Source organism: Metabacillus bambusae (assembly GCF_017497975.1).
GTDB classification, from domain to species: domain Bacteria; phylum Bacillota; class Bacilli; order Bacillales; family Bacillaceae; genus Metabacillus; species Metabacillus bambusae.
In genome coordinates, this window is sequence record NZ_JAGDEL010000004.1 from 230,687 (window position 1) to 346,029 (window position 115,343).

Below are 115,343 nucleotides of genomic sequence, written 5' to 3' on the forward strand. Positions count from 1 at the left end.
TGGCTTATGACCCCGAGAGTCTAGGCGCTGGAGCTAGACACCAAAACTAGTAAGAAAAGTTATCAATTCTGATATTATAAGAAATGCTTAGTAGACCTCACTCTACTAAGCATTTTTTATAAAGCAGCTCTTAAATAATAACTCGAGTTTTCTCCAGTTTCTCCTTCACTTTATACATCATCATTTCATCATGAATCCTCTTCATTTTATGATCCAAATACTGGGCCATTTCCGCTGCTTCTTTTAGCTCATCTATTAAATACTCTGGTACTGCTTTATCATATTTATAGTAAATTTTATGTTCCAGGCTTGCCCAAAAGTCCATTGCGATTGTGCGAATTTGGATTTCAACCTTTACGTTTTCAGTTCGATTTGTTAAAAAGACAGGAATTTCAACCAGTAAGTGAAGACTTTTATAGCCATTGGGCTTAGGTTCTTTAAGATAATCCTTCACTTTTAAAATAGAAATATCATCCTGACAAGAAACCATATCATAAATCTTATATATATCAGAAGCAAACGCACAGGTTATTCTTACACCAGCTATATCGTGAATATGTTTAGTCGCTTTTTCTATCGTCATTTTAAGACCTTTTCTCTGAAGCTTTCTTTTTATACTTGATGGATCCTTTATTCTAGATTTAATATGTTCAATTGGATTATGCTGATGTACAAATTGAAACTCCTCATTTAAGATCTTCAATTTCGTATTGATTTCATCTAAAGCAAATTTATAGATTAATAAGAGATTTCTCCATTCTTCTATTTCTGTACTGTCATGTCTCAACTTTACAATCACCTCTATTTTTGTTCACTTTAACTATAGCTTAGGTTAGTGAAATTTAGATGAAAATAAGTTGGACAGATATTATACTATTTAAATGAATTCAGAAAAAAACCAGCTAATCAAGTTGATTTAGCTGGTCAGCCTCAACCATTTAAATTTGAGGTTACTTTTTGTTAATCATTTTTGAAATTGTATTAAAATCTAACTTTTCATTACCATTTACAATGGAATTAACAATTTTATCTTCCATTTGCTTTGAAACTGGTTTGTTGGCAATTTGAGAAACTCGTTGGATCACATTTCGGACTGTTTTTTCATCTTTAAAGTTTGCACCTTGTAAAGAATTAGCCAAAGAAAAAACATCATTCATGTTTACTCCTGTTTTATTCTCAAGGTTTTTGAAAAATTTATTATCCATTTTCTAAGCCTCCTTAATTCATGATATATCCTATGACCTCATAGGCAAAATGTGATAACAATCTCTTGGAAAAAAGAAAGTACGAGCAGAGATTGCTCGTACTTCCAACACACTTAATTGGCTCTTACATTAGTTATAGAAAGATGCACCTACAATGATTAATAGGATGAACAATACAACGATTAACACAAAAGTGCTGCCGTAATAACCGCCACCACCATAACCATAGTTACCACCACCGTAACCGTAACCCATGTGCTAAGCACCTCCTCTTTGCTATCATCTCTACACTATATGATTAAAGGAGAGGTTTTGTTTGGACGAAAATATTGTTTTAATTTACGTTGTTTTTAGGATTGATTATTTTTTAATTTCATTATTTTTGTTTTTTATAATCCATTTTTCCATTTCAGATTCAGTTAAATCCATCCTTTGTTCAAATGCTTCAGCAAGCTCGTCAATTTGATTCAAGCCAACTTGTATTTTACGAAGTCTTTGATCTTCATTTCTTTGAATCCTATCATGCTGGCGATAATTTCTTTGCAATACCTCACTAAACACTATTTCAAGTAAACTCATTCTTTCCTCCCACTCTCTACCTTAGATTGTCGTCATCATAGTAATCTATATATAAATTCCCAGACGAATCAACCTGGCCTAAAAAAACATCTTCTACATTTGCACTTTTAAGTTTTAGCTTATTTCTTATCCAATCTATACTATATCCTGCGCTATATATTGTTTCATTTAGATAAGCTCCATCCATAATTACTGTTAGTGGTACATTATCAGAAGAACCATCTGGAAAGAGATCTCCCCATTTCACAACTTGCATTTCTTTTTTTAACAGGACACTTAATTCACCATTTGTTTCAAGAATAGCAAACTCGACATCTGAGACGTTAAAAACATCTTTTTTGCGAAGCTGTTCAAGCAATTCATCTGTACTATATTTTTCTTTCTTGAGATTTTCCTCCAGTATTTTTCCATCTTGGATAAATGTCGTTGCCTTGCCTTCAACAATGTCACGAAATTTTTTACTTTTTAATGAAATGATTGAAATAATAATTGGGAATAACGTCCAGATAAGAATCGAGACTACACCATTTATTACATGTAATTCAATATCCATTGATAGTGTTCCAGCAATATCACCAACTGTAATTCCTAAAATATATTCAAAAAAAGACAGCTTCGATAACTGCTTCTTCCCCAAAAGCTTTGTAATGAAAAAAAGCCCTAAAATTAGTAGGGTCGAACGAATGATAACCTCAATCCAACTCGGCATAAACCTTCTCCTTCTTACCAATTATGATACGCTTCATTAGTATGAATCCATTTCGGTTTTTTATGTAAAAATATGTATTTATTTCTTCTAAGAATAAATTATTTGGAATTTTAGGAAGAAAGGGTTACACAGTATAGGAATTATTTAATATCCTGGTAAACGATAAATAAGGACTGACCCATTAACGTCAGTCCCGCTCAGAAAAAAATTGATAAATCATAAACGAATTACTAGCTAAAAAATAAATGATTACGAACGTTTTTTATTCTTTCCGCAACCACAGCCGCTTTTTTTAACTTTTTTGGATTGAGAAGTTGTAGTCGTATAGATGGATTGATTTGAGTTACTTGGTCTTAGGGATGAATTCAAGTTAATTTTACTCATTCCTTTTCCCACCTTCCTGCGCAGTTTTTATAAGTAAGAAAAATGTGCGCTTATTCTGTGCCTCTGCACTATTATTTCCAGTAAAGCTGTAGCCTTATATCATATTTTATGTGAACAATAGTAATTGTTTCTAAGTGAATTGCCTAATCTATAAGTTTCATCACAAGGGTCTCAATCAAACCAGCAACACCTGCAATTGCTAAAATAACGAGCAGTGGTTCCGCTCCTTGGGGCCAAAAAATCCATATTCCATACAAAAATGCTGAACACCACACACCGGTACACCAATAGCAGCTCAATAGTTCACCAATCCATGCCCTCAATCCTGATCCTTTCATTTCGATAAAGACTTCAACAGCACCATCATCACCAATTTCTTCTATTTCCTTATGGAAAGGGCGACGAATAAATCCAGTTATCTTATCAAAGACAAGTAGTCTTGTTAATCGAAAGGATGCGAATGCAAAGATGATGAGTTGTAGCCAAGTTGCCATCTCATCTCCCCCCTCTAAACCATAATCCTTATACAGTATGGAAAAGATTCCTTAAATATGATTAGTACAGATCACCTTTAGCAAAATATTTTAACTAGATGTGTGTATGTCTTTATATTATGTTCGTCTTGGAGCATTTGCTGAAAAATGGGTGTACATCTGTATGTTTTACTCATTCAAAAGATAGTGAATCTGCATTATATACAAGTAAAGGGAAACACGGCTTTTATCTTCTTCACTTGATCCTTCGTGTCATTAAAGAATGAAATGTCAAATGCGTGTTTCTCTTCTAACCTCTTAATTAACGAAAGGAGTGAGTTTTTATGTCTACTAGATGGTCTGCTTTAGATGACTGCAAAAAAGAACATGCAACACAAGATGCTGTTCAAGTAACCGAAACACTTCAAGCTTCAGATGAGCTTATTGTTATTAAAGACTCTTGCAATATTGAAGTGAAAACAACTGATACTCAAGTAGCTGTTTCCTTACAAGCAGCAATTCAAGTTGCAATCGCATTAGTTATAAATTTAACAATCGCTGATAGTAATCAAGCTGAAAAAGTTACCCAACAACTATTGCAAAGCTCTGTTATTAAACAAGCAAACAAACAAAAACTTATTATCGAAAACTCTCGCGACGTTAAAGTAACAACTACTGACACAGATGTTGCAATCTCTCTTCAGGTTCTTATCCAAATCTTACTTGCACTATTAGTTCAAATTGATATTTTCTAATATTCATCCTTTATTTGAGAAAATCCGTTATTAGTTCAACTTGAGCGTCACATTGTATTCATCTAGACATGCATGGTAACGGATATTATTTATGGAATTGGGATTCGACCTAACATATTTACTTGCCCCTTTACCATTAATAAAGTGAGGTGAAAAGAAATGGCTAACGAAAAATTAAATCTACAAGAAATTTCATCCACAATGATGCAGCTATTTGTTCAAGACATTTTCAGTAAAAATAATATCTCAAACGAAAATAAAAAAACGCTATCTGATGAGCAAAAAGCGCAACTTAAGAAAGTAGTAGAAGACCTTCAAGCACAAGTAGACGAGTTTGTGAAAGGTTCTAAAGAAAAGAAAGAAGAAGATCCAGTTGAAAAAGTGGAAGCAACAAAAAATATGACATTACGTGAAATGTTAAAAAGTAGAAAAGACAAATAAACTAAAAATGGGTTTTAGTACCAAGATGTTTGTCTTATACAATAATAGATTTTAAGCATTTAATAGTAGTACATTGAAAGGAGGAAAAAAACTATGGAAGCAAGACCATATGAATGGGTAGCATTAGATCGTAATTCTTGTCATCCAACTGATTCTGAAAACGAGGTGGCTGGAAGAAATATCTTTAACAACGATGCAACAGTACAACAACAAGCAGCACAAGTGAGTGAAACAGAACAATTTTCTTCAGAAACAATTATTATTAAAGATTCTTGTGATGTAAACGTTCATTCAACTGACACACAAATAGCTGTTTCTTTACAAGTAGCACTACAAGTTGCCATTGCTCTTGTTATTAACTTAACAATCGCTGATAGCAACCAAGCAGAGCAAGTTACACAACAATTATTACAACAAGCTGATACGAAGCAAGTTAACAGACAAAAACTTGTCATTGAAAACTCACGCGATGTAAATGTTACAACTACTGATACTGATGTAGCGATCTCTCTACAAGTTCTTTTACAAATCCTTATCGCATTAGTAGTAAACATTGACATTTTCTAATGACTAGTGAAAGGCAGGGGATGCTCCCCTGCTTTTTTTTGAAGATTAAATAAGAGCCTTCACTTTGGCGTATTAAGCCAATTTTTTTATTTGATAGGAAGTATAAGTTTTTTGTACAAAGTATTTGTGTCTATCTCCAGACTCCCTCTGCTCTTTAGGTTTAGCAATTCCGTCAAGTAGATTGAGGAACAAGTTATTTAAAATTATAACGCTTGTCTTCTTTCTTTAGGTTCTTTTCCAAAGAATTAGTTTCTTTGTCATTACATACCATTCACCTAAATTCTTTTCTTAATGATTCATAAACAATAGACGATAACCCACACCAACTAGTCATTACACACATAGTCTGTTAAGGACTAAAGTCAAATAACTATTATTTAAGGAGATGACTTATCAATGGGTTGCAAAGATAAAAGAGATAAAGACAACAATTGTGTATGTGATGCTGTTGAACAAATTTTAGCGGAACAAGAAGCTGTTGAAGAAATTACTTGTCCGACTAGCTGCTTCAGTAACTTATTAAATCCTGTAGCAGGAACTAGAGATACTATTCCTTTCATCTTAACGAACAAAAAAGGTGATCTTTTCAAAGCGTTCGGTAATGTTGGTGGATTTACAGGTGACATGACTTGCTTCAAAACAATCTTCTTCCGTGTGGAAGCTGTAGAAGATTGCTGTGCAACATTGTCATTACTACGTCCGGTTGATATGGATGGTAACACAGAAAGCGTATGTGATCCTTGTGATGAAGGATTCTTCGGTCTAGAAAAAACAGACTTCTGTATCGAAGTAGACCTTGATTGCTTCTGCGCTATTCAATGCCTATCACCAGAATTAGTCGACCGCATCGCTGACAAAAAACATCACCATCACAAATAATCCAACGTGTAAAGACTGCTGACATACAGCAGTCTTTTTTTATATGGAAGAATTAAATTAATACCGTATCATAATCTAATTTCTGGCACTGTGTTAGTTACAAGATGAAAATAGGCGAATGACCTAACACCTTTTTTGACCCTGCTACTTATATTATTAGTAAGAATGTTAAGTGGGAGGGAAAAATGATGAGAAATAAAAACGCCTTTAATTGTGTATGTGATGCAGTTGAAAACATTTTAGATCAGCAAGAAGCCGTTAACGACAAATGCTCTACTAGCTGCTATAGCAACCTCCTTAATCCCGTGAAAAGTCTTGGAGATACAATTCCATTTATTTTATTCAATGAAAAAGGATCTCTATTTAAAGCCTTTGGCAACGTTGGTGGCGACTGCTTTGAAACTGCCTTTTTTAGAGTTGAAAACATAAAAAATTGCTGTGCAACACTGCGACTCTTACTTCCTCTAGATTGTCACGGTCACCTTGCACATGATGTATGTGATGTTAAGAAACTAGTAAAAACAAAAAACTGTGTTGAAGTTGATCTTACATGTTTTTGCGCAATACAATGCTTATCACCTAGACTTGTTAACTAGGAAACGAAAGGAGCGAATTGGTTTGCCTTTCACCTTAAATTCTCTCCTTAACAAAGAGGATAACCCAAAAGCAAGGGTCTCCCCCTGAGTCATCCTCTTTAAAATGTTTTAAGTAAATATTTAAAACCCTAATAAATTTATTGCTTTAATGTTTTCTAAAGGTAATTCAATAGGTTTGGCATGTGTTAGCGAACGAATTGTAACAATCGCATTTTCTTCAGAAATAATGACGCCGCGATATTTTTCCACTGATGTTTCAATTTGACAGAGAGTCCGTGGCATATTTTTAGGTAAATTTGTGAAAAACTCAATCTTCTCTACAACACTCATTTGTGTAATTGGTTTTCTTTGTTTTCGATACTGTTTTGCAGATTGCTCTTGTTCGACTGGATTTTCTTGAACCGAATCCACCTGAACAGTTGACTTTATCTCTTCAGGAATTTCTAAAATTTCATTTTCTTGAGGAATCGCCTCCTTTACTATAGATTTCACCTTAGCATCTACGCCATCAACCCTTGGCTTTGACTTTGGCTTTGCTTTCTTCACAACAAAGGATTGCATATTGACATTAATGTCTTGATTGTCTGGCTGGACAATATACATAAGAGGTTTCATTTGGTATTTTTGTTTTTGCTTATTGCTCATTTCTTTACCTCCAATTTTAAAGAATGTGCACACTCAATATGTTATGCTCAAAAAGTAGGTAATGTGCCTAATTCATTAATGATTATTGATAAAACCATTAATCCTAATTTCAATATCCCCACTCACATATTCAATACGAATAATGACATTTTTTGAGAGAAAAGTGGAATAAAATAACCTCTCAGCTAAAAACATTTAAAATTTACATTAAATTTACTCTCACTTAACAATTTCTTGTTATTGTCGTATTACGTAGAAATTTAAGAGGAAAAGCCGTTACTGCTTTTAAGAACTTCCCTACATTTTTTTCATCTATAAAAATAACAGACACATACATATTACTTTTTTATCGTAAGAAAAGGTATGATTCCTTACAAACCAAACTTCCAAAGAGCGACTTATGCTTAACTACTGTTACATGTCGAATATCAATATATGGATGGTTAGCTTAATAAATTTTGTTAGTTCTTTCCCATTTCCTACGTCATGACTAAATATACAATAACCTTCAGTAGTGATGGATCAAAGGAGAAAAATCATGAACAATGTACGTACAGACTTTATCAGTGAAAAGGTTTCTTTAAAGGATGAATTTATGGATATCCTTAGGAAGAAACAACTCAGCATTCATTTTCAGCCAATTGTTCATTTTCATAGCCATCAGACATATGGGTTTGAGGCATTATCAAGAGGACCACAAAATAGTTCTTTTTATAGTCCTTCACGTTTATTTCCGTATGCAGAAAAAGAGGGGTTATTATATTCACTGGAAAAAATCGCAAGAGAACGTGCATTTGAGGAAAGCAAAGGTATTTTAGAAGGGAAAAAACTATTTATTAACCTAAATTCACAAGTGATTTATGATCGCCAGTTTAATCCTGGTCATACTATTTCTTTACTACAACATTATGGAATCAACCCTAATAATGTTGTTTTTGAAATTACAGAAAGAAATGCTATACATGACTTTGCTGCATTCAGGAGTGTATTAAATCATTATCGGGAACAAGGCTTTCAAATTGCAATTGATGATGCTGGAGCTGGTTATTCTTCCTTACAATCAATATCTGAATTGATGCCAGACTATATTAAGGTTGATCGTTCGTTAATAAGTGGGATTGATCAAAATGAGGTAAAGTCTAATATTTTAGAAGCATTTGTTATGTTTGCCAAGAAAATGAATAGTGAAATTATTGCTGAAGGTATTGAAACAGAAGCTGAACTTCAACATGTTATTCATCTAGGGATTGATTATGGTCAAGGCTTTTTTATCGCTAAACCTAATAATCCGATTCCTTCTATTACAAATTCAGCTCAAAAATGTTTTGACTTGTTGGAACGTAAAAGTAGAAACAAGGCTGTAACTGTTGATATTTCTGATGAAATCATTCTTATACAAAACGGGATTGTAATTAAACGTCAGCCCGCAAAAGAGCTTATGGATGACAGTCAAATAAAACTTGCAAAGGTTGTTGAGGCATTTTCTTAAATGCTTGTAGGTAGCATTACAACCATCATAAATAATAGCGCTTTATCCAATACATTCCTCTACTTATGTAAAACAAAAACCTAATCCATAACGGACTAGGTTTTTGTTTTAGGCTCTTTTCTAAAAGATTGTTGCTTTTAAAACAAAAACTAATTCAGGTTGATTGGAGCGGATTGCGAGACTCATGCGGGAGCAGCGGGACAGGTGAGACTCATGCAGGCGTTTACGCCGAGGAGGTTCACCGCCCGCCCCGCGGAAAGCGAGCAACTCTCGCTGCAATCAACCACACCGCATTACTTGGTAAATAGCAACAAAGTTTGCGAAAACAGCCTTGTTTTACATTAAATTAGAATAGGTTCATTTATCCTAAAATATGATAGCCTGAATCAACATGTAGATTTTCGCCTGTCATACCTCTTGATAAATCACTAAATAAGAATAAAGCAGTATCGCCAACTTCTTCTGGCGTTGTTGTTCTACGTAATGGTGAACGTTCTTCAATTTCTTTTAGAATTGAATTGAAATCACTAATTCCTTTTGCTGAAAGTGTTCGAATTGGACCAGCAGAAATCGAGTTAACGCGAATTCCATCTTTACCAAGGTCACTAGCTAAATATCTTACACTTGCTTCTAAGGAGGCTTTTGCTACACCCATTACGTTGTAGTTAGGTAGAACACGCTCTCCACCAAGGTATGTTAATGTAACTATGCTACCGCCTTCAGTCATAAGACCTCTTGCTTCCTTCGCAACAGCTGTTAAAGAATATGAACTAATATTTTGCGCTAGTAAGAAACCATCGCGAGTAGTATTTAAATATTCGCCTTGCAGTTCCTCTTTGTGGGCAAATGCGATACAGTGTGCAACACCGTGGATCACACCTACTTCTTCTTTAATTGCAGTAAAGCATGTTTTTACTTCTTCATCATTTGTTACATCACAAGGTAAAACAATTGAATCATTACGCTCTAAAGATTCAGCTAAGTCACGTACCGATTTCTCTAAACGTTCCCCTGCATATGTAAAGATTAGTCTAGCACCAGCATTATGTAAAGAACGTGCAATCCCCCATGCGATGCTACGTTTATTCGCTACTCCCATAACCACAATATTGCGTCCATTAAGTGATAAACTCATGTACATCCTCCTAATATTAATACATGTTATTAGTACCTGGTTATAATTATAGCATTAATTTACTTGAAGTGCTAGAGATGAAAAGTAGTGGCACCTCTAATTAAATGAGACGGCGATTTTGCAATTTTGAAGTGGAATGTTGCAACTTTGAAGTAGAATGTTGCAAATTCAAAAGATAATCTTGCAACTATTGGGAGGATTTTTGCAACTTACTACAAAAATCTTGCAAACTTTTCGATTTACTATCCTCACCTATTTTCCGAAATGCAGCAGCAGCTTGCTCAGGTGATTTAGCTTGACTAATACCACTTATAATAGCAACTCCATTTGCACCAGCCTTGTATACATTCGTTGCATTCTCCAATGTAATCCCACCAATTCCTACAATCGGAAAATCACTTAATCCTGATGTTCTAATTTGTGTGATAAGTTCAGGTCCAACAACAGCATGTGCATCAGCTTTCGTTTTTGTTGAATACATCGGACCTACACCGATATAGTTAGCCCCATCCTTCACAGCTTGTTTCGCCTCTTCAACTGAATGTGTAGATATTCCTAACCACTTATCATGTCCGATTTGCTTTCTCGTAAGTAATGGATCACGGTCATCTTGCCCAATATGAACCCCGTCTGCCCCTAGCTCTATTGCAAGCTCAATATCATCATTCACTATAAAAGGAACTTTATACTGTTTACAGAGCTTTCTTAAGCTGTTTCCTAAATAAATACACTCATGGCCAACTAAACAGCCTACACCTTTTTCTCTAAACTGAAAAAGCGTGACCCCACCCTCTAATGCCTCATATAAGGTTTTCTCAGGATCAAGATCACGACAATTTGTTGAACCCATAACAAAGTATACCTTTAATGCATCTCCAATTTTCATGATCATTTACTCCTTTTACTCATAATAAAAGACTGACTCTATAGACGAATACTCTTTACACAAAACGTAAGTGTGTAAAAAATATAAGAGTCAGTCTTTTCACCTTTCTCCCTTTAACTTAACCGATGTAGCGATGGTATATCGTTTTGGCCTCGGCAATATCCTTTGTTCCATGGATAAGTGCACGTCCATCCTTAAAAAGGACAACTCGATGCTCTCCAAATGTAAACGACATTAAAAATGGGTTTTCTAAAAATGCATCTGCTATTGGTTTAATTCGTTTAGAAATATTCTCAAATGAGATCTGCTTTCCATTCGTTGGCCTAATCTGAACAGTATCTCTTCCACATAGTACTGCTGCTTTCGTTTCTTTCTCAGCTGTTAAATATGGGTATACTGGATTTGTCCCACAAGTAGGACATGCATCATTTTTTAAACGATCCATATTAATCGATGAATATTGATTTTTCCAAAGGTCAAATGACACGAGCTTACTACGAAGGTTTTCTTCATCTTCGACAAGCAGCTTTAACACCTCTGCTGTTTGATGTGACGTAACCATGCTAACAATAGGTGAAATGACACCAACTGTATCACAAGTCATACCATCAAAGGGGATATGCTTTAATAAACAATGAAGACACGGTGTTTTCTTAGGGATCACGGTAAAGGAAAGACCATAGCTCCCAACAACTCCACCGTAAATCCACGGTATGTTATGTTTTAATGAAACATCATTGATCAATAGCCTTGTTTCGAAATTATCGGTTGAATCAACGATGACATCGACCCCATCCAGCCACTCCTCAATGTTAGCGGAGGTAACATCTTCAACAAATGCTTGAACTTCAACCTCTGAATTGATTTCATGTAGATGGGTTTTCGTAGCAATCGCCTTCGGAATACGATTGCTTGCATCTTTTTCAACGTATAGCTGTTGTCTTTGTAAATTGCTCCACTCCACATAATCACGGTCAATAATTGTTAATTTTCCGATCCCAGCTCGTGCAATCATCTCAGCATTGGCCGTGCCTAGCGCACCTGCACCCACAATTAGCACATGCTTATTCTTGATCTTTTCTTGACCGCTCTCTCCAATTGGAGCAAATAATTGTTGTCTTGAGTAGCGTTCCATTAAGTTGTCATCATTCCTTCTGTTGGACTGCTAGCTGTTGCATATTCTTTTTTAGGAATTCTACCAGCTTCAAATCCAAGTCTGCCGGCTTCAATTGCAAGCTTCATTGCGACCGCCATTTTTATTGGATCCTGTGCAGCAGAAACAGCTGTATTTAATAAAACTCCATCTGCACCAAGCTCCATAGCTAATGATGCATCAGAAGGTGACCCAATACCAGCATCCACGATAACAGGGACTTTTGATTGTTCAATAATAAATTGAAGATTCAACGGATTAAGTATTCCTTGACCAGATCCGATTGGTGAAGCACCAGGCATAATCGCGTGTACACCTAATTCTTCTAATCTTCTTGCCAACACAACATCATCTGATGTGTAAGGTAACACGATAAACCCTTCTTCTAATAACATTTCACTTGCTTTTAAGGTTTCTACTGGATCAGGAAGTAATGAACGCCAGCAGCCAATTACCTCTACTTTTATCATGTCACATAATCCTGATGCTTTTGCAAGTCTAGCAATTCTTACTGCCTCTTCAGCTGTTTTAGCCCCGGCAGTATTAGGTAATAGAGTATACTTTGAAACATCAAGCTGCTCTAAAAAGTTTGGTTGTGATTCTTCAAAAATATTCATTCGACGAACAGCAAATGTTAAGATTTCAGACTCAGATTGTGCCACCGCTTCCTTTTGAACCTCAAATGATGGATATTTACCAGTACCTAATAATAATCTTGATTGGAATGTTTTATCAGCAATTTTTAACATGTTATCATCCTCCTCCTACAAAATGAACAAGTTCAACTTCATCACCGTTCTGTATATCAGTTGATTTATATTGGTCTTTTAAAATGATTTCTCGATTATGCTCGACAATGACAAGTCGATCCTCTAGCTTATAAAAAGCTAATAGCTGTTGAATCGTCTGAATGTCACCGCTTAATTCTACGATTTCACCATTCAATTTAATGCTCATCTTTTCACCTCATTGTTTGCACTTGAAGTCTATTAATTGAAAATGCTTTCACATAGTCTTCATTTTGTTTCCTATTTAAAATAAGATCTCTAATCATCAACCCTGTTTGCGGTGCTAATAAGATACCATTTCGATAATGGCCGGTTGCAAAATAAATATTTTCACCTTCAGGATGCTGACCAATGTAAGGTTTTCCATCAACTGTTTGTGGCCTTAAGCCTGCCCATGTATCAATAAGCTGTGCTGAAGAAATGCTAGGTATAATTGGTGTTACTTTTTCAATGAGAGATTGGATTCCACCAATTGTTGGCACTGTACTCCAATCATCCTCAACCATCGTCGCACCAATGACAAATCTCCCATCACCTTTTGGTACGATATAGCAATGATCATAAAAAATTGTTTTTTCCAAGTCAATATCATTGCTTTTAATAGCCAGACATTCCCCTTTTACAGGATTTATTCCTGCATATAAACCTAATTTCTTAAAGAAATGTCCACTCCAAACTCCATTTGCGATGACAACGTTTTTACAAACAAAATCAGTGAGCGGAGTAGATAGAGTGTATTCCTGAGCTGCTGTTTTCTTTATTTCATGTACTGGTGTATTCTCTAAAATCGTTGCTCCTAGTAAGCTAGCAGACTTTGAAAATGCTGCACAAACATGGTATGGTGATACATGCCCGTCCTCTGGTATGTAAAGTGCACCTTTAATAGTTGCTGATAGAGTAGTTTCTCGCTCTAGTACTACCTCTTTTGAGTGCCATTCCACTGATTCATGATGCTTCACAACATCCTTTAAAGCAGCAGCTTCAGTATCTGTCATAGCTAGCTTATACATTCCTTTATCTACTAGCTGTATATCAACCTGTGAAATTTGCGAAAGTTCGTCACGTAGTACATGGTAGTGTCGTTGACTCTCTTTTGCAAATTGAAAGAATGCATCATTGTTTTCTAGCTCTGAATTTGCACCAAGCATACCAGCTGCAGCACTTGTCGCACCATTCCCTATCTTATTACTTTCTAAAACAAGGACAGATACGCCTTCTTTTGCTAATTGATAGGCGATCGATTGACCAATGATACCACCACCAATGATTCCTACCTCAAATTGTGTTTTCATGGTTTCCCACCTCTACTAAACTCAATCTTAATTCCTGTAAAGCATTCTGAGGATTGTCGCTTGCTATTACATAGGACATAACCGCAATGCCACTCAAATTCACCCCTGATAGCATTGGTATGGTATTAGGAATAATTCCACCAATCGCGATGACAGGAATTCGTACACTTTGACATATTTCAGCTACTTGTTGTACCCCTCGAGGAGCTAAGTTTGGTTTCGAATTTGTTGGAAAAATATGCCCAAATAAAAGATAATCCGCACCTGCTTTTTCACATTCAATTGCTTCTTGCAAAGAATGCACAGATCGACCGATCTTTAATGAAGGATCCATGCGCCTAACCTTTTCGATAGGAAAGCTATGTCCTGGTAAGTGAACATTAGGAATTTCGTGCAATAGTGCGACATCAAGTCGATCATTAATAACTAGCTTACTTTTCGGTACTCCGTTGTTTAGTAAGAGCGAGACAATCTCCATTATTTCCGATACTGATTTCGTTCTTTCACGTATATGGATATAATCTACTTCATCGTGAATCATTAACATTCGTTTTGTTAATTCACTAACTGTCTGTTTCCCGTCAGATATGACATGAATCTCCAACTTTTTCACCTTAATTCATTTTTCTTATGGAATTCCTTTAAATATAAAGGCTGTTTTCGCAAACTTTGATGCTATTTACCCAGTAGTGCGGTAAGGTTGATTGCAGCGAGAGATGCTCGCTTTCCGCGGGGCGGGCGGTGAGCCTCCTCGGCGTAAACGCCTGTGGGGTCTCACCTGTCCCGCTACTCCCGCAGGAGTCTCGCACTTCCGCTCTAATCAACCTCTTAAACAGTTTTAGTTTTAAAAGCAACGATCTCTTAGAAAAGAGCCAATATAAAAAAACCACTTTCCGGGTAAGAAAGTGGTTTACATACATAGTTGTTATATGCCGTAATCCACTTCCCTACGCTGGTACAAACCAGATCAGGTTATAAGGGTTTAAAAGAAACACTTTAATCTCAGCCCCTTTATTGGGGATCCCCTAGCGGTCTTATTATTGACTTATATCTATCATACCAAATGTTTTTTAACTTTCAAGGGAAACTTCTTAAACATTCAGATATTACAAATGAAATCAGATAAGCTCAAGCTCTCGTTTTAATTCCTTCACATACTCTCTTGAGCCTGTAACGATTAGGCGATCGCCAAGCTTTAAATCAGTATCACCGTGAGGAACAATTGAATCCTTCCCTCTAAAGATTCGAACGAAAATAATATCTCCTGTGAACGGGAAATTACGTAACAAGATATTGTCATATTTCGCATTGTTTAAGTTTATTTGATAAAGCATTGTTTCTTGGTTTGTAATAATCCGCATCACACTTGGTGCTTCGATAAGCGCTCGCAGCATTGTTTTTGTAGATAGCAATGTAGAAAAAACATCAATTCCATGTTCCTTCATTTTTCCATCTAATTCAGGTGAAGCTACACTTGCAATGATTCGATTCACTTGTTCATCCTTTGCAAATAGAGCTATTTCAGCATTTCTTTCTTCATCACCTGTTGCAACGACAATCAGATCAACCTCAAACGCATTTTGTTCCTTTAAAGTCTCAACCTGAAAATCTTTTAATTCTTTTATTTCAAACAATGATTCAGATATTTGTTTATCAAGTTTATCCTGCTGTATATGATAAATCGTTGTTTCATATAGATCTGGATTTAGCTCTCTTGTTACAGGTAATGACATTTGATTTGCACCGATAAAGGCAATTTTAATTTTAGGATTTTCATTTTTATTTACAGGAAATAACTTTTTAAAGAATATCGGTGTAACAATACTCGTGATAACAGCAACTAATATGAGCGCACCTGACATCTCAGAAGTGATAATTTCCATTCTTTCCCCAATCGTTGCTGCAGCGATCACTAATGAAAGTGTTGAGGTTAATAGAAAACCTGATGCAAGAGTTGTTTTCATATCATACCAGCGTTTTAAGTAAAGCACTGGAACAATCTTCGAAATTAGCAGGGCAATAATAAGTAAAGGAATTAATAAAAAGATCTTCGGATCCTTAAATAATGCCCAGATGTCTAAATCCACTCCAACCATTACAAAGAATATTGGAATTAAAAATCCATAACCAAAGGAGTCAAGCTTTTGAACCATTTCCTTATTAGGTGATAAAAGTGAAACTAATACACCTGCTAAGAAAGCTCCTAGGATATTTTCAGCACCAATTGTTTCAGAGATAGCTACTAACACAATAATAAGTGTGAATACAGCTCTCGTGCCAATCTGAATCGTTCCTTTTGACATCGTCTCAATAAATGAACGATTCTTGAAGGATTTCCCTAAGAAATAAAGTAATACACCCGCTCCAAACAGAATTAACAATAACCATGTGTTACTGTCTCCTCCACCATAAACTGAAGCAAAGACAGCGAGTAAAACCATCGTCACTAAATCGGCAATAACGGCTACTAGAAGGATAATTTGCCCGATATTTGATTTCATAATTTGGGCATCCTTTAAGGTAGGTACAACAACTCCTAGTGAAATCGTCGAAATAATCAGCGTCATTAAGAAGGCATTATCCATTAGGCCGATCAAGACAAAGAAATAGGAAAGCAGTAATGATAAAACAAAAATTCCAGCAAAAATAATAGTCGATACTAAAAATGTATTCGGAGCATTTTTTCCTGAAGGAAGCTTTTCCTTCTTCTTACCTCCAGCGAATGCTGAGAAATCAATTTCAAGACCACTTAAAAACATTAAGAATATAAAACCAAGCATTGAAAGTGTCTCGAGCCACATATCTTGTGAGACCGCATTAAATCCACTTTTACCAATAATTAATCCGACAATGATTTCAGCAACAACAACTGGCATAAAATTCATTTTTAAGCGGTGTAACAAAATAGGCGTCAGAAATGCCGCAAGGATAACTATGACTAATGAAGTTACGGATGCACCATGCATAATATCCCTCCCTTATATATTTGATATCATTCATCATAAGTGTTTCTTTATTAAAACTAAGTAAAAGCTTCATGTAAAATGTTGATAAGCTGTGAGTGGTGAGAATAGTAGCACTCATTAAGAATTATTTTAGGTTAACATGATCTATTACCTACTAAATTAAATACTTCATAAACAAAGTAGCCATGCCAAAGTAAATTAAAATACTTAGGATATCATTAATTGTTGTAATGAAAGGGCCTGACGCCACTGCAGGATCTACCTTTAATCTGTGCATGATGAGCGGGATAAAGGCCCCTGCAATCGTCGCAACTGTTAAAGTAGCTAAAATAGAAATCCCAACTAAAATTCCTAAAAAGATATCTCCTTGCCAAACAAAAACAACGAGTGTAACAACAATTCCACATATAGTTCCTGTTATCAGGCCTGTTCCAGCTTCTCTTAAAATCATTCTAAATGTACTTTGCTCTTCAGCATCTCCAACCGCTATTCTTCTAACTGCAACAGCTAGAGCTTGTGTACCAGTATTTCCTGCCATACCTGCAATTAATGGAATAAAAATAGCTAAAATGGCTACCTTGTCTAAGGTCTCTTCAAATCTTCCAATAAGACTAGCTGTAAACATCCCTAAAAACAGAAGGATAATTAGCCAAGGAAGTCTTTTTTTTGCTGCTGTAAAGGGTCCACGATCATTTGAATCAACATCTGAAATAGCGGCAAGTTTTGAGTAATCATCACTGGCTTCTTCATCGATTACATCAACGATATCATCTACTGTAATGATTCCAAGTAAGTGACCTCTAAAGTCTATTACAGGAAGTGCTAAGAAGTTATAGTCCTTCATTTTTCGGGCTACCTCTTCTTGGTCTTCTGCAACACTAACGGTATAAACACGTTCATTCATTACTTCAGAAATCATTGTATCTGGTTCATTAATGATTAAATCTCTAAGAGAAATGACCCCAGCTAGTTTTTTATCTTCATCAATGACATAAATGTAATAAATGGTCTCTGCATTAGGTGCTTCATTTTTCAAAATCTGCATGGCAGAGTGTAATGTCTGATTTGCATGAATGGAAATATACTCCGTCGTCATAATACTTCCTGCAGTATATTCCTCATAATGGAGAAGCTCGCGGATTTCTTCAGCAGCTTCATCATCCATAATCGTTAAATAGCTTGCCACTTGATCCTTGTCTAGCTCATTTAATACGTCTACAGCATCATCAGCATACATTTCCCCAAGCATATGTGCTGCAAATGTAGGATCCATCTCAGACAAATACATTTCATACTGGTCATCATCATCTTTTATATTTTCAAAAACAGCCGCCATTTCCTCTGGAGACAGATATTTATAAACAGTAATTCGGTCTTCCTCTTCTAACTTCACAAATAGCTTTGCTTGATCATATGGATGCTGCTCTAAAAAAATCTCACGGAATTCATCCATATTCTGACTAGATAACGCAGCTAGTAAGGATTCTTCTTCCAATTCTACTTTTTCTCTTTCATCTGACATTTTAGGCCCTCCTCTCCATTTGTCTCTCCCTTTTAGACCATTTCACAAATTATTGAGGCTTGAGTCATATTACTTCCATATAATATGGGATTAATAAAATGAATAAGTAGTGTAAGATAGAGATATATCTTTTATTCGACACTTTCTTCTTCCATTCTACATATTGCGCTTCATCTAATAAATACTATAATATTCTATATGAAATAAGTGGCGCAATACAATGAACAACGAAACATTCATAAAAAATTTACATTTTCATATTCTGTGACAAAGGATTCTTTGCAAATCGTTCACAATCGATTAAGATGGTTAATGATACAATGACTATGTAGATATTTTCAAGTTTAAAGATTAGAAAGGGATCAACTATGACAACTGAAAAATCCCCTCAACAGCAAATAGATTTTACGTTAATTTTTATTATGTTTTTATTAGCAATTATTAGTACAATCGCTATTAACAGTGCAGAAGAAACACTACCTTCAGTACTTCAAGGTATTAATTTTTCACTGAAACAACTTCAATGGTATGTGATAGGTACAGTAGCTGTTGTCGTAACAATGCTTATAGATTATGATCGCTTTAAACAGCTTTCATGGTATTTATACGGATTTGGCATGCTGCTACTACTCGGCTTAGAAGTTTTGCCTTCAGGAATTGTTCAAACAATTAAAGGGGCTACAAGCTGGTATAAGCTTGGGCCATTAGGAAACTTCCAGCCTTCAGAATTAATGAAAATTTTTATGATCATCGTACTGAGTAAGATTATTGCTGATCACCGAGAAAAATACCCTAGAAATACACTAACAGATGATTTTCTTTTAATAGGAAAGCTTGCAGCTACTGCAGCACCACCTGTTCTTCTGCTAGTTAGACAACCAGATATGGGTATGACAATGGTATTCTGTGCAATTATTGCTTCACTTGTATTAGTATCTGGAATTAAATGGAGAATTATTTTAACCGCAGTTTTTTCTGCACTCATTGCAATTGGAACAGTCTTGATTATCTTTTTTAAGTTTCCTGACTTTTTCCACAAGTATATTTTACAAGAATATCAACTCGACAGATTTTACGGCTGGTTAAACCCATACGAATATTCTGGTGAACAAGGCTTCCAGCTCGTAAAATCCTTACTTGCAATAGGTTCAGGGGAGCTTAGAGGGAAAGGTTATCAAAACCTAGAAGTCTACTTACCTGAAGCCCATACAGACTTTATTTTTGCTATCATTTCTGAACAATTTGGTTTTATCGGAGGAAGTATTGTCGTCTCACTCTTCTTCTTATTAATTTATAGAATGATTCATATCTCACTAGAAAGCAATGATCCATTTGGTAGCTATCTATGTACAGGAATCATCGGCATGATCACATTCCAAGTATTCCAAAACGTCGGAATGACAATCGGCCTTCTACCAATCACAGGCCTCCCATTACCATTCGTAAGCTACGGAGGAAGCTCACTCGCAACCTACATGGTCGCAATCGGCATTGTCCTAAACGTAAGATCCCGCACACGAAAATACATGTTTGATTGAAAAGATGGTACCCTAATTAGTGGGTACTATTTTTATTTTGGGGAGATGGGGAGATGGGGAGATGGGGAGATGGGGACAGTCCCCATTTTGACAACTTACATATCAACGATCAAAAGTAACGATCCATTGGGGACTGTCCTTCAATTGTTGAAACCTTTGTATGTCTTGAAAATTACTCATTTATACTGGGTCTTTATACCATTTGGGACTTCATTGGGGACTGTCCCCCAATGAACAAATGAAGTCCCCCAAAATGTCAGAGGTGATAAAATGCAAATTGATGTTATTGGAGATATCCATGGTTGTTTTAATGAATTTGAGGCTTTAACGAAAAAGCTTGGTTACGATTGGGCTTCAGGAATTCCTGTACATCCTGACAGTCGTAAGCTTTCATTTGTTGGGGATTTAACTGATCGTGGTCCAGCTTCTTTAAGAGTAATTGATGTAGTTTATCGATTGGTCAAAGAGCAACATGCCTTTTATTCACCTGGAAACCACTGCAATAAGCTATATAGGTTTTTTCTTGGTAATAAAGTTCAAATCACACATGGTCTTGAAACGACTGCTGCTGAATATGAGGCCCTTTCTCATAGCCAGCAAAAAGAGGTTAAAAAGCAATTTATTTGGCTTTATGAATCATCGCCATTATATCAAGTACTTGACGAGGGAAACTTAATTGTTGCACATGCTGGAATTCGAGAGGACTATATCGGAAAGGAAAGTAATGCTGTAAAGACCTTTGTGTTATACGGTGATATTACTGGTAAAAAGAATCCAGATGGTACACCTGAACGTCGAGATTGGGCTCAGCATTATGATGGTAAAGCTCTAATCGTTTATGGTCATACTCCAATAAAAGAACCGAAGCGATTAAAACGCACGATTAACATTGACACTGGAGCTGTATTTGGCAACAAGCTTACCGCTTATCGTTATCCAGAGGATCAACTATTTTCTGTCGACTCCTCGCTTCCTTACGATGAATCAAGATTTCGATAAAAGAAGGTAGCTTATTCTTTAGTTAATGCCTTCTGTTCATTTTTGCTCTAATTTAATCACAGGTGTAGTCATCATTAATGACTTTTTGTCCGAAATATTTAGCCATTTTGCTGTTTACTTTCTCCAGAACTCAAAAGAGGCTGACTCAAAAGGGGCTGACACCTCCCAACATTACTAATATATAGTAGCCTTTAACGTTTAAGGTGCTATATATTGTGTTGGAGGGGTCTGACCCTTTGGTTTTGAGTCACCCTCTAGCCAATCTTTCCATATCCTCAGGCAATTCTGATGCAAACTGAACATCCTTTTCTAACAAAGGGTGCCAAAATGACAATTGTGCGCTGTGGAGTGCTTGCCTGTTAATTTCTTCAACATCTCCGCCGTATAAAGTATCACCACAAAGCGGATGACCAATCGAAGAAAGATGAACTCGAATTTGATGTGTTCTACCAGTTTCAAGCACTAGCTTGATATGTGTTTTGTTTTTTAGAGTATGAAGAACCTGAAAATGGGTTACTGCTTCCTGACCATCCTCACGAATTTCTCTCTCTATAATGCTGTCTTTCTTACGGCCAATTGGGCTTGTAATTGTACCTGCTTGCTGTTCGATCACTCCATGAACAATCGCTTCATATGTACGATGAATTTCCTTTTTCTTTTGCTGATCTGAAAATAATGAATGAGCAAATCGATGCTTTGCTACAAGCATTAATCCTGAAGTATCTTTATCTAAGCGATTCACAATATGAATCGTTGAAGGAATTTTCTGTTGCTGATAATAGTTTATTAATCCATTTGCTAATGTACCCTTTACATGATCCCGGGATGGAATGGATGGTACAAATGCAGGTTTATCAATCACTAAGCAATGATCGTCTTCATAAACAATTTTAAATGGGACATCATCAGCAATGAGGCCTGCCCCTCTTTCTTCTTTAGGAAAAATAACAGTGAGGACATCATTCTCTTTAAGCATGTAACGTACCGTCACATGCTGAGAATTAACTAATAGATCCCCTCCGTTAAATTTAATATCCGTTAAAGCCCGCTTTGAGATTTTCTTTTCTTTCACAAAATCCAAAACAGTTTTGCCAACATCTTCACTTAAAATCGTCCAATGTAGTTGAAATGTCATGTTATGAAAACCTTCCTACTCTTATCGTCCTATGTCCCCTACAAAGGAATCTCGCACCCTTTTCCAAAACGGGAATGGTTTAAAGCGAGCAAACCTTACATTTTCATTTGCCACTCGACATTGAATCGATTTAACATCCTTATGCAAAAGGGTTAAATGATCAATCGTAATTTGAAAATCCACATCGTTCACTGGCTTCAACATACAGGTGTGATGTTCAGGTAAGATAAGCGGTGATCCGATTGTACGGAACACTCGATTATTGATAGAAGCCATTTCGGCCAACTGAATTGCTCTTAATGAAGGATGAAGAATCGCACCACCTAATGCTTTATTATAGGCTGTACTTCCAGAAGGTGTAGACATACATAGACCATCACCACGGAATGTTTCAAAGGTTTGTCCCTTGATTTCAACATCCATCACAAGAGTACCTTCAATACTTTTCACTGTACATTCGTTTAGCGCTAAATATCTCGCTTCACGACCACCATCATTATGACGAATAATAACCTCTAAAATTGGATATTCCACAACCTGGTATGGTGTCTTTGCAATGGCAATAACGAGTTTTTCAATTTCATCAGGTACCCAATCGGCATAAAATCCAAGATGACCTGTATGTACACCAATAAAAGCAGTCTTATCCAATCTACTACGATAACGATGAAACGCATATAAAAGGGTACCATCCCCACCAACAGAGATAACAATGTCTGGACGATCTTCATCATATTCTAATTGAAAATCTATTAAATAGGTTTTCATTTTTTGCATTATAGAGTTTGAAACAGGATCTCCCTTTGATGAAATGGCAAACTTCATTCAATTCTACCCCTTTATATTTTAGATTCTTTTCCTTCAAACAAGACTTTCAGATAGTGCCAACTATTATGTACGATCATTTTCGGTTTTTCTTGAGAAGATAGCTTGTGCCTCTTGAACCTCTCCTCTAATTTGGGACATTTCTTCGTCTAAGGAATATGCCGCTTCTGCTGCTCGTTTTAAACGAACTTTTATGTCTTCAGGAATATTCCCACTATATTTATAATTTATTGAGTGCTCAATTGTTGCCCAAAAGTTCATTGATAATGTTCGAATTTGAATTTCTACGAGCAGTTTCTTTTCTCCTGCAACTGTTTGAACAGGGTATCTAGCAACTACATGATAGGAACGATAACCACTATCCTTTTTACTCGTAATATAATCTCGTTCTTCAACAATCTCTAAATCATTTCTACTTTTAAGCATATTTACCACTACTTTTATATCATCAACAAACTGACACATCATTCGAATTCCCGCTATATCCTGCATATCATCTTCCAAGTTTTCCATTGGAATACCTTTACGCTTGGACTTGTCAAGGATACTCGCAATTGGTTTAACACGACCAGTTACAAACTCAATTGGAGAATTTGAATGCTGAAGTTCATATTGTGATCTAATTCCTCTTAATTTTACCTTTAATTCCTCAACAGCTTGGTTGTAAGGAGCTAAAAATAATTTCCATTGTTCGTTTTGCATGTAAAATCCCCCTTAAGCCACAACACATTGAAACCTGAAAAATGCAGACGCCTTGGTCAGCCTCAAGAATATAAAACGTTCATGGATTGAAACGTTTTCTTTCTCCAGAATTCATGATTCGTTATCACCATAAAGGCTAGACGCTGGTGCAAGACAAGAAAACAAAGTACCCTTATCTATGGATTATGTTAAAGAAAATAACTCAACAACCTTTTTCTCCATCTCTTCACCATAGTTTGCATTTCCCTTTATATTTTCTAACAGATAATCAAGTTCATCAAATAAATCGACTAATTCTAAATTTTGTTCTTTTATTTTTAAGATCACCTTAAGATCTTTATCTTTCGCTTCTCTTAATTCTGTCCAAATTGTATGTGGTAATCCAGCATAGACAAACTCATCAGCAGTTTCTAAAATATAGATAAATGCCAATTGATCAGAATCAACAAGCATCTGTCCTTTTGCCTGTAATCCTTGTATTTCTATTGAATTGGATTCAGGATGCAGGATTAGGCTATTATTGTCAATCATTGCTTTCGTTAGTTCAATTCTTTTATTCATAAAAAAATCTCCTTCCATTACACGTTCCATGATTATTTTACCATATTAAAAACTCACATGATAACATTGCGAGTTGATTAGATTCAGGAGATAATAAAATAAATGTGAATACGCCTAGATCAGTCTCGGACAACAAGTCCCTGAGCTGCTGCAAGATACGAATCACGATTCTATAAAATTGATCAATGAGAGGATTCAAGATATGTCACAGGAAATAGAGATAGAATTCAAAAATTTACTTACCGAAACAGAATTTAAAAAGATAAAAACCGCTTTTCATATAGAGGATAATGATTTTATCAAACAAGAAAACCACTACTTTGATACTCCTCAGTTCTCTTTAAAAGAGCTTGGAGCAGCCCTTAGAATTAGAAAAAAGAAAGAACATTATGTTATGACATTAAAGGAACCAGCAAAGATTGGTTTGTTAGAAACACATCAAACAATTACAAAGGAAGCTGCTTCTGAAATGATCAAAACAGGTAAACTTTTGACTGGACAAATTGTTGATCAGCTTCGAAAACTAGGTGTTGATGACAAATCGATTACTTATTTCGGAACCCTTACAACGATGCGAGCGGAAAAAAATCATCGAAATGGTTTACTCGTCCTTGATCATAGCCGATATTTAACTGTAGAGGATTTTGAACTTGAATATGAAGTACAGGATGAAGCAACAGGAAAAGTGATCTTTCAAGAAATATTAAATGAGCTCGAGATTCCAATTCGCTATACAAAAAATAAAATTCGCCGTTTTTATGAGCAAAAATATAAAGAGATGGGGTAAGTAGCTTGGACATAAAACTGAATTACTATAAAACGTTATTAGAGCTACAAGCATTGCGCAACTTTAATGACAAAACAGCTGACAATCAAGCTTCGGTGTTTGAAACAGATTTCCAAGAACTATTGCAATCCTTTTTAAATTCTTCATCTGTTGAGACACCAGCAAAACAATCAGCATCTTCATTGAATACCTTGTCTAATATGTTGGATAATTCTGCTCAGATAGTTGGATTATCTTCTATTAAAGAAGCATCTACACCTAAAGTCAATATATCTGGAAGCATGGATGAAATGATTACGAAAGCTTCCGAGAAATACGGAGTAGATGATAAGCTTATTCGGGCAGTGATCAAACAAGAATCTGGTTTTAACCCTTCTGCAAAAAGCCATGTTGGCGCTATAGGACTTATGCAATTAATGCCAGCTACAGCTCGTTCACTAGGTGTACAGGATCCATATGACCCTGCTCAAAACATTGAGGGTGGAACAAAGTATTTAAAGCAAATGCTTACACGTTATAACGGAGATGTGTCATTGGCACTAGCAGCCTACAATGCTGGTCCAGGTAACGTTGATAAATACAGTGGAATCCCTCCGTTTAAAGAAACACAAAATTATGTACGTAAAATCACATCTACCTATAATGGTTGAGTCTCACTCATAAAGTGAGACTCAATTAATGTCGGGATTTCTTTATCCCCCACAAATGGTTAGTGATACTTATTACAATTAAAACGTCACGTCCTGTCGCGCTGTAACCTCCGATAAATATGGAAAAGAGGGTCTGTGTACCTCCTACATCACTAATATATAGAGCTAATCATTAATCAAAGCTATGTATTGAGATGAGGTATCTGACCCTTTCTTCATGAGAATTAAGGTAACTTTTAACAGAATTCAATGCCCTATTCCTTCATACATAGCTGTCTCCAACATATAATAGGACTAAATTATCAAAATTGAGAGAGCGGTTTGTTTGAGATATCTATTACTGCTTGTTAAAATAAATACATTGTTAGATTTTGTTTCAAAAAATAATTTTATGCTTTAAGGATGCATCTGGTTCTTTAAACAACATTAAGCAAACGTTAAAGGAGTAATCAACATGACTGAACAAAACATAACACCATATGAGGCGATTGGAGAAGAAACTCTTTCGCACCTTGTTGATTCCTTTTATGGAAAGGTACAAAAACATCCATTACTATCCCCAATCTTTCCTGATGACTTAACTGAAACAGCTCGTAAACAAAAGCAATTTCTCACACAATACCTAGGAGGTCCACAAATCTATACGAATGAACACGGACATCCTATGCTAAGAGCACGTCATCTTCCTTTTGAGATTACGCCTACTAGGGCGAATGCTTGGATCAGCTGTATGAAGGAAGCTATGAAGGAAGTTGAGCTTGAGGGTGAACTTAGGGATTTTCTTCTCCATCGACTTCAGCTTACTGCACATCATATGGTAAATACTGCAGAGAATGCTGAAATTGGCAATGTTCAGAAAGAGGTTAATGACAATGAATAACAGTCATGAGAAAAAGGACATCTCCCTCTTTTTCTCACATTGTAGTGGGCATCCAGATAAACCTTTAGAAATCTATATGTTTGTTGATCCACTAAGCCCTGAATGCTGGGCACTTGAGCCTATGATTAAAAAACTACAAATTGAGTACGGACGCCTTTTCACACTAAAACATATTATTAGTGGACGTCTTGCAACCTTGAATATCACTAAGAGAAAAAGACCTGATAGATTAGCTCAAGCCTGGGAAAAGACCGCTAGTCGAACAGGCATGTCTTGTGACGGTAAGATTTGGATAGAAAACCCTTTATCAACACCTTACACTGCTTCACTAGCGATAAAATCAGCTGAACTTCAAGGGAAAAAAGCAGGTCTCCGTTTTTTAAGAAAATTACAGGAGCAGCTATTTATCGAAAACCAAAATGTTTCAGATGAAAAAATGTTAATGAATATTGCGGAAAAAGTCGGATTAGATGTTGCAGAGTTTCAAAAAGATTTACATTCACAAAGTGCTGCCAAAGCATTACAATGTGATTTGAAAATCACTTCAGAGATGGACGTGCAGGAAATCCCAACACTTGCATTTTTTAGTGAGAATGTTGAAGAAGAGGGTTTAAAAATAACAGGCATTTATTCTTATGATATGTATGTACAAGTATTACAGGAAATGATCGGAGATGCTATTAAACCGTCCCATACACCTCCATTAGAGATCTTTTTAAAGCATTATCAATTTGTAGCTTCTATCGAGATTGCTACAGTTTATAATATGACAATGACAGAAGTAGAAAAAGAGTTGAAAAAACTCGTACTTTCACAAACTGTTGAAAGAATCCAAGCTAAGCACGGTACGTTTTGGAGATATATTGGTGATCAAAAATAGACACAAAAGGAAATGACTCAAAGAGTAGTCATTTCTTTTTGTTTTTGATCTTCAATTTTATGTTAAATCCCACTAGGACTTGATGCCTAGTGACGGTTTCCACATTATTTTCAACAATAAAGAAGACCCTATACAAATGTACAGGGTCTTCTTTTTTATGTCTTAACGACAACAAAGGGGATGGGAGAAATTTTTCACGGTCAAACAAAGGGGTAAATGTTTGTTTGTGATTAACTTCACATCTCTACTATATCAAAACTTGTCGACAATTGACAAGTAGGTGATAGGCTTTTCACAAAAATGTCACAATCGATTCCGTTCAATTCCTGCTCTTAATAGTAATAGCGAGACTTATCGGACTTTACGGGCAGTTTACTTTCTTACTGCCCGTTATAAAAGGACATCCTTCATCATATACAATTAATATAGAATACTTTAGGAGGGTGTCTCGAAATTGAAATGGATTATTATTGGAAGTACCGCTACCTTAGTATTGTTTGTTCTTAATATATTAAGCTTTATGGATATTGTCCCAATGTATATTACATCCCCCCTATTATTTATTACTCTTTTCATCACACTTTATCTCATAAATCATCGGAAAACGTTTAGAGGGTTTTAGGTTCATTGGCTATTTTTATATAAAGCTGTTTTCGCAAGCTTTGTTGCTATTTACCATGCAATGCGGGGTGGTTGATTGAAGAGAGAGTTGCTCGCTTTCCGCGGAGCGGGCGGTGAGCAATCCGTTCCAATCAACCTGAATTAGTTTTTATTTTAAAAACAACATTCTCTTAGAAAAGAGACTTATATAAAAAGGAATGCGCAGATAATGCGGCATTCCTTTTTATTTTTAATTATTCATTTTTGCTAAAAGCTCTTCCATTTCATTTAGCTTCTCTTCGAACACTTTACATGCTTCTTCAATTGGAGCAGAGGATGTCATATCAACGCCAGCTTTTTTAAGTACTTCTATTGGGTAATCAGAGCTACCGGCTTTTAAAAATTCAAGATAACGATCAACTGCTGGTTGACCTTCTTCGAGAATTTGATTGCTTAAAGCAGTTGCAGCACTATAGCCTGTTGCGTACTGATATACATAGTAATTGTAGTAGAAGTGAGGAATTCTAGACCATTCGAGACCTATCTCTTCATCAACTACAATGTCATCACCAAAATATAGTTTGTTTAGCTCGTAGTATGTTTGTGTCAATAACTCAGGTGTTAATGGTTCTCCATCTTGAGCTTTTTGGTGAATAATATGTTCAAATTCTGCAAACATCGTTTGGCGGAATACTGTGCCTCTGAAGCCTTCAAGGAAATGATTTAATAAGTAGAGACGTTCTTTTTCATCATCGATAGTATTTAATAAATAATGATTTAACAAAGCTTCATTACATGTTGATGCAACCTCTGCCACAAAAATTGAATAGTTACCATATGGATATGGTTGAGTTTTGCGAGTATAGTAGCTATGAACAGAATGACCAAATTCATGTGCAAGCGTAAATAAATTATTTACATTATCCTGCCAATTCATAAGAATATACGGATTCGTCCCATAAGCACCCGATGAATAAGCACCACTTCTTTTCCCTTTATTCTCATGAATATCAACCCAACGATTTTCAAAGCCTTCTTTTAAAATAGATGTGTACTCTTTACCTAAAGGTTCAAGACCTTTTAAGATATAATCCTGTGCCTCATCATAGCTGACTTCCATCTTTACATCTTTAATGAGAGGTGTATACAGATCGTACATATGAACTTCATCAAGTTTTAATACTTCTTTACGTAGTTTTACATAACGTTGCAGAAGATCAAGATGCTTATGAACTGTACTAATTAGGTTTTCGTAAACAGACTCTGGAATATTATCACTGCTTAATGCAGCTTGCCTTGCTGATTCATAATTTCGAACCTTCGCGCTGAAATTATCCTTTTTCACAGTACCGCTTAAAGTACTTGCAAATGTATTTTTAAACCCACCATATGTTTTATATACAGCTTTAAATGCTTCTTCACGTACTCTGCGGTCTTCACTTTCTAAGAAACGAATGTAGCGGCCATGAGTTATTTCAACTTCCTGACCATTCTCATCCTTGATGCTTGGGAAAGTTAGGTCTGCATTATTTAACATTCCAAATGTATTACTAGAGGAGCCTAGAACCTCAGATGCCTGTGCTAATAATTCCTCTTGCTCAGCAGATAATACATGTGGACGCTGACGATTAATTTCATCGAGAGAATGCTCATAAAGCTTTAATTGTTCTTTTTCTTCTAAAAATTGTTTAATCTTAGCCTCATCAATTGTTAAAAGCTCTGGGACAATATATGAACTTAAACTTGATGCTTGTGTATATAAATTTCTTGCACGATCATTTAAAGCTTGATAGCTTGAGTTTGTCGTGTCTTGATCATATCTCATGTGTGCATATGTATAAAGTTTACCAAGACGCCCCATTACCTTATCTTGATAAGTAAGTGCTTCATATAATGTGTTCGCACTTTCACCAAGCTTACCTTTAAAATCGGCTAGCTTTGGCAAAGCCGCTTTTACTTCTTCATATTCTTTCTCCCATGCTTTGTCGCTTTCAAAAATGTCCTCTAATCTCCAGGTATCCTCTGTTTTGATTTCACTTCTAGTTGGTAGTTTTTTTACTGCAGTTTGTTCTGCCATTGCGCTTCCCCCTTTTGATTGAATTGCAAATGCGGAGCTGGTGCTGATTGAACTAATAAGTGTAATTGCTGTAATGAGAAGTAGTTTTCTTTTGTGCCTCATACTCTTCCTCCGATAGTTTTTCTCCGCATTAGCCATCTATAAATCATTCAGACGATCATTTATCGGATTAATAGAAGAGTATGATTTTATTGTACTATCTCTATCTTCACCCTGTGTGGTATCTTTTGTCAAATAGTAAGTTACAGCACCCGCACCTAGCAATGAAGCAGTAAACATAAAAGAATTTCGTTTTCTTTTCTTATTAAACATATGATCACCTCTTTGTTAATATCTCCCTTTTAATTTGTTCAAAAAAATAATTGCTATTCACCTGAGATTTTTTCGCTAGTCATAATTATTTCTTAAATTCGCATCAGAACTATATAATTCTTCAATCCGTCTCGACCATTCAATGGTACTTTGCTTGATAAATAGATTTTTTTGCTTTTGCTTTATGATTGAAAAATGGCAGAGCTGAATTAAATACTCTTTAATAACAAAGGAATAATGCACATCTACACTTAGTAAGTTACGAATAGAAATAATTCCTTCTTTGACTTTCTTTGCTAAATAATAATAAACATCTTGAAATGTAAAAGTGGTATTCAATGGTATGGCCTCAATATATAATAAGATCCAGCCTTGCCATACATAAACAGGTGATTCTATTAAGTAATTCGAATTTAGGGGAAGAAAAGCTAGAGATGGCAAATACGTTAAAGGCAATTGCTTAGCCTGATAAAGAAAGAGATTTAAAGCTTTCGTGTCTTTTGATTGAAATCTGATCGCTTTTTGCCGAAATCTTCTGATCTTATCAATCCAAGCTGCCATAATTGTTTTTTTATTAGGTTGTTGGTTGACCAAACTATGATAGGAAATTGAATGAATTGGGTATGTTGAATGGTTAGTAATAGCAGAGCGTGGAGAAAAAGGAATGATCGAATGAAGGATGATAAATGATTTTAAATCTGAGCAGTAAGAATATAAGGTAAGTGGGTCTCGCAAATTTGTCGAACGTGCGAAAAGCCATTGAAAAGGGGAAAGCTGAAATGACATCGTTCCTGTTCTTTTTAGTGATTTTGCTCCTAATATCCACAAGACCTTCATATCTAGCTTTCGATACTGTAAAGATCTCTTTATCAATAAATTTGAATCAATTGTAGAGCATTGAAATTCAATCGGAACGACTTGATCACCATTCGAGAACAAAATATCTGGACGCTGTTTAATTGTACTTATATACGGTTCAAGTTGAACATCTGTAATCATTGATTGCTTTTGTAGCCATTCGAATAAATCTATTTTTCCTTTCATATGATACTGCGTTTCAGCCTCACCTTTCATTGTACAGCCAGTTAATTTTTTATGTGCAAAATGCGCTGTTATGATTGTTCCGATTTTTAACTCTACCTCATTAGAACAAGTAGGACAAATAAAATTATTACGCTCTCTTAGCTTTACTAATCCTTGCTTAGTCCACTTTTTTTCTGCTACATTTACTAAGATTCCTTTCTCATCATAAGCTACAAACAAACATCATTACCTCCTTTTTCGATACAATTAATTATCCATAGTTTTATTTAGCTTTCAAATTAGCGAAATCGTATTTTAGAGATCTAAAAATAAAAAATAGGCTGACTAATTTACATTAGCCACCCTACAATTAAAGCAATGGAGATAACAGTCTAGCCGTTGATTCAAAAAGCTTTTTATAAAATGGACGCTTTGAAAACTCCTCTATGTTTATTGCTCTAGAAAGCTCTATATCCTTCACATACTCATTTACAAGTTTTTGGGTGCTTCCTGTCCGATAAAGGAATGCATTCACCTCAAAATTTAAATGAAAGCTTCGCATATCCATATTAGCCGTACCTATAGAAGCTAGCTCATAATCAACGATAATGATCTTACTATGCAAAAAACCTTTTTCATATTCATACACCTTTACACCTGCCTCAAGCAGTTCAGGAAAATAGGAACGTGAAGCATAATAAACAATTTTTTTATCAGGACGCTTGGGCACTAATAGTCTTACATCAATTCCACTAAGTGCCGCAACCTTAAGTGCAGATAGAATATCCTCATCTGGGACGAAATAAGGTGAGGCAATCCAAATTGATTCTTTCGCAGAAATAATCATTGAAAAAAACAAATTTTTAATGACATCCCACTTATTATCAGGTCCTCCAGCTATAAGTTGCACGCCTCCTGTATGCTCTGGCTGCTCTATTGTGGTGGTTAAATAGGTATGTGATAACAATTTTTCATCGGTCATGTAATACCAATCCTGTAAAAAGATAATTTGTAATGTTCTTACAGCCTCACCTTTAATTAATAGATGGGTATCACGCCAATAACCGAAATAGCTGTTTTTCCCTAAATACTCATCACCTACATTTAATCCTCCTACAAACCCAACCGATCCATCGATTACAATAATTTTTCTATGATTACGAAAGTTGATTTTGTTATTTAAAAAAGGAATCCGGACAGGTAGAAAGGGAACCATTTCTATACCAGCTTTACTAAGTTCCTTAATATAATCTTTTGATAACTTCCAGCACCCAACAGCATCGTAAAGAAAGCGGACCTCTACACCTTCCCGTGCCTTTTCAATTAACATATCCCTTAATTTCCGACCCACCTCGTCATGCCTGATGATATAGTATTCAAGATGGATATGATGCTTTGCCTTTTTTAATTCATTAAAGATATGGTCAAACGTTTCAATTCCATCAGTTAGCGCTTTTGTTTTTGTCCCAAACGAGATTGGACTATGCCCTAAACGATGAGCTAGTTTAAATAATAATTGCTGATGATCCCCCATATGCTCCATTTTATCTTGATAGGACGATCGGTTACCCTCAATTTCCAAAAATGCCTTTTCATCGGTTAACGCTTTTTTCTCAAATAAACGTCTTTTTTTAATATTTCTTCCAAAAAACAAATAGATAAAGAAGCCAACTAACGGAAACCCACCTAAAACAACCAACCATGTAATCGTATGTGACGGATGACGATTTTCAAGAAATATAACAATACATATAGAAATAATTGACAATGTAAAGAGGACACTTACTGTAGTAACAACCATATCTCCCCATAGGTTCTTAGTCAGTAATATAACGGAAGCAATAACTGCGATAAATAATAAAAAACGAAATGTATTCTTCATTGGTTTCACCTTGACTTTTCTTATTCTTACTTCCCTTATTTAGATGAAACGAAACCTTTAGATCGCCTTCCGACATCATCCAGGTTTGATTTTTTCTAAAACGCCATAAAATGCAGTTTCACATATTTTATTACTATATTCGTTAATTAAACCTTATCACTCAAATATATTTAATTCATGGATAAAAAAAGCCGATTCCATAAATGAAATCGGCTTTACTAGCTATGAAAAATGCTTTTTAATGACGTTTAATGCATAGTCTTTCGCAATGACGTTCCCATATTCTTCAAGGCGATGTATCGTCACCTTTGATTCTTGTCCATACTCGAGTATTATACTCAATGTATTCTCTATTTCTTCATCAATTACCTCATCATCAAACTCGATATATAAAAAATAGTTTTGGTCAAGTGAGTATAAATGATTCGTCATATCAGTAGATAACGAATATTTAGACAAGGAAATTATGTTTTCTAAATCATTAAACCTAAAGACAAATTGCAGCTGTTGCTCAAAATCTTCCGTTTGACCATCTTTTGAGTCATCGGGTTTATTAAAATGATGTTCCATCAAGGTTTCGATATTTTCATCGATCGGTAGTTCTTTTAATTTATCATCTGAAATTGGGAGTTCCAGCTTCTGTCCATCTTTAGACACTTGAGCCTTTGTTACGATGACTTCCAAGCCTTTATCAAGCGCCTGCACTTGAATCCAAAGAGGACCTTCAACCATAAATTCCTCTTCCTCATGAACTTCATCCATCATTTCCCAGAAAAGTTCCTCGCTACGATCACGATTGTACCAAATTTCATCACGATCAAAACCACGTTCTTCTATATCCATATACGAAATGTAAAACTTTACGGTATTTTCGTTGATACGTTCAATTTCCATTACTCAACCTTCCCTTCTATTTAAGATGTTGAAGGGACAACCCCCCTCTAGGGTAGTTGTACTTTACTTTACTACACTTTACCCAAAATATTCTATATTTAATCGTGGATAAAGAGAAAGTGTTAGAAATCATCCTCATAAGACATGAGGCGATTCAACACCTTTTTAAAACCTTCAATGATGAAAGAATCTTGTACTCCTATTTTATGATAAAACGTTCTTAAAGGAAATAAAAAAACTCTGATTTTACAAAAACAGTTATTTTACCTATATGTTTCTTTAATCATATTTTATGATTGTTTTCATATACATGTACGAGCAGTCATTAAGCTGAAAGAGGGTTTATAAATGGAACAAGAGTTTCTTTTATCACTATTGGTGATCATCGGAATTGATCTAATTCTTGGGGCTGATAATGCAGTAGTTATCGCAATGGCATGTCGTAATTTACCCGTTATTCAGCGAAGTAAGGCCATCATATTAGGGACCATGCTAGCGATTATCTTTCGCATCCTTATAACACTAATTGCTGTTTATTTGTTAGAGATACCTTTTTTACAGCTTGTTGGTGGTGTCTTCCTCATGTATATTGCTTATCATTTACTAACTGGCAAAGATGATGATACAAATAACATAAAAAGTCATGGATCACTTTGGAAAGCTATAAAGACAATTGTGATTGCGGATCTATTAATGGGATTTGATAATGTTATTGCAGTTGCAGGTGCTGCACAGGGGCATATGGTTCTTGTTGCTTTAGGATTATTAATCTCAATACCTATTATAATTTGGGGAAGTAAAATCATTCTTACTTTACTTACAAAATACCCAATGCTCATTTATGTTGGTGGAGGACTGCTTGCCTATACTGCTGGAAAGATGATTACCCAGGAGTACCAACTTCAATCCATCTATATGTCACATCCCCTACTTGCACAAAGTATACCTTACTTAACAACAGCGTTTATTCTGTTTGCAGGGGTCTTATATCAACAAATAATAAGCTCACAAGTTGACAAGTGAATCCTAAACGCATAATGGGCTCACATACATGACTATAAAATAAAAATAGGAAGAGGCAGACTCTAATGAATAACTCTAATTAACATGATGTTCTGATTTTATCATGTTAATTAGAGTTGTATATTTAGAATCTGCCTCTTATATAGTTCCGTTTAGTTAACTAAACGCTGTGCTTCTTTAAGCTGATAAGTACGCACACGGCGTGGAAGGAAACGACGAATTTCGTCTTCGTTATAACCTACCTGAAGTCTTTTTTCATCAATAATAATTGGTCGGCGAAGCAGACCTGGATTATCTTGAATAAGATTATATAAATCTTGCAATGGCATTGACTCTAGGTTGATATTTAATTTTTGAAAAGTCTTTGAGCGAGTTGAAATAATTTCATCTGTGCCATCCTCAGTCATTCTTAATATTTCTTTTATTTCTTGTTTCGTCAATGGCTCTGAAAAAATATTTCGCTCAGTGTATGATATGTCATGTTCTTCCAACCATGCTTTCGCTTTTCTACATGAAGTACAGCTTGGTGATGTATATAATGTAACCATTCATCCTTCACTCCTCTATTATAGAATGAGTTTACAATCAAACCAAAACGTATATTGAAATTAAAATTACTTTAAATAAGAAATCATATTTTGATTATACTATAAAAAAGTAAGTATGCATATAGAAATTGAATTAAAAGTGTGACAAAACCATTACAAACATTAAGAAACCTTAAATATAACTGATGTTCTAGAAAGGAATATTTTTTAAACAATGAAATTTATGTAGACTTTTATCTCACTACCCTTTAGGTTTTCATTCTCAATTAACTAAGCTCATCGAAAATATTCTTGTTTTTACCTTCCTCAGCCAAAGTCAATACTTCGCTGACCGGCTGGTATGACTCACCATATAACTCTTTATCTTTGAAGGTATGAATCATGTTGTACGTTTTTTTCATTGCTTCATAAATATGTTCTTCTGATTCGTCATTTGGGGCCCAATAAAGGATTTCCATTTTGTTTACCTCATTAGTAGCAAGAGAGCGGCGTTCATAGCCAATGGTATCAGCATGTTTAAAGTCCTCCCTTTGATAAAACTTTAATCTTTTCTCAGTATCTGTGTCTTCATAGTTAACAGGCTCTACTTCAAGGATAATAGGTTTCCCTTTTTTCTTTAGCTTTTCTAAAAGCTTATGGCCAAGTCCTTCACCACGAGCATCTTTAGAAACAAAAATGTAGTCGATAAAAATAAAATCATTAAGCTCAACATACATCATCACATGGTGTTTCCCTTCATCCTTATGATAAATGTCAGCTCTTTCTTCAAGTAAAGCTTCCATATGTGCCTTCGATTTCATTTCTTCAATGGGAAAATACTGATTCAACTTCTCATACCAGTTCATTGATCTACTCCCTTTTGTTTTCATCTTTAATAAATTCTCCCATGTTTAGATATACCCTTCTTTTTTTTAGGATAAACATGGTAAATTTATCAATTGTAGCGGTAATAAGTATGGTGGTAACAAGTAGATGGAGTCTGATTGAACCACTTTTTAGAGTATTGAACAACTTCACTAATGGATAGGACCACTTTTTGCATTTATTGAACCACTCTCACTTATTTTTGAACAAGACTGACTTTTTTACTCTCTAACTTGCGATTGTACAAATTCACATAGAAAAAAGGCTAGATATTTTCATCTAACCTAGAGTCTATGTTTATTTAGTTAAAGGAGTATAGTCAACACCTTGTGTATATGTATTACCTGCATTCCATAAAAGAAACTCGTTAATTCCCTGCTCATTTAAAGCTTTAATTTGAGCTTCAACCTCTTCTTTCCCGTATTGTTGATAATTGCCTTTTCCTAAGTAGGATGCTGTAAAATCTTGAATCCAAGGTCTGGAGATTGGTTTATTTTTAAGTTGTTCAAGTTTTTTGCTTTCTAATTTTGCATATTCTGTAATCAGTCGATATGGTTCAAGATCAGGCTTTGATATTCCAAAATAAGATGTCCAATGACTTGGGTAAATCATTGAGGAAATAACATCTACATGTTCAGAAATTTTTGAGAAGTTTTGCCCTATTCCTGGTGCTTCTGGGAGAGTTGCTGTATAGCCAAAAATATCAACAGAAACCTTAATTCCATATGGTTCTAATTTTTCTTTAGCATATGCAACAAAATCTGTAACAGCTGTTACTCGTTTTTGAACATTATCTTGATTGGATTTAGCGTATTTCCCTTCGCTAAACGTTAATTCACCATCTCTTCGCTCAAAGCCTTCTGGAAACCGAACATAATCAAATTGGATTTCTTGAAAACCAAGCTTCGCTGCTTCTATTGCTATATTTACATTATAGTCCCATACTTCTTGTAGAAACGGGTTTACAAATGACTCACCTCTGCCATTTTTCCAAACCTTTTCTCCGTCTTTAAACGACCATTCAGGATTTTCAGTCGCCAAAACAGTATCCTTAAAAACAACAACTCTAGCAATCGGATAGATTTGTTCCTTTTCTAACGTTTTAAGAACTTTTTTTGGATCTTTAATATAATTTTTGCTTATCGGATAAAAGGGTGATGACTTCTCTGGCAGATACGTTAAATTTCCATAGTCATCTTTTATATCAATTACCATTGCATTTAGTTCTGAATTTTTCATCAAAGAAGTAAGTTTTTCAAATGTTGTACCACCTGCAGAATGCCCTGTTACATAAACACCACGAACCGCATCAGGATATGTAAAGGAAAAACCAGAATCAAAGGCAAACCTTGGGATAGACTTTGGTAGAGTCTTAACTTCTAGAAGTAATTTGTTTTGTACATGTTGTTTAATCCCTAGGTTTGTTTCCGCATGAGAATTTGTTGGCAAAAAGACGATATATATGAAAAAAATTGTGATGATCATTTGAACCTTGTTATGATAACGCATTAGTAATCCCCCATTTTAATTTCTATTTTTATTATATAGAAAATAATCAAGCCTATATAGATTAGTTAGTAGGATTTATATTAGGGTTCATGTATCTGTTTAAAAAAAGCTTGTCGTATATTATATGCAACATGTCCTATGAAGATAAAGAAAACTTTTAGGTTTTTAAAAATGGCTGTTTTCGCCGAACCTTGTTGCTATTTACCAAGTAATGTAGCGTGGTTGATTTCCGCTACAGTTGCTCGCTTTCCGCGGGGCGGGCGGTGAGCCTCATCGGTGAAAACGCCTGCGGGGTCTCACCTAATAGCAACAATCTCTTAGAAAACAGCCTTAAAAATAGATGCAAGGCTTGTCACAATATCCGGACCAGTCTTTCAACATCCCTGTTAACAACAAAAAAGATTGCCCTTAAATACCAAAGGCAACCTCTAATTATTTATGAATACTGTTTTTTATATTGAGCAAATTCCGTTTGTGAACACATTACAAAGTGACCTGGCTTCACTTCACGGAATTCAACTTCTTCATCTGGCTTGTAATTGTGCATGCTTGGATTATATGTTTTCCTAACACGGGTGCGTTCATAATCGGGATCAGGAAGTGGAATTGCCGATAATAACGACTGTGTATATGGATGAATTGGATTATTGTAAAGTTCATTAGCATCAGCTAGCTCAACTAGCTTTCCAAAATACATAACTCCAATACGATCACTAATGTACTTAACCATTGAAAGGTCATGGGCAATGAATAAATAAGTTAGCCCTTTTTCCTTTTGAAGTTTCCTCATTAAGTTTACAACCTGTGCTTGGATGGAGACATCAAGAGCCGAGATTGGTTCATCAGCAATAATAAATTCCGGTTCCACAGCAAGTGCACGAGCAATTCCAATTCGTTGACGTTGTCCACCACTAAATTCATGTGGGTAACGATTTGCATGCTCTTTGTTTAAACCGACAGTTTCAAGAAGTTCAATTACTCGATTCATTCGTTCTGTTTTAGATTTAGCAAGACCATGAATATCAATACCTTCAGCAATAATATCTGAGACCTTCATTCTCGGATTCAACGATGCCTGAGGGTCCTGAAAGATCATTTGCATTTTTCGGTTGAATTCCTTTAGCTGAGATCTTGATTTTTTCCCATGAACATCCGTTCCATCAAATATGACTTCACCATCTGTTGCATCATATAAACGAATAATTGTTCTTCCGGTCGTTGATTTTCCGCAGCCAGATTCACCAACTAATCCTAACGTCTCACCTTTATAAATATCAAAAGAAATATTATCAACCGCTTTAACTTCGTTAGGTTTACCTACGTTAAAGTATTGTTTTAGATTTTTTATTTCTACTAGTTTTTCTTTATTCGCCACCTTAGTTTCCCTCCTTTTTTTCAGGGAATTGACGTTGACGTCGTTTTACCGCAGCAGGTGGTTCTACCTTTGGCGCGTCGGGGTGAAGTAACCATGTTGCTGCATAATGTGTATCAGATACCTTAAACATTGGTGGCTGCTCTTCCAAATCAATTTTCATCACATACTCATTACGAGGTGCGAAGGCATCACCTTTTGGAGGATGCAATAAATTTGGTGGAGTTCCAGGAATAGCATATAGTTCCTCATCTTCAGTATCAAGGCTCGGCATTGAACTAATTAATCCCCATGTATAAGGATGTTGTGGATTATAGAATACCTCGTCAACTGTACCAATCTCAACAATTTTCCCACCATACATAACGGCAACTCGATCGGCTACGTTTGCTACCACACCAAGGTCATGAGTAATAAAAACAATTGATGTATCAATCTTCTTTTGTAACTCTTTCATAAGTTCTAAAATTTGCGCTTGAATCGTAACGTCCAATGCTGTTGTTGGCTCATCAGCAATTAAAACCTTTGGATTACATGCAAGAGCAATGGCAATAACGACCCTTTGTCTCATCCCACCAGAGAATTGATGTGGATATTGATTAAAACGAGCTTCTGGTTGTGGAATACCAACTAATCTTAACAAATCAATCGCACGTTCTTTTGCAGCACTCTTACTTAAATTTTGATGCTTAACAATTGGCTCAATGATTTGCTTTCCAATTTTCATTGTGGGATTTAACGATGTCATCGGATCTTGGAAAATCATTGATATATCTTTCCCACGGATTTTTTGCATTGCTTTATTAGATAACTTGGCTAAATCTTTGCCTTCAAAGAGTATTTCACCGTTCTTAATTTCAGAGTTTGATTCAGGTAACAAGCGCATAATCGCTTTTGTTGTTACAGATTTACCTGATCCAGATTCACCAACAATTGCTAAAGTCTCACCTTTGAGTAAATCAAAATCGACTCCTCGAATTGCCTGTACTTCTCCTGAAAACGTATGGAATGAAATGTGTAAGTCTTTAACCTCTAAGATTTTTTCCATTATTATTCACCTACCTTTTTAGTCACGCATTTTCGGATCTAAAGCATCGCGTAGTCCATCTGCAATCATGTTAAAACAGATCATAATTAAACTGATTACTACTGCCGGTATAATCATTTGATAAGGGTATAATTGAAGTACTTTAAAGCCGTCATCAATAAGAGTACCTAATGATGCTAATGGTGGCTGTAACCCTAAACCAATGAAACTTAAAAATGCTTCAAAGAAAATAGCATTTGGAATTGTAAACATCGTATTAATGATAATTACACCAGCTAAATTAGGTAGTAGATGCTTCCAAATAATTTTCCCATTTGCAAGTCCCAGTGTTCTAGCCGCTAAAACATATTCTTGTTGCTTTAATTTCATTACTTGAGCACGCACTACCCTTGCCATTCCGACCCATCCAGTAATCGTTAACGCTATTGTAATAGATAAAATACCTGGATCTAATACAATAATCATTAGGATTACGACAACTAGGTTTGGAATCCCAACTAATATTTCTGTAATACGTTGCATAATATTATCTGTTCGACCACCAACAAACCCAGAAACAGCACCATATAAAACACCAATAACCATGTCTATAACTGCAGCTAATACAGCGATATATAAAGAAACTTGTGTTCCTTTCCATACACGTGTAAAGAGATCACGACCTAGACTATCAGTGCCTAACCAATAATATTCGTCAACATTCTTTTGCTCATATACATTGTAAACATCGCCATTTCTTCTTTCTAAATCACCATCAAATGGTAACCAGCTAACATTCTCTAAAACAGGAATTCTTGGTGGTAAATTATTGTGTTTTAAATTTTGATCATCATATCCATAATCATTAATATGTGGACCTACAAGAGCCATTATTGTTAATAAGACTAATACAACTAAACTAACAATCGCTCCTTTATTTTTCCTCACTCGTAACCATGCATCTTGCCAATAATTAAGACTTGGTTTTGAAATCTCTTCACTTTTATTAGCATCTATTTGAGCGGGAGTAAACATGTCTTTTGTTATTTTTTCTTGTGCCATTATTTTTTCCCTCCCGCTAATCGAATCCGCGGATCAATAATTCCATATAGTATGTCTACAATTAAGATAACAACAACGAATAGTACCGCAAATAGGATAGTTGTACCCATGATGACAGGGTAATCATTTACTGTAATGGATTTAACGAATTGCTCACCCAGACCTGGAATACCAAATATTTTTTCAATTACTAATGAGCCAGTCATTAAACTTACAACCAATGGTCCTAAAACAGTGACTACCGGAATTAATGCATTTCGGAGTGCATGCTTAAACGCGATATCAAACCAGCTTGCACCTTTTGCCTTTGCTAAGGTAATGTAATCAGATTCTAATACCTCTACCATTTCGGTTCTAACAAACCTGGCTGCAGTAGCAATCGGAAACATCGCTAAAGCAATTGTTGGTAACACCGTATATTCTGGTCCTCGCCAAAACGCAACAGGGAACCAACCTAATTTTACACCTATATAATATTGTAATAATCCCGCAAATACGAAGGAAGGTATTGATTTTCCTAAAACTGCGATAAATGTAGAACTATAATCAACCCATGTATTCTGTTTTAATGCTGAGATAACTCCTAAAATAATTCCAAAAATTGTTCCAAATAGAATTGCTTGAAACCCAAGTGTTGCGGATGGACCAATGCTATTTAAAAGAATTTCAGTAACACCTACATTATCGAATTGAAATGAAACACCTAAGTCTCCTTTCAACATATTCACCATATAGTTCATATATTGAACTGGCATTGGCTCATCTAAACCATACTTGTCTTTCATGATGGTAAGCTGTGTTTCAGATAATTTACCAGCATTCGTAAAAGGCGTACCAGGGATAATTTTCATGAGGAAAAATGTAAACGTGCCAATTAAAAATAGAGTAATGATCATATAAAATATACGTTGAGTTAAGTATTTCACCATATGAGTGCACCTCCCAAAGATTTTGAATTTTCTACAAAGTTCGACAATTTTCCAGCAAGGGAAAAGAGAGTATATTGACAATCAACATACTCTCTTTCAACCAAGGTAGTCATTGTAATAATTAGACAAAATTAATTAAAAACGTATTATTTTACAGATGTCCATTTAAAGCTATATTCTGGACCTACTAAATGATAAGTGAATCCATCAACCTTCTCACTTACTAATACGTTTGAAGAACGTTGATAAAGTGGTGCAATCGCAGCGTCTTCTTCAAGCAAAATTTTCTCAGCTTCAGCAAGAGCATCATAACGCTCTACTGGTTTTTGAGCTAAAGTTGTTTGAGCATCTTTTACTAACTTATCATACTTCTCATTAGAGTAATCCATCTTATTGTTTCCTCCGCCAGTTAACCATAAGTCAGAGAAAGTCATTGGATCTAAGTAGTCAGGACCCCAACCAGCTAATTGGATATCATAATCCTGAGAATTTTCACGGTCTAAACGTACACTAAATGGTACGCTTTCAACTTTAAGTTTTAAACCTGGAAGATTTGTTTCTAATTGGTTTTTAATGTATTCAGCAGTTTTCTTAGCACTTTCAGTATCATCACCTAAGTATCTTACTTCAACTGTATCTTTTCCAATAGCTGCTAAGCCTTTTTCCCAAGCTTTTTTCGCTTCATCTACATTATAAGGTAATAATTCATCACCATTAATTTCACGGAAGTCTTTTCCCGTTTCTTCATTTTTAGCGAATTCTTTAGGAACAGCATAGTTCGCAACAATTGAACCATTGTTTAATACACTGTTAACGTAATCTTCTTTGTTAATTGCTTGTGCAATCGCTTTACGAATATCTGGATTTTTCAATGCATCATTTTCTTTTTGGTTAAATTTAAGCCAGAAAATAGTTGGCTCTAACCAGTTAACTAATCTTTCATCACCTTCATATTGAGGAACGATGTCAGAAGAAAGTTTTCCTGTAACATCAGCTTCACCAGTTTCAAAAGCATTTGCAGATGACTGTGAATCCTTCAATACATTCCATTGAACTGTTTCTAGCTTAACTGTTTCTGCATCCCAATAGTCTTTATTTTTAGAGTAAGTCCATGAAGAAGCAGTGCTTCCACCCCAGTCAGATAAAACGAATGGTCCGTTATATACTAGGTTTTCAGCAGTTTTTGCGTAATTTTCACCTTGTTCTTCAACAAACTTTTGGTTTTGTGGATAGAACGTTGGGAAAGCCATTAAAGATTTAAAGTAAGGAATTGGTCTCTCTAATGTAACTTCAAGTGTTTTTTCATCAATTGCTTTAACACCTAAAGTGTTAAGTTCATATTCTTTTTTCTCTGCTCCAGCAGCAGAAATTTCAGCAGCACCTTTAATTTTCCCATCCATCATGTATGGGCCATAAGGTGAAGCATTTTCTGGATTAATTGCTCGTTGCCAAGCATAAACAAAGTCGTTAGCGGTTACAGGATCACCATTAGACCATTTTGCATCTCTTAATTTAAATGTGTAAACAGTTCCGTCTTCACTAACTTCTGGATCACCGTCAGCCATACCAGGAACTACTTCTTGGTTAGGATCAAGACGATATAATCCTTCCATTACATTGTTCATTGTAGTGAAACTAACTGTATCTTGAGCCATAACGCTATCCATTGATGGAATCGCTTGTGATTCTAATGCTTTAATTTCTTGTGTTGCTTCTTTGCCTTCATCAGCACCAGTATCTGTCTCTTTCCCAGTATCCCCGCCACCATTACATGCTGCTAAGAACATACTGAGTACTAGTGTTAAAGCTAAAAGTAGAAAAAATTTCGACCTTTTCACTAATAGACCTCCCTTTTATTTATACAAGTTGTACTTACAACGCTATTATACAAGTATTCAAACAATTGTGCATTTATTTTTTTAATAAAATTTACACAAATGCAACAATATTAAGAATTCAAGAGAAAAAAATAGTTCTAAATACCTACTTTGCTTTACATAACTTTAACTTTTTTACTTACAAACGCTTTAACGCGTTGACTTGGAAAGGGTTACATAATGTAACAAATATTCTCCCTATCCAAATGCATATTACTACAAAATTCGACAGTATTCTTGTGAACGTATATTCAAATTGCATTATTAGAATAACTTTATTTCTATTTTTAGCTCCTCCACCTTTCATTTGATATAATGGTTATTAACGTATATTGGAAAGAGAGTGGTTGAAAATTGCTCCAAAAAAGAACTTTTTCTCTATTTATTGTGTCTGTATGTACAACAATCTTACTTTCTTTTTTCATTTACCAAAAATTAACTTTGTTGTCCTTCATAAATATTTCATTTGTTATTGCAGGTTCTTTATTATTCTTATCCCTTTTAACCATGACTGTTAAAGGTGGATTCTTTGATGGAATCTCTTATGGATTTCGCAGGATGTTTGTGTCAAAGGGACAAGAGCTATCAAAAAAGGAAATAAATGAAATGACCCCAGTCTCTGAGTTATTGAATTTCGATCATTTTCCGATTCTTTTTTGTGGTCTTCTCATGACAGCTAGCATGCTAGTAGCTCTTTTTATTTACTATTTATAGCCCTTTTCTTGAAAACAATTTGCAAAAATTAACTCTATTTCTTATAATAAGAAAAAAATAGTTGAGCTATGACAAAGATTAGTACATACATGATTCATTTTAAGAGAGCCTGTGGTTGCTGCGAACAGGTAATGTGCAGTATGGAATGGACTTTTGAGCTTCTGTGCAGAAGATAGTACGTGCAGACGTAATCTTGCGTTAAAGATTGAAGTGATTTCTACTGTTTAGAAATAATTAGGGTGGCACCGCGGTCCATCGTCCCTATCAATAATTGGGGACGAGTGGGCTTTTTTTATTTGAAAAGCGGAAGCGCCTTGCTCTGCCTAGGGCAAACAAGACGATATTACAGAAAGGTGTTCTTTACCTTTCAATGATAATCGGCTTGTGACCTCGAGGGGATAGGTGCTGTAGCTAGACACGAACACTAAGTACAAAACTCACTTCATTAAAACTTATTACTAATTAAATCAGGAGGATAAAAATGAAAACAATTTTTTCAGGTATTCAACCAAGCGGTTCAGTTACATTAGGGAATTATATTGGGGCATTGAAACAGTTTGTCGATTTACAAAATGAGTATAATTGTTACTTCTGTATCGTTGATCAACATGCGATTACTGTTGCTCAAGATCGACTTGCTTTAAGAAAAAACATTAAAAGTCTTGCTGCACTTTATCTAGCTGTTGGCTTAGATCCAGATAAAGTGACACTTTTCATTCAATCAGAGGTTCCAGCTCACGCCCAAGCAGGTTGGATGTTACAATGTGTCGCTTATATCGGTGAACTCGAAAGAATGACCCAGTTTAAAGATAAATCTCAGGGAAAAGAAGCTGTTTCAGCTGGGCTTCTCACATATCCTCCATTAATGGCTGCAGACATCCTGCTATATAATACTGATTTAGTACCTGTAGGCGAGGACCAGAAACAACATTTAGAATTAACGAGAGATTTAGCTGAACGATTTAACAAAAAATATAATGACATCTTTACAATTCCTGAAGTACGCATACCAAAAGTAGGTGCTCGAATTATGTCCCTTGCAGAACCTACTAAGAAAATGAGTAAATCAGATGCAAACCAAAAAGCATTCATTACATTATTAGATGAACCAAAGCAAATCGAAAAAAAGATCAAAAGTGCCGTAACTGACTCAGATGGAATCGTGAAATATGACAAAGAAAATAAGCCTGGTGTTTCGAATCTTTTGTCTATCTACTCCATATTAAATAATGAATCAATCGAGCAAATTGAAGCAAGGTATGAAGGTAAAGGCTATGGAGATTTTAAAAATGATGTTGCAGAAGTGGTTGTAAAGACATTAACACCAATTCAAGAAAGATATAAACAACTGATGGAATCTGATGAATTAGATCGAATATTAGACCAAGGTGCTGAAAAAGCGAATGCTGTTGCAAGTAAAATGGTGAAGAAAATGGAAAATGCGATGGGACTTGGTCGAAAGCGGAAATAATAATTTTTGACGGTATAAAATTAATTTTACTCAAACAACTTTGTTTTTTGCTCCTATTTTTTCTTCATTGATAGGGGCTTTATTTCATTTTTAGAATTCATCTACTGTAAAAAAATGTGGTAAAATGTAAAAGGAAAGGAGGTAAATAAAATGGAGGAAAAACTGGATCTCATCTTAAAGGAATTATCAGGTGTAAAAGAAGATATAAAAGAAATTAAAGATGAAGTCAAAGCTGTGAAAATTGAGTTGAGTGATGTTAAGGCAAAGCAAGTTGAAGTAAAAACAATCGTTTCTGCAATTAAAGTATCTCAAGAAATGACAAATGCTAAAACAACTGCTTTAGAAGGCATTCAAGAAAGACAACAGCTTCTTATGGAAACTCTATCATACCGCTCGATTCAACAAGAATCAGATATAAAGGAATTAAAACGAATTATTCAAAACCAATAATATTTGTATTTAATATTTACTCCGCTATTTCACCATCATGATTCCCACCTGATAATTGCCAATCAAATTGACTAAACTATATTATTTCAAATAGAACAAAAGCGCAAGCGCCTTGATCAGCCTCGTGCAAATAAGATGATTTAGAATAGAAGGCGTTCTTTGCCTTCAATTCTAAATTAGCTAGACCCTAGAGGGGCTAGGCGCTGGAGCTGGATGTCGTGCGCTTATCCACAGTTCAAGAATTTTGTAATTTCCTAAACGATAAAAAAATGTGAGCTGAATGTTAATCAACATTCGCTCACATCGTCTTTTTAAATGGTTTCTTAGCTTGTCCACACTAGTTAACCTTTGATTCATGCTCCATATCCCAGAGCTTTTCAAAGAAAGGTTGTCCCTTAATTAGGCGTTCACATAGTTGAATATGCTTATGAGACCATCCATGCAATGTTTCTTCATATAGCTTTTGCCATACTTCATTAAATTCTCTTTCCTGAATGTCACCATACATAGTAGGGTTCCATTCGGTGTACCAATACTTAACCTCTGCTGCATTTTTCGTCCCTTGTAATTGATCAAGAGCCATAAATAAAAGCTGTTTTAATTGTCGTTCTTTTCTTGTTAAACCACGTACATACTCTGGTGCTAATGACAAAATATGATAGTCCTTTTCTTCTGATCCATTTTTCATGAATTCAGTCGAATATTCTTCAGGCTCAATATCCTTTACCATTTCAAATACAAGCTGCTCCTGACGTGGAATAATCCGGCTTTTGCGAATTGGAATTGTATATCCGATTGTGTCTACTGCTAATATTCCAATTCCGTCTGTAACGATAAAGCAGTAATCTAGTTGAATTCTCTCATGGTTTTTTCTTATATAAGCCTTTTGAAAAATATCTTTTAATAGACCAGGTGGTAACTCCGATAAGTTATTTTCTATGTAGTCAAAAAGTAAGGAATTAACCTTTAAAAGGGGGACCTGATCAAGGAGTTCAACGCTATCATCCTTTCTCCATTCATGAAAATGACAGACGTTGTACCCGTTCTCTTCACCTTCAAACCAATTTACCCAAACATCATGAAGAAATAACATTTTTTTACCCCTCACTTCAGTACCATTTGTCAAACAGTATAGGCAAAAAATAAATAATTTATTCCAATCAATGCAGATAATACATAGAATTATTTCACTTATGTTGTATTTAGATTTGTCCTTAATTATCACTATGTTAAATGGCATGAAGATATGAGTAGTAAAAGGAGATTATCGTTTTGAATGAGTAAAAAATACTTCAGCAGGTGTACCTAATAGCTCTTTTGCGGTTTTACCTGATTGTTTCATATAGTTTTTCACTAGATAATAGCCTACTGCATATCCAAGCATCTTAGGGTATAACCCTGTTCCAAACATAAGTTGTGTATATTTGTGATTTTCTCTAATTACATCTCGTTGTGGATTTATTATCCTTTCAAGAAATCGTTCACATTGATTATCAGAATAAAGATTTGTCCAGGAAGATACATTGCGTTCACCCATCTTTTCACGTACTGCATTTTCTGCTAGCCCCTCTAAAATCATCGTATCGATAATCGTGAATTTTGCTTCTTGCTTCTTTAATGCTGCTAGACGACAAACATGATGGTATTCATGAATGAATAATGCCCTAATATCAATTTTTAATGTTTCCGATGATAAAAACAAAAACAACTTATCTTTAAAGGCTAAGCCTGATCTTCCTTTGTATTCTGTTTCGATTTTTCGATTATTCTGATCACAAGGAAAAATAAAAATTGGAATATTTGGCCCATTCCATTCCATTTGTAGCTTTCTTTCTTCTTCTCTTACGAATGAAAAAATTTTTTCTTTTTCCTGGATATCTATCCATTTATCAAGATGTTGCTGTTTTCCTTTATACATGCCAAATGAATGTAAGTATTTTGCTATCTCACTTTCATTACTATCAGTAAAATAAGTGCTTAATTTCTTACAGATATCTATTTGATTTGGTGTATCCTTTAACCACTCAATTGTATTAATAACACTCATCGTAACACTCCTTCCATCGTTATCTTATGTATTCTTTAGAAGGTGTGTTCATTTTAGATATTAAAATAGAAAAGGACCTGACAAAAGTCAGATCCTTGAATTTTTCTTATGCTTGATATTTTTTAAAGATAATTGTTGCGTTATGTCCACCAAAGCCTAATGAATTACTTAACGCTGCATTTACTTCTTGTTTTCTAGCCTCATTAGGAACATAATCTAGCTCACATTCTGGATCAGGTGTTTGATAATTTATAGTTGGAGGAATAACCCCTTCTTTTATTGCTAAAATGCTAAAAATTGCTTCAACTCCACCGGCTGCACCTAATAAATGACCTGTCATCGATTTTGTTGAGCTAATTGCAAGTTTATTGGCATGATCTCCAAAAACTTCTTTTATTGCTAATGTTTCAAATTTATCATTGTAAGGAGTACTTGTTCCATGAGCATTGATATAATCAATATCTGTCAGGTTAAGTCCACTACCCTCAACAGCTTGCTTCATCGCTCTTGCACCACCCTCACCATTTGGGGCTGGAGCAGTAATATGGTGAGCATCACCTGTTGCACCATATCCAACGATTTCAGCATAAATTTTCGCACCACGTGCTAGAGCATGTTCTAATTCTTCGAGAACAATTATTCCAGCACCCTCTCCCATTACAAAACCATCACGATCCTTATCAAATGGTCTACTAGCAGTGTTTGGATCAGGATTTGTCGATAATGCTTTATTTGCACAAAATCCTGCAAATGACATTTCTGTCAGCGGGGCTTCTGCACCACCTGATACCATTACATCTGCTTCGCCTCTTTCAATGACACGAAAAGCATCACCAATTGAATTCGTTCCTGTTGCACAGGCTGTAACAGTACATGAATTAAAACCTTTTGCACCTAATGCTATCGAGACCTGTCCAGTTGCCATATCAGGGATTAGCATTGGTACGAAAAACGGACTTACGCGACGTGGTCCTTTTTCTAATAAAATTTTATACTGTTGTTCAAAAGTTTCCATTCCACCAATACCAGAGCCAATCCAGACACCAACACGAGGAGCATTTTCATCAGTAATTTCTAAATCAGCATCCTTCACTGCCATTAATGAGGCAGCTACAGCATATTGTGTGAAACGATCCATTTTTCTTGCATCTTTTTTGTCCATAAACTGCTCAACATCAAAATCTTTTAGTTCTGCTGCAACTTTAGCTGGATAATCATCTGGGTTTACACGTGTAATTGGTCCGACCCCTGATACACCGTTTATTGCATTTTCCCAAGTTGTGCGAACATCGTTTCCAATTGGTGTTAATGCTCCTAAACCTGTTACAACAACTCGTTTCTTTTCCATGAAAATTGCACCTCACCTTTGAGATAGTTCTTTAAATATGTAAAGATAGACGAAGCAGTCCTCGTCATTCCTCATTTTTTATTACCATAGCTGTCCTTCATTTTTCCTAATATGAAAAATACTTTAATCAAAACAATTGTTTATTAGTATAAACATAAGTGAATCATATTAATAAGTTATTTCTAATTAGCGACCCCAACGAATTGCGATAGCACCCCACGTTAATCCTCCGCCAAAACCAACCATCACAATTACATCGCCATCTTTGATTTTGCCGGCCTCTACTTCTTCTACTAACGAGATTGGGATTGAAGCAGCAGAAGTGTTGCCATATTTATGGACCGTTTTAGACATTTTTTCAACTGGAAGGTTTAATCGCTCCCTTGCTGCTTCCATAATACGAATGTTCGCTTGATGTGGAATTAAGAAATCAACATCTTCTTTACTTAAACCAGCTTTTTCAAGAACATTCACACTTGATTCACCCATTTGTCTAACAGCAAACTTAAAGACTTCCCTACCATTCATGATAATGTACTCATCTTGATATAGGTGTTTACCACCTGTACCATCTGCTCCAAGTTCAAAGGATAAAATTCCTTTTCCATCGCTAACAGGTCCGATTATTGCTGCTCCTGCACCATCACCAAATAATACAGCAGTGTTACGGTCGTTCCAATCTGTAATTTTTGAAAGCTTTTCAACACCTACTACTAAAACACGCTTATATGCACCTGTTTCAATAAACTGCTTAGCAGTAATCATTCCATACATGAATCCTGCACAAGCAGCACTAATATCCATTGCCGCTGCTTTTTTTGCTCCTAATTTTTCTTGAAGCATACAAGAAACAGATGGAAATGGTTGGTCTGGTGTCACTGTTGCAACAAGAATTAAATCCAAATCCTCAGCTGCAATTCCCGCATCCTCAAGAGCCTTCTCAGCAGCTAAAAATCCCATTTGTGATGTATCCATTGAATCATCCGCAATACGACGTTCTTCTATTCCTGTTCTTGAGCGAATCCATTCATCAGATGTATCCATTACTTTTTCTAAATCTGCATTTGTTACAACCTTTTCAGGTGTGTATCGACCGATACCAATAATTCCTGCATTCATATGTGCAACCCCTTTAAAAAAGTTAGGTATTTTTATTCCAAATTATCTTGTAGTAAACCAACTACTAATCAAAGTTTATATCAATTATTATGACTTGGTACTAATTTTATCTTATCCAGTTTTTTTTTTCAATATTAATGTTTTAGTATAACGGACTAGAACGAGTATTTTATGTGTACATAAACTAATAGTAATAAAATGTCTATGGGGGTGACATTGTGGAGAATAAAGGACAATTTGAGAAAAATGCAGAACATGAAAATAGTGAAAAAGATGTAAATGTACCGCATGTTGACCGTTTTAGTGAGCTTATGTTTGGAGCTAAAGCTTCAAGAGTAAAAAAAGAAAACAACCAACAACAAGTGGATTCTGTCCATGATGAAAATAAAACAGATGAAGTGAATTATTTTACACTTATGGAACAAATCGATGATATTATGGGTTCACTTGAAAATTTAAAACCAATGTTAAAGCAATTCTCTCCAATTATGGACTATATTAAGAAGAAAATATAAAAGCTGCCAAATGGCAGCTCTTTTTAAAAGATATGAAGTATAAATTTTGTACTTAGTTTTGGTGTTCAGCTCCAGCGCCTAGCCCCTCGAGGTCATAAGTCAATTTGGAATTGAAGGCAAATAACGCCTTCTATTCCAAATCGCTTTATTTGCCTGAGGCTGATCAAGACGCTTGCGCATTTCTTATTGCGCGTCTTTTTTCCCTAATTCATAAGCCTCTCCCATAACCTTTGTGAAAAGCTCCATCATTGGTTGAATGGTTTCCATCGATAATTCAATACCTGAACTTTCTAACTTTTGTTTAGCCTCTGGTAAATACTTCATTGCAATCTGCATAAATTCCATTGTTTTAGGATGTTGTTCCAATTTACTCACTCCTTAAGTTTGGTATGTGTATAAAGAAAGGGGTTGGAACCCGCTTTTTTCCGTGTTAATAAAAAGTTGTAATTTTTTTATAGAGTTGGTTTAAGTATCTCTGTTTATAATTGATTTGGCAGTAGTCCAGTTTTTTTATATTCTTCGATCTGGTCTTTAAGCGATGCTTGAAATTCCTTGTCTACAAGAGGACTAAACTTTCCTAGAGAAATCACGCCGTCCTGAAAATCAAAAAATAATTCTCCACTTTCAAGCTCACCTTTATTAAAGGAATTTGCTACAACCTCATATAAGACATCAACATGTTGGACGGTACTTGTCAACACCGTACCTTTTCCTAAGTCAGATTGATCGGATACAAAACCAATTGCGTACAAGCCTTCCTCTTTTAGTCTTTCAATGACAGAAACATTATATCCATCTCCAGCTACATACACGATGTCAACACCACTTTTAATCATTTCATTAAGAAGCGGAATAGCAATCGATGTATCATCCCAGTCTTGCACATATTGAATTTCCACATGGACATTTTCATTTTGATAATAGGCTCCTTCAAAAAAGCCATCTACCTCAGGCTGCCACTCAAAGGCTGCTAAAACACCAACTTTATCAGTCTTTGACATTTCCCCTGCAACCATACCACCAAAAAACCCCATTGCATTTGACTTAAAATTTAAGCTAGTAACATTTTCTCCGTCAGCTTTCCCATTAAATAGAACGAAATGGATATCGGGATATTCACTACTAATTGTATTAAAAAAATTAGCATATTCACTTCCATGACCGAAGATAAGATTCACATCATTTTGCTTAAATTCATCAATTGCAGCACGTATTTTGCTCTCATTGTTCACTCCTTCTTTATAAAACACATCAACTTTTAGCTCAGATTGAATTTTTAGAAGGCCCATATAGCCCTTCGTTCCCCAAACTTGATCATCGATGGTTTCAGGTACAAGCAGACCTACCTTTTGAAGTTTCCCTTGTGCTGTAGGTTGTCCACAACCGAAAAGCGAAAAAAGTAAAATAAGGACAAGACCGAGCTTTTTGTACATGGGCAACCCTCCTATTCATTATGTACCTATTATACTTATCCTTTTTATTTTAGCCTTTCCTTATTTAATTGTACAAGTAATAACTGTTCTACGTCTTGAGAATCTCACTATACTTTTCAATAAATTCCTTCTGTGCTCTTAACCCTTTTTCAATACTTGTAGGTTTTTTGATCAAGTATTTTTCGGATCTACAATCATTAAAATCTTCCGGATTCACCTTTAATTTTATTGAAAATGGTGACTTTTCGTTTTGCTTTAATTCACTTTGAATAGAATATGTTTTACCATGTTGAAATTTAGACAACAAATCAAAAATAGCGTTAACTGCATCTTGAATAAATAGGATAGGCTCGTCTATAATCAGAATTTCATTTTCATTATTATCATTGACTAAAAATTGGTGGATTTTTTCTGTTGGAGGTTGAAATGGACCAAACAATATTGGAAGGTGAACCGACATTCGATTTTCTTTATTTTCGGAAAGATATTGCTCACAAAATGTAAGATGCTTATTTCGCAACACTTTATCTTCCCTATTCACTGTCGATATAAAGACATGTGGAACTTGTAATTCATTTGAAACTTCTACCGATTTAAGCAAAAGTTTACGATCTTGGTCTATTAATATAGTCTCATCACCATCGTCACAACAATGTATGATCATATCTACCGTGTTCTCATAATCTGATCTTTCATATGTTTCAGTTGTTTGAAACAATGCATTTCTCCCAACCATCATCAACCGTTCATCTACTAACCGTTTATTAATTAAGTTACTCGATTTTAAAAGTACACCTTTCACCTCAACACCTTCATTAACGAACCTTTCACAAAGTGCAAATCCAACAAATGTGTGTGCTCCAAAGACAATTACTCGTTTAAACATGCTTTTCCTCCTCGTAGGCAGATATATTATCGTATGCATGTAGGTTTCAATATAGTCCGTAGAGGAATGAGAAGAGGTTGAGCATTTCACACTTAGCAACCTCTCTTAGCGCGGATTGAATCACTAAACCTAAAGTTGTTCAAAAAAACACCAAAAATTGAGGGAAACTCCCCTGCAATTTTTGGTGTTTCTAACTGTACAAATAACTTTATCACGTTACAAGACCTTCTCATTCTCTTTATAGAATTTAATAATTGATTGGTTCGTTCGGTAAGGATTATCTCCTAGATGATAAATGAGTTGAATTGGACTACCCATACTTTTTCTTATCTCTTCATATTTTTTGCTATGATCTTGCGGTGGATATGTGTTGAAATTCATTCTTTGCCAAATCCTAACTGGCTTTTGAGAGGTTATATTATGCATCGAAGGTAGATTTGATGATGATTTTATCATTTTTCCATCAATACCATATGCTATCGATATTTCTTTTATTAAACGCTTATAAAAGAACTTATGCTCTTTTTCCTTTTCGAGATGGGCTTGGAGGTCAAGGCAAGGATTCATCATTGCCACAGAGCGGATCTTATCAGGTATGGTCTCCATTAATTGTAATGCTGTTAATCCACCCATTCCTTCTGATAACAAATGAACCCGATCATTTAAAATTTCTTTCTTCATTATCATGTGGTAAAGCTGCTTTGCCATTGTAACTGCTCGAGGACTCCCCCAGTTACTTCCGTATAAATTTGAATGAAACAGTGTATATCCTTGATTCATTAAGTCAGATATAAGTTGATTTCGGCCATAATGTTGATGCCAAAAGCTTGAGGATTCATCGACAAAATCTGATCGATCTCCTAATATTAAAATTCCAAACCCATTCGGTTTTGTCGGTAAATGGACGACATTCCATTCCGTTTCAAGCTGAAAAAAGCGCTCCGTAATCATCACTTGCCCACCACCTTTCTCTTTTTAGACTTTTAAATGAGGAAAAGAGGTTGTGAAAACATCATATTCCTTTCCCGTTTATATAATGTATGTATACTATGTTAAAAAGAATGGGACTCTATCACAGATCTCGAAAATATAGACCTTTGTCATGTATGGAAAGTTCATGAACAATTCAAAAAGATACTTTTAAAAATGAATTAATATGTGATAATATATAGTGAGATATTGTCTGGAAATAGAGGTGAATGCAGTGCGTTTCTTTTGGACATTTTTTTGGGGCTTTTTATTAATCCACATGGCATCATATGTTGTTAATTCTATGACTGGTGGTCATTACGACTTTATGGCTGCAACTATTTTATCTGTCGTTGCAATCGTTGTCATCTTTATCATCGCTGAAGTTATTCCTAACGAACCAGTAGCGAAGCATGATCATCATTAATAATTGATTTTCGACTTAAATTCAAAAAACCCTACTTAAAAGTAGGGTTTTTTGAATTTTTTCTGTATTAAGGTAGGGTTAAGGTTTTCTCTTATATGTCCATTGGCGATTATCATTAGCTGTTTCAGGGAAACGATCTCCTGCTTTTAATCTAATTTGACCAGGATTTTTTACATTATCGCCTGTTTCACCTATTTCTACATAAACTCCATTATTAGGTGCTTTTTGACCTGATCTAAAACGATGCTGTTGACCCATTCGTATCCCTCCTCTCTTACTTGCTTAGTATCTCCATACAGACTTTTTTCATGAGTTCAATAAAAGTTCTTTACACAGTCACTTTCCTGTATTTAATGGTAATGTGAATTGTAATTACGCTTAAATCTAATTGTACAAAAAAACCTGACACTTTTTGTGCCAGGTCGTTAATTATGCAAGTAGTTCCTTCAGCAAAGCTTTTTGAACATGTAGACGATTTTCTGCTTGTTCAAATACAGCTGAGTGCTCCCCATCTATAATCGATGCTGTTACTTCCTCTTCACGGTGTGCTGGTAAGCAATGAAGGAAATAGTAATCTTCCTTCGCATGCTTGACTAACTGATCATTAACTTGGAAGTCCTTAAAAGCAACTAAACGTTTTTGTTGTTCACTTTCTTGCCCCATACTTGCCCAAACATCTGTATAAATAATATCCGCATCTTTAACAGCTTCAATTGGATCATTCGTAACTGTAATAGTAGCTCCAGTTTCTGCAGCAATTTTTTGTGCTTCTTCTACAACAGATTGATTTGGTTCATAGCCCTTAGGACAGCCTAATGAAAAGTCCATTCCAACCTTTGCAGCAGCGATCATTAGAGAATGGGCTACATTGTTTCCGTCACCTAAATAAGCTGTTTTTACGCCAACGAACTTTTCCTTTAAGCGATAAATTGTTTTTAAATCAGCAAGTGCTTGGCATGGGTGAAAAAGATCGGTTAATCCGTTGATAACAGGAATGCTAGCATGCTTAGCAAGTTCTTCAATTTTATCATGACCAAAGGTACGAATCATAATCCCATCAACATATCCAGACAATACCTTTGCTGTATCAGATACAGGCTCACCTCTGCCTAATTGGAGATCCTGACTACTTAAAAATAGTGCATGGCCTCCTAATTGAAGCATACCTGTTTCAAAGGAAACACGAGTTCTAGTTGACGATTTTTCGAAAATCATTGCTAATGTTTTGCCCTTTAACACGGGCTGAAGTGGGTTCTCCTCTAATTTAAATGCTTCATCTATAAGGTTCAGAATTTCTTCTTTACTATAATCAAGTAGTGTTAAAAAGTCTCTTTTTTCTACTGTTTTTTTCTCTTTTAGTTTTACATTACTCATTGCTTAACCACTTCCTTCTTTGTAAGCTGTTGTATTGATTGTACAGTATCGTCACTAGTTGCTATCGCTTGTAAACACGCGTAGTAAGTAGCAAGGTTTGTAAATAAAATCATCCCTTTATCTAATGCCAATTGACGATCTAATTTAGCCTCTTCACTGTCAATTAGTGAAACAAAGATTCCTTTATTTCCTTCAATCCATGAAGAATACCCACTGATTTTTACTTGAAGACCCGCTTGCTTTGTTACTTTAATCGCTTCTTCATTTTCGATATCAAAATAAACACTTGTTACATCCTGTAAGTCTTTATAAAAAATCTTACGATACACACTTTGAAGATTTTGTCCTACACACATACCTTCACCAGTTGCCTTCATTTCTGGTCCAAGTGTTATATCGACATCATGTAGAGCATGGCTAGAAAATACAGGGTATTTTACTGCAACCCAATCGTTTATTTCAGCTGGCTTAATGGTAAGCTCACTTAAAGCTTTTCCACATAATAAATAAGTAGCGTGCTTAATAATTGGAATACCTGTTACTTTACTTATGATCGGTGCTGTTCTACTTGCACGTGGATTTACTTCAAGTATATAGATTTGATTTCCGTTTACTAAAAATTGAATATTCATAATCCCACGGTAATTAAGCTTTTTCACTAATGCATTCGCATATTCGGCTATTACCTGTTTATTGTTTTCAGTTAAGCTTTGAGATGGAAGAATCGCAAGACTATCCCCAGAGTGAACACCTGCTGGCTCTACATGTTCAATATGGGTTGGAATAAAAGCTTCCTTACCATCTGAAATGAGATCAATCTCTCCTTCAAGACCTTGAACGAATTGATCAATTAGTACAGGATATATCATATTTACACTTTCAGAAAGTAATTGAGTTAATGTCTCTTCATTATGAACAACTACCATTCCTTTACCACCAATTACATAGGAAGGTCTTAAAAGAACTGGATAACCTATTTCATTTGCGCCTTTTACTGCTTCATCTGCATTGTTTGCTGTTAACCCAACAGCATGTGGGATTGAGAGCTCATCTAATAATTGATAAAACTTATCGCGATCCTCTAACCAATCAAGAGTGTCAGTATCAGTTCCTAACAATGTTACCCCCGCTGCTTCTAATTGTTCAGCAAGATTAATTGCTGTTTGACCACCGTACTGGACGATGACTGAATCAATTTTTTCTGATTCAACAATATTTAGAACATGCTCAAGAGTAATTGGTTCAAAATAAAGACGATCCGCTGTTTCAAAATCAGTACTAACTGTTTCTGGGTTATTGTTAATCATGATTGCTTCATAGCCTAGTTGCTTCAATGCTTTAATTCCATGAACAGCACTATAATCAAATTCAATTCCTTGGCCGATACGAATAGGTCCAGAACCTATAATTAAAATCTTTTTCTTATTTGATAATGTAGGTTGTTCATTTTCACCGAAGTATGTTGAATAAAAATAATTTGTGCGTGCCTCAAACTCTGCTGCACATGTATCAACATATTTATAAGCAGCCTTTACTCCTACTTCCAGGCGAAGTTTTCTTACATCTGCCTCAGGTGCCTGAATTAATGATGCGATTGTCCTGTCTGAGAAACCCTTCTCCTTTACTTTTGCAAGAAATTCACCATCTAGAGTTGAAATAGTTTCCTGTTTCAGTTGAAGTTCAAGAGCAACAATCTGCTTAAAGCATGAGAGAAAATAAAGATCCATTTCTGTCATTTGATGTATTTCTTCAATCGTCATTCCTCTTCTAATCAGTTCCATTACAGCAAAGAATCGACGGTCATCTGTTTTATTCATTAATTCGACAATTGCATTTGTTGATAAATCCACGAGCTCTGGCAAATGCGTTCCGATATTGTCTAGTTCAAGTGAATCACAAGCCTTTTGAAGAGCTGCTTCAAGATTTCGTTCAATCGCCATGACTTCACCAGTTGCCTTCATTTTCGTGCCTAGCTTGCGATCTGCTTTATTGAATTTATCAAATGGCCATCTTGGAAACTTCACAACCACATAATCAAGTGCTGGTTCAAAGCTAGCATACGTACTCATTGTTAAAGGATTTTTTAATTCCTCTAATGTATAACCAACCGCAAGCTTTGCTGCAATTTTTGCAATTGGATAGCCTGTAGCCTTTGATGCTAGAGCAGATGATCTGCTAACGCGTGGATTTACTTCAATGACATAATATTGCTTACTTTTTGGATCTAATGCTAATTGTATGTTACATCCACCGACAACACCAAGAGCTGAAACGATCTTTACTGCAGCAGTTCTCAGCATATGATAATCCTGATCAGTCAGGGTTTGAGATGGGGCAACAACAATTGAGTCACCAGTATGAACCCCAACTGGATCAATGTTTTCCATATTACATACAGAAATACATGTACCCTTTTGATCACGAATCATCTCATATTCAACTTCTTTAAAGCCTGCAATACTTTTTTCGATTAAACATTGGGTAATCGGACTAGCTTGTAAGCCGCTTTTTACTAGCTTTTTAAATTCTTCTACATTATTAGCAATTCCCCCACCTTTACCACCTAGTGTATAAGCAGGACGAATGATGATTGGGAAGCCAATTTTATTCGAAAATTCAAAGGCTTCTTCTAGAGTTGTTACAATTGAGCTTTCAGGAATTGGTTCATTTAAATCGTACATTAATTGACGGAACTCATTGCGATCTTCACCTTTTCGGATCGATTCAATTGATGTACCAAGTAACTGAACACCATACTTTTCTAAAACCCCTGCTTCATGAAGCTCCATTGCTAGATTAAGTCCTGTTTGACCACCTAATGAAGCGAGTAATCCATCAGGTCTTTCTTTCGCAATAATTTTTGTTACACTTTCTATAGTTAACGGTTCAAAATAAAGGACGTCTGAAAATTCTTCATCAGTCATAATTGTTGCTGGATTGTTGTTCACTAAAACAACTGTGTAGCCCTCTTCCTTCAAGGCTAAACATCCTTGTGTTCCAGCATAATCAAATTCTGCCGCCTGACCAATTATGATAGGGCCAGAACCGATGACAACTATTTTTTTAATTGATTGGTTTTTAGACATAAAGAATATCTCCTTTTGTAGCAGCGACTAAATCTAAAAATTCATCAAAAATCCATTCACTATCTGAAGGTCCTGGATGTGCCTCTGGATGAAATTGTGCTGTTAAAATTGGTAATGTAGAATGTGCTAGACCTTCTATTGAATCATCATTTATATGATAAAAACGAGTTTTCAAATCCGTTGCTTTTAAACTATCCCCGATGACAACATAGCTATGGTTTTGCGAAGTCATAAATACTTTATCTGTTTTTAAATCATAAACAGGCTGATTTGCCCCTCTATGCCCAAACAAAAGCTTTTTCGTTTTTGCACCAAAGGATAAAGCGATCAACTGATGTCCTAGGCATATACCTAGTGTGGGATAGGAGGAAACAATTTCTTTTATTTGTGAAAAATAGGTTGATAACTGCTCAGGATCCCCTGGACCATTTGATAATAAGACACCATCAGGTTTTAACTCAGCTACTTTATCCATCATCTTTAATGGAACAGTTGTAACTTTACATCCCCGATTAACTAATGATGTTAAAATTGATTTCTTATAGCCAAAGTCGATTAAAGCTACATGCTTCTCACCCTCGCCATAAGTTTCTAGCTTAGTTGAGGTAACTTCAAAAACTCCATCCTCATAAATTGCACAAGGCTGAGCTTCCTGATTAAGAGTTGGTGAAATGGTTGCAGCCATAGAGCCATGGCTTCGAATTTTTTTTACAACTGCACGTGTATCAATATGATGTATAATCGGTATGTTCCACTTTTGCAAATATTCCTTAAAGCTATATTGTGCTTCATAATGTGAATAGGCTGATGTACATTCATAGATCACCACTGCTTTTACTTGTGGCTGCTTACTCTCATCATCTGTAATATTGATACCGTAATTCCCTATAAGAGGATACGTAAAAACCACAATTTGATTCTTATATGAAGGATCTGTTAACACTTCCTGGTACCCTGTCATTCCTGTAAAAAATACAATTTCTCCGTTGATGTCTTGTGTTGATCCATGTTCAAGTTCTCCGGTATATACTGAACCATCCTCTAAATGGAGATATCCTTTCATCTGTTCGCACCTCGTTTGCTAAAGTAATACTTCTAAAAGTAGGTCTGTATTTCCTACTAATTAATCTCTAATTGGATAAATATTAAAAACTTAGTATTTTTATTCAACACTTTGTAAAAAAAAGTGCCCAAATTAATGAGCGACCGTAGATTGCTTTAATGTAGAGAATGTCCGACCAATGATTCCAACCGCCTCGTCAATCTCTTCATATGAAATCGTTAATGGCGGGAGCAGACGTATGACATTTGGACCTGCTGGTAAAACAAGAAGGTTATTGTCTCTTAACTGATCGACTATCATACTTACTTGTTCCTTACATTCTATACCAATTAATAAGCCTTTTCCACGTATTTCCTTCACAAGTGGATGATTTCCTACTATGTTATTCAACTTATTAACTAAGTATATATTTTTTTCGTTAACTTCGTTTAAAAAATCATCCTGTAGAATCTTGGTCATTGTTGCTTTTGCAGCAGCCATTGCAATCGGATTTCCTCCAAAGGTCGAGCCATGGCTTCCTGCTTGAAAGGTTTCAATTAATGATGCTTTACCGATCATTGCTCCAACTGGTATCCCACTTCCTAAGCCCTTTGCAGAGGTTATGATATCTGGAGATAATCCATAATGTTGATAGCCAAAAGCTTTTCCTGTTCGACCGATACCTGTTTGAACCTCATCGATTATTAATAAGGCGCCAACACGTTTACATGTTTCAGCGACTTTATCAATAAATTCTTGCTCTGCCGGAACCACTCCACCTTCACCTTGAACAACTTCAAGCATGATTGCAGCTACATCTTCTTCTAGTTCCTCTAAAGCTTCCGTTTGATTGTATGGAAGATAGGTGAATTTTTCGAGAAGGGGACCAAAGCCTTGTTGTATTTTTTCCTGACCTGTTGCTGACATTGTTGCAAAGGTTCTACCATGAAATGATTGAAGAAATGTCACAATCTTTGTTTTTCCTGTGTGTTTTCTCGCTAATTTAATGGCTGCCTCATTCGCTTCCGCTCCACTGTTACAAAAGAACACTGCCTCTCCATCACTATACTCAACTAAAAGCTTAGCTACTTCCTCTTGGATTGGCTGATGAAAAAGATTAGATACATGCCAATATTTTTTAATCTGATCTTGAACAGCGTTCATTACATCATCATCTGCGTGACCTAAATTGCAAACAGCGATTCCTGATACAAAATCAAGGTACTTCTTATCATTTTCATCCGTTATCCATGATCCTTTTGCTTCTTTAACTGTAACATTCCATCTAGCATAAGTAGGAAATAAATAACTCATTATGACAAAACCTCCTGTTCTCTCACGATTTTTGTTCCTTTAAAACTGTCATTTTCGATAAATGCTTGCTGCCCACTTACAATCATCACTTCTTGACATGTGTCTGAAAGTGTTGCCATCGCTGATTGAACTTTTGGAATCATTCCACCTGTAATCACTTCTTTTTCAATGTTTGACTCAATCTCAGAAGGTGTAATTTTTTCGATTACCTGTTTTTCTCCATCCAGAATCCCAGGGACATCTGTTACAAATAAAAACTTTTCTGCCCCTACTGCATGAGCGATTGCAGCAGCAGCTAAGTCTGCATTAACATTAAGAGTTTCATATGTCACAGTACGTGCAAGTGGCGCAATCACAGGTATATACCCATTATCCATTAGTAATGAAACACTGGATGTATCTACTGATGTTACTTTACCTACTAACCCTAGATTTTCTTTATCTAAATAGCTAGCTTGTAAAATTTGCCCATCACTACCTGATAACCCAATTGATTTAAGTCCTTTTTGTTGCAAAAGATTTGTTAGATGCTTATTTATCTTCCCTGCTAAGACCATTTCAGCAATCTCTAACACAGCCTTTGTTGTTTTACGTTGTCCGTTAAAGAACTCTGTTTCAATATTTAAAGCTTTTAGCATGTTTGTTATATCTGGACCACCACCATGAACAATCATGACCTTCCAGTTATTCTCAATCAATACATTTAAACTTTGAAAAAATGATTCTGACAATTGGTGTACTGTACTTCCGCCACATTTTAAAACGACTGTTTTTGACATATCGATCTCCTTATGTTCTGTAACTTGCGTTTATTTTCACATAATCATAGGTTAAATCACAGCCCCACGCCTTACCAGCTGCATCTCCAACTCCTAGATTAACTGATATTTTCACTTGATCCTTCTTTAAATACTCACTCGCAGCTTCCTCTGAAAACGCCTGTGGGCTATTATCAGTAAAGAGACAAAGGTCTTCTAGATAAATATCAATCTTTTCTGGTTCTACTGAAGCTTCACTATATCCTACTGCACATATAATTCTTCCCCAGTTAGCATCAGCACCGTAAACAGCTGTTTTCACTAAGCTTGAACCAACAATTTTCTTTGCAACTACATTTGCTTCCTGCTTCGTTTTTGCACCTGTTACTTCGACTTCAATTAGCTTTGTTGCACCTTCACCATCTTTAGCGATTTGTTTCGCGAGCTCCTCACTTACCATTTGAAAGGCAGCCTTAAAATCATTCCACTGTGGATGCTTTTCATTTAATTGCTTGTTTCCAGCTTGACCATTTGCTAAGACAAGAACCATATCATTCGTTGATGTATCACCATCAACGGTAATTTGATTATATGTTTTATCAGTAATTTCTTTTAAAGCTGATTGTAATGATTCAGAGTCAATATTTGCATCTGTTGTCACAAAACCAAGCATTGTTGCCATATTCGGATGAATCATTCCAGAACCCTTTGCAGCCCCACCGATTGTCACTTTTTCCCCATCAATCACTACTTCATAGCATGATGTTTTCATTACTAAGTCGGTTGTAAGAATTGCCTGTTGGAATTCTACTGCAGCTTCCTTCGAGGCTTGTGGTTTTAGCTCGTCAATCCCTTGACGAATTTTATCCATTTTCAAGAATTCTCCGATAACACCAGTTGAAGCAACAGCTACAAAATGTTTTTCTATATTAAAAAGGTTTGCACATCGCTCTCTCATCTCGTAAGCATCTTTAAGACCTTGTTCACCTGTACATGCATTTGCATTGGCACTGTTTACTATGATCGCTTGCAAGCGCCCTTCTTTTGCAATACTTTCCTGAGTTACCTTTAATGGTGCTGCTTGAAAGTGACTTTGTGTATAGACAGCCGCACAGTTTGCAGGTACATCACTATATATAACACCTACATCATTTTTAGAATATCTTAAACCAGCGTGAACACCATCAGCTGAAAATCCTTTTGGTGTAACGATAGATCCATCTTCAATTTTTGTATAGCAAGTAGTTGCCTTTGTTTGTAACACTGCTTTTTCCTCCCCAGTGGTCATTATAGATGGCTCGTTTCGCGATAACATTGAATAAAATGGTGTTTCGCCGATTCCTTCTTTTCCCATCTTTTATTTTTTGGTTGTGTTAAACTTGGTTGTTGATTTCCGCTGCAGGCGTTCGCTTTCCGCGGGCGGTCCGGTAGCCTCCTCGGTGCTTTGCACCTGTGGGGTCTCCCTTGGACTCGCACTCCCGCAGGAGTCTCACATATCCGCTCCAATCAACAAAGTGCAAAAAATTCAACAATAAGCTTTAAAACAGCCTTATGGATAAATAGGTGCATGATATAATCCGGTTGTTTCTTCAAAACAATTCATAAGATTAAAGTTTTGAACCGCTTGACCTGCTGCACCCTTCATTAAATTATCAATTACTGATACTATCGTAACTCTTCCTGTTCGTTCATCTACTTTTAAACCAATATCACAAAAGTTTGAACCGTAAACTTCTTTTGTAGAAGGAAATTCATTTTGCTTCCGAATTCGCACAAACGGTGAATCTGCATAAAAATCCTTATATAAGTCTAGTAATTTTTCAGTTGAATACGTATCTGTTAAACTTGCATAAATAGTTGCCATGATTCCGCGTGTCATTGGCATTAAGTGTGTATTAAAGGAAATACATGTAATCGCATTATTTAACGTATGAAGCGCTTGTTCGATTTCTGGTATATGCTGATGCTCATGTACTTTATATATTTTTACATTTTCATTTACTTCTGAGAAATGAGTTGTCTGTGATGCATTTCGTCCTGCACCTGACACACCCGTTTTTGCGTCAACAATAATTGATTGTTCGTTAACAAGCTTATTCTCTACGACTGGTGCTAGCCCTAATATGGTTGCAGTTGGAAAACATCCTGGATTAGCGAGTAATTTAGCCTTTGTTATGTCCGCTTTGTATATTTCGGGAAGACCATATACGGCTTTTTCAAGAACATCTTCATCTACACATGGGCGTTTATACCACTCTTCATATTCACTTTTATTTTTTAACCTTAAGTCCCCAGACAAATCGATAATCTTCACATCTGAATCAATAAATTGAGGTGATAAAGTCCTGGATACACCAGGAGGAGTCGCAAGAAATAAAACCGATACATTGTTTTTTATTTCTTCAACATCAATATTTTTCAAAATATGATCACTTATTTCAGTTAAATGTGGAAATGAGTTACTATATGGAACATCCATTTCTGAAGATGAATACAATATACATTCATCTACATGTGGATGATTAGATAATATTCGATATAATTCGACCCCACCATAACCAGTGGCTCCGACGATTCCGACCTTCACCAAATCACCTTCTCTTGTTAAATTCGATATCTTCTAAATTATTTCTCATTATAAATATGTATAAAAATAAAATCAAGTGTATAAATAATATTTTTATGGATTTTTCAAAAAAATCCTTTAATTATAAGAATAAGAATATGAAACAAACAAAATACGATGTTATATATATATACAGAAGATTGCATAAAAGAATTGTAAAAATGTATATGTTAAGTAGCTTTTAGTGGGTCTCTTAAGGGATGGGCTAGTAAAGATCATTGAATTTTTACTATCAGGTGTGATGCGGGTATAAAAAAATCATCAGCGGAGCGTGCACCCACTGATGATTTTGTCTTTTATCGAATCCCTAATGCGATTTTGGCCATTCTGGACATTTTGTCCTTCGTCCACGGTGGACTCCAAACAATTTTAACCTCTACATTTTTCACTTCTGGAATATCATATAGAGCGGCTTTCACTTGATCAACAATTGTTCCTGCTAAAGGACATCCCATTGATGTTAAAGTCATTGAAACCTCTGTATTTCCTTGCTCATCCATTTGAACATCATATACTAAGCCAAGATTTACGATATCTACACCTAATTCTGGGTCTTCAACCGTTTCAAGTGCTCCGTAAATATTTTCCTTTAATAATTCATCCATAAATGTTATTCCTCCTTCTTCAAGATTTAACGTCTAGTTCTACCTTGAGTATAGTAAAGTAAATAATTTATTTAAAGGATTCTGCTTGAGGTAATCCCTACAAGTTATGTTCAAACCATTCTGTCAACGCCATTGCTCCTTCACGGGATACTTTATGGCCAGCTAATGGATCAACAATAAACTTTAGTCTTTCAGGTGTTTTTTCATACATTGGTATAATGTCCTTGTAAAATTGATACGTCGGAGCGAATGGCACCATTTCATCTCGTTCTCCATGCCAAAATAATAGTGGTCTATTTTGAAGTTTTTCTGTATGCAGACTTAAATCAAAAGGCTCTAAAAGAGAAAGCTGTTCATCAATCTCATCATTGGACAATGGAATTTTCACACCACTTTGCTGTAAAGCAGAAAGCTGTCCTTTTAATAATGTTGTATAACAAGGGCTTCCCATTAGACTAACAGCTGCTTTAATCCAATCATACTGTGTTAATGCACCTAGTGTGGTGATGCCACCCATTGAGGTACCTGCAAGACCAATACGTCCCTGATCAATTAAATCATTTTCTTCAAAATATTCTTTAATTATATTAACTTCTACAATCTCATTTAAAACGATTTTCCAAAACCTAAAGCTTAATTCCTTTGTATTGTAATCTTTACTTCTTTCTCCATGATCAAGTGCCTCTGGTAGTACGACTCTTATGCCTTTTTCTGCAAGATAATAAGCATAATGTAAATTATTTTCCTTTGCACTCGTAAAGCCATGGACAAAAATTACAAAGGGGGTTTTTTTATCCCTATGCGATTGATTTACAATATGTAATAGCGGAATGTCTGCTATATTTATTTTTTCAACGATTACCAAACGAAACGCGCCTCCCTAACTATTTTGCCACTAATTAATTGTAACATGTAGACATTAAACTTGGAAAAAAGATACACTTATACTAAAGCGGAAGCGCCTTGATCAGACCCGACAGGCATAAGACGCTCAGGAATAGAAGACGTTCTTTGTCTTCAATTCCTGAGTGGCTTATGACCCCGAGGGTCTAGGCACTGGAGCTGGATGTCAAAGCGCTACCATAGTACATTAATTTTTACGATTTCCAAAATCTAACAAGACAAAAAGGAGACTTTATGGAAACGAAACCTTTCTTAATTGCTTTAGACTTAGATGGAACTCTTTTAAAGGACGATAAAACAATTTCGACGTATTCAAAAGAGATAATTGAAAAAGCAAAAGCAGCCGGGCATATCGTTTGTATTGCGACAGGAAGACCCTTTCGATCAAGCTCCATTTATTATGATGAATTACAACTTACTACACCGATTGTGAATTTTAATGGTGCATATGTTCATCATCCTAAAAATAATGAGTGGGGAACATATCATACAACACTTAATCTAAACGTAGTAAAGGAAATTATTGAGGTTGCAGAGAAACATAATATACATAATATGTTAGCTGAAATTATTGATGATGTGTATTTCCATTATCACGACGAAAAGCTTTTAGATGTATTTAGCATGGGAAATCCCTCCATTAAAATTGGTGATTTACGAGAAAATCTTGGCGATGATGTAACAAGCATCCTCATACATGCAGCAGAAGAAGATGTTGAAAAAATAAGAACTTATTTATCAGATGTACATGCAGAGGTCGTTGATCACAGAAGATGGGCAGCACCTTGGCATGTTATTGAAATAATTAAAGCAGGGATGAATAAGGCAGTTGGCCTACAAAAAATCGCATCCTACTATGATATTCCCGTTGAACGGATAATTGCATTTGGAGACGAGGATAATGATCTAGAAATGCTTAAATATGCTGGCCATGGAGTTGCAATGGGCAATGCAATAGACCAACTCAAAGCTGTTGCCAATAAGGAAACACGGTCAAATGAAGAAGATGGTGTTGCTCTATATTTAAAAGATGTATTATCCCTTTAAATGATGTTAAATCAGCAACAAATTGCCATTAATATATTCATTTTTTTCGTACACAATAAGACAGACGTTAACAAGCGTCACCATTAAAAAGGGGGGCTTTTTCAATGGGTAAACGTAACAAATCAAAACGTTTTGTTCAACAAGGCAAAGATACAGTTACTAAACACGATGAGAGGTTCCCTTACCATACAACATTATCAGAGTCAGAAGAGCGTAAAGCAAATAAAGCTGTAGATACCTCACTTGGAGGGATATAAATGGGAAATCAATTGTTTCAACAAGCCAGGGAATCTGTGGCTTACGCTAATTCTGTTGCCAGTGGGGCAGTTCAAGGTGATAAGTATGAAGCGATTTTGAAGGCAAAAAATGCATTGTCATCTGCATTTGTCAATTCAACTGAAGCCGAACGTGCTCAACTGCGTGAGTTTCAGCAAACAATTGAGTCTATTTAAGAAAAGCGCAAGCGCCTTGTTCAGCCTCGGGCAATAAGACGCAAATGAATAGAAGACGTTCTTTGTCTTCAATTCATTTGTGGCTTATGACCTCGAGGGGCTAGGCGCTGGAGCTAGACACCAAAACTAAGTACAAAATTATAACTTTCTTAACTCTTAAGAAAAAGAGCTGGCTCTCATGAGTCAGCTCCCTTCTTCTGTAACGTAAATAGTTTTCTTTTTTATTAACCCCTCGGCATCATCTGATAAAATAGATACTTCTACCTCATATTCACCAGGCTTTATACCATTATCAAATTCCCATATCTCTTCCCATTTTATGCTTTCATCTTGCTTTATTAAGGTAGACTCAAGGGCTTGAGCAAACATCTTTCCTTCGGAGTAACGATACACCACTTGATTATTTTGATCAGTAACAATAATTTCATATTTTTGACTTGAAGAAAATTCAAGTTTTTTCGTTTTACTTGAATTATTTATTAGTGTAATAATAAATTCTGCTTGATTACTTAAAACTTTCACGTCAACCATTAATTCCAATTCACTATTCTCCACTTTTACCTCTCCATCTTTTTCTTCAATCTTTGTATTCGCAGTATTCTCATTACCACCTGAACAACCAAATAAAAACATAATCATCATGCTAAAAAGTACGATGGATCGCGCCATTCAAACACCTCATTAATCTTTCCTGAAGAAGCCAAATATCCCTGTTGTTTGAATTATATTAGTAAATGCATTCGGATCTACTTCTTTAATTATTTTTTCTAAATCATACAATTCATACCGAGTAATGACAATAATCATCATATCCTTTGATTCATTTGTAAAAGCACCCTTAGCTGGAATCATCGTAATACCTCTTACTAGTTTCGAATGAATAGCCTTCTTTAAATCATCTGCCTTTTTAGTTACAACCATCGCAGTAAGCTTCACATGTCTAGTATGGATGACGTCAATTACCCTTGTTGTAGCATAAAGCGCAACTAAAGTATATAATGCCTTCTCCCACCCATACAAGAGACCTGCTGTAAAAATAATGACAGAATTCAACATAAAAATATAGGTTCCAACGGGCTTATCCTTCATTCTAGACAACACCATTGCGATAATATCTAATCCTCCTGTTGAGGCACCATATTTCAATGTGATTCCAACACCAACAGCAAGAATTACTCCACCGAAAACAGCATTAAGTAAAATATCGTTCGAAAGAGATTGTAATGGGATTAATTCTAAAAATATAGTTGTTGCTGCTACACTTAAGAAGCTATATAACGTAAAGGTTCTCCCCACCTTTATCCATCCCAAAATTGCTACTGGAATATTTAGTAGTAATAATAAGATACCTGTGGAAATATAAAAAGGTGTATATTCCTCTAGAATGCTAGAAAACAGTTGAGAAAGCCCTGTAAAACCACTTGAATATACGTTTGCAGGAATTAGAAATAAGTTCAAACCTATTGCATTTAATAATGCACCAACAAGCACAACAATAATTTTTATTACCTCACCTTTTATCATGAAAAGATAGACCTCCTCTGCAATCTAAGTCCTATATTCATTGTTCTTCCCATTTTCATGTAAAATGAATACAAAGATTGTATTTTAATTTGATCATGATAAACTAAAACTGAATTAGACTTGTTAGCATGACTACATTTTGAAGGAATATAGATATCTTATACTTACGTATTTATTAGGATAAATGAAATGAACAAATACAAATGAGGTGTTTAGATGAATGTACATATCCTAGCAGATAGCGCTTGTGATTTACCGCTAGACTATTTTGAGGAACATTCTATTTCATTTCTTCCGCTTAGCGTAGATATGAATGGTGAGCAACTACAGGATCAAATAGAAATAAAACCTAAACAGTTATATAATACAATGCGCGAAGGTGCTGTTGTTAAAACATCACAACCTTCTCCTCTTTTAATAAAGGAAACATTTACTGACCTTGCAAACAAAGGAATTCCAAGTCTTTATGTAGCATTTTCATCAGAGCTATCCGGTACATATCAAACAGCGATGATGATTCGCAATGAGGTACTTGAAGAATTCCCCTCCTTTGAATTAGCGATTATCGATTCAAAGTGCGCCTCGCTTGGACACGGTCTTGCTGTTAAATATGCAGCTGATTTAGCTGAAAGTGGAAAACAACTAAGTGAAATCGAAGCAGCTGTAAAAAACTATTGCCTAAAGATGGAGCATATCTTTACAGTAGATAATTTAGAATATTTAGCTCGAGGAGGTAGAATTAGCAAAGCATCTGCATTTGTTGGGGGCCTTTTAAATATTAAGCCTTTGCTCCATGTAGAGAACGGTAAACTTATTCCCCTTGAAAAGATACGTGGTCGTAAAAAAGTTTTCCGACGCATTATTGAAATTATGAGTGAACGTGGCGTTAACTTACAAAACCAAACCATCGCCATCAGCCATGGGGATGATGAAGAAGCTGCGTATGAAATGAAAGCATTGATCGAGAAGGAATTTTCACCAAATGAAGTTTATATAAATTATGTTGGAGCAGTTGTTGGAGCTCATGCTGGCCCTGGTACTCTAGCGATATTCTTCTTAAATGACGAGTTATAGTAACACATAGTTAAAGCTAAGTGAGGGCATAGTAAAACTATATTCGTTTGAAAGGAGCTTTTTCATGCCACATACTAGTGATAACGATAAAAAGTCACAAGATAATAATGCTAAGCGCCATGAAAAAAACATGATGCGTGATAAAAATCGCAAGCAAGGCGAACGTCAATATTCTAAGAGAACAGATCATAAATGAACAAAAGCGCAAGCGTTCGATGTTGACTTATCGTACAGTGGTGAGGGAAGTCCACTTCTGCTTAAGCGCTGGAGCTGGATGTCGTGCGCTTATCCACAGTTCAAGAATTTTATAATTTCCTAAACGCTAACAAAAGGTCTTTTACTCAGGCATGTATCTCATGTTAAGTGAAAGACCTTATTGTTCTAAATGTTGTTATTTTTCTGGCTTTACAAATATAGTCAGACAATTTGTTTGTAAGTCCATCCTTCCATAATGATAAACTTGACCACCTAGTGAAAAAACATTCTTATCTTTTAGATGTACATATTGCTCTCTTGATAGCTCTAACTTGTTATGTACTCCATTTTCAACTGCAAGCACTTTTATTTCCATCCCATATCAATCCTTTAATATGTTCTTTCATAGTACTTTTATACTAAACATTCTATAAAATCAGTATATTTTGTATCTTATGAAAGCGTCAAGCTATTGGTTCTGAAATGGCTCCTACTTCCTTATATTAAAAAACGGTCTTCATTTCTAAATAGAATGAAGACCGTTCTTATTCTTATTGATCCTGCTGTTCTTTAAAATATGTCCAGCCATCTTTTTGATAAACTCTACCATGCTTCATTAAATGCCCTAAAGCTCGTTTAAACGCACCTTTACTTAGTTCAAAGCGTTCATATATATCATCTGGATCACTTTTATCATTGAAAGGCATTGCTCCGCCTCTTTCTTGCATATAACCATAAATTCGTTCTGCATCACCACTTAGTGCCTCATGCTTTCGTGGCAATAAACTAACGTTAAGAGTCCCATCCTCCTTCACGTCAATAACTCGTCCTGTTACTGTCTCACCTAAGCGCGGCTCAACGATTCGCTGTGAGGAATGGATAAAACCTTTATAGCCTTCTTCAGTTAATATGAATGAACCTGCTACTATCATTCTGTAAACAGTTCCTGTAATTTCTTTATTAAACAACGAACGATCAGCATCTTTAAAGAAAGGCTCAACAATTTCCTCTGTCGCTAGGCGAACAAAAAAACGGCCATTTCCCGAAACCTTTAATGTACAATAAAGCTTGTCCCCTGGTTTAGGCCATACTTCTCTTAAAAACGGGAGATGATCCTTTGCTACAAGAGCATCCTTACTCAAGCCAATATTCACAAAAGCCCCCATATCATCTACTACATCTACCACTTCTACCCAACCGTATGATTGATCCGTAATCAGTGGTTTTTTCATCGTTGCGTACAATCGTTCTTGAGCATCAATCACGAAAAAGACCTCAATTTTTTCTCCTACCTCGATTTCTCCTATCACTTCACTTTTATGTAATAGAACACGCTCATCTCCATCTGTTAAGAAGTATCCATAATCGACCTTTTCATCTATCGTTAATGTTGCAAATGTGCCTGGCATCATATCATTTATCGTTCCTTTCATTTAAGTGAAAATTTTATTAGTTCTCACTTTCCTCATCATTTGTGAGTAGTTTTTTAGCAACTTTTATACTTAAAAGTCCTTTGGGCGTTTAAAAAGTTGTGATCATTGTTTTATTTTACTATAATCTAACCATATTATATACGTAATGGAGGATTAATATGGCGAAAGATAGTTCATTTGATATTGTATCCAAAATTGAATTCCCCGAAGTGACGAATGCAATCAGTATAGCAATGAAAGAAATTGCTACTCGTTATGATTTTAAAGGGAGCAAAAGTAATATTTCATTAGAAAAAGAAGAGCTCGTTTTAGTCTCTGACGATGAGTACAAGCTAGACCAACTAAAAGACGTCCTATTATCAAAACTTGTTAAACGAAATGTACCAATTAAAAATATTTCGTATAAAAAAATTGAGAATGCCTCAGGTGGAACAGTTCGTCAAAGAGCAGAATTAGTTTCTGGGATTGATAAAGAAAATGCAAAAAAAATAAATACGCTTATTAAAAATGCTGGATTAAAGGTAAAAACTCAAATTCAAGATGATCAAATTCGTGTAACAGGAAAAAGCAGAGACGATTTACAACAAGTTATTGCTGCAATAAGAGAAGCTGACTTACCAATTGACGTACAGTTCATTAATTATCGCTAGACCAAAAGCGCAAGAGCCCGTTTATCAACAGAAATCCTATACGAAATTAACAGACAGTTCATCTAACACATAGTTGTTGCTGAACTGTCTTTTTACTACTTTTTGAAAGATGATTACCACCTTTTCCCACTCGTAATTTTAACCAAAATATCATTTAACTATTGATATTTTTCATAATATTAGATAAATTAGTTGTAACACTTTTCAATATATTAAAGTAAATACATTAATTTCATATCTTATCAAGAGAAGCTGAGGGACTGGCCCTATGAAGCTTCAGCAACCGGTCCATAACGAGTGATGACTGGATTTTAGTTGATTGTTCAAAGAAAGAAGATAATCCTTAAGTTGTTTTCTATCCGCATCTACAAACCTTGCAGGTGCGGATAGAAAACAAACAACAGCATGGTTTTCAAACTTTCTAAACAATCAATCTTTCCTACTTATCCTCCGAGTCCCAAGGTGCTAATTCCAGCTAAGCATGTAAGATGCTTGAAAGATAAGGGGAAGCTTTGAATCACTCAGCCTTCTTCTTAAGAGGGCTTTTTTTATTATTATATCGATTCATTTTTTCTCTTCACACTACTACATAGATCGGAGGCTTTTCTATGAGCTTTTTGGAAGACTTAAAGAGTAAGATTTTAATTGGGGACGGTGCAATGGGAACAATGCTTTATTCCCACGGTGTTGATCGTTGTTTTGAAGAATTAAACCTTTCTAGACCTGATGATGTTCAACGCGTTCATCAAGCATATATTCAAGCCGGTGCTAACCTTATTCAGACGAACACATATGGGGCAAATGATATTAAACTCTCAAGATACGGCCTAGAGGATGAAATTAGACAAATTAACAAAACTGCTGTTGAAATTGCCAAACGTGCAGCTACTTCTTCAACATATGTATTCGGAACTATTGGCGGTGTTCGTTCATTCAAGAAAAGCGCCCATACACTTGAAGAAATTAAACGAAATTTTAGAGAGCAGCTGTTTATATTACTAAATGAAGATGTCGATGGACTATTACTTGAAACCTACTATGATTTAGAGGAAATGAAAACGGTACTCCAAATTGCAAAAAAAGAAACAAATAAACCAATCATAGCAAATGTATCCCTCCATGAAGCAGGTGTTTTACAAGATGGGACAGCATTAACAGATGCTTTTTCAACTCTCGAAGAGCTTGGTGCGAATGTAATTGGCTTAAACTGCCGTTTAGGTCCATACCATATGATTCAATCTCTTGAGGAGGTTCCACTTCTTGAGTCAGCCTATCTATCTGTATTCCCAAACAGTAGCTTACCTGCTTTAAATGAAGGTCGTTTAGTTTATGAATCTGATGAAGGTTACTTTAAGGAGAGCGCTCTGAAGTTTAGAGACCAAGGTGTTCGCCTAATTGGTGGCTGCTGTGGAACAACACCAAAACACATTCAAGCAATGGCTGAAGCTGTAGGACATCTAACTCCTGTGACAGATAAAAAGGTAAGAGTTCCGAAGCAAGTACAAGTAAATATCACATCTAGTAACACTGGCACACTTCCTCCACTTCAGGAGATTGTAAAGGAAAAACGTTCAGTTATTGTTGAGCTTGACCCTCCGAAGAAGCTTGGAATGAATAAATTCCTCGAAGGAGCACAAGCGCTTCATCATGCAGGTATCGACGCTTTGACTCTTGCAGATAACTCACTTGCTTCTCCACGGGTAAGCAATCTAGCTGCCGGAATTCTCGCAAAAGAAAAAACAGGTGGCAGAGCATTAATTCATATTACATGTCGTGACCGAAACTTAATTGGCTTACAATCGCATTTAATGGGTTTACATTCATTAGGACTGTCTGATGTACTGGCAATTACTGGTGACCCTTCAAAAATTGGTGATTTCCCTGGAGCAACTTCTGTTTATGATGTCTCTTCTTTTGATTTAATTAGTTTAATTAAACAATTCAATGAAGGTGTCTCTTATTCAGGTAAACCATTAGGTGAAAAAACAAACTTCTCAGTTGCGGCTGCCTTTAATCCAAATGTTCGTCACTTAGATAAGGCTGTTGTCAGACTTGAAAAGAAAATTGCCCATGGTGCAGATTATTTTATCTCACAACCTCTTTATTCCAGTCAACAAATTGTAGATGTATATGAGGAAACTAGAAATTTAAAAGCACCTATTTACATTGGGATCATGCCATTGACATCAAGCCGTAACGCAGAATTTATTCATAATGAAATTCCTGGAATTAAACTTTCAGATTCGATTCGAGATAAAATGGCAGCAGCAGGAACAGATAAGGAAAGAGCCCGCCAAGAAGGCCTAGCCATTGCAAAGGATCTTATTGATACAGCATTTGATTTATTTAATGGAATTTATTTAATAACCCCATTTTTACAGTACGACCTTACAGTGGAGCTAACCAATTACATCCATGAGAAGGAAAAACAACTGGCTGAAAGGAAGATTACACATGTGTAGCATCAAAAATGAAATAAAAAAACGGATACTTGTACTTGACGGTGCAATGGGTACAATGATTCAAGCTGCTGATCTTACACCTGATGATTTTGGTGGTGAAGATTACGAAGGCTGTAATGAATATTTAACATTAACAGCACCGAAAACAATTGAAGCGATTCATGAAGCCTATCTTGAAGCAGGCTCAGATATCATTTCAACAAACACATTTGGTGCTACTAGTCTTGTTTTAGATGAATATGATTTAGGTTCTTTCGCCCTTGAACTTAATATTGAATCAGCAAAAATTGCAAAAAAAGCAGCTGAGAAATTTTCCACACCTGAAAAACCAAGATATGTTGCCGGAGCAATGGGTCCAACAACGAAAACGTTATCTGTAACAGGTGGGACAACATTTGATACATTAGTCGATAACTATGAAGAACAAGCAAGAGGATTAATTATCGGTGGCGCCGACTTACTTCTCCTTGAAACTAGCCAGGATATGCTAAATGTAAAAGCTGGATTCTTAGGCATCCAAAAGGCATTTGAAACAACAGGTAAAGAGCTTCCACTTATGGTTTCTGGAACAATTGAACCAATGGGTACAACATTAGCAGGACAGGATATTGAGGCTTTTTATGTCTCATTAGAGCACATGAAACCAATTTCTGTTGGTCTTAACTGTGCAACAGGTCCTGAATTTATGACAGACCATATCCGTACATTATCTGGATTAGCGAATACAGCAGTAAGCTGTTATCCGAATGCTGGATTACCAGATGAAGAAGGAAATTACCATGAATCACCTGAGTCACTTGCCAAAAAACTTGTTGGCTTCGCTGAACAAGGCTGGCTAAACTTTGTAGGTGGCTGTTGTGGAACAACTCCAGAACATATTAAAGCTATTTGTGATGCTGTATCAACGATCAGCCCTCGGAACATTGAAGACGTTTCAAGTGGTCACACTGTTTCTGGAATCGATGCCCTTCTTTATGAAGATGGCATGCGTCCACTATTTGTCGGAGAACGTACAAACGTAATCGGTTCCCGTAAATTCAAACGGTTGATTGCAGAACAAAAATTTGAAGAAGCCTCTGAAATTGCTAGAGCACAGGTGAAAAATGGTGCACATGTTATCGATATTTGCTTAGCAGACCCTGACAGAGATGAGCTTGAAGACATGGAGGCATTCATTCAAGAGGTTGTTAAAAAGGTAAAGGCTCCTCTCGTTATTGACTCAACAGATGAAAAGGTCATCGAAAGAGCATTAAAATATTCTCAAGGTAAAGCAATCATCAACTCAATTAACCTTGAGGACGGTGAAGAACGCTTCGATGCAATTGTTCCCCTTGTTAAAAAATATGGTGGAGCTTTAGTAGTAGGAACCATTGATGAAATTGGGATGGCCTTAACAGCTGAAAAAAAGCTTGAGGTTGCGATTCGTTCACATGATTTACTTGTCAAAAAACATGGTCTTAAGGCGAGTGATTTAATATTTGACCCGCTTGTTTTCCCGGTTGGAACTGGTGATGAGCAATATATTGGATCTGCGAATGAAACAGTACGTGGTATTCAGCTGATAAAGGAACACTTACCAGAATGCTTAACCATCCTCGGCGTTAGTAATGTATCCTTTGGTCTTCCTCCTGTTGGACGTGAAGTATTGAATGCAGTTTATTTATACCACTGTACACAAGCAGGACTTGATTATGCGATTGTAAACACAGAAAAATTAGAGCGTTTTGCTTCGATTCCAAAGGCTGAAATCCAGCAAGCAGAAGATCTGTTATTTAAAACAACTGATGAAACACTCGCTGCCTTTACAGCATTTTATCGAGGAAAGAAAAAGGAAAACAAAAAGCCAGTTAAATCTCTTCCATTAGAAGAAAGACTAGCTCTATATATCGTTGAAGGAACAAAGGAAGGTCTTCTTCCAGATTTAGAATTAGCTCTTAAAAAGTACCCTGATCCTCTTTCGATCATCAACGGACCACTAATGGCTGGAATGGCCGAGGTTGGTGTATTGTTTAATGACAATCAATTAATTGTTGCTGAAGTATTGCAAAGTGCTGAAGTAATGAAAGCTTCCGTATCCTATTTAGAACAATTTATGGACAAGAAAGACGATAGTGGAAAAGGTAAAATTTTATTAGCAACGGTTAAAGGTGATGTTCACGATATCGGTAAAAACTTAGTGGACATTATTTTAAGTAATAATGGTTATAAGGTTGTTGACCTGGGAATAAAAGTAACACCTCAAACACTTATTCAAGCAGTTAAAGATGAAAAACCCGATATTATTGGTTTGTCTGGGCTTTTAGTAAAATCTGCTCAGCAAATGGTCATTACTGCTCAGGACTTACATGAAGCTAATTGCAACGTACCAATTTTAGTAGGTGGAGCTGCCCTTTCAAGAAAATTTACGAGAATGAAAATTTCTCCACAATATACGGGTCCAGTTGTTTACGCAAAAGATGCAATGGACGGATTATCCTTAGCAAATCAATTGCGGACTTCTCCAGAGCTGTTTGCTGAAAAAGAAGCTGCAGTTACTGAAGAATCAAAACCAAAAAGTACGCAGACGAAAGCTGTTACTGAGCTATTAGAAAAGCGTGGTAACCTTAGTGAAGCACCTATCTTTACTCCGGTGGATACTAAGCGTCATTTGATTAAAGATATTGATATTACCCAAATTATTCCTTATGTAAATATGCAAATGCTAATCGGACACCACCTTGGATTAAAAGGAAAAATCAAGGAATTGGTGCAAAAGAAAGATCCAAAAGCATTAGAATTAGTTGAGTTAATTCAAGACCTATTAAAGGATGGTGCCAAAAAGAAATGGTTTAAGCCAGCTGTTGCTTATCAATTCTACCCATCTTATAGTGAAGGAAATAAATTGTATATTTTAGATCCAAATAACACAAATTCGATTTTGGAAACATTTGATTTTCCAAGACAAGAAAAACTACCATACCGTTGTATCTCAGATTATGTTCGCCCTAAGCAGGAAGATGGATTTGATTATGTAGCCATGTTTGCAGTTACAGCGGGCAGCCAAATTCGCGAGTTAGCACAAGGCTTTAAGGAACAAGGAGATTATTTAAAAAGCCATGCTGTTCAAGCACTTGCTTTAGAGCTTGCAGAAGGACTAGCAGAACGAACACATCAGCTTGTTCGCGATCGTTGGGGCTTCCCTGATGCCCCTGACTTTACAATGGATCAGCGCTTTTCAGCTAAATATCAAGGTCAAAGGTATTCGTTTGGCTATCCGGCCTGTCCTGACCTTGAAGATCAAGAAAAACTCTTTAAGCTATTAAGACCTGAAGATATTGGAATTCAGTTAACAGAGGGCTTTATGATGGAGCCTGAAGCATCTGTTACAGCAATTGTCGTGGCCCATCCAGAAGCAAGATATTTTAATGTTATGTAATAACTTTTGAAGAAGAGTCCTGAAACTTTACGTTTCAGGGCTTTTTCTATTTTTAATCGGTCAATCCAGTATTTACCTACATCAAAAGTCTTAAGTCTAATTAATGAGTATACTTCCGACAATCAAATGAATTCATTTCTAGAACAAACAGTTATACTATTCCATAGAAGTTAGGCAACTAACTGGTTCATTGTAGATATTGTTTGAGCTAAAGAATTGACAATAAGAGTTTAAGTAACTAAAATCAAGGATGTTAAAAAGAAAGTGTAGCAACTTCTTTTATAAACTAAACATTAACATGAAACTAAACAAAAATGGTTGCTATAGCAACTATTAGGCATCATCTTGCACTCTTTTAGACTTACAGAGTTCTTATTTTAAAATAGTTGCTATAACAACAAAAATTGGAGGAAAACATTTATGTCAAACGTATTATTTATTAAAGCAAATTCACGCCCTATATCACAGGCTGTCAGTGTTCAATTATATGATGCTTTCTTACAAAGCTACAAAGAATCTCATCCAGAAGATTCAATCACAGAGCTTGATTTATTCAGCGAAAATCTACCTTATTATGGAGTAGATAGTATTAATGGAATGTTTAAATTAGGTAAGGGTATCGAGTTATCTTCTGATGAACAAGCTGCTACAGCAACAGTAAAAAAATATCTAGATCAGTTTTTATCTGCAGATAAAATTGTATTAGCATTTCCACTTTGGAACTTTGCTGTCCCTGCTGTTCTGCATACGTACATGGATTATCTATGCCAAGCTGGAACAACGTTCAAATATACGCCAGAGGGACCTGTTGGTTTACTTTCTGATAAAAAAGTTACTCTTCTTAATGCAAGAGGTGGTGTTTATTCAGAAGGACCTGCTGCTTCAAAAGAAATGGCAGTTAACTATGTTACAACAATTTTAGATTTCTTTGGTATTAACAATGTTACAAATATTATCATCGAGGGACATAATCAATTCCCAGAACAGGCTAGTGAAATTATTGAAAATGGATTAAGAGAAGCAGTAACAGCTGCAAATACTTTTTAAACAGTTCTTCATTAGACCAAAAGGCTTGCCTTTTGGTCTAATTCTATTTTCCTATAAATTGAAATAAGGTATACTTGTAACTAAATTTATTCATTACAAGTAACATTTAGGAGATTAGATGCAATGAAGCTATTTTTAGATGATTATATCAGTATCTTTATCCATCATTCAGATTTAATGTTTACAAATTATGTGAAAAAAAAATTAGCCCCCTTTAACATTGCACCAGAACAAAATTTAGTCATGATGTTACTATGGGAACAAGATGGTCTCAGCCAAAATGAAATTACAGTTAAGCTAAATAAAGATAAAACGAATATTGCTAGAATGTCGCAAGGTCTTGAACAAAAGGGGTTTGTGAAAAAGTTAATCTGTCCAAAAGATCGTCGTGCCCAACGGTTATATCTAACAGAAAAAGGGAGGAATTTAAGTGAACATGTCCTTCCTATTGCAGAAGAATTTCACGAAATTCTTTGTAAGAATATAACAGAGGAAGAGCTTATACAACTAAGAAAGGTTCTTTCTAAAATGAGGGAGAATTTGCAATAATATGCACCTTTATACCAAAAGAAATCTGACGTTTAAGAGGCAGGTTTCTTTTTCATTTTTACAAGGTATTTCTCAGTTATTATCATAACCGCATTTCCTACTTTTTGTTTACCCCCTCCTTTTTTCGGGAATATCAAAACCACTTCACCTAAACATACTTTTAGACGTTTTTTCACATACTACTATACGGCAGTTAATTCGAGGAGGTAATTATATTGAGTAACAATCAACAAAATCAACCGAAACAAACAATGCCGCCACAGCATCAAGATGTACAGCCAGGTCATGAGGATATGATGAATCCAACACCTAAATTTGATGATTCAACCTATACTGGAAGTGGAAAACTTAAAAACAAGGTTGCGATTATTACTGGTGGGGATAGTGGAATTGGACGAGCTGTTGCCGTATTTTTTGCTAAGGAAGGCGCAGATGTTGTTATTTCCTATTTAGATGAACAAAAAGATGCAGACGAAACAAAAAAGCATGTTGAAGAACAAGGACAAAAGTGCCTGCTTGTATCCGGTGATATTGGTGATGAAAAAGTATGCCAGCAAATCGTATCAGAAACAATGAACACATTCGGAAGATTAGATATACTAGTAAACAATGCGGCTGAACAGCATCCCCAACAAGGGATTGAAGACATAACAAGTGAGCAGCTTGAAAGGACATTTCGAACAAACATCTTCTCTTTCTTTTATTTAACAAAAGCCGCTCTTCCACATTTAAAGAACGGTAGTGCAATTGTGAACACCTCATCTGTAACTGCTTATGCAGGTAATGAGCAGTTGATTGATTATTCAGCTACAAAAGGTGCTATTACAACCTTTACTAGATCCTTAGCCCTTTCTCTAGCAGGTAAAGGGATTCGCGTCAATGCTGTGGCACCTGGTCCAATTTGGACTCCATTAATCCCTTCTACTTTTCCGGCTGATCAAGTAGCTACATTTGGAGCAAACACACCAATGAAACGACCGGGACAGCCAGAAGAATTAGCACCAGCTTATGTTTTCTTAGCAAGTGATGATTCTTCTTACATGTCAGGTCAGATGATTCATGTGAACGGTGGAAAAATAGTTAACGGGTAAAAGATCGAATGAGCTAGTTCGACCAAAATTACGAGGGTCACTCTTTGAGTCATCCTCGTTTACTCATTAAAAACCTTAACGTTTCTTCCAGTCCTTTTTTATAAGGAGTAGCTAGAATTGGTCCTATACGGTTCTCATATTTTTCTCCACTCAGTTGAAATCCTTCTTCAGTAAGGTACATAATCTCCACAACCTCTTTCATAAATGAATCAAACAATCCACTTATGCGAATAACCTGTTTATTTAAGGGGATGACGATTTTTCTATTTCCAGTTATATCGCGTGCCATCTGAATGATCTCATCTCCTGAAATCAATCCAAGGCCAGGTATATTCCAATTCTCTCCATAGCTTTCATTTTTTTCAGCAATGTTCACAATCATTTTTGCTGCATCTGGTAAATAGACATATTCCCTTGGTGTTTTTAAGTTCCCGATAAATACTGACATTTTATTTGCTGCTATACCAGTCAATGTAGGCTGTAAATAAGAATTCTGTGAGGTAGGACCATAGTAATCTGGTAGTCTAACAATTAATGGTTTTGCTTTTTTCCATTTCTTATTAAAAACTAACTTTTCGAACTCTACCCTTATCCTACCTTTCTTCGTATGTGGTTGTTTTGGATGATTTTCATTACCTATATCGACTTGATGTCCGTAAACATATATGCCATCTACTATGACTATTTTTTTACCAAGAAAATCTGCCGCCTTCATCACACTTTCACCAAGCAACAGGAGCTTTTCTGCCATTTCTTGATATTGAACGTTAGCACATTGGAACATTACATCCACATCTTCTGCTGCCTCTACAATGGTTTTATACTCAAATATGTCCCCCATCTTATAGGTTAATTGTTGTGTAGCATGGTGCTCGATCATTAATTGTTTTAATTTGCTTTCAGATCGACCAAAAGCTACGACCTTTACACCTCTAGCTAGTAATTCCGCGACAATTGCTTGGCCTGTTCCACCCGTTGCTCCTAATACGATTGCTTTTTCCATTTTAACCACTTCTTTCATTTAATTTTGTGAGTGATTGATCAATTACTAAAGTATTAAAATAAAAACCGACTTTAATCGGTTATTTATTTTGTTCTCCATTAATGAGTTCTGGTAAATCGATAAATGAAGAAATATTACACAAAATTCCTATCGCAAGGAATGTCGTTACTTCTCTCTCAGCATTGTTAATTCCCGCCGAGTGAAATTTATCCAAGGTAAAACTTCTAATGCGTGACAAACCTATTCTCGTAGAATTTCTGATTGATTCTTCTGTTACTGAAAACCCTATTACTTGCAGTGCAATTTCATTCGGATGGGAAGCGGATAAATTTTCATACGCTTTTACCATTTCTTTGACCAAATGCTCAGGCTTCGCCTCTACATCTTTAAAAGTTTGTAGAATTCTTTCAAATGCACGGTCAAGTGCTGCAACAAATAGTTCTTCCTTTGTTTTAAAGAATCGAAAGACATAAGATTGTGAAATACCTGCTTTTTCTGCAATTAGCGCAGTTGTTGTATTATAATAGCCCCTGTCTGCGAATACTTCTAAACCTGCCTCAAGAAGTTCATCCAAACGTTGCTCCTTTTTTTGCCTAACCATCGTTAAAGACTCCCTTTACACAAAAGTAAGTGATTGATCAATTACATAATAAACCACTATGCTTCTTTTTTCAAGTAAATAAATCATAAAGTTTTTTGTGTTGATTATAGAATAGTAGCTAGCAAGGCGTATATCTAACCAAAAAAAGAGCTGACTCATCATCAACTCTCTCCTATTACGAACTATTCCTTTGTCCACGTTTTTTTGCAGCAATTAAAAACAAAATAAATAAAACTGGGATAACGATAAACACACTAATAAACGGTAAATTCAAGCCTTTTTTATCCTTCATTTCATAAACCTCAGCTAATTCACGGTCAATAATAAACTCATATTCACCATTTTCCTCTTCAAAGGAATCACCTGTCACTAAACCTCGAAGCTCCTTATTTTCTGCAATTTCAGAAGCTGGGATTATAACATTTTGTGAAGCAGATGTATTATTGATGGCGACAATAACGGTCTCATCTTCAAATGTCCTTTTAAAAAGAATCATTCCTTCTTTTTCATACAAAACTTGATAATCACCGTTTGTTAAAGCTGGTAAACTCTTTCTAATAGTTGCTAGCTTAGCTATATAATCAATCAGCTCTTCATCAGATTGAAAGTTCATTAATGGTCGATTTTCTGGAGGCTCTCCTCCATCAATAGCTATTTCAGAACCATAATAAACAACAGGGGTGCCTGGAATTGTGTACATATAGGAAAATGCCATTTTTAATCTAATTCCAGGATGTTGTTGATTTTCAATTGATTTTCTAGTAAAACGAACTGTATTATCATTGTCAATATATGTACTCAGCTTTTTTGATGATTGCTCTACTATTTTAGTTACAACTGTAAAAGGTTGATCGATATTTGCAAACATATCTGAAGCTTCTTCAAAAAAGCGTTCATTTAAGAGTGAATGAAACCCGGCCTCTTTGTAAGCAGATATTGTTTCATCTCGATTATCTAGCAATGAACCAAGTAAATAAAAGTTCTTGTTTACCTTTTCAATCTCATCATGAAATAACTGCCAAAATTCCGGTTCAATCGTATCAGCATGGTCAATATAATAGCCATCAATCTTTGTTTCTTCTACCCACCACTTCGCCGCATCAATTAAGTAAGCTCTAGTTTCTGGATTTTCAGTGGCAAGATCAGGAAGCCCTTTATACCATCCCTTTAATCTGTTCTCTTCATTTTGTACGTCTGTTAATTCTACTTCGTCATGAAACCATTGCAGTTTTTTTTCGTCCTCTACCCAAGGATGATTAGGTCCAACATGGTTTGCAACAAACTCTAACATAATCTTCATATCTCTTTTATGTGATTCATCAACTAATCGCTTCAAATCTTCTAAGCTTCCGAAATGCTCTTCTACTTTATTGTGATCCTCTATTAGATCTCCAGCATAACCAGCTGCCTCATTTGCGAAAATTGATGATAGAGCAATTGTGGTAAAACCCATTTCTTGAAGGTAATCTAATTTCTTTATTATTCCTTCTATATCCCCGCCATGATAAGCTTCTGGGTTCTGTGGATCTAGATCATCCCCATCATTATGGGGGTTCCCATTATTAAAACGATCGACAACAACATAATAAATTAATTCTTCCTGCAATGTTTTTTCTTCTTTTTCATCTGCACTTACTGGTAAGGAGTAAAAAAGAAGAAACGGAATTAGTAATAGTTTTAAAGCTTGCCTTCGCATATTCGTTCCGTTCCTCCTAAAATCGCTAATATATTTTGTCTACTATGTTAAGAGTAGCGTTTTCACTCATAGCACGTCAAACTTATATTGGTTAATTTTTTAAATATGTGTCGATTATATTATAGATCGTTAAAATCTGGGAATGGAATATGAAGGAGGAATTATGCTTAAAGAAGCCATTTACCATCGACCAAAAAATCAGTTTGCCTATGCAAGTAATGACGATACGATACATATCCAAATACGGACAAAACGTAATGACATAAATAGTATGTTTCTTTATTATGGTGATCCTTTTGAATTTGAAAACAATAATTGGAGACATTCCTCTGTTCAAATGCAGAAAAGTGGATGTGACGAGTTATTTGATTATTGGGTTGTTGAAGTCATTCCACCACAGCGACGGATGCGATATGCGTTCCATTTGAAAAATAATGAACAAGAGATTTTTTACACAGAAAGGGGATTTAGTGATACTGTTCACGATGATTTTTCAGCTTATTTTTGCTTCCCTTTTCACCACCCATCTGATCGCTTTACTGCGCCAAGCTGGGTTAAGGACACTGTCTGGTATCAAATATTCCCTGACCGTTTTGCAAATGGGAATTCTGAAAATGATCCAATCGGAACTCTTTCTTGGAATAGTACCGAACCAACAGCTACTACGATCTTTGGCGGTGACTTTGAAGGTGTCATCCAATATCTCGATTATTTAGTTGATTTAGGAATTAGCGGAATTTACTTTACCCCTATTTTCAAAGCTCGTTCAAATCATAAATATGATTCGATCGATTATATGGAAATAGATCCTCAATTTGGTGATAAACAAACCTTTAAACGATTAGTTTCTGAATGTCACAAGCATGGAATAAAGGTGATGCTCGATGCAGTATTTAATCACTGTGGTGAGGGGTTTCCCCCTTTCCAGGATGTATTAAAAAATGGAGAAAGCTCTGCCTATAAGGATTGGTTTCATCTTTCTTCAAATCAACCGAATCATGAATCACCGCAATATCATACATTTGCATTTGAAAAATCGATGCCGAAGTTAAACACACAAAACCCAGAATTAAAAAAGTACTTACTTGAGGTAGGCCAATATTGGGTAAGAGAATTTCAAATTGATGGCTGGAGACTGGATGTTGCAAACGAAATTGATCATCAATTTTGGCGAGAATTTAGACAGGCTGTGAAAAACGTTAATAAGGATGTGTACCTTGTTGGAGAAGTATGGCATGATGCTATGCCATGGCTTCAGGGTGACCAATTCGATGCTGTAATGAATTATCCTTTAGCAAATCACCTGCTTCGCTTTTTTGCTTATGATGCGATCGGTGCTGAACAATTTAGTCTTGATCTGCAAGCCTATTTACATCAATATCCAAAAACCGTTCAGGAGGCGGCTTTTAATCTAGTTGGGAGTCATGATACACCTCGCCTTTTAAACCTTGCACGTATGAATAAACAAAAAGTAAAGCTACTAACCGCTTTTCAGCTTAGCTTTACAGGTTCACCCTCAATTTATTATGGTGATGAAGTTGGACTTACAGGTGAGCAAGATCCCGGATGTAGAAAGTGTATGGTATGGAAAAAGGAAGAGCAGGATCATGATATGCTAGAATTTTTTAAAAAACTACTAAATTTACGAAAAAGCTATCCAATTCTAGCAAACGAAGGCACCTTTAAAGTTTTGGAAGCTAGTAATGAACAAAATTATTTATGTTATAGCAAAGAAAATGACAAACAGCTTTTCCTTGCTGTCATGAATAATCATCCTGCTAAACAAACTCTTCCATTGCCACTAGATTTACACGATCAAACCATACTCGATTTATGGAAAATGGAAGAATTCTCAGCACATACTGACCATATTTCAGTTACGCTTGAACCATATGATTTTACGTTTTTACTAATAAATAAGTAGTCTTTAGCCTCTTCTTTCTCGTCGATGGATCACTTTTCTATACTCGAGGGGGCTTAAGCCCTCTAATCTTTTAAAAAGTTTTGAGAAATAAGTTGAATCTAAAATTCCAATCTCTTGGGAGATGCTGGCAACTTTGTCATCTGTTGTTGCCAACTTCTTTTTCGCTTCATTCATTCGATACTGGTTTAAATACATATTTGGTGTAACACCAATAACTTTTTGCATACAGCGTGTAATATAATCTGGGTGAAAGTGAAGGTATTTTGCAATATCCTCCATTTTCACTTCTTCTTTAAAATGTTCCTGTATATATTTTACTGTTTCCTCAACAACTCGTTCAGCAGCAGTTGGAATTTTACATGCTTCTTTTTGCAGATGGAGAAGAAATTCTTGAAAATACAGTTGTTGTCTCAGCTGATAATCTGGTGTTTGATGATTCATACTCATTAAGTTTTCAAAGATATTTTCTACGAACTTCACATTCTCAATCTCTCCAAAACATGGCAGACAAAATCGATAGCTTGATGGGGTGACAAGATCGCCCTCCGATTCTTGAATATCAGACCAATTCTCAATACCTTTATCAACAAGATCATAATTTGAAGGCATTAAAAAATGAAGCCAATAGTATTCCGTTTTTACTTGGCTGCCTTTATGACCAAAGTGTTCAAATCCTGGAACTAATATAATGTATTGTCCCGCGCCTACTGTATATGGAATATCATCCTCTGTCATATACAATTCACCTGATTTAACGTAGATCAAATCAAACACTGTAAATACTCTTCTAAAGTGTTTCGTTCCTTTTTCAAATATTGCATAACCCCCTGTAATTAAGGTAGGAAATGGGGGAATCTTAAATTCAATATAGGACATTGGCGATCTTCCTTATAGTCGTATTTCTCCAAAAATTATCGTATTACTCTCTTTCTATTATACAACAACGTCTGTAAACTAAGTAAGGATTATAAACGTATAATTGAAGGAGTTGAGAAATATGTCATTAACAAGACAAGATCGTAAAATGACATTATTTGCTCTAACATGGCCAATTTTCATTGAAGTAATGCTCCATATGTTAATGGGGAGTGCCGATACACTTATGCTTAGCCAATATTCGGATAATGCAGTGGCTGCTGTTGGTGTATCAAATCAAATTTTATTTCTAATTATTGTCATGTTTGGGTTTATCGCAACAGGAACAACAATACTTGTTGCCAGATATTTAGGTGCGAATAATTACAAGGATGCAAAAGAGATATCATCTGTATCACTATCTGCAAACCTTTTAATAAGTATTCTTATAAGTGCAGTCATTGTCATTGCAAGTGAGGATATCCTTTTACTGATGAATCTACCAAGAGAACTCTTACCTGAGGCAACTATTTATTTGCAACTTGTAGGTGGCTTTTCATTTATTCAAGCATTAATTATGACTGCAAGTGCTATTCTTAAAAGCTATGGTTATACCAGAGATACAATGTACATCACGATCGGTATGAATATTATTCATATCATTGGAAATTACTTGTTTATTTTTGGACCGTTTGGCTTACCTGTGCTTGGAGTGCCAGGTGTTGCCATATCTACGGTTATATCACGATTGATTGGATTACTTGTAATATTATATATTTTAAAACAACGTGTTCACTTTACAATCAACCTTAAAGAGCTGTTTAAGCTACCAACACACCATATAAAGAATCTGTTGCATATTGGTGTACCTACTGCAGGTGAACAACTTTCATATAACACATCACAAATGGTTATTACATTCTTTATTACAATGATAGGAACCGAGGCATTAACAACTAAAATATATACACAAAATCTAATGATGTTCATGATGTTGTTCAGTTTAGCAGTAAGTCAAGGAACGCAAATATTAATAGGCTATTTAATAGGAGCAAAGGATTATGATGCAGCTTATAAACGAGGTTTAAAAAGTCTATATGCAGGTATTTTCATTTCAACTCTTATGGCAATCATCTTCAGTTTATTTTCTGATAGCCTACTTGGAATTTTCACTTCTAATGAAAGTATTTTAGAAATCGGTGGGACCCTTGTTCTTCTAACCATTTTACTCGAACCCGGAAGGGCATTTAATATGGTTCTTATAGGTTCACTTCGGGCTGCAGGAGATATTCGTTTCCCAACTTATATGGGGATTCTCTCACAATGGGGGGTGAGTGTTCCGATCGCCTATATATTAGGCATTCATTTTAATTTAGGTCTTGTTGGTGTTTGGATGGCGTTTATAGCAGATGAATGGATTAGAGGGATCATTATGCTGTATCGTTGGAAATCACGTACATGGATGACAAAGAGGTTCGCAGAACGGCCTGCTGCATCCTAATCAGATTTCAGTAGTCTGAGGCCAGTCTCTGGTTGAAAATGGTGAATGCCAATTTATCTATAATAATTCCTAATAAAATAGGATAATCTTTAGAAATTCAATAGCCTTCTAGATCAGAAGAAAAGAACATCCTGGACAAATCTACAAAATTTTAGGGACTGCATAAATGCAGTCCCTTCGTTTATTCTTATCGTTCATCAATATCTATCGAATAATTTTCAAACCATACATGAATCTGAGCTAAGTGCGCCAAAAGCTGCGGTCCAGACATTAATTGACCATACCAAGGCACCTGAAACGCTCTACCTTCAGACTCAATAATGTCAGTTAATGCTTGTTTATTTAAGAGTACATGTAATATAGAGTCTTTATTGTTAACTAATGATTGAAGCCAATTTTTCACCAATCTGGTATACTCTGGATTATGCGTTTTTGGATATGGACTTTTCTTACGATACAGAACTTCATCTGGAAGTAATCCCTCTAATGCTTTACGTAAAATGCCCTTTTCACGGTCTCTGTGCATTTTCACATCCCAAGGGATATTCCATACGTATTCCACGAGACGATGATCAGCAAATGGTACACGAACCTCTAAGCTTGCGCCCATGCTCATACGATCTTTCCGATCTAATAAGTTAGCCATAAACCAATGGATGTTTAAATAAAAGAGTTGTCGTCTTTGCGCCTCTATTTCTGACTCACCATCAAGTAGTGGTGTTTCATTGACTGTTTCTTGATATCGTGCTTGCACATACTCGTTTAATTTTAATTTATCCTGCCATTCTGGCTTTAACAGCTTTATTCTTTCATCTGTTGAACGCATCCATGGAAAAGCTGTTCTTGCTAAATCATCTGGTCGATGGAACCATGGATATCCCCCAAAGATTTCATCTGCACATTCTCCTGATAATCCAACAACAAAATCCTTTTTAATCTCTCGACAAAACCAAAGCAAGGAAGAATCAACATCAGCCATACCTGGTAAATCGCGAACAGTTGTCGCCTCTATTAAGTGATCCACTAACTCCTGTTGGGTAATTACACTTCGATGGTGAACAGTATTGAACGTTTCACTCATTTTTTCAATCCAAGGTGCATCTGAATTTGGTTGAAACTCATTTGCTTTAAAAAACTTTTCATTATCCTCATAATCAATCGAATAAGTATGAAGTCTTCCTTTACCTTCTTTTTTATAATGTTCTGCTGCAACTGCTGTTATCGCACTTGAATCTAACCCACCAGATAGAAATGTACATAAAGGCACATCAGATACAAGCTGTCTTTGTACGGCATCTGTAAATAAATAACGAACTTTTTCAGCTGTTTCCTCTAATGTATCTACATGCTGCTTACTTTCAACATTCCAGTAACGCCACTTTTTTAGTCCATCCTTGGTATAAATGAGAGCATGCGCTGGACGTAGTTCGTCAATCCCTTTAAAGACACCAACACCAGGTGTTCTTGAAGGACCAACACCGAAAATTTCAGACAAACCTGTTTTATCTAACACTGCCGAAACAGATGGATGAGCTAATATTGCTTTTAATTCGGAACCGAAAATAAGTGAGCCATTTTCTTCTTTGTAAAATAATGGTTTTACTCCTAAACGGTCCCTTCCTATGAATAACTTCTGCTTAGCAGAATCCCAAACAGCAAAGGCAAAAATCCCATTAAGATGATGCACACACTCTTCTTCCCACTCAATGTAGGATTGCAGCAATACTTCTGTATCTGAATGACCTTTAAACGTGTACCCCTTCGCTAAAAGGACCTTTCGGATATCCTCTGTGTTATATAGTTCACCGTTATAACAAATTGTATATGAATTCCCCTCTTTCGTACGAGTCATCGGTTGGATTCCACATTCCGGATCAACTACAATTAAACGTTTATGACCGAATAACACGCAATTTTCTCCCCATATGTTCGTATCATCTGGGCCCCTTTTTGCTAACGTTTCTGTCATTTTCATCACTGTATCCTGTGCAGTGCCTATATTCTCTTTAAAATTAATCCACCCTGTAATCCCACACATTGAAGCATCATCTCCCTAGTGTAATTTAACTTAAGCTAAGGCTGTTTTCGTAAACTTTGTTGCTAATTACCAAGTAATGCGGTGTGGTTAATTGCAGCGAGAGATGCTCGCTTTCCGCGGGGCGGGCGGTGAGCCTCCACGGCGTAAACGCCTGTATGAGTCTCACATGTCCCGCTACTCCCGCAGGAGTCTCACAATCTCCAATCAACCAAATAGTTTTTGTTTTAAAAGCAACAATCTCTCAGAAAAGAGCCTAAGCTAAATACATCACGTCCTATTACCTATCGCAGATTTTATTGTATGCCCAACAAAATAAATTGTTGATTTGTCCTAAGAAAATTTGATCATGCATAAACATTGCCAATTTTGTCTAAAACGAAGAATAAACCACTTAAAAACTCTTGTTACATGTTTCACAATCACTGGAGGGTAAAATGAATGTGTCCTTATAAACGAACAGATCTGTTGTTAAATCAAAAACGTTCGTACTTAATTGGTTTGATTGAAGTAACGAACGATCAATATGTTATATATGATGATATGAATGATGAACTTCATTTATTAGAAGAGATTCGAGATTATGATTTTGAAATTCTTAGTCCACATGGGTGGAAACCTGGAAAATGGATGGGATTGGGTAAGGTGAAAACAGAGCTTGGTTTATTTTCACTAAATTCAGGGGAAACCATACGGATTAGAAAAAGGCTTCCTGTTGCACTAGATGAAATGTTAAAGGAATTACGTGACGAGACATTTATCCAGTTTATAAAATATCTTAACTCCTTATCATTTTCACCATATGATTGTGTTTATTCCTACAATCAACATCTATTTTTTGAAAACAAGGTTCATAAAAAAGGCGTATCCTTCTATCAATTTGATAATGAAGATTGTATTTGTGCGGTTCAACATCACTTTGAGCGGGGGGTTCACTCCTCAGATCGAATAGAATTTACTACTAGTTTAGGTGATAGAAGCCTTATTATGTCTAAATATTAACTGAGGACGTCATTTATAACTTGAGGTATAAAGCTTGAAACCATTGGTAGGTTTTCAAGCTTACTTTATTTTAAATTATTTTTTAAAAACGCTTCAGCTACATTCACATCCATAGGTTTACAAAAGTAATACCCTTGTCCAATATGACATTTTTTTTCTTTAAGAATCATTAATTGTTCCTTACATTCAATTCCTTCAGCTATTAATTGTAAGTTCAAATTATTGCCCATATCAATAATTGGCTGCACAATATTTTTCTCATTTGAGTGAAGATCATCTACAAATGATTTATCAATCTTCAAATAATCAATTGGAAGGTCCTTCAGCACACTTAAAGAAGAATATCCCGTTCCAAAATCATCAATCGAAATCTTAACGCCAATTTCTTTTAATTTTTTTAACAAAAATAAAGATTCATTAATGTTCATAAACACACTTTCTGTTATCTCTAAATTTAAATACTTAGGGTCGAGTTTGTTATCAGTTAATATTTTTTCTAAATGTTTAATAAAATCCTTATGAAGAAATTGAATAGGAGAAATATTTACACCCATGGTTAAATCCGTTAGTCCCTTTTCATGCCATAATGTTAACTGACGACATGCTGTATCCAACACCCAATAACCAATTTGAGCAATAAGTCCATTTTCCTCAGCTACCGGAATAAATAATGCTGGAGACAGTAAACCTTTTTTAGGGTGATTCCATCTGATCAAGCTTTCAACACCAATGACAGAACCCGTTTCGAGATTAAGCTGAGGTTGATATTGTAGAATGAATTCATTTTTCTCCAATGCTTTTCTAAGCCCATTTTCTAAAATAAAATGATTATTTAGATCATCACGTAATAGTTGTGAGAATACTTTATATTTATTTTTCCCGGTCTTTTTAGCAAAGTACATAGCTGTATCTGCATTTTCAATCAATGTATCAACATCATCTCCATCATCCGGATAACAAGTAATGCCAATGCTAGGCGTTGTGTAAACCTCGTTTTGATCAATATGAATTGGATTTTTAAACATTTCGATAATCTGCTGAGCAAATATTGGTGACTGATCTTTTTTCATATGAGGCATGACAATGACAAACTCATCGCCACCAAAACGGGCTACAAGTGCATCCTTATGAACAGAAGCTGATAATCTAATTGCAACTTCTTTGAGCATCTTATCTCCACTGCTATGTCCCATTGCATCATTTACGATCTTAAACCGATCCATATCAATAAACATCACAATAAACGGATAAACCTCTTCCATTTGATTTCCAATTGCTTTTTCCATATAAGCGTAAAGCTTATTTCGATTTGGCAAACCAGTTAATTCATCGTAAAAAGCTAGATAATTTATTTTTTCAATCGCTTTTTCTCTTTCCGTTACATCTCTGACTAATATATGATTTGCAGTTTTTCCTTGATAGGTTGTTATAAAGCCCAAGGATTCACAAATAATCTCTTCTCCATTAAGACATTTATACGTAATAACAATAGGACTTGATTTTCCACGTGTATTTGTTTCTTCTATTCTTAAAGTAGCTTTCTCTTTCTCATTCGTTGGAATAAAATCAAATACAGACTTACCTATTATTTGTTTTCTATCACATGCTTTAAGTAGATTTACACCTGCTTGATTAATATAAACAATTTCTCCGTCGATATGGATAAGATTTGTTTCAAGGGAATTTTCAATAAGTTGTTGATAAAGTTCTTTTTTTTCGGTGACGATTTCAAAATTTCTTTGAATTAATTTATACAGTAAAAGTGCGTTAATGAAAACAAAAATCCAACCCTTTAGGATATTTACCCAAGTCAAGGTTATGTAGCTATTAATAAGAATGTCAGAAGCAAGTATCCAAATAATACTAATTAAAAGATAAATTAGTGAAATCCTAATACCTACTCTTTTGCTTGTAGTAATGTCTCTCAATATCAAATGAATCGCCACTCTTTCCTAACACATAGTCCTACTAAACATTATGTTAAACTAGTTTCACCGAATTTAGTATAAATATGTTAGATTCAACTCTAAAAGTTAGAAAACGAAAACCTTCGCCAAACAATAAATGCGAAAGTCTTCGTTTTTCTTATATCATCTTGCTGATTTAATTTTGTCGCAGAACAAAAGCGCAAGCGCCTTGATCAGCCTAAGGCAAATAAGATGATTTAGAATAGAAGGCGTTCTTTGCCTTCAATTCTAAATTAGCTTATGACCTCGAGGGGCTAGGCGCTGGAGCTGGATGTCGTGCACTTACCCACAGTTCAAGAATTTTATAATTTCCTAAACGACACAAAAAAAGCGCTCGCTCTAATAACGAGCAAACACTTCATTTTACCTAGCGAAATAGCCAGAAACCCATTGGCAGTCGGAGTCCTAATAAGATTGTTAATATAAGGACAACAATGAATATGATCCAAAACACTTTTGTTGGTTGGCCTTTTTTTAACTTTCCTAAGACCATTTCCATCATTCCAATTGTCAAAATACCTAAAATAATCTTTCCAATATACTCTCCGCTAAATTTATAAATATCTGAAGCAATGATAATACCTGTTACAATAATTAAAACATAGAATAGTCGTAATACCATGTGAACAATTTTAAAAGGTTTTTCTTTTCCTGATTTAAATAGTGAGTTAGCTACGAAGAAAAGAATGATCGCTACTAGCCATGTCGTAATATGTGCATGTGTCATAATTTTTTCCTCCTTAATAGGTTCAAACAACCCTATTTTAGCATGATTCACCAAAAATATTAATGCATTGCATTAAAGATTCATTTTCTTGTGTCTAATTTTTGAAAACTATTTATCCAAAACCTAAACTTATTTCGGAAAATAACTTTTTCTTAATGGGTAATCGCCCCACTCATAAACATCCAAAAATTGAGTACGAAATGAAAAATAATTACTGGTAGTAGGCCGTTAGAACGCATAGTTAGACCAGCCATATAAATGCTGCCAATAGCAAAGCCAATACACCCTATCAAAGGTATCCCTAATGCATAATGATAAAAGCCAAATCCAACACTTGTCACAATTAAAGCAGAAACAATTCCCATCGTGTCAACAAAACGGCTTAATATAAAGCCCCTCCACATGATTTCTTCTAAAGGTGCATTTATACAAGCAAATAACAAACTATACATAACAAGCTGGGTTGAAAGTGTAAAGTCTTGTTTTATCGCAAACATTGTCACAATAAACATCACACTTGTAATGAGAGAAAAAATAGTGATAAACAGCCAAATTGGGGGATGATCAAATCCTTTCCATATCCAAGGAAAGGCTATACGTTCTCTAAAATTACCTATACGCCAATAATGCATTGGTTTTTTATGATCGAAAAAAGCTGCTAGGAAAAGAAGCACTATATAGGAGCATACTAATACTCTTCCTACGATCACAGCGATCTCTAGAGGGAAATCTTGTTCAAGCATCCAGACCATTAAAGGCTGCTCAAGTAATTTAAAAACAGCGAATCCTCCTATAAATGCACAGCATGTTAAAGCAGTCGTCTTATAGTTCGGAAAGATGAAAACACTTCCGATCAAACTACATGCTAAAATTAACATATATAAATAGGAAGGATACATTTGTACAGATAACACACTACCTGCAAATAAAAGACAAATACTTAAATCGCGAAAAAATATTTTTCCTTTCAGCTCTGCAATTCTTAGCAGGAGAGAATGGCGCATAAAGATTAACTACTCCTCTCAGATGTAAGTTTCCGTATGAAAAGCGCAAGCGCCTTGATCAGCCTCGGGCAATAAGACGCAAAAGAATAGAAGACGTTCTTTGTCTTCAATTCTTTTGCGGCTTATGACCTCGAGGGGCTAGGCGCTGGAGCTAGACACAGAAACTCAGTACAAAATTTTATACTTTCTTAACTCCGTAAAAAAATCTGCCATAAAAAGTGACAGATTCCCTCTAAAACAAGATTACTCTTAAAATAGTACTTCCGAAGTTTTCTCCGTAAGTGATAACAATTTAAACCGATCTGGCTTTCTAGCCGAAGTTAACGGAATTTCAGGTAGAACATGCCAGTAAACAGGTCTTTTAAACGCTGGAAGTTGTTCTTCACACATTCTCTTAAGCTCTTTCACCACTTTATGCTTGTTTGATCGTTTATCAATCACAACATATGCGATAGGTTGTTGCCCATATGTGTCATCCTTCTTACCTAGAACCACCGCTTCTTTAACACCTGAATATCGAATTAAGAAATCTTCTACTTCTGCAGAATAAAATGAATATCCACCATGATTTATTTCATCTTGCTTCCTACCGGATAAAAATAAATAACCATCATCATCGAGATACCCATAATCACCGGTACGAACCAAATTTCCATAAAACGTTTTTTTATTTAAGGCAGGATTATTCAAATATTCATCCATCGTATATCTCGAACAAATACTTATCTCTCCAATCTCACCTTTAGGAACTTCTTCCCCATTTTCGTCCACAACACGACACTCTACAAAAAAGGATGGAATTCCGACAGAACCATGCTTATCAAGCCACTCTGTTTCATCAATAGACGAAATTCCGCCCACTTCAGTCGTCCCATAAAAATCTATGAAGCTAGTATTTGGCATCTGTTCCATTAACCGCTTCTTAAGTAAGTAGCTAGTAGGGTTACCAGTTGTCATGACTACCTCCAGACTTCCTGGCATCTCCTCACGACTCTCATCCAACCAATCTACTAAGCTAGTTAGATCACTTGGACCTGAAATGATTTGATGAATTTTATATTTATGAGTTAACATCCATATATATTCTTGTGACTTACTAGTTGTCAAAACCAGTGTTTTCCCCTCTTGTATAATTGAAATCGCCAATGTTAGATGTGAACGAAAAAACAGCGGCCGAATAATCAAATTGTACTCAGTATTATCGCGATAATACTCAGCTGGAATATGCAAGGTAAATGCTTCTGGACTTACAACAATCCCCTTTGGCTTTCCAGTTGTACCAGAAGTAAAAAAAAGGAGAGGAGAGGCAAACTCTTCCTTAGGAACTTCACACTTCGAATATTTATGGAGATCTTCATAAACATCTTCAATAAAAATAAGTGAATTCCTGCTCCCTTGAAAACTTTCTTTCACTAAACAAGCAAATGATCTTTCCGTAATCATATAAGCATTCTGATTAAGTTCCAATAAATATTCAATTTCGGATTGGAGATAGTGAACGTTTACTGGAATAATTTTTGCATTAATCGCCTCTAAAGCTAAGAACACCTCTAAATAACCAACCTGGTTATTCATAAAAATCATGACAGAATGACCAGAATCTATACCTTTTTCTGTTAGAAAGTGGCTCCATTGATTCACTCTTTCAAATAATTCCTTATATGTAAGCTCCTTCTTATCATCGATCACTGCAGGTCGATTTGGATGAGAACGTGCATATTTTTTTAAAACAGTAGTCAAACGCTCCATCTAGTTCCTCCAATTAAAGAACTTCTAGCATTTCTAGATGTTTTTTAGCCAGCTTATGCTCAGGGTTTAGATGTAAAGAAGAATGTAATGCTTTTCTTCCTTCTTCTAAATCCTTTAATTTAATATAAGCTTGTGCTAAAGAAAAATACAGCTCATCATCCTCAAGTCCCTTTTGTATACAGAACTGAAACTCAGCTATCGCTTTTTTTACATTACCACCAAATGCCTCTGGTGTATTTAACAATCTCATCCCGTTTACTTTTCGCGCCAATAATAAGTCTGGCGCAATTTCCAATGCCCTGAGCGTCTCTCTTTCAAATATAGGTAATAATCTCATTTTATTAAGTACGCTTGAGTTTTCAATCAATCTTCCCATTGCAATCGCAAACCATGCATGTGTTTCAGGAGATTCTGGTTCCTGTTTTACTGCATCTTCCATCATGTTTTTTGCTTGTTTAAATTTCCCCTGATCTAGAAGTAGTTTACACTCTCTAATAATCTTATCAACGTTATCATTAGTAGCTTCCCTTATCATTTCGGGCATTTGATGATCAGTCTCTTCAATTACTTCAATTTCAAAATCTGCTTGTATCTGTTCGTTTATTTTTAATTGCTCACTTTCATCCACTTGATTTGCGGCATACATTAACGTCTTTTCTGCTAATAACCGAGTCGTATCGATGCACGGTAATACCGAGTTATGATCACTTATTATGATTGGTAATTCAGTACAAGCTAAAATAACAAGTTGACTCCCTCTGTCTTTTAATCCTTCTATCATGAGTTGGACTTCCTTTACAGTATCTGAATCCACATGATCAAGAAGTAATTCTTCTGCTATAATCGCATCTAATCTTTCCTTCTCCTCTTGAGAAGGTTCAACTAATTGGATTCCTGCATTTTTTAGTTTATCTCGATAAAGGGAAAATTGCATCGTTGGGAACGTCCCTAATACCGATACTTTACTTACCTTTCTTTTAAGACAATCATTAATTGTTAGATCAATGATACTAATTAAAGGTAATGGAGACACGGCTTGTACATCATCGAAAACGTAATGGGCTGTATTTGCTGGAATAATCGCAAATTCTGCACCAGATTTTTTTACATTCTCAATTGATTCTAATATTAAGCTCGTAATCTTGTAAAAGTCAGCTACATCAAATTCATTTTGTGGGTGAGCATGCATTGAAATTTCTGGGCAGTTCCTGAACCGTTTTATCCCTTCGATTACAATTTCCTTGTAGCACAATGCTGCACCGACTGCTGTTACCCCAACAATTCCAACATGTTTAAAGGCTTTCATACTAATCCACCGACCTTTTCAGCTGTGACCTCATCTACTGTTGATTGTAGAAACCGATTTTTTTGCAAACGATAATGAATTAAATTAGGATTAAAGTATTCCACTAGTTTTATCCCTGGTTTTTCATTAGATTGGAAGTGTAATTTATATTCCTTAAAAGGAATTAATCCACCATTAAGATCCTCATTAAATATTAATTTTTTCGGATTTCCAAACAGGTCTGAAATTTCAGTTGGTAGACACCATCCATTTTTCGTGATAATCCGATTTGACTGAACTTCATCATTTTTTAATATCTTGCCAATCACTTCTTCTTTTTCTAAAATCCGCTGATAAAATTCGCTTGGAACATGTTCTGGATAAAGCATCATAAAGTTGTGAGAAACAAATAAATTTCGATTTACGGTGTAAAGAAATGATTCTCGATAAATTGTATTATCATGTTTTTCTTGATTAATAACCTCAACATACACCCTTTCACCACACAGTGTTTCTAGCATATCGGTTGTACGTCCATCCGAAACCAACAATAATTCAAATAGCACTTTACTAAGCTCTTCCATTTGTTCACCTCTATTCACTTAACATAGTTCATTTTCCATAAAGAAATTAGCAGGAAGCATATGCCAAAGCCAAGTAACACAATTGAGTTAACAAGAACGTGTTCGAATCCAAGTCCTCTTACTAAAATATCCTGATAGCCTGTAAGAGCCCATGCATGTGGTGTAATTAATGCGATATTTTGCATGATATCTGGCATGATAAATAAAGGAACCATCGTTCCACCTAATGCAGCCAATGTTAAGGCGAGCAAAACAGACCACCCTGATATTTGCGAATCCGTCTTAAAAACAGCAGCAATTAACATACCTAAGCAAGAGCTTGCCCATACAAGCGTAAGTGTTACAATAATTAAACCAGTAAAGGATGAACCAAGTGACATATCAAAGACAAAATGTCCGAAAGCAAAGAGAACGACTACTTGAACAATACCGATTAAATAATTTGGAAGCATTTTCCCCATAAATAATTGCCAACGATCAACTGGAGCTGCTAAAATCCTTCTAAATGTACCGTCATTTCTTTCATTTAAGAATGAGCGGCCTGCATACATAATAATGAAAAACGCATACATGACCGTATAACCCGGTACATTTTGCTGAAAGGCATCGGGACGTTCGATTACCTCACCCTCTGTAGCAGAGTAGGTTCCTATCGTGATACTTGGATTACTAAGAGATTCACTCGCGGTATCTACTAAATCTTCCTTCATTCCAGTAAGATCTGGAGCCGTTTCTTCCTGTGAGTCTACCTCCACTGAAGCTGGTTGAGCTGCATTGTTTGTCAATTGATTTAATTGTGTTGTGAGTGCTTCAATTTGATCCTGATACGCAAGTTCTACTTGTTCAATTTCATCCGTAACCATTTGATTGATGTCTGCAACCTGATCATCAACCATTCGACTAACGATATACTCTACCTCAAATGCTTGTGCTACCCCTTCTATCGCTCTACCGATAATTGAAGTGATATTGGCTTGTGCTGGGTCTTCAAACGATACTAACTCTAGTTTTTCACCGTTTTTAATCTTACTACCAAATTCCTCTGGAATGATTAATGCAAAAGGAAATTCTCCATCCTTTACTGCTTGTTTCGCATTTTCCTCGGTATATTTGGTACCATCTTCTTCAGCAAAGGTTAACTTTACACCTTCGGTAGCATCCAATAATTCAATTAATTTTTCGGAATCGTTCGTTTGATCTAGATTTACAATAGGAAGAGTGATTTCTTCACCCTCTCCTCCTTGAAATACTGGCATTAAAGCAAAACTCATAATGGTCATGAGCATTAATGGAAGCATGAACAAAACAACGATTGCTCCAGGATCTTTTAACATGATCCTTAAATCTTTTTTAGCAATTGCCCACCATTGCATAGCAAAATTCTCCTTTATTAGCTAAATGACTTCTATGAATCTCTTAATTTTTTCCCAGTCTTATATAAAAATAATGTCTCTAAAGAGGGATGCATAATATTTGTAACGCGTGCAGTACTCTCTTGACGATTCAACTTTTCAAGTAACACTGCAACGTTTTGATTAATATCTTCAACAACTAATTCAAGCTTCTTTTCCGATAGCCGAACATTTTTCACAAAAGAGATTTTACTCAAGTTTTTTGATAAACCTATAGCCTCTTCATCATTTTCACAAGAGAGCTCAATTACCCCTCCATAAACCTGAGCGACTAACTCTTCTACAGTTCCCAATGCAATGATTTGACCACCATCAACGATTGCCACTCGATCACATAACACTGTTGCTTCTTCCATATAATGAGTTGTGTAGACAACTGTAATACCTTGACTTTTTAATAACCTAATCAAATCAAATATTTGATTTCGGGACTGTGGATCAATTCCGACAGTTGGTTCATCCATGAATACGACCAAAGGATTATGAATTAATGCAGCTGCGATATTAATTCTACGTTTCATCCCACCAGAGTAATTTTTTATCGGTTCCTTCGCACGATCTGTTAGGCCAACTAACTCTAGTAATTCAGATACCTTTTCTTTTAGTGGCTTCCCTTTTATGCCATATAGCTCTCCAAAAAACTTTAAATTATCAATGGCACTTAGCATCGGATAGAGAGCAATATCTTGAGGGACGATTCCAACTATTTTTTTTACTTGTTTTTGTTCCTGTTGAGCATTTAGATCATTAACGATAATATTTCCATCACTTGGAAGAGATTGTGATGTCATCATAGAGATTGAAGTTGTTTTTCCTGCGCCATTTGGACCTAATAATCCAAATACCTCTCCTTTTTCTATGATTAAATTCAAATCCTTCACAACATGACGTTCACCATAGCGTTTATTAACTTTTTCACATGTAATCATACTCATAGTGTTAGCTCAACTTCCAAATTTTTTTCCTGCGGTTTTATGTATACAGGTTTTAGGCTAATTGTATTTTCAGTAAATAATTGTCGGTTTATTAATTCACCTGTATTAGCCATCCTTACGATTACAGGTAGATCTAATAATTCTGTTAAATGTTGCTCCATGTTACGTATCTCTGTTACTGATAAAGAGTCGTCTCCAAAATCAACGATTGCAGTTAAATATTCATTTGATTCAACGATCTGCCAAATCAATGGGACTTTTGCTAAACGATAAATAGCTTCGTGAATATCTAATGCTTCTAAAATAGTTCCTTTAGAATTTACAATTCTCTCTTTTGCACGACCGTGGACAATAATTTGCCTTCCACTATGCCCACAACGACAATTCGTTTCTTTTACTGTTATGATATCTTCATTCACATACCGGAGCAGAGGTGATCCTTGATGTGATAAAGTTGTTACAGCTAGTAGACCTTTTTCACCTGTCTTTTCTGGCTTCTTCGTTTGTTCATTAAGCACTTCGATTATGAAATCTTCTTCCGAAATGTGCATGGTTCCGTATTCGCACATTGAAGCAATGTTTGCTGTTTCGGTAGATCCATAAAATCCGTAAACAGGTACTCCTAGTTTACTTTCTAAGTATTTTTTCCTTTGATGCCCAAGTAACTCTCCCGCTACACATGCGGCTCTTAGATTCGGAAAAGCCTCCTGTATACTTAATCCCATCATTTTTGCTGTTTCAATTAAATATTCCAATTCTCTAGCCAAACCAGCAAATACGGAAACATTTAATTTTTGCATGAGCTCTAACACTTTTACATATGGTGTAATTGTATTACGGCTACTTGCTGGAACCATTCCTGCAGAGACTTGAATACATGCCTGCTGCATTAAAAATGCTGTACAGGATAAAGCAAAGGGAAATCGAATTAATACTAAGTCTTCATTAGTAAGGTTTACCCCCATTTGATTTAACTGACTTCCTGCTGTCTGTAAATCTTCAAGTGTAAACCAGGATGAACTACTTATTCCCGTTGTGCCTGATGATTCATGATAATGGGCGATTTCAGAAAACGCTACACCCACTAGATCATATGGTTCTGCTAATCTTAAATCCTCTTTTGTCGTTAATGGAAGTGAAGGTAGATCATTAAGAGATACATTGTTTAGATTGTAGGTTTCAAGTTTTTTTCTATAAAAAAGGGACTGATTCTTTGATTCAAGTAAACGTGCAAATTTTTGTTCCCTTACTTTAGAAAGTTCTGTCACGATCACAACCTCCTTGGCATATGGTTATTGTTCAGTTATTGTTTCTAAAATCTTAACTCCCATGTGTCGACCAGGCTCACACATATAAGCCATAATTTTATCTCCCGGTTTAAAGGTTGTAGCACTTTTTGGATTTCCATCACCATCAAATATCCTAATATGCCAATCATCCTGAACAATTGCGTTTATTTTCATGCCTTCGTATTCACATTCGATTAGTAACAGTGGTCTAACCTCTATTTTCATACGTCCCACATTAACCGAACGGCAATTACCATTTAGGTCAACGACTGTGACTTGGTTTCCTACTCTTAAATCGGTTATATATTCCGTTGTATCATTCGGGCACCACACATAGGAGTGGACAGCACCAGCATTGACACGGAATGGACGAGTATTCATATAAGGAAGGTAATGTGTTTCACTACATACCATTAAGCCGCCTGATGAGGTCGACCCAATAATCATTGCCTCTTCCTTCGTTAATAAACTTGTCGTATCAATACATGCTCGTTCACCAGCATCCAAATGCTCTACTTTCGTTACTGTTGCGCTCACAACATCTAATTGAGTATTACGGGATTGCTGCATGAATTTATTCATATCCAAAATTTCCTCCATGTTTGTTGTGGTAAGCAGGATTCCATCTGCACCCACTTCCATTACATCTGAAGATACCCTTCCATCCTCCGTACTCACAACGCGCTTAATAATCTCAATTTCATAGTTTTGCAGTTTCGCGATGACTAATTCTAACGGAATATTTGTTTCATCTTTAAAATCTACAATCAAAATTGGGTTTTCCATTCCATACTCAACAGCTTCCAGCATTGTTTCTTGGTCGACTACTCGAATATACCAACACGTTTTGTACCCCTCTTCTCTTGCAAGCTGGAGCACCCTTAAGTTGGTTGATACAATTGTCGTTAATGCTTCCTCAGACCCAAACATTCTACATTGGTCCATATTGTCAACAACGATATGTTTTTCCAAACGAGGTGAAATAGGTAGATGTTCAACCTGGTCATATGTTAATAGGATTCCACGGAAAGAAATACTTTGGTTTACAGTCAATAGAGTCGATTCTATTTGTTCTTCAGTTATATTTCTTGCATCAAATAAGGCCTTCTTAATATTCATATCCGTCACGTCCTTTGTTCAATTGGTATAGTTAATGTTAAAAGTCTTGCGAAGTTACCACCTAAAATCAATTGTTTCTCTTCGTCAGAAAGCGAAAGGCGATTAATCTTTTCACGTTCAACAAGTGCATCTGAAAGTGGAAACTCAGTCCCAAACAATAGCTTTTTTACTCCTGCCTGTTTGATCGCCAATTTAAGCGCAAGGATTGGTGCTAAAGATGTTTCTAAGTAAACATTCGGAAACTCACTTGCCAAATTAATTGCATGTTGATCAACATCCCCTATCCCCATATGACCGATTATGATCGTCGTGTTAGGATGTTTTGCAACTAATGATTCTAGTGCAAATGTGTTCGTCTCTTCATTGACAGTGACATGCGTGTATAAAGGAATATCATAAGTGCTACATAATTCAGCGATCCAATTGATATTGCCCTCTAGGAACGACATTGGATGGACAAGAGGTGCAAGTTTTATTCCTTTAAACCCCTTTTGAATAGCTAGTTTTACTTCGCTTTCGATATCACGAGCATCTGTCAATGGATTTATACAATAAAACCCAATAAATCTTTCTGGGTATAAGGCAACACAGTGCTCTACATATTCGTTATCTGGTTGAACTGGCTCAGGTTTCTCTCTCAAGGTTGTATATTCTGACATTTTCCGAATATCGAGCATACCACCTGGTACTAGGACAGCTTTGTCTATACCGGCAAGATCCATGTCTTGGATTAATATTTCTGGCTTTGCAGCTGTTCGTTTTGAAATATGTGCATGTGAATCAATGATCATACGATATCACCTGTTTCTATAAAATGGTCATTAAAATATGATTTCTATTTATTCAAAAAAGACTCTTTTTGCTTTTTCAAACGTACGCTCGATATGATGATTGATGATAACCTTGCAATTAAATTCAAGAGTGTTATAAAGATGTGAAGTCACTTTATCTATTAATTGTTCATCTGTAAGATCTGATTGGAACGGTTCAACTTCAACTGTTAACTCTTCATTGGATACGATGAACTTGAACCACATGCCTACTTCAGGTATTTCTAACAGAATATTTTCTAATAAAAATGGTGAATAGTCCTCACCATAAAGGCGAATTTGATTTTCTTTTCTACCGCGTAAATGGAGAATATCTGAAGTAATCTCATTTCCACACGAGGATTTCATTAGGTAACCCATATCGCCTGTTCTGTAACGAATGATCGGCATTCCTTCTCTCATCAGTGTGGTAACAACAATCTCGCCAATTTCACCATATTCTAAAACGTCTTCTGTTAGTGGATTAATGATTTCTACTTTCACATGACCAGGCACTACATGGTAGCCATGTTGTTCTGAGCACTCGACACCAATCATCCCGCATTCAGTAGAACCATAGAAGAAGGTGGCTTGGCAACCATAAAGCTCTTCAAGACGAGTTCGAAATTGTGGAGAACACCCTTCTCCTGTTAAAATCAAACGACGCAATTTTATATCCTGCCCCAATTTATAACCTAATTTTTCACTCTCTTCGGCAAGTAAGGCCGCATATGATGGTGTTGTTGCTAAAATCGTTGTTTGATATTCTTTCATTAGTTCTAAAGATTTTTCTACTGGGGCCATGTAGCCACCTTTTCCAATCGATATAACCGTCGCTCCAAACACAAATTGATAGACCCGCTGAAACCCTAATCCTGGCTGGGCCACCTCATATGGCAAAGCAACTGCAACAACATCTTCATCACTATCCGGAAACAAGACAGGATACTTCGGTATCACATCATATTTAAATTGATCTGCTAAAGTATAGGATAGGTACATCGGTTTCCCTGTCGTCCCTGAAGTGGAGTGTACTTGTCCAATCTCACTAGTTGGACAGCACAGTAGCTTCGTCCGGTCACCTGCAATTTCTGGCTTCCTTAAAAATGGTACATTTGCTAATTCTGATAAATCATTTATATGAGGAGTCACCATCCCAGCTTGTTGCATTTTTTCTCTATAAAAATCATTCTTGTTCCATGCATGGGTGAGCGTTAAATTAATTGCCTTTACATGAAATGAATCAATTACCTCACGCGGCAAAGTCTCGATTGTTTGCTGTTGATTATCCAATTGTTCGAAAAAAGGAATAAGTTCCTCTAAATGTGATTGATGTCCCTCAACAAGAGTCGTCATTTTTCTAGGTCTTATCTTGAATTTCGTCATTTCCATATTACTATTCACCCCTGTTTATTAATTTTAATTAAAAAGCGGTAATACTTGATGTCCCCTGTATATTTCATATGCTTTACTACCTGATTGACGCTCATGAACTAATGCATTTAGTGCTAGTCCCATTGCAAGTGGATTTTCATCTTCAAATACATTTCTACCAATACACAAGCCTTTTGCACCAGCTTCTAAACAATCATCAAGAGATTGAAGCCAATCTAATTTTGAACTTGATTTAATTCCTCCTGCAATTAACACAGGAATCTTGAAGGCAGACATTATTTCAGGTAGGACTTCTAGATGGTCTGGGCACTCTACTTTAACCATGTCAGCACCTAACTCCCCTGCCACTCTAACTGCATGGGCAATTCGTTTCCCATGGTCTAATAAATTGGTTGTGCGCTCAGCTTTTGTTACATTCATCATGACTAATAATGGCAGCCCCCAATGATAAGCTTGATCACATAATTCGCCTAATTCTTTTAACATTTCAGGCTCATGTAAAACACCAAGATTAGTATGAACAGAAATTCCTGTTACTCCTAATCTCAAAGCGTGCTCAATACTAGTAACCTGTTGCTTAAAAGCAGTGTCAGGCCCCATTGATGTTGATGCACTCAAATGTAAAATATAGTCCATACCTGCTAAATCTTGATTTTCGGACATTGCCCAATGAATAATGCCTTTATGGGCAATGACTGCTTGATACCCACTATCCTTAGCTTGTCTAATCAAATCAGGAATGTTGAGTAGACCAGTTAACGGTCCCATCGTTGTCCCATGATCTATTGGAAGTAATAGTGATCGCTTTGAACTAGGATGGAAAAGTCGGTGAATACGTAATGTTTTACAATTCATTGAATTACCTCCGATTTTATTAGATTTGTTTTGTCCGTTAACGAACTAAGTAATCGAATAATGGCAAGCAACACCTCCTTAAGTTGTTTATTTATATGGTTTATTAAACACAATTAAATAAACTATTCATATATGTATACTTGGTTATAAAACCTTAATGTATTAAAGTTTTATAAACGTATTTTTATAATAGTTGGGGTCCTTTTCTTGCCAAATTAAACTGGATATGTATGATAAAGAAAAATGTATGTGCTCTTGATGATGGTTTTTCTGATGCTGTAATAAACGATTAAACTAAGTTAACAATGGTAGCGACCTATATTAATCATTCAAGGAGGAATATCTTAAGTGTGACACAATGATTGATGACAAACTTCATGAGGTAATTTTCCTACATAATTGTGTTGGAAATGAAATTATTGGTTAATTTTCTATTTTTTTTCTCTTTGTCACTTACAAAACTAACATAAATGAGTAATATTTTGTAAAAACTTTTGATAAAATTTTAAAAACAAGCAATTTTTCCTATTTTTCAAGAATACTAAATCATATTGTTTTTTATGTGGATTTTTCTATTTTAATATATCTCTTAACCAGCGAGTTAAAGATCCTAATTTTTTGCTTAGTTTTGATATAGGGCTTACGACTTTCCGTTCCATGATAGTCTCTGAAAGTTCTTCTTCATTTTATATGCCTCATACAAAATTTCACCATTTCATCCACTTGATCATGTAAAGAGCTTTAAAATCAGTATTTTCAAAAAGTTAATTCCCCTTACCCATTTTCTTTACAAATAGACCAAAAGACACACTAGTAATTTATCTCACCTGATCGAGTTTATAATTCATTAGGCAATTATTCTTGGGATTTTTTCTTCCAGGAATGACATACGTATAACTAGTAATATATAAGCTTGAAAAAAACCATAAATTGTGGAAAACACTTTAACCCAAAGCAGCAGCGGAAATCAACAACCAAGTTTAACAGCTTTCTGCGGGCATTTTGGAAGCCTCACGAATCAGTCCCGATCAACAAAGAATTAAAATAAAAAAAGAAGCCATCAATATAGCTTCTTCCAATAATGACTTCTACATTATTCGATTCCTTAACTTCCCAATCCCCTCAATCTCAACCTCAACTGTATCACCTGGTTGCAAAAATTTAGGCGGATTAAATCCTTTCCCAACCCCTGCAGGAGTACCAGTTGCAATAATATCGCCAGGTTCTAGAGTTGTTCCTTGGGAGAGTGTTGAAATAATATGTTCGATTGAGAAGATCATATCCTTTGTATGTCCATTTTGTCTTACTTCATCATTTACTCTAGTTGTCACCGTTAAATCATAGGGATTTTCGATTGCAGATTTATGAACGATATAAGGACCGATTGGACATGAAGTATCTAAGCTTTTCCCTAGTAAAAATTGCTTGTGCTGTTTTTGAAGATTTCTTGCTGTAATATCATTAACAATTGTGTAGCCAAACACATAATCCATTGCAGATTCTTCTGTTATTTGTTTACCCTTTTTTCCAATCACTACTGCAAGCTCACCTTCATAATCAAGCTCTTTTGTAAGATGTAAATGTGGGTCAACTTCATCCTCATGTCCTATAACCGAGGTCGGAGCTTTAGAGAATAGCATGACGTGTTCTGGTACATCTGACTCGCTTCCCATTTCAATTGCATGGTCACGATAGTTTTTTCCGACACAAAAGATATTTTTAGTTGGTCTCGGAAAGGGTGAATGTAGTTTCACATCTGCTATTTGGTATAGGTAGCTTTCTGCTCCCTCTTCAACATTTATTTTATCAACAATCTGCTTAACATCCTGGACAAACTTATCACCTAAGGGGATACAATCAAAAAGGGATTTTGGAAAAGATGTTAACTCAAAAATGTCTTTCTCTGCTTTTTTCAAATCAATGATTTTATCACCGTGTACAAGGCCAATAAACTGGTCATTATGTATTGTAGCTGTTACAAATTTCATAAATAGCCTCCATTATAAAGATGATTTGTATTACTGGTTATTTTTGCATTTAGTTGATCAATTGGGATAGTAAGAATATTCGATAAGCACTCGCTCATTTCCTTTAATAATAAAGGGGATGTTTCTCGCGCTGCAAAAGGACCATTATGCTTCCACGGCCCATCAGTTTCAATTAAAAGCTGATCAACTGGTATAAGTCCTACTAATTTCTGATCTCTTTCTCTGTAACAAACTTCTGGTGTAACCGAAACATAAAACCCATGTGCAACAATTTCGCTTACAACCTCATGCGAGGCCTTTAGCCAGTGAAAATGAGCTTTTTTAATGTGCCACTTCTTTAATAAAGATAATACCTTTTCTGCTTCTTCATGCACAGCATGTAGAGCAACAGGTAAACTTTCATGTTTTGCCAAACTTAGCAATTGTTCTAAAACAGTAACGAAATCTTCTTCTTTATAACACTCTAGAAGCTCCTTTTTCCGATATGTCGGCAAACCAATTTCACCAATACCTGAAAGCATGCGCCTTTCCTTCTTGACTAAATCAATTAATTCAGCTAAATCCTTTTCGCTTGGTGGAGGACCTTCTGGATGGTGCCCAATTGCAGCACGAACAAAATTCGGAAAGATTTGCTTAAGCTTCAATATCTCATAGCTTGATTGTAAATTTGAAGCTACTGCTACAACACCTTCGATCCCATTGTTCTGCCAACTATCAATCATATCCTTTAATAAAACATGATTATATTGGTCAAGGTGGATATGGGCATCAATCATCTGCGTACCTCCTTATTTACACGCTAAGAATATTATATAGTAAATCAAAAGCTTCATATGATGTGTTAACTTCTAAAATTGCTATTATGCTTCAATCATTAATTAATTAAGTTACAAATAACTAAATTTACCTAATTTAAATATTTAAAAAGTTATTTATTACCTTTTAATAAAATGTTTTTGTGTAATTTCTGTAGAATTTTGTATCTTTTTTTGTTATTTTAGCGAATATGATATTTTCTAAAAAATCCATTGTATAATAAGCTTGTCCCTATAAAGGAAGGTTTTCCCTTACTTCGAGGACGTTAAAAAAATTTAAATATTGATTAGAGATGGAGAAAGTAAATGGTTATTAATGAAATTGAATTAAAAAGAAAAGCATTAATTAAAACAGCATTGCAGTATGGCTTGAACTCTAATAAAACAATTGAATGCAGTCAAGAACTTGATATCTTACTGCTACAGGAAATTAAATGGTGCAAAGATATAACAAAAGAAAAACAAGTAACTAACTAGAATTTCTTACAATTTTAGAAGTTAACCGTAAAGTAAAATAAAGTTAATACAACTTGATGATTCACATTTTTTTACTTAACATTTATGAATGCTCTTCTACACATTTGAATCTTTTTACCATGATCTGATTATTCCGCATTTATCACACATTTTTCTACTTTTATTCATAAAGTATATAGCATTAGTTTAAATACATGAAGGTTTTCCGTATTTTGCAAAACTAGATAAAGGGATGTTCAAAATGCCAGCAATTGTAGGTGCCATTAAAGTAAATAGTGTAGGAACAAGTAGTATTGTTCATATTGGAGATGTGATTACAATTTCTCCATATAGTGAAGTTAAAACCTTTGCTGGTGCTGGCTCCTTTAACACCGGTGATGGACTTAACATTTACAATCAAAACTCTGTTACAAATACGTATGACAATGATGTAATCGATCAACCTATTGCAGGAAATCTATAAGGAGTGTTGACGATGAATTTCTATATAAATCAAACAATTTGTATTAATTATTTGCGGGTCGATGCTGTAAACAATTCTTCTGTCCTACAAATAGGGAGTGCTGGTATCATTAAACCCCTTTCAAACCTCTATAATACAGGTAGCTTTACAGAAGCAGCTCCACAAATTGAGACAGAAGCTCCTACAGGAGTAGTATCGGAAGATGAAGTACCATTCGTTGTTCCTCTGACGTCACCGACAGCTTAATAAATCGAGACAAATTGAATATTTACAGCAGTTGCCTCCCACAGCTTCTTTGATCCACTTATGCTAAAGGCAGGGGTCTGACTTCTTAGTTAATATGGCATAAATAGGCATTCACCTATTTCTTGTACCTTGCATATACATTAATTATCAACTTTTGTGCGAAGAACTAGGGGTGGGTGATGAGTTTGTATTATGACACTATGAAATACTTACAGCAACTTCATCAATATATCCAACATCAGGATCAAAGGATTCAGCAATTAAATGAATTGCTAGAAAATATCAGGTCAGAGATTGACCAAATTAAGAATCAACCATATACAAATATTGAAAAAATAGAATATAAGTTTGACCAACTAAAGGTGGAACATCTTGATGGAACGTTGAATATCGGTTTAAATCCAACGAACCCTGAGCAAATTGATAACTTTGACGTTCAACAAAAAGGGATGAATGTAAACGGAGTTCTACAACAATTACGAGAACAACTTCTTCAGCAATGTAGTGAAGATATAAATCAGTTTTTAAATACGGAGTGTGTCAGCTTTATCGAGCAAGCTGAGAAACAATATGATCTACGCTTAGATGATCCCCACCGTAGACATATCATTGAGGATATACGAAAACAAATCAATAGCCGAATTCAATATTATATTAATGGTCAACCATTAACAGAACATGATTCCCTCTTAGATAAAAAACAGGAAATTCTAATACAAGTTAAAAAAGATGTAGAAAACTCGATTAATCACTTTTTAAATCATTTACCAAAAGATTCATAGCAACAAAAGCGCAAGCGCCTTTATCAGCGCCGTAGAAAAAAGAGCACTCCGTATGAGATAAAGCGAGACTTCCATCAGTGGGTTATCTGATGGATAGCTAGAATTATCATACCTTTACACGCAGTTATTATTTACTGACCGTTAAGAATGGGATTAATTTGTTATAAAAATTAAGGATGTGAAACACATATGAATTTCACAGTTGTTAATCACAATTTGCAGGTTGGTGCGGTTAAAATTGTCGGAGTATCAAGTTCTTCAGTTTTTTTGATAGGTGATACAAACACAATTTCACTTTCATCAGTATTTGACACACCACCTGAATCAATGATAATTGGTGCTTATGTGCCATTGGCTCCACAATGATTAGTCGGTACTCTAACGTAAATACAGCGTATGTTAATTCAGTTGGAATTAGCTCTGTTTTTAATATAGGAGATTCGATGGAGATAACACCTTCTGTTAAAGTATTGGCTGTTCAACGGGAAGAAGAACGGTATTACGGGACAGAAGGTGATCTTTCTCAATATGAAATTTTTGAAGAAGAAATCCCTCAGCCTATCTTCTATGAGCAGATTACAACGAATTTTTTTCATGAAAATCCTAAGATTACCGTACACACAATAAATATTACCGCCATCTCAAGCTCAGCTGTTTTTCAGATCGGCTCAACAAAAGATATAGTATGTGAAACTCGTACGAAGCATATTCGTCATTTTAAAGATTGATGAGAGTATGCTATAGACAAGGAACCTGCTTTTCCAAGTTAACATCTCCTTTTCAATTAGATCACGAACAATCATGAAAATAAATGCATAAAGTAAAGTACCATCGAAAACGAAAAGGATGTTTTTATATGCCCGCAATCGTAGGACCAATAAAGATTAATAGTGTAGGTGGCGGAGTTGTCAACTTCGGAGATTCCTTTTATCTTTCTCCAAAAAGTCAGTCAAAAAGTGCCTCTGGCTCTGGAGGAGGAAGCACAGGAGATTTTCATATTATTAACAACGGTATTAGTGCAACAAATATGATTGATCCTGATGTTACAGATCAAAATATGGTAGCGAATAATTAAGTGAATGACGTAGAAAGCAGGAGTGTAATTCTCCTGCTTTTTGTATTGGTTTCCTCCTTTTATATTTGTATTAAAAATTCCTAATTAACTCATTATCTTTTTCTTCAGAATGTGAATAGGTCTAGCATTCATATGCTAGACCTCCCTTACAAGTAACGACCTTTTCGCTTTCGTTCATTTGATTTTCTCGTCTTAACTAATTTGCTTGCTGGTTGTTTTCTAATCCATTTTACATAGCTTTTTAGTTTTTTATCCTGCTTTAACCCTTCTATCGTGGATAACCTTGCTGCTAGTTCTTCATTTGTGTACACTGCATGTACCTGCTTATGACATGCAATGCACAACTTTGCTTTTAGGAGGAACGTGCCACCCATTTCTTTTGGAGTTAAATGATGGATCGTTGTTTCAACTTCTTCTCTTCCACATAATTCACATGTTCCAATTTCCCTTTTCGCCACGTTCTAAGGCCCTTTACTTATAAAGATTCTAAATAGACAGTTGATCCTTTTCCTGATGGTTCAGCAGGTTCTACAATGAGCTTTCTTGGTAATCTTGCACGAAGTTCCCCGACATGGCTAATGACTCCAACGGATAGGTTTTGAGCCTGGAGTTTTTCAAGCGCAGTCACAACCGTATCGAGAAGATCTACATCCAAAGTACCGAAACCTTCGTCAAGGAAGAAGAATTGCAGCGGATATTCACCACGTAGTTGAATTTGCGTCGATAATGATAGAGCTAATGCAAGTGATGTTAAGAAGGTTTCCCCACCAGAAAGTGTTGATACAGGCCTTCTAACGCCGCCGTTTGCATCATCTCTCATGATAAATCCACCTTGAGAGTCTACTTCAATTGCATATCTGCCACGTGTTAGCTGCCTGAGTCGTTCAGAGGCATCACGGCTTACTTGCTCTAGCTGTTCTTCGGCTACATATTCAACAAAGGTATTTCCTTTAAATACAGATTGGAGCTTTTCAAGTTTTTGTAGCATGGCATCAAGCTCTTTTTGCTCGTTTTCAATTACCATGAAACGCTCATGTTTCTCTATTAGCATTTGTAGTGTATTGTTAGCAGCCCCCTTGCTGGCAACTGCTTCGTCAACCTGGTCTTTCACTTCAACCTTTATTTGTTGAATTTGCTCCCATTCAGCTAATGTTAACTGTTTACCCGAAAGCTTTTCTTCAATACGATGTAAGTCTGTGTAAAGCTGCTTAATTTTATCCATATAGAACTCTATTTTCGCCTTCATTTGCTGTTTTCTATCAGCTGGTAAAACGGCAGCGAGCGTTTCTTCAATTGTCTTAAAG

118 protein-coding genes, 2 riboswitches and 1 other annotated feature (1 of these 121 cut by a window edge) are annotated in these 115,343 nt (G+C 35.6%); of the genes, 40 read left to right on the forward strand and 78 right to left on the reverse strand.

What is annotated here, in order from left to right; genetic code table 11:
• Positions 1-130: 130 nt before the first annotated feature.
• The 6 genes from I7822_RS07830 to I7822_RS07855 all read right to left on the reverse strand — a co-directional run bounded on the left by I7822_RS07830 (position 131) and on the right by I7822_RS07855 (position 3,371).
• Positions 131-787 (reverse strand): GTP pyrophosphokinase, encoded by a 657-nt coding sequence (locus tag I7822_RS07830; protein WP_243459345.1) that lies wholly within the window; start codon positions 785-787, stop codon positions 131-133.
• 163 nt (positions 788-950) lie between these two features.
• Positions 951-1,205, reverse strand: a complete 255-nt coding sequence (gene spoVIF, locus I7822_RS07835) for a sporulation-specific transcription regulator SpoVIF (protein ID WP_066323523.1) — start codon at positions 1,203-1,205, stop codon at positions 951-953.
• Between the two features lie 129 nt (positions 1,206-1,334).
• A complete protein-coding gene (locus I7822_RS07840) occupies positions 1,335-1,460 on the reverse strand; it encodes a YjcZ family sporulation protein (RefSeq protein WP_026561090.1) in 126 nt (41 codons plus the stop codon).
• A 105-nt stretch (positions 1,461-1,565) separates the two neighbouring features.
• Positions 1,566-1,784 (reverse strand): protein YjzK, encoded by a 219-nt coding sequence (yjzK, locus tag I7822_RS07845; RefSeq protein ID WP_207976693.1) that lies wholly within the window; start codon positions 1,782-1,784, stop codon positions 1,566-1,568.
• Positions 1,785-1,800: 16 nt separating this feature from the next.
• Complete coding sequence (locus tag I7822_RS07850; protein ID WP_207976695.1) at positions 1,801-2,493, reverse strand: DUF421 domain-containing protein; 693 nt, start codon at positions 2,491-2,493, stop codon at positions 1,801-1,803.
• A gap of 527 nt (positions 2,494-3,020) precedes the next feature.
• Positions 3,021-3,371 carry a DUF1360 domain-containing protein gene (locus tag I7822_RS07855; RefSeq protein ID WP_207976697.1) on the reverse strand — a complete coding sequence of 117 codons (351 nt, stop codon included), beginning with the start codon at positions 3,369-3,371 and terminating at the stop codon, positions 3,021-3,023.
• A gap of 323 nt (positions 3,372-3,694) precedes the next feature.
• Between I7822_RS07855 and I7822_RS07860 the strand changes: the two genes are divergently transcribed.
• The 5 genes from I7822_RS07860 (at position 3,695) to I7822_RS07880 (ending at position 6,588) form a co-directional block, all read left to right on the forward strand.
• Entirely contained in the window at positions 3,695-4,105 is a 411-nt protein-coding gene (locus tag I7822_RS07860; RefSeq protein WP_207976699.1) for a spore coat protein, read from the forward strand.
• 159 nt (positions 4,106-4,264) lie between these two features.
• Positions 4,265-4,546: a hypothetical protein gene (locus tag I7822_RS07865; protein ID WP_207976701.1), complete on the forward strand. Its 282-nt coding sequence runs from the start codon at positions 4,265-4,267 to the stop codon at positions 4,544-4,546.
• Positions 4,547-4,639: 93 nt separating this feature from the next.
• Positions 4,640-5,113, forward strand: coding sequence for a spore coat protein (locus tag I7822_RS07870; RefSeq protein WP_207976703.1), 474 nt, complete (start codon positions 4,640-4,642; stop codon positions 5,111-5,113).
• A 396-nt stretch (positions 5,114-5,509) separates the two neighbouring features.
• Positions 5,510-5,992, forward strand: coding sequence for a CotY/CotZ family spore coat protein (locus I7822_RS07875; RefSeq protein WP_207976705.1), 483 nt, complete (start codon positions 5,510-5,512; stop codon positions 5,990-5,992).
• Between the two features lie 188 nt (positions 5,993-6,180).
• Positions 6,181-6,588 (forward strand): CotY/CotZ family spore coat protein, encoded by a 408-nt coding sequence (locus I7822_RS07880; RefSeq protein ID WP_207976962.1) that lies wholly within the window; start codon positions 6,181-6,183, stop codon positions 6,586-6,588.
• 120 nt (positions 6,589-6,708) lie between these two features.
• Here I7822_RS07880 and I7822_RS07885 read toward each other — a convergent pair whose 3' ends face one another.
• Positions 6,709-7,233, reverse strand: coding sequence for a CotO family spore coat protein (locus tag I7822_RS07885; RefSeq protein ID WP_207976707.1), 525 nt, complete (start codon positions 7,231-7,233; stop codon positions 6,709-6,711).
• 538 nt (positions 7,234-7,771) lie between these two features.
• On the opposite strand from I7822_RS07885, the gene I7822_RS07890 reads away from it, so the two are divergent.
• A complete protein-coding gene (locus I7822_RS07890; RefSeq protein WP_207976709.1) occupies positions 7,772-8,722 on the forward strand; it encodes an EAL domain-containing protein in 951 nt (316 codons plus the stop codon).
• 361 nt (positions 8,723-9,083) lie between these two features.
• Here the strand turns inward: I7822_RS07890 and fabI are convergent, their stop codons facing one another.
• The 9 genes from fabI to mgtE all read right to left on the reverse strand — a co-directional run bounded on the left by fabI (position 9,084) and on the right by mgtE (position 18,464).
• Positions 9,084-9,857, reverse strand: coding sequence for an enoyl-ACP reductase FabI (gene fabI / locus I7822_RS07895; RefSeq protein ID WP_185652896.1), 774 nt, complete (start codon positions 9,855-9,857; stop codon positions 9,084-9,086).
• 187 nt (positions 9,858-10,044) lie between these two features.
• Positions 10,045-10,749, reverse strand: a complete 705-nt coding sequence (gene thiE / locus I7822_RS07900) for a thiamine phosphate synthase (RefSeq protein ID WP_207976711.1) — start codon at positions 10,747-10,749, stop codon at positions 10,045-10,047.
• 112 nt (positions 10,750-10,861) lie between these two features.
• Positions 10,862-11,878, reverse strand: coding sequence for a thiazole biosynthesis adenylyltransferase ThiF (locus I7822_RS07905; RefSeq protein ID WP_207976713.1), 1,017 nt, complete (start codon positions 11,876-11,878; stop codon positions 10,862-10,864).
• The gene (locus I7822_RS07910; protein WP_207976714.1) at positions 11,878-12,645 is read right to left on the reverse strand and encodes a thiazole synthase; all 768 of its coding nucleotides are present in this window, start codon (positions 12,643-12,645) and stop codon (positions 11,878-11,880) included. The genes I7822_RS07905 and I7822_RS07910 overlap by 1 nt, the downstream gene beginning before the upstream one ends.
• Positions 12,646-12,649: 4 nt before the next feature.
• Entirely contained in the window at positions 12,650-12,853 is a 204-nt protein-coding gene (gene thiS, locus I7822_RS07915; RefSeq protein ID WP_207976716.1) for a sulfur carrier protein ThiS, read from the reverse strand.
• A 4-nt stretch (positions 12,854-12,857) separates the two neighbouring features.
• Positions 12,858-13,976 (reverse strand): glycine oxidase ThiO, encoded by a 1,119-nt coding sequence (gene thiO / locus I7822_RS07920; protein WP_207976718.1) that lies wholly within the window; start codon positions 13,974-13,976, stop codon positions 12,858-12,860.
• Positions 13,960-14,580 carry a thiazole tautomerase TenI gene (gene tenI / locus I7822_RS07925; RefSeq protein WP_207976720.1) on the reverse strand — a complete coding sequence of 207 codons (621 nt, stop codon included), beginning with the start codon at positions 14,578-14,580 and terminating at the stop codon, positions 13,960-13,962. Before tenI ends, thiO begins: the two co-directional genes overlap by 17 nt.
• Before the next feature lie 323 nt (positions 14,581-14,903).
• Positions 14,904-15,013: riboswitch (TPP riboswitch) on the reverse strand.
• An 81-nt stretch (positions 15,014-15,094) separates the two neighbouring features.
• Positions 15,095-16,942 (reverse strand): monovalent cation:proton antiporter family protein, encoded by a 1,848-nt coding sequence (locus I7822_RS07930; protein WP_207976722.1) that lies wholly within the window; start codon positions 16,940-16,942, stop codon positions 15,095-15,097.
• 154 nt (positions 16,943-17,096) lie between these two features.
• Positions 17,097-18,464 (reverse strand): magnesium transporter, encoded by a 1,368-nt coding sequence (gene mgtE, locus I7822_RS07935; protein WP_207976724.1) that lies wholly within the window; start codon positions 18,462-18,464, stop codon positions 17,097-17,099.
• 368 nt (positions 18,465-18,832) lie between these two features.
• Here mgtE and I7822_RS07940 point away from each other — a divergent pair, with 368 nt between their 5' ends.
• Both I7822_RS07940 and prpE read left to right on the forward strand, forming a co-directional pair.
• Positions 18,833-20,002 (forward strand): FtsW/RodA/SpoVE family cell cycle protein, encoded by a 1,170-nt coding sequence (locus tag I7822_RS07940; RefSeq protein WP_207976726.1) that lies wholly within the window; start codon positions 18,833-18,835, stop codon positions 20,000-20,002.
• 270 nt (positions 20,003-20,272) lie between these two features.
• Positions 20,273-21,001, forward strand: coding sequence for a bis(5'-nucleosyl)-tetraphosphatase PrpE (gene prpE, locus I7822_RS07945; RefSeq protein WP_207976728.1), 729 nt, complete (start codon positions 20,273-20,275; stop codon positions 20,999-21,001).
• 247 nt (positions 21,002-21,248) lie between these two features.
• On the opposite strand, the gene I7822_RS07950 is transcribed toward prpE, so the two are convergent.
• The 4 genes from I7822_RS07950 to I7822_RS07965 form a co-directional block, all read right to left on the reverse strand.
• Entirely contained in the window at positions 21,249-22,136 is an 888-nt protein-coding gene (locus I7822_RS07950; protein ID WP_207976730.1) for an RluA family pseudouridine synthase, read from the reverse strand.
• Between the two features lie 21 nt (positions 22,137-22,157).
• Positions 22,158-22,961: an NAD kinase gene (locus I7822_RS07955; RefSeq protein WP_207976732.1), complete on the reverse strand. Its 804-nt coding sequence runs from the start codon at positions 22,959-22,961 to the stop codon at positions 22,158-22,160.
• Positions 22,962-23,027: 66 nt separating this feature from the next.
• Positions 23,028-23,663: a GTP diphosphokinase gene (yjbM, locus tag I7822_RS07960; RefSeq protein WP_207976734.1), complete on the reverse strand. Its 636-nt coding sequence runs from the start codon at positions 23,661-23,663 to the stop codon at positions 23,028-23,030.
• A 183-nt stretch (positions 23,664-23,846) separates the two neighbouring features.
• Complete coding sequence (locus tag I7822_RS07965) at positions 23,847-24,224, reverse strand: UPF0738 family protein (protein WP_207976736.1); 378 nt, start codon at positions 24,222-24,224, stop codon at positions 23,847-23,849.
• A gap of 202 nt (positions 24,225-24,426) precedes the next feature.
• Between I7822_RS07965 and I7822_RS07970 the strand changes: the two genes are divergently transcribed.
• The 5 genes from I7822_RS07970 to I7822_RS29845 all read left to right on the forward strand — a co-directional run bounded on the left by I7822_RS07970 (position 24,427) and on the right by I7822_RS29845 (position 28,043).
• Entirely contained in the window at positions 24,427-25,011 is a 585-nt protein-coding gene (locus I7822_RS07970) for a CYTH domain-containing protein (protein ID WP_207976738.1), read from the forward strand.
• Between the two features lie 11 nt (positions 25,012-25,022).
• Positions 25,023-25,661: a lytic transglycosylase domain-containing protein gene (locus tag I7822_RS07975; protein WP_307847704.1), complete on the forward strand. Its 639-nt coding sequence runs from the start codon at positions 25,023-25,025 to the stop codon at positions 25,659-25,661.
• A gap of 454 nt (positions 25,662-26,115) precedes the next feature.
• Positions 26,116-26,541: a globin domain-containing protein gene (locus tag I7822_RS07980; protein ID WP_207976740.1), complete on the forward strand. Its 426-nt coding sequence runs from the start codon at positions 26,116-26,118 to the stop codon at positions 26,539-26,541.
• On the forward strand, positions 26,528-27,421 hold the full coding sequence (locus I7822_RS07985) for a ClpXP adapter SpxH family protein (RefSeq protein WP_372442120.1): 894 nt from the start codon (positions 26,528-26,530) through the stop codon (positions 27,419-27,421). The genes I7822_RS07980 and I7822_RS07985 overlap by 14 nt, the downstream gene beginning before the upstream one ends.
• 454 nt (positions 27,422-27,875) lie before the next feature.
• Positions 27,876-28,043 (forward strand): hypothetical protein, encoded by a 168-nt coding sequence (locus I7822_RS29845; RefSeq protein WP_243459348.1) that lies wholly within the window; start codon positions 27,876-27,878, stop codon positions 28,041-28,043.
• A gap of 228 nt (positions 28,044-28,271) precedes the next feature.
• On the opposite strand, the gene pepF is transcribed toward I7822_RS29845, so the two are convergent.
• From pepF to mecA, 5 genes are all read right to left on the reverse strand, one after another.
• Positions 28,272-30,098: an oligoendopeptidase F gene (pepF, locus tag I7822_RS07990; RefSeq protein WP_207976744.1), complete on the reverse strand. Its 1,827-nt coding sequence runs from the start codon at positions 30,096-30,098 to the stop codon at positions 28,272-28,274.
• A gap of 138 nt (positions 30,099-30,236) precedes the next feature.
• Positions 30,237-30,410 (reverse strand): hypothetical protein, encoded by a 174-nt coding sequence (locus I7822_RS07995; protein ID WP_207976746.1) that lies wholly within the window; start codon positions 30,408-30,410, stop codon positions 30,237-30,239.
• 75 nt (positions 30,411-30,485) lie between these two features.
• Positions 30,486-31,673, reverse strand: coding sequence for a competence protein CoiA (locus I7822_RS08000; protein ID WP_207976748.1), 1,188 nt, complete (start codon positions 31,671-31,673; stop codon positions 30,486-30,488).
• A 130-nt stretch (positions 31,674-31,803) separates the two neighbouring features.
• Positions 31,804-33,315, reverse strand: coding sequence for a cardiolipin synthase (gene cls / locus I7822_RS08005; RefSeq protein WP_207976750.1), 1,512 nt, complete (start codon positions 33,313-33,315; stop codon positions 31,804-31,806).
• A gap of 222 nt (positions 33,316-33,537) precedes the next feature.
• Positions 33,538-34,209, reverse strand: a complete 672-nt coding sequence (mecA, locus tag I7822_RS08010) for an adaptor protein MecA (RefSeq protein ID WP_207976751.1) — start codon at positions 34,207-34,209, stop codon at positions 33,538-33,540.
• Between the two features lie 348 nt (positions 34,210-34,557).
• On the opposite strand from mecA, the gene I7822_RS08015 reads away from it, so the two are divergent.
• Positions 34,558-35,232, forward strand: a complete 675-nt coding sequence (locus I7822_RS08015) for a TerC family protein (protein ID WP_207976753.1) — start codon at positions 34,558-34,560, stop codon at positions 35,230-35,232.
• Positions 35,233-35,384: 152 nt separating this feature from the next.
• On the opposite strand, the gene spxA is transcribed toward I7822_RS08015, so the two are convergent.
• From spxA to I7822_RS08055, 8 genes are all read right to left on the reverse strand, one after another.
• The gene (gene spxA / locus I7822_RS08020) at positions 35,385-35,780 is read right to left on the reverse strand and encodes a transcriptional regulator SpxA (protein ID WP_066336328.1); all 396 of its coding nucleotides are present in this window, start codon (positions 35,778-35,780) and stop codon (positions 35,385-35,387) included.
• Between the two features lie 266 nt (positions 35,781-36,046).
• Positions 36,047-36,625, reverse strand: coding sequence for a GNAT family N-acetyltransferase (locus tag I7822_RS08025; protein ID WP_207976755.1), 579 nt, complete (start codon positions 36,623-36,625; stop codon positions 36,047-36,049).
• Between the two features lie 316 nt (positions 36,626-36,941).
• Positions 36,942-38,153: a putative glycoside hydrolase gene (locus tag I7822_RS08030; RefSeq protein ID WP_243459349.1), complete on the reverse strand. Its 1,212-nt coding sequence runs from the start codon at positions 38,151-38,153 to the stop codon at positions 36,942-36,944.
• A gap of 436 nt (positions 38,154-38,589) precedes the next feature.
• On the reverse strand, positions 38,590-39,528 hold the full coding sequence (locus I7822_RS08035) for an ABC transporter ATP-binding protein (protein WP_207976757.1): 939 nt from the start codon (positions 39,526-39,528) through the stop codon (positions 38,590-38,592).
• 1 nt (position 39,529) lies between these two features.
• Positions 39,530-40,573 (reverse strand): ABC transporter ATP-binding protein, encoded by a 1,044-nt coding sequence (locus tag I7822_RS08040; RefSeq protein WP_207976759.1) that lies wholly within the window; start codon positions 40,571-40,573, stop codon positions 39,530-39,532.
• Between the two features lie 18 nt (positions 40,574-40,591).
• Positions 40,592-41,614 carry an oligopeptide ABC transporter permease gene (opp3C, locus tag I7822_RS08045; RefSeq protein WP_207976761.1) on the reverse strand — a complete coding sequence of 341 codons (1,023 nt, stop codon included), beginning with the start codon at positions 41,612-41,614 and terminating at the stop codon, positions 40,592-40,594.
• Positions 41,614-42,543, reverse strand: a complete 930-nt coding sequence (gene opp3b / locus I7822_RS08050) for an oligopeptide ABC transporter permease (RefSeq protein WP_207976763.1) — start codon at positions 42,541-42,543, stop codon at positions 41,614-41,616. The genes opp3C and opp3b overlap by 1 nt, the downstream gene beginning before the upstream one ends.
• Before the next feature lie 146 nt (positions 42,544-42,689).
• The gene (locus I7822_RS08055; RefSeq protein ID WP_207976765.1) at positions 42,690-44,381 is read right to left on the reverse strand and encodes a peptide ABC transporter substrate-binding protein; all 1,692 of its coding nucleotides are present in this window, start codon (positions 44,379-44,381) and stop codon (positions 42,690-42,692) included.
• A gap of 393 nt (positions 44,382-44,774) precedes the next feature.
• On the opposite strand from I7822_RS08055, the gene I7822_RS08060 reads away from it, so the two are divergent.
• From I7822_RS08060 to I7822_RS08070, 3 genes are all read left to right on the forward strand, one after another.
• Positions 44,775-45,134 (forward strand): DUF3899 domain-containing protein, encoded by a 360-nt coding sequence (locus I7822_RS08060; RefSeq protein WP_207976766.1) that lies wholly within the window; start codon positions 44,775-44,777, stop codon positions 45,132-45,134.
• Positions 45,135-45,193: 59 nt separating this feature from the next.
• Positions 45,194-45,400, forward strand: a binding site (T-box leader).
• A gap of 215 nt (positions 45,401-45,615) precedes the next feature.
• Complete coding sequence (gene trpS / locus I7822_RS08065; protein ID WP_207976768.1) at positions 45,616-46,605, forward strand: tryptophan--tRNA ligase; 990 nt, start codon at positions 45,616-45,618, stop codon at positions 46,603-46,605.
• Between the two features lie 150 nt (positions 46,606-46,755).
• Positions 46,756-47,055 (forward strand): hypothetical protein, encoded by a 300-nt coding sequence (locus I7822_RS08070; RefSeq protein WP_207976770.1) that lies wholly within the window; start codon positions 46,756-46,758, stop codon positions 47,053-47,055.
• A 337-nt stretch (positions 47,056-47,392) separates the two neighbouring features.
• Here I7822_RS08070 and I7822_RS08075 read toward each other — a convergent pair whose 3' ends face one another.
• From I7822_RS08075 to I7822_RS08090, 4 genes are all read right to left on the reverse strand, one after another.
• Positions 47,393-48,148 carry a YjbA family protein gene (locus I7822_RS08075; RefSeq protein ID WP_207976772.1) on the reverse strand — a complete coding sequence of 252 codons (756 nt, stop codon included), beginning with the start codon at positions 48,146-48,148 and terminating at the stop codon, positions 47,393-47,395.
• A 171-nt stretch (positions 48,149-48,319) separates the two neighbouring features.
• Positions 48,320-49,102 carry a DUF2268 domain-containing putative Zn-dependent protease gene (locus I7822_RS08080; RefSeq protein ID WP_207976774.1) on the reverse strand — a complete coding sequence of 261 codons (783 nt, stop codon included), beginning with the start codon at positions 49,100-49,102 and terminating at the stop codon, positions 48,320-48,322.
• Between the two features lie 106 nt (positions 49,103-49,208).
• Positions 49,209-50,450 (reverse strand): beta-ketoacyl-ACP synthase II, encoded by a 1,242-nt coding sequence (gene fabF, locus I7822_RS08085; RefSeq protein WP_207976776.1) that lies wholly within the window; start codon positions 50,448-50,450, stop codon positions 49,209-49,211.
• A 186-nt stretch (positions 50,451-50,636) separates the two neighbouring features.
• Positions 50,637-51,569, reverse strand: coding sequence for a beta-ketoacyl-ACP synthase III (locus I7822_RS08090; RefSeq protein WP_207976778.1), 933 nt, complete (start codon positions 51,567-51,569; stop codon positions 50,637-50,639).
• 218 nt (positions 51,570-51,787) lie between these two features.
• Between I7822_RS08090 and I7822_RS08095 the strand changes: the two genes are divergently transcribed.
• Positions 51,788-52,084: a hypothetical protein gene (locus tag I7822_RS08095; RefSeq protein WP_207976779.1), complete on the forward strand. Its 297-nt coding sequence runs from the start codon at positions 51,788-51,790 to the stop codon at positions 52,082-52,084.
• 183 nt (positions 52,085-52,267) lie between these two features.
• Here I7822_RS08095 and I7822_RS08100 read toward each other — a convergent pair whose 3' ends face one another.
• The 4 genes from I7822_RS08100 to I7822_RS08115 form a co-directional block, all read right to left on the reverse strand.
• On the reverse strand, positions 52,268-52,429 hold the full coding sequence (locus I7822_RS08100) for a ComZ family protein (RefSeq protein WP_066337317.1): 162 nt from the start codon (positions 52,427-52,429) through the stop codon (positions 52,268-52,270).
• A gap of 134 nt (positions 52,430-52,563) precedes the next feature.
• Positions 52,564-53,517, reverse strand: a complete 954-nt coding sequence (locus I7822_RS08105; RefSeq protein WP_207976781.1) for a BMP family ABC transporter substrate-binding protein — start codon at positions 53,515-53,517, stop codon at positions 52,564-52,566.
• Between the two features lie 88 nt (positions 53,518-53,605).
• Positions 53,606-54,403, reverse strand: coding sequence for a Rossmann-fold NAD(P)-binding domain-containing protein (locus tag I7822_RS08110; RefSeq protein ID WP_207976783.1), 798 nt, complete (start codon positions 54,401-54,403; stop codon positions 53,606-53,608).
• 216 nt (positions 54,404-54,619) lie between these two features.
• Positions 54,620-55,357, reverse strand: coding sequence for an alpha/beta fold hydrolase (locus I7822_RS08115; protein ID WP_207976785.1), 738 nt, complete (start codon positions 55,355-55,357; stop codon positions 54,620-54,622).
• 250 nt (positions 55,358-55,607) lie between these two features.
• On the opposite strand from I7822_RS08115, the gene I7822_RS08120 reads away from it, so the two are divergent.
• Complete coding sequence (locus I7822_RS08120; RefSeq protein ID WP_066336371.1) at positions 55,608-55,799, forward strand: YjzD family protein; 192 nt, start codon at positions 55,608-55,610, stop codon at positions 55,797-55,799.
• A 78-nt stretch (positions 55,800-55,877) separates the two neighbouring features.
• Here the strand turns inward: I7822_RS08120 and I7822_RS08125 are convergent, their stop codons facing one another.
• The 10 genes from I7822_RS08125 to I7822_RS08170 form a co-directional block, all read right to left on the reverse strand.
• The gene (locus I7822_RS08125; protein WP_207976787.1) at positions 55,878-56,057 is read right to left on the reverse strand and encodes a YjzC family protein; all 180 of its coding nucleotides are present in this window, start codon (positions 56,055-56,057) and stop codon (positions 55,878-55,880) included.
• 171 nt (positions 56,058-56,228) lie between these two features.
• On the reverse strand, positions 56,229-57,173 hold the full coding sequence (gene argF / locus I7822_RS08130) for an ornithine carbamoyltransferase (RefSeq protein WP_207976788.1): 945 nt from the start codon (positions 57,171-57,173) through the stop codon (positions 56,229-56,231).
• Positions 57,170-60,259 carry a carbamoyl-phosphate synthase (glutamine-hydrolyzing) large subunit gene (gene carB / locus I7822_RS08135; protein WP_207976790.1) on the reverse strand — a complete coding sequence of 1,030 codons (3,090 nt, stop codon included), beginning with the start codon at positions 60,257-60,259 and terminating at the stop codon, positions 57,170-57,172. The genes argF and carB overlap by 4 nt, the downstream gene beginning before the upstream one ends.
• A complete protein-coding gene (locus I7822_RS08140; protein ID WP_207976792.1) occupies positions 60,252-61,322 on the reverse strand; it encodes a carbamoyl phosphate synthase small subunit in 1,071 nt (356 codons plus the stop codon). Before I7822_RS08140 ends, carB begins: the two co-directional genes overlap by 8 nt.
• A gap of 132 nt (positions 61,323-61,454) precedes the next feature.
• Complete coding sequence (argD, locus tag I7822_RS08145; RefSeq protein ID WP_243459350.1) at positions 61,455-62,615, reverse strand: acetylornithine transaminase; 1,161 nt, start codon at positions 62,613-62,615, stop codon at positions 61,455-61,457.
• Positions 62,615-63,394, reverse strand: a complete 780-nt coding sequence (argB, locus tag I7822_RS08150; protein WP_207976794.1) for an acetylglutamate kinase — start codon at positions 63,392-63,394, stop codon at positions 62,615-62,617. The genes argD and argB overlap by 1 nt, the downstream gene beginning before the upstream one ends.
• A 10-nt stretch (positions 63,395-63,404) precedes the next feature.
• Complete coding sequence (gene argJ, locus I7822_RS08155) at positions 63,405-64,637, reverse strand: bifunctional ornithine acetyltransferase/N-acetylglutamate synthase (RefSeq protein WP_372442121.1); 1,233 nt, start codon at positions 64,635-64,637, stop codon at positions 63,405-63,407.
• A 285-nt stretch (positions 64,638-64,922) separates the two neighbouring features.
• On the reverse strand, positions 64,923-65,960 hold the full coding sequence (argC, locus tag I7822_RS08160) for an N-acetyl-gamma-glutamyl-phosphate reductase (protein WP_207976798.1): 1,038 nt from the start codon (positions 65,958-65,960) through the stop codon (positions 64,923-64,925).
• A gap of 335 nt (positions 65,961-66,295) precedes the next feature.
• Positions 66,296-66,604, reverse strand: a complete 309-nt coding sequence (locus I7822_RS08165) for a metal-sulfur cluster assembly factor (RefSeq protein ID WP_207976800.1) — start codon at positions 66,602-66,604, stop codon at positions 66,296-66,298.
• A gap of 97 nt (positions 66,605-66,701) precedes the next feature.
• Positions 66,702-67,469 (reverse strand): prolyl oligopeptidase family serine peptidase, encoded by a 768-nt coding sequence (locus tag I7822_RS08170; protein ID WP_207976802.1) that lies wholly within the window; start codon positions 67,467-67,469, stop codon positions 66,702-66,704.
• Between the two features lie 272 nt (positions 67,470-67,741).
• Between I7822_RS08170 and I7822_RS08175 the strand changes: the two genes are divergently transcribed.
• The 3 genes from I7822_RS08175 to I7822_RS08185 all read left to right on the forward strand — a co-directional run bounded on the left by I7822_RS08175 (position 67,742) and on the right by I7822_RS08185 (position 69,006).
• Positions 67,742-68,554 (forward strand): Cof-type HAD-IIB family hydrolase, encoded by an 813-nt coding sequence (locus I7822_RS08175; protein ID WP_207976804.1) that lies wholly within the window; start codon positions 67,742-67,744, stop codon positions 68,552-68,554.
• Positions 68,555-68,658: 104 nt separating this feature from the next.
• Positions 68,659-68,811 carry a hypothetical protein gene (locus I7822_RS08180; RefSeq protein WP_207976806.1) on the forward strand — a complete coding sequence of 51 codons (153 nt, stop codon included), beginning with the start codon at positions 68,659-68,661 and terminating at the stop codon, positions 68,809-68,811.
• Positions 68,812-69,006, forward strand: coding sequence for a DUF3813 domain-containing protein (locus tag I7822_RS08185; RefSeq protein WP_207976808.1), 195 nt, complete (start codon positions 68,812-68,814; stop codon positions 69,004-69,006).
• Between the two features lie 183 nt (positions 69,007-69,189).
• Here the strand turns inward: I7822_RS08185 and I7822_RS08190 are convergent, their stop codons facing one another.
• Positions 69,190-69,675, reverse strand: coding sequence for a BsuPI-related putative proteinase inhibitor (locus I7822_RS08190; RefSeq protein ID WP_207976810.1), 486 nt, complete (start codon positions 69,673-69,675; stop codon positions 69,190-69,192).
• Between the two features lie 12 nt (positions 69,676-69,687).
• Positions 69,688-70,530, reverse strand: a complete 843-nt coding sequence (locus I7822_RS08195; protein ID WP_207976812.1) for a YitT family protein — start codon at positions 70,528-70,530, stop codon at positions 69,688-69,690.
• Between the two features lie 216 nt (positions 70,531-70,746).
• On the opposite strand from I7822_RS08195, the gene I7822_RS08200 reads away from it, so the two are divergent.
• Together I7822_RS08200 and I7822_RS08205 are read left to right on the forward strand one after the other, a co-directional pair.
• Complete coding sequence (locus I7822_RS08200) at positions 70,747-71,604, forward strand: DegV family protein (protein WP_207976814.1); 858 nt, start codon at positions 70,747-70,749, stop codon at positions 71,602-71,604.
• A 64-nt stretch (positions 71,605-71,668) separates the two neighbouring features.
• Positions 71,669-71,800: a DUF3941 domain-containing protein gene (locus I7822_RS08205; protein WP_207976816.1), complete on the forward strand. Its 132-nt coding sequence runs from the start codon at positions 71,669-71,671 to the stop codon at positions 71,798-71,800.
• Positions 71,801-71,995: 195 nt separating this feature from the next.
• Here the strand turns inward: I7822_RS08205 and I7822_RS08210 are convergent, their stop codons facing one another.
• Together I7822_RS08210 and I7822_RS08215 are read right to left on the reverse strand one after the other, a co-directional pair.
• A complete protein-coding gene (locus I7822_RS08210) occupies positions 71,996-72,175 on the reverse strand; it encodes a hypothetical protein (RefSeq protein ID WP_207976817.1) in 180 nt (59 codons plus the stop codon).
• A gap of 175 nt (positions 72,176-72,350) precedes the next feature.
• A complete protein-coding gene (locus tag I7822_RS08215; RefSeq protein ID WP_207976819.1) occupies positions 72,351-73,211 on the reverse strand; it encodes a CvfB family protein in 861 nt (286 codons plus the stop codon).
• Between the two features lie 179 nt (positions 73,212-73,390).
• Between I7822_RS08215 and I7822_RS08220 the strand changes: the two genes are divergently transcribed.
• On the forward strand, positions 73,391-73,882 hold the full coding sequence (locus tag I7822_RS08220; RefSeq protein WP_207976821.1) for a YajQ family cyclic di-GMP-binding protein: 492 nt from the start codon (positions 73,391-73,393) through the stop codon (positions 73,880-73,882).
• 154 nt (positions 73,883-74,036) lie between these two features.
• Here the strand turns inward: I7822_RS08220 and I7822_RS30625 are convergent, their stop codons facing one another.
• Positions 74,037-74,090 (reverse strand): hypothetical protein, encoded by a 54-nt coding sequence (locus I7822_RS30625; RefSeq protein ID WP_369094754.1) that lies wholly within the window; start codon positions 74,088-74,090, stop codon positions 74,037-74,039.
• Between the two features lie 28 nt (positions 74,091-74,118).
• Positions 74,119-74,388: riboswitch (SAM riboswitch) on the forward strand.
• Positions 74,389-74,490: 102 nt separating this feature from the next.
• Here I7822_RS30625 and I7822_RS08225 point away from each other — a divergent pair.
• The 5 genes from I7822_RS08225 (at position 74,491) to I7822_RS08245 (ending at position 82,446) form a co-directional block, all read left to right on the forward strand.
• Positions 74,491-76,344 carry a bifunctional homocysteine S-methyltransferase/methylenetetrahydrofolate reductase gene (locus I7822_RS08225; RefSeq protein ID WP_207976823.1) on the forward strand — a complete coding sequence of 618 codons (1,854 nt, stop codon included), beginning with the start codon at positions 74,491-74,493 and terminating at the stop codon, positions 76,342-76,344.
• A complete protein-coding gene (gene metH / locus I7822_RS08230; protein WP_207976825.1) occupies positions 76,337-79,759 on the forward strand; it encodes a methionine synthase in 3,423 nt (1,140 codons plus the stop codon). Before I7822_RS08225 ends, metH begins: the two co-directional genes overlap by 8 nt.
• 420 nt (positions 79,760-80,179) lie before the next feature.
• Positions 80,180-80,806, forward strand: a complete 627-nt coding sequence (locus I7822_RS08235; protein WP_207976826.1) for an FMN-dependent NADH-azoreductase — start codon at positions 80,180-80,182, stop codon at positions 80,804-80,806.
• Between the two features lie 123 nt (positions 80,807-80,929).
• The gene (locus tag I7822_RS08240; protein WP_207976829.1) at positions 80,930-81,355 is read left to right on the forward strand and encodes a MarR family winged helix-turn-helix transcriptional regulator; all 426 of its coding nucleotides are present in this window, start codon (positions 80,930-80,932) and stop codon (positions 81,353-81,355) included.
• Positions 81,356-81,570: 215 nt separating this feature from the next.
• Positions 81,571-82,446, forward strand: a complete 876-nt coding sequence (locus tag I7822_RS08245; protein ID WP_207976831.1) for an SDR family oxidoreductase — start codon at positions 81,571-81,573, stop codon at positions 82,444-82,446.
• A gap of 49 nt (positions 82,447-82,495) precedes the next feature.
• Here I7822_RS08245 and I7822_RS08250 read toward each other — a convergent pair whose 3' ends face one another.
• From I7822_RS08250 to I7822_RS08260, 3 genes are all read right to left on the reverse strand, one after another.
• Positions 82,496-83,449, reverse strand: coding sequence for an SDR family NAD(P)-dependent oxidoreductase (locus tag I7822_RS08250; RefSeq protein ID WP_207976833.1), 954 nt, complete (start codon positions 83,447-83,449; stop codon positions 82,496-82,498).
• 79 nt (positions 83,450-83,528) lie between these two features.
• Complete coding sequence (locus tag I7822_RS08255; protein ID WP_207976834.1) at positions 83,529-84,050, reverse strand: TetR/AcrR family transcriptional regulator; 522 nt, start codon at positions 84,048-84,050, stop codon at positions 83,529-83,531.
• A gap of 175 nt (positions 84,051-84,225) precedes the next feature.
• Entirely contained in the window at positions 84,226-85,746 is a 1,521-nt protein-coding gene (locus I7822_RS08260) for an alpha-amylase family glycosyl hydrolase (RefSeq protein WP_207976836.1), read from the reverse strand.
• Positions 85,747-85,909: 163 nt separating this feature from the next.
• Between I7822_RS08260 and I7822_RS08265 the strand changes: the two genes are divergently transcribed.
• Entirely contained in the window at positions 85,910-87,670 is a 1,761-nt protein-coding gene (locus I7822_RS08265; RefSeq protein ID WP_207976838.1) for an alpha-glycosidase, read from the forward strand.
• 3 nt (positions 87,671-87,673) lie between these two features.
• Here the strand turns inward: I7822_RS08265 and I7822_RS08270 are convergent, their stop codons facing one another.
• The gene (locus tag I7822_RS08270) at positions 87,674-88,546 is read right to left on the reverse strand and encodes a helix-turn-helix domain-containing protein (protein WP_207976840.1); all 873 of its coding nucleotides are present in this window, start codon (positions 88,544-88,546) and stop codon (positions 87,674-87,676) included.
• 121 nt (positions 88,547-88,667) lie between these two features.
• On the opposite strand from I7822_RS08270, the gene I7822_RS08275 reads away from it, so the two are divergent.
• Complete coding sequence (locus I7822_RS08275) at positions 88,668-90,026, forward strand: MATE family efflux transporter (RefSeq protein WP_207976842.1); 1,359 nt, start codon at positions 88,668-88,670, stop codon at positions 90,024-90,026.
• A 187-nt stretch (positions 90,027-90,213) separates the two neighbouring features.
• Here I7822_RS08275 and asnB read toward each other — a convergent pair whose 3' ends face one another.
• Positions 90,214-92,064, reverse strand: coding sequence for an asparagine synthase (glutamine-hydrolyzing) (gene asnB / locus I7822_RS08280; protein WP_207976844.1), 1,851 nt, complete (start codon positions 92,062-92,064; stop codon positions 90,214-90,216).
• 438 nt (positions 92,065-92,502) lie between these two features.
• On the opposite strand from asnB, the gene I7822_RS08285 reads away from it, so the two are divergent.
• Entirely contained in the window at positions 92,503-93,063 is a 561-nt protein-coding gene (locus I7822_RS08285) for a DUF2777 family protein (protein WP_207976846.1), read from the forward strand.
• Between the two features lie 65 nt (positions 93,064-93,128).
• Here the strand turns inward: I7822_RS08285 and I7822_RS08290 are convergent, their stop codons facing one another.
• The 15 genes from I7822_RS08290 to I7822_RS08360 form a co-directional block, all read right to left on the reverse strand.
• Positions 93,129-94,997 (reverse strand): EAL domain-containing protein, encoded by a 1,869-nt coding sequence (locus I7822_RS08290; RefSeq protein WP_207976848.1) that lies wholly within the window; start codon positions 94,995-94,997, stop codon positions 93,129-93,131.
• 400 nt (positions 94,998-95,397) lie between these two features.
• Positions 95,398-95,757 carry a YisL family protein gene (locus I7822_RS08295; protein WP_207976850.1) on the reverse strand — a complete coding sequence of 120 codons (360 nt, stop codon included), beginning with the start codon at positions 95,755-95,757 and terminating at the stop codon, positions 95,398-95,400.
• Positions 95,758-95,909: 152 nt separating this feature from the next.
• Positions 95,910-96,761, reverse strand: a complete 852-nt coding sequence (locus tag I7822_RS08300) for a CPBP family intramembrane glutamic endopeptidase (RefSeq protein ID WP_207976852.1) — start codon at positions 96,759-96,761, stop codon at positions 95,910-95,912.
• A gap of 249 nt (positions 96,762-97,010) precedes the next feature.
• Positions 97,011-98,510 (reverse strand): class I adenylate-forming enzyme family protein, encoded by a 1,500-nt coding sequence (locus I7822_RS08305; protein WP_207976854.1) that lies wholly within the window; start codon positions 98,508-98,510, stop codon positions 97,011-97,013.
• Positions 98,511-98,523: 13 nt separating this feature from the next.
• Positions 98,524-99,816: an amino acid racemase gene (locus I7822_RS08310; RefSeq protein WP_207976856.1), complete on the reverse strand. Its 1,293-nt coding sequence runs from the start codon at positions 99,814-99,816 to the stop codon at positions 98,524-98,526.
• Positions 99,813-100,379, reverse strand: coding sequence for a hypothetical protein (locus I7822_RS08315; protein ID WP_207976858.1), 567 nt, complete (start codon positions 100,377-100,379; stop codon positions 99,813-99,815). Before I7822_RS08315 ends, I7822_RS08310 begins: the two co-directional genes overlap by 4 nt.
• Positions 100,380-100,393: 14 nt before the next feature.
• A complete protein-coding gene (locus I7822_RS08320; RefSeq protein ID WP_207976860.1) occupies positions 100,394-101,752 on the reverse strand; it encodes an ABC transporter permease in 1,359 nt (452 codons plus the stop codon).
• A gap of 32 nt (positions 101,753-101,784) precedes the next feature.
• Positions 101,785-102,726 (reverse strand): ABC transporter ATP-binding protein, encoded by a 942-nt coding sequence (locus tag I7822_RS08325; RefSeq protein WP_207976861.1) that lies wholly within the window; start codon positions 102,724-102,726, stop codon positions 101,785-101,787.
• On the reverse strand, positions 102,723-103,994 hold the full coding sequence (locus I7822_RS08330) for a phenylacetate--CoA ligase family protein (protein WP_207976862.1): 1,272 nt from the start codon (positions 103,992-103,994) through the stop codon (positions 102,723-102,725). The genes I7822_RS08325 and I7822_RS08330 overlap by 4 nt, the downstream gene beginning before the upstream one ends.
• A 24-nt stretch (positions 103,995-104,018) precedes the next feature.
• On the reverse strand, positions 104,019-105,134 hold the full coding sequence (locus tag I7822_RS08335) for a 3-dehydroquinate synthase II domain-containing protein (RefSeq protein ID WP_207976863.1): 1,116 nt from the start codon (positions 105,132-105,134) through the stop codon (positions 104,019-104,021).
• Positions 105,135-105,139: 5 nt separating this feature from the next.
• The gene (locus I7822_RS08340; RefSeq protein WP_207976865.1) at positions 105,140-105,925 is read right to left on the reverse strand and encodes an amidohydrolase family protein; all 786 of its coding nucleotides are present in this window, start codon (positions 105,923-105,925) and stop codon (positions 105,140-105,142) included.
• A 48-nt stretch (positions 105,926-105,973) separates the two neighbouring features.
• Positions 105,974-107,335 carry a phenylacetate--CoA ligase family protein gene (locus I7822_RS08345; RefSeq protein ID WP_243459352.1) on the reverse strand — a complete coding sequence of 454 codons (1,362 nt, stop codon included), beginning with the start codon at positions 107,333-107,335 and terminating at the stop codon, positions 105,974-105,976.
• Positions 107,336-107,362: 27 nt separating this feature from the next.
• Entirely contained in the window at positions 107,363-108,193 is an 831-nt protein-coding gene (locus I7822_RS08350) for a class I fructose-bisphosphate aldolase (RefSeq protein WP_207976867.1), read from the reverse strand.
• 1,088 nt (positions 108,194-109,281) lie between these two features.
• Positions 109,282-110,181, reverse strand: coding sequence for a fumarylacetoacetate hydrolase family protein (locus tag I7822_RS08355; RefSeq protein WP_207976869.1), 900 nt, complete (start codon positions 110,179-110,181; stop codon positions 109,282-109,284).
• Positions 110,178-110,957 (reverse strand): TatD family hydrolase, encoded by a 780-nt coding sequence (locus tag I7822_RS08360; RefSeq protein WP_207976871.1) that lies wholly within the window; start codon positions 110,955-110,957, stop codon positions 110,178-110,180. Before I7822_RS08360 ends, I7822_RS08355 begins: the two co-directional genes overlap by 4 nt.
• A gap of 345 nt (positions 110,958-111,302) precedes the next feature.
• Between I7822_RS08360 and I7822_RS08365 the strand changes: the two genes are divergently transcribed.
• From I7822_RS08365 to I7822_RS08395, 7 genes are all read left to right on the forward strand, one after another.
• The gene (locus I7822_RS08365) at positions 111,303-111,473 is read left to right on the forward strand and encodes an aspartyl-phosphate phosphatase Spo0E family protein (RefSeq protein ID WP_207976873.1); all 171 of its coding nucleotides are present in this window, start codon (positions 111,303-111,305) and stop codon (positions 111,471-111,473) included.
• Positions 111,474-111,714: 241 nt separating this feature from the next.
• Positions 111,715-111,936 (forward strand): spore germination protein, encoded by a 222-nt coding sequence (locus I7822_RS08370; protein WP_066336505.1) that lies wholly within the window; start codon positions 111,715-111,717, stop codon positions 111,934-111,936.
• Between the two features lie 12 nt (positions 111,937-111,948).
• Positions 111,949-112,182, forward strand: coding sequence for a spore germination protein GerPB (locus I7822_RS08375; RefSeq protein WP_207976875.1), 234 nt, complete (start codon positions 111,949-111,951; stop codon positions 112,180-112,182).
• A 179-nt stretch (positions 112,183-112,361) separates the two neighbouring features.
• Entirely contained in the window at positions 112,362-112,964 is a 603-nt protein-coding gene (gene gerPC, locus I7822_RS08380; protein ID WP_207976877.1) for a spore germination protein GerPC, read from the forward strand.
• A gap of 189 nt (positions 112,965-113,153) precedes the next feature.
• Positions 113,154-113,330, forward strand: a complete 177-nt coding sequence (locus I7822_RS08385; protein ID WP_066336512.1) for a spore germination protein GerPD — start codon at positions 113,154-113,156, stop codon at positions 113,328-113,330.
• Positions 113,327-113,692 carry a spore germination protein GerPE gene (locus I7822_RS08390; protein WP_207976879.1) on the forward strand — a complete coding sequence of 122 codons (366 nt, stop codon included), beginning with the start codon at positions 113,327-113,329 and terminating at the stop codon, positions 113,690-113,692. The genes I7822_RS08385 and I7822_RS08390 overlap by 4 nt, the downstream gene beginning before the upstream one ends.
• Positions 113,693-113,820: 128 nt before the next feature.
• Positions 113,821-114,039, forward strand: coding sequence for a spore germination protein (locus tag I7822_RS08395; protein WP_066336516.1), 219 nt, complete (start codon positions 113,821-113,823; stop codon positions 114,037-114,039).
• A 146-nt stretch (positions 114,040-114,185) separates the two neighbouring features.
• Here I7822_RS08395 and hlpB read toward each other — a convergent pair whose 3' ends face one another.
• Positions 114,186-114,497 (reverse strand): HNH nuclease-like protein HlpB, encoded by a 312-nt coding sequence (gene hlpB, locus I7822_RS08400; protein WP_207976881.1) that lies wholly within the window; start codon positions 114,495-114,497, stop codon positions 114,186-114,188.
• 17 nt (positions 114,498-114,514) lie between these two features.
• Positions 114,515-115,343, reverse strand: partial view of an SbcC/MukB-like Walker B domain-containing protein gene (locus I7822_RS08405; protein ID WP_207976883.1) — the 3' end only. Its footprint extends 2,573 nt past the window's final position; 829 of the gene's 3,402 nt are visible here — the last part of the coding sequence; the start codon falls outside the window, past its right edge; the stop codon is at positions 114,515-114,517.

Bases quoted from the DNA above. Each gene is read 5' to 3' on its own strand.
- I7822_RS08275 (WP_207976842.1), top strand. From the start codon at position 88,668: ATGTCATTAACAAGACAAGATCGTAAAATGACATTATTTGCTCTAACA.
- opp3b (WP_207976763.1), bottom strand. From the start codon at position 42,543: ATGGTGAAATACTTAACTCAACGTATATTTTATATGATCATTACTCTA.
- I7822_RS08375 (WP_207976875.1), top strand. From the start codon at position 111,949: ATGAATTTCTATATAAATCAAACAATTTGTATTAATTATTTGCGGGTC.
- I7822_RS08070 (WP_207976770.1), top strand. From the start codon at position 46,756: ATGGAGGAAAAACTGGATCTCATCTTAAAGGAATTATCAGGTGTAAAA.
- I7822_RS08205 (WP_207976816.1), top strand. From the start codon at position 71,669: ATGCCACATACTAGTGATAACGATAAAAAGTCACAAGATAATAATGCT.
- fabF (WP_207976776.1), bottom strand. From the start codon at position 50,450: ATGGAAAAGAAACGAGTTGTTGTAACAGGTTTAGGAGCATTAACACCA.
- I7822_RS08180 (WP_207976806.1), top strand. From the start codon at position 68,659: ATGGGTAAACGTAACAAATCAAAACGTTTTGTTCAACAAGGCAAAGAT.
- I7822_RS08195 (WP_207976812.1), bottom strand. From the start codon at position 70,530: ATGATAAAAGGTGAGGTAATAAAAATTATTGTTGTGCTTGTTGGTGCA.
- I7822_RS08310 (WP_207976856.1), bottom strand. From the start codon at position 99,816: ATGAAAGCCTTTAAACATGTTGGAATTGTTGGGGTAACAGCAGTCGGT.
- I7822_RS08260 (WP_207976836.1), bottom strand. From the start codon at position 85,746: ATGCGAAGGCAAGCTTTAAAACTATTACTAATTCCGTTTCTTCTTTTT.
- I7822_RS07955 (WP_207976732.1), bottom strand. From the start codon at position 22,961: ATGAAGTTTGCCATTTCATCAAAGGGAGATCCTGTTTCAAACTCTATA.
- I7822_RS08285 (WP_207976846.1), top strand. From the start codon at position 92,503: ATGTGTCCTTATAAACGAACAGATCTGTTGTTAAATCAAAAACGTTCG.
- argF (WP_207976788.1), bottom strand. From the start codon at position 57,173: ATGAGTAATGTAAAACTAAAAGAGAAAAAAACAGTAGAAAAAAGAGAC.
- I7822_RS07840 (WP_026561090.1), bottom strand. From the start codon at position 1,460: ATGGGTTACGGTTACGGTGGTGGTAACTATGGTTATGGTGGTGGCGGT.
- I7822_RS08345 (WP_243459352.1), bottom strand. From the start codon at position 107,335: ATGGAAATGACGAAATTCAAGATAAGACCTAGAAAAATGACGACTCTT.
- I7822_RS08225 (WP_207976823.1), top strand. From the start codon at position 74,491: ATGAGCTTTTTGGAAGACTTAAAGAGTAAGATTTTAATTGGGGACGGT.
- I7822_RS08370 (WP_066336505.1), top strand. From the start codon at position 111,715: ATGCCAGCAATTGTAGGTGCCATTAAAGTAAATAGTGTAGGAACAAGT.
- I7822_RS08040 (WP_207976759.1), bottom strand. From the start codon at position 40,573: ATGGAAAAAATCTTAGAGGTTAAAGACTTACACATTTCATTCCATACG.
- I7822_RS08090 (WP_207976778.1), bottom strand. From the start codon at position 51,569: ATGAATGCAGGAATTATTGGTATCGGTCGATACACACCTGAAAAGGTT.
- I7822_RS08030 (WP_243459349.1), bottom strand. From the start codon at position 38,153: ATGCGTTATCATAACAAGGTTCAAATGATCATCACAATTTTTTTCATA.
- I7822_RS07970 (WP_207976738.1), top strand. From the start codon at position 24,427: ATGTCACAGGAAATAGAGATAGAATTCAAAAATTTACTTACCGAAACA.
- I7822_RS08200 (WP_207976814.1), top strand. From the start codon at position 70,747: ATGAATGTACATATCCTAGCAGATAGCGCTTGTGATTTACCGCTAGAC.
- I7822_RS08210 (WP_207976817.1), bottom strand. From the start codon at position 72,175: ATGGAAATAAAAGTGCTTGCAGTTGAAAATGGAGTACATAACAAGTTA.
- I7822_RS08365 (WP_207976873.1), top strand. From the start codon at position 111,303: ATGGTTATTAATGAAATTGAATTAAAAAGAAAAGCATTAATTAAAACA.
- I7822_RS07890 (WP_207976709.1), top strand. From the start codon at position 7,772: ATGAACAATGTACGTACAGACTTTATCAGTGAAAAGGTTTCTTTAAAG.
- opp3C (WP_207976761.1), bottom strand. From the start codon at position 41,614: ATGGCACAAGAAAAAATAACAAAAGACATGTTTACTCCCGCTCAAATA.
- I7822_RS08025 (WP_207976755.1), bottom strand. From the start codon at position 36,625: ATGAACTGGTATGAGAAGTTGAATCAGTATTTTCCCATTGAAGAAATG.
- I7822_RS07870 (WP_207976703.1), top strand. From the start codon at position 4,640: ATGGAAGCAAGACCATATGAATGGGTAGCATTAGATCGTAATTCTTGT.
- I7822_RS07885 (WP_207976707.1), bottom strand. From the start codon at position 7,233: ATGAGCAATAAGCAAAAACAAAAATACCAAATGAAACCTCTTATGTAT.
- I7822_RS08270 (WP_207976840.1), bottom strand. From the start codon at position 88,546: ATGTCCTATATTGAATTTAAGATTCCCCCATTTCCTACCTTAATTACA.
- I7822_RS08325 (WP_207976861.1), bottom strand. From the start codon at position 102,726: ATGAGTATGATTACATGTGAAAAAGTTAATAAACGCTATGGTGAACGT.
- spoVIF (WP_066323523.1), bottom strand. From the start codon at position 1,205: ATGGATAATAAATTTTTCAAAAACCTTGAGAATAAAACAGGAGTAAAC.
- I7822_RS08220 (WP_207976821.1), top strand. From the start codon at position 73,391: ATGGCGAAAGATAGTTCATTTGATATTGTATCCAAAATTGAATTCCCC.
- I7822_RS08185 (WP_207976808.1), top strand. From the start codon at position 68,812: ATGGGAAATCAATTGTTTCAACAAGCCAGGGAATCTGTGGCTTACGCT.
- I7822_RS08320 (WP_207976860.1), bottom strand. From the start codon at position 101,752: ATGCAATGGTGGGCAATTGCTAAAAAAGATTTAAGGATCATGTTAAAA.
- I7822_RS08105 (WP_207976781.1), bottom strand. From the start codon at position 53,517: ATGTACAAAAAGCTCGGTCTTGTCCTTATTTTACTTTTTTCGCTTTTC.
- I7822_RS08190 (WP_207976810.1), bottom strand. From the start codon at position 69,675: ATGGCGCGATCCATCGTACTTTTTAGCATGATGATTATGTTTTTATTT.
- I7822_RS08080 (WP_207976774.1), bottom strand. From the start codon at position 49,102: ATGAGTGTTATTAATACAATTGAGTGGTTAAAGGATACACCAAATCAA.
- yjzK (WP_207976693.1), bottom strand. From the start codon at position 1,784: ATGAGTTTACTTGAAATAGTGTTTAGTGAGGTATTGCAAAGAAATTAT.
- I7822_RS07940 (WP_207976726.1), top strand. From the start codon at position 18,833: ATGACAACTGAAAAATCCCCTCAACAGCAAATAGATTTTACGTTAATT.
- I7822_RS07905 (WP_207976713.1), bottom strand. From the start codon at position 11,878: ATGGAACGCTACTCAAGACAACAATTATTTGCTCCAATTGGAGAGAGC.
- I7822_RS08300 (WP_207976852.1), bottom strand. From the start codon at position 96,761: ATGCGCCATTCTCTCCTGCTAAGAATTGCAGAGCTGAAAGGAAAAATA.
- carB (WP_207976790.1), bottom strand. From the start codon at position 60,259: ATGTCTAAAAACCAATCAATTAAAAAAATAGTTGTCATCGGTTCTGGC.
- mecA (WP_207976751.1), bottom strand. From the start codon at position 34,209: ATGGAAATTGAACGTATCAACGAAAATACCGTAAAGTTTTACATTTCG.
- metH (WP_207976825.1), top strand. From the start codon at position 76,337: ATGTGTAGCATCAAAAATGAAATAAAAAAACGGATACTTGTACTTGAC.
- I7822_RS07965 (WP_207976736.1), bottom strand. From the start codon at position 24,224: ATGAATAAAAGAATTGAACTAACGAAAGCAATGATTGACAATAATAGC.
- I7822_RS07875 (WP_207976705.1), top strand. From the start codon at position 5,510: ATGGGTTGCAAAGATAAAAGAGATAAAGACAACAATTGTGTATGTGAT.
- thiO (WP_207976718.1), bottom strand. From the start codon at position 13,976: ATGAAAACACAATTTGAGGTAGGAATCATTGGTGGTGGTATCATTGGT.
- I7822_RS08075 (WP_207976772.1), bottom strand. From the start codon at position 48,148: ATGTTATTTCTTCATGATGTTTGGGTAAATTGGTTTGAAGGTGAAGAG.
- I7822_RS08265 (WP_207976838.1), top strand. From the start codon at position 85,910: ATGCTTAAAGAAGCCATTTACCATCGACCAAAAAATCAGTTTGCCTAT.
- I7822_RS08340 (WP_207976865.1), bottom strand. From the start codon at position 105,925: ATGATCATTGATTCACATGCACATATTTCAAAACGAACAGCTGCAAAG.
- mgtE (WP_207976724.1), bottom strand. From the start codon at position 18,464: ATGTCAGATGAAAGAGAAAAAGTAGAATTGGAAGAAGAATCCTTACTA.
- I7822_RS08390 (WP_207976879.1), top strand. From the start codon at position 113,327: ATGATTAGTCGGTACTCTAACGTAAATACAGCGTATGTTAATTCAGTT.
- I7822_RS07910 (WP_207976714.1), bottom strand. From the start codon at position 12,645: ATGTTAAAAATTGCTGATAAAACATTCCAATCAAGATTATTATTAGGT.
- I7822_RS08305 (WP_207976854.1), bottom strand. From the start codon at position 98,510: ATGGAGCGTTTGACTACTGTTTTAAAAAAATATGCACGTTCTCATCCA.
- I7822_RS08235 (WP_207976826.1), top strand. From the start codon at position 80,180: ATGTCAAACGTATTATTTATTAAAGCAAATTCACGCCCTATATCACAG.
- I7822_RS07980 (WP_207976740.1), top strand. From the start codon at position 26,116: ATGACTGAACAAAACATAACACCATATGAGGCGATTGGAGAAGAAACT.
- I7822_RS08125 (WP_207976787.1), bottom strand. From the start codon at position 56,057: ATGGGTCAACAGCATCGTTTTAGATCAGGTCAAAAAGCACCTAATAAT.
- I7822_RS07930 (WP_207976722.1), bottom strand. From the start codon at position 16,942: ATGCATGGTGCATCCGTAACTTCATTAGTCATAGTTATCCTTGCGGCA.
- fabI (WP_185652896.1), bottom strand. From the start codon at position 9,857: ATGAGTTTATCACTTAATGGACGCAATATTGTGGTTATGGGAGTAGCG.
- I7822_RS08110 (WP_207976783.1), bottom strand. From the start codon at position 54,403: ATGTTTAAACGAGTAATTGTCTTTGGAGCACACACATTTGTTGGATTT.
- I7822_RS08165 (WP_207976800.1), bottom strand. From the start codon at position 66,604: ATGGATGAATTATTAAAGGAAAATATTTACGGAGCACTTGAAACGGTT.
- I7822_RS07995 (WP_207976746.1), bottom strand. From the start codon at position 30,410: ATGTTTAATAAGAAAAGAAAACGAAATTCTTTTATGTTTACTGCTTCA.
- I7822_RS08315 (WP_207976858.1), bottom strand. From the start codon at position 100,379: ATGGAAGAGCTTAGTAAAGTGCTATTTGAATTATTGTTGGTTTCGGAT.
- I7822_RS08355 (WP_207976869.1), bottom strand. From the start codon at position 110,181: ATGAAATTTGTAACAGCTACAATACATAATGACCAGTTTATTGGCCTT.
- I7822_RS07950 (WP_207976730.1), bottom strand. From the start codon at position 22,136: ATGACATTTCAACTACATTGGACGATTTTAAGTGAAGATGTTGGCAAA.
- I7822_RS08295 (WP_207976850.1), bottom strand. From the start codon at position 95,757: ATGACACATGCACATATTACGACATGGCTAGTAGCGATCATTCTTTTC.
- I7822_RS07865 (WP_207976701.1), top strand. From the start codon at position 4,265: ATGGCTAACGAAAAATTAAATCTACAAGAAATTTCATCCACAATGATG.
- I7822_RS07880 (WP_207976962.1), top strand. From the start codon at position 6,181: ATGAGAAATAAAAACGCCTTTAATTGTGTATGTGATGCAGTTGAAAAC.
- I7822_RS08385 (WP_066336512.1), top strand. From the start codon at position 113,154: ATGAATTTCACAGTTGTTAATCACAATTTGCAGGTTGGTGCGGTTAAA.
- I7822_RS08015 (WP_207976753.1), top strand. From the start codon at position 34,558: ATGGAACAAGAGTTTCTTTTATCACTATTGGTGATCATCGGAATTGAT.
- argB (WP_207976794.1), bottom strand. From the start codon at position 63,394: ATGTCAAAAACAGTCGTTTTAAAATGTGGCGGAAGTACAGTACACCAA.
- asnB (WP_207976844.1), bottom strand. From the start codon at position 92,064: ATGTGTGGGATTACAGGGTGGATTAATTTTAAAGAGAATATAGGCACT.
- I7822_RS08215 (WP_207976819.1), bottom strand. From the start codon at position 73,211: ATGATGCCAGGCACATTTGCAACATTAACGATAGATGAAAAGGTCGAT.
- argD (WP_243459350.1), bottom strand. From the start codon at position 62,615: ATGAGTTATTTATTTCCTACTTATGCTAGATGGAATGTTACAGTTAAA.
- gerPC (WP_207976877.1), top strand. From the start codon at position 112,362: ATGAGTTTGTATTATGACACTATGAAATACTTACAGCAACTTCATCAA.
- I7822_RS08250 (WP_207976833.1), bottom strand. From the start codon at position 83,449: ATGGAAAAAGCAATCGTATTAGGAGCAACGGGTGGAACAGGCCAAGCA.
- thiE (WP_207976711.1), bottom strand. From the start codon at position 10,749: ATGATCATGAAAATTGGAGATGCATTAAAGGTATACTTTGTTATGGGT.
- I7822_RS08175 (WP_207976804.1), top strand. From the start codon at position 67,742: ATGGAAACGAAACCTTTCTTAATTGCTTTAGACTTAGATGGAACTCTT.
- pepF (WP_207976744.1), bottom strand. From the start codon at position 30,098: ATGGCAGAACAAACTGCAGTAAAAAAACTACCAACTAGAAGTGAAATC.
- prpE (WP_207976728.1), top strand. From the start codon at position 20,273: ATGCAAATTGATGTTATTGGAGATATCCATGGTTGTTTTAATGAATTT.
- I7822_RS08255 (WP_207976834.1), bottom strand. From the start codon at position 84,050: ATGGTTAGGCAAAAAAAGGAGCAACGTTTGGATGAACTTCTTGAGGCA.
- spxA (WP_066336328.1), bottom strand. From the start codon at position 35,780: ATGGTTACATTATATACATCACCAAGCTGTACTTCATGTAGAAAAGCG.
- I7822_RS08360 (WP_207976871.1), bottom strand. From the start codon at position 110,957: ATGATTGATGCCCATATCCACCTTGACCAATATAATCATGTTTTATTA.
- I7822_RS07850 (WP_207976695.1), bottom strand. From the start codon at position 2,493: ATGCCGAGTTGGATTGAGGTTATCATTCGTTCGACCCTACTAATTTTA.
- I7822_RS07985 (WP_372442120.1), top strand. From the start codon at position 26,528: ATGACAATGAATAACAGTCATGAGAAAAAGGACATCTCCCTCTTTTTC.
- yjbM (WP_207976734.1), bottom strand. From the start codon at position 23,663: ATGCAAAACGAACAATGGAAATTATTTTTAGCTCCTTACAACCAAGCT.
- I7822_RS07855 (WP_207976697.1), bottom strand. From the start codon at position 3,371: ATGGCAACTTGGCTACAACTCATCATCTTTGCATTCGCATCCTTTCGA.
- trpS (WP_207976768.1), top strand. From the start codon at position 45,616: ATGAAAACAATTTTTTCAGGTATTCAACCAAGCGGTTCAGTTACATTA.
- I7822_RS08140 (WP_207976792.1), bottom strand. From the start codon at position 61,322: ATGAAAGGATATCTCCATTTAGAGGATGGTTCAGTATATACCGGAGAA.
- I7822_RS08100 (WP_066337317.1), bottom strand. From the start codon at position 52,429: ATGGAATTTATGCAGATTGCAATGAAGTATTTACCAGAGGCTAAACAA.
- thiS (WP_207976716.1), bottom strand. From the start codon at position 12,853: ATGAGCATTAAATTGAATGGTGAAATCGTAGAATTAAGCGGTGACATT.
- I7822_RS07860 (WP_207976699.1), top strand. From the start codon at position 3,695: ATGTCTACTAGATGGTCTGCTTTAGATGACTGCAAAAAAGAACATGCA.
- cls (WP_207976750.1), bottom strand. From the start codon at position 33,315: ATGAAGAATACATTTCGTTTTTTATTATTTATCGCAGTTATTGCTTCC.
- I7822_RS08240 (WP_207976829.1), top strand. From the start codon at position 80,930: ATGAAGCTATTTTTAGATGATTATATCAGTATCTTTATCCATCATTCA.
- I7822_RS08335 (WP_207976863.1), bottom strand. From the start codon at position 105,134: ATGAATATTAAGAAGGCCTTATTTGATGCAAGAAATATAACTGAAGAA.
- I7822_RS08350 (WP_207976867.1), bottom strand. From the start codon at position 108,193: ATGAATTGTAAAACATTACGTATTCACCGACTTTTCCATCCTAGTTCA.
- I7822_RS08395 (WP_066336516.1), top strand. From the start codon at position 113,821: ATGCCCGCAATCGTAGGACCAATAAAGATTAATAGTGTAGGTGGCGGA.